Origin of the sequence: Pseudomonas sp. HMSC063H08 (assembly GCF_001813645.1) — a bacterium.
In the GTDB taxonomy this organism is placed as follows: domain Bacteria; phylum Pseudomonadota; class Gammaproteobacteria; order Pseudomonadales; family Pseudomonadaceae; genus Pseudomonas; species Pseudomonas aeruginosa.
In genome coordinates, this window is record NZ_KV813619.1 from 1 (window position 1) to 111,992 (window position 111,992).

Below are 111,992 nucleotides of genomic sequence, written 5' to 3' on the forward strand. Positions count from 1 at the left end.
CAAATCGGCAGGCGTTCATGCGATTGCCCTGGTGGTGATGCTGGTGGTGTGAGGGGCAGCCCGCGCTTTGCCTTATCATGGGTTCTTTATCCGCGATGACTGGCCATGACTACACAACGCTACCTGCTCGATGAACTGGAAACCGCCGACATGCTCGAGATCGACGGTCTGCACGCCTGGCGCTTCGAACTCAACGAGAACCTGCTGGACCAGGCGGACCTGGCGGCGGAAGCCGACCAGCCGTTCGCCAGCGAAGACTGGGTGCTGGCGGTGGAAAGCCTGGATGGACGCACCCGTCGCGAGTGGCGTTTTTCCTACAACGCGGTGATGGAAGCCGAGCCCCAGGCCGATGGCGAGTCCTGGCGCCTGACCACAGGGGAGGGGGCGTACCAGCTCCGTTGCCTGGGAGCGGTCAGCGCCAGCGGCGAGGATGAGTGAAGCGACTCAGCTGAAAGATGCCCATGAAAAAAGGGAGCCGCCTGGCTCCCTTTTTTCCCTTCCGTGCCGGTCAGGCCGCCTTGGCCTCGGCCTGGGTCACCGCGCGGTTCAGCGCGCTGAACAGGGCGCGGAAGCTGGCGGTGGTGATGTTCTCGTCGATGCCGATGCCGTGCAGCGGGCGCTGGCCCTCCAGGCGGATCTCGATATAGGCCGCGGCCTTGGCATTGGCGCCGGCGCCGATGGCGTGCTCATGGTAGTCCATGATTTCCGCCTTGACCGGCAGGGCGGCCACCAAGGCTTCCAGCGGTCCCTTGCCGATCCCGCGCCAGTGCTGCTTCTCGCCGTCGAAGGAGACTTCCAGGTCGACGGCGCTGGTGCCGTTCTCTTCCTGCAGGCGATGGCTGGCGAGGACGTAGGGCGAGGTCGCCTTGAGGTATTCGTTTTCCAGCAGCGAGTAGATTTGTTGTGCGGTCATTTCCAGGCCGAGACGGTCGGTCTCGCCTTGCACTACCTGGCTGAACTCGATCTGCATGCGCCGCGGCAGGCTGATGCCGTACTCCTGTTCGAGCAGGAAGGTGATGCCGCCCTTGCCGGACTGGCTGTTGACCCGGATCACCGCTTCGTAGTCGCGGCCGATGTCGGCCGGATCGATCGGCAGGTACGGCACTTCCCAGATCGCGTCTTCCTTCTGCTGGGCGAAGCCCTTGCGAATGGCATCCTGGTGCGAGCCGGAGAAAGCGGTATGGACCAGGTCGCCGACATATGGATGGCGCGGGTGGACCGGCAACTGGTTGCACTCTTCGACCACCTTGCGCACCGCGTCGATGTCGGAGAAGTCCAGTTGCGGATGCAGGCCCTGGGTGTACATGTTCAAGGCCAGGGTCACCAGGTCGACGTTGCCGGTGCGCTCGCCGTTGCCGAACAGGCAACCTTCGACGCGGTCGGCGCCGGCCATCAGGCCCAGCTCGGTGGCGGCCACGCCGGTGCCTCGGTCGTTGTGGGTGTGCAGGCTGATGATCACGCTGTCACGCTTGTCGACGTGGCGGCCGAACCATTCGATCTGGTCGGCGTAGACGTTCGGCGTGGCGCACTCCACGGTGGCCGGCAGGTTGAGGATGATCTTGTTGTCCGGGGTCGGTTGCCAGACGTCGATCACCGCGTTGCAGACCTCCACCGAGAACTCCAGCTCGGTAGAGCTGAAGATTTCCGGCGAGTACTGGAACGACCACTGGGTATCCGGTTGCTCGGCGGCCAGCTTCTTGATCAGTTTCGCGGCGTTGGTGGCGATGTCCACGACGCCCTGCTTGTCCTGGTTGAAGACGATGCGGCGGAACGACGGGGCGGTGGCGTTGTAGACGTGGACGATGGCCTTCTTCGCCCCGCGCAGGGATTCGAAGGTGCGGGTGATCAGGTCTTCGCGGGCCTGGGTCAGCACCTGGATTGTGACGTCGTCCGGGATGTGGTTGCCTTCGATCAACTCGCGGACGAAGTTGAAGTCGGTATCGGAAGCCGACGGGAAGGCCACTTCGATCTGCTTCAGGCCGACCTGCACCAGGGTCTTGAAGAACCGCATCTTCTTCGCCGCGTCCATCGGTTCGATCAGCGACTGGTTGCCGTCGCGCAGGTCGGAACTGCACCAGATCGGCACCTCGGTGATGGTCTTCGACGGCCAGGTGCGGTCGGGCAGATTGATGGCCGGGAATGGGCGGTATTTCTGCGAAGGGTCTTTCAACATGCTCATGGGGCTAATCCTTTGGAGTCGGTTCCTGGGCCGGCGGGGCCAGGCGAACGCAGTGACGAGATGAAGAGAAGCGTCGCTCAGCCACGCAGTCGCGGGCTGACCAGGCACAGGCAGGCGTGTTGGCGGAGCAGGATGAGGGTGTGTGGTGTTTTCATGCGTACCACACTAGTGAGACTGCATTTGAATGGCAAGCATTAAAGGAAAATTAGTAGAATTTCCCATTTGTGCGGCTTTTGTGGGTTTTTATTCTTTCTCGGCGGTGAAAGCTTGTCCTCGATTGCGCCGCCGGCACGCTCTCCGCAATGGAAAATTCTGCGGCCCCATGCCGCAGAAGAGCCAGCCGCCCTTGTGCGATCATTTCGTTCCCCGTGCCTGGGGCGTATAACGACAGGCGCATTCTTCTTTTCGGCATGACCCGGCGCGAGCGGCCATCCGGCCCGCTACGCGGTGGTCTTCATTCAAGACGGCGGGAGTCGCAGGTGGCGACCACTCTGAAACGACAAGGCATCGGTGCATGGCTGGCTCTGTTCGCCATGCTGATGATCTTCGTCGGGCCGTTGATCTCCCAGTCGATGCCGATGGACCACCCGATGCCGATGGGCGTGGGGATGGGCCACGAAGGCATGTCCCACGAGAACATGGACCATGGCGACATGGCCCATGCCGGCTGTTCCGATGCCCAGCGCTCCGTCGTCCATGCCGGCATGCCGGGGATGGGCGGCGAGGAAGGCAATCGCCTGGCCAGCGACGTGCTCTGGGAGAAGTGCGGTTATTGCAGCCTGTTGTTCCACAGCCCGCCGCTCACCGAAGACGCCTGCCTGGCGCTGTTCTCCGTTCCCTTCGCGACGGCGCCCGCCGTCGCTTTCCTGAACGAGGCGTTCGTCGCCTCGCCGGTGTTTCCCGGCGCCCGTACCCGTGCGCCGCCGTTCCTGATCGCCTGACCTCTTTCAATCCGATAGCCGCCGCTTCCTGGGGGCACCGGCGCGTCTTCGCCGCGCCGGTGACGCGAGCCTGGCCGGGTGCCTGCTCGCCGTGGGGGCGGGGCGGAAGTCACATAGATCATGGAAAAACGTATGTCTACTCAACAACGAGCGGCCGGCAACGCCTGCCCGACCGCCGCTTTCAGCTTCGACCCTGCCCGTCTCGCACAACGCCGCCGCTGGGCGGGAGCCTTCGCCGCACTGTGCGGCCTGGCCCTGTCTCCGTCGGCGCTCCTGGCCGAGGAGCACTCCCAGCACCAGGATCACGCCGTGGAGCTGGCGCCGAGCGTGGTCACCGGAGTTGCCCAGAGTTCGCCGCTGACCATCGTCACCAATCCCAAGGAGCCGCGCCAACCGGTGCCGGCCAGCGATGGGGCCGACTACCTGAAGACCATTCCCGGCTTCGCGGTGATCCGCAACGGCGGCAGCAACGGCGACCCGGTGCTGCGCGGGATGTTCGGTTCGCGCCTGAACATCCTCACCAACGGCGGCATGATGCTCGGTGCCTGTCCGAACCGGATGGACGCGCCGACCTCCTACATCTCGCCGGAAACCTACGACAAGCTCACCGTGATCAAGGGCCCGCAGACGGTGCTCTGGGGGCCGGGCGCGTCGGCCGGGACGATCCTCTTCGAGCGTGAGCCGGAGCGCTTCGGCGAACTCGGCTCGCGGGTCAACGCCAGCCTGCTGGCCGGCTCCAATGGCCGCTTCGACAAGGTGCTGGACGCTGCCGCCGGCAACCGGCTCGGCTACCTGCGCTTCACCGGCAACCACGCGCAGTCCGACGATTACGAGGACGGCGCCGGGAATACCGTGCCGTCGCGCTGGAAGAAGTGGAACGGCGACGTCGCGGTCGGCTGGACCCCCGACGAGGACACCCTGATCGAACTCACCGCCGGCAAGGGCGACGGCGAGGCACGTTACGCCGGGCGCGGCATGGATGGCTCGCAGTTCAAGCGCGAGAGCCTGGGCCTGCGCTTCGTCAAATCGAACGTCAGCGATGTGCTGGAGAAGGTCGAGGCGCAGGTCTACTACAACTACGCCGACCACATCATGGACAACTTCCGCCTGCGCACTCCCGATCCGTCCAGCATGATGCCCATGCCGATGGCGTCCCAGGTGGACCGACGCACCCTCGGCGGTCGCCTGGCGGCCACCTGGCGCTGGGACGACTTCAAGCTGGTCACCGGGGTCGACGCCATGCGCAACGAGCACCGCGCGCGCGGCTCCAAGTACGACATGATGACCGACTACTACACCGACGCCGACCAGTTCCCCTGGAGCAAGGACGCGGTGTTCCACAACTACGGGGCCTTCGGCGAACTGACCTGGTTCGCCGCCGAGCGCGACCGGCTGATCGGCGGGTTGCGCCTGGACCGCGCCTCGGTCAAGGACTACCGGCAGACCCTGAAGTCCGGGCACATGGGCCACGCCATGGCCAACCCGACGGCCAACGACACCCGCGCCGATACCTTGCCCAGCGGCTTCGTGCGCTACGAGCACGACCTCGCCGACTCGCCGACCACCCTCTACGCCGGCCTCGGCCATGCCGAGCGCTTCCCCGACTACTGGGAGCTGTTCTCGCCCAAGCGCGGGCCGAACGGGTCGGTCAACGCCTTCGACAAGATCAAGCCGGAAAAGACCACCCAGCTCGACTTCGGCCTCCAGTACAACGGCGACAAGCTGCAGGCCTGGGCCTCCGGCTACGTCGGGGTGGTCCAGGACTTCATCCTGTTCAGCTATCGCGAGGGCATGATGGGCTCCTCGACCCAGGCGACCAACGTCGACGCGCGGATCATGGGCGGCGAGCTGGGCGCTTCCTACCAGCTCACCGGCAACTGGAAGACCGACGCCAGCCTGGCCTATGCCTGGGGCAAGAACAGCTCGGACGACCGCGCGCTGCCGCAGATCCCGCCGCTGGAAGCGCGCTTCGGCCTGACCTACGAGGAAGGCGACTGGAGTGCCGGCAGCCTGTGGCGGGTGGTCGCGCCGCAGAATCGCATCGCCAGGGACCAGGGCAACGTGGTCGGCAAGGACTTCGACAAGAGCGCCGGCTTCGGCGTCTTCTCGCTCAACGGCGCCTACCGGGTGACTCGCAACGTCAAGCTGAGCGCCGGTGTCGATAACCTGTTCGACAAGGATTACACCGAGCACCTGAACAAGGCCGGCGACGCCGGCTTCGGTTTCTCCGCCAACGAAACGGTTCCCGAGCCGGGCCGGACCTTCTGGACCAAGGTCGACTTCAGCTTCTGAACCTTCAACGAGGCCCCGTCCAGCGGGGCCCGCCTTGCCTACGTGCGCTCCGATGAGGTGATCCATGCAATCGAACGAAAAGAACGGCCGTGACTTCTATGCGCTGGCCTGGCGCTGGCATTTCTACGCCGGGCTGTTCGTCGCGCCCTTCATGATCCTGCTGGCGCTGACCGGAATCGTCTACCTGTTCAAGCCGCAACTGGATGCGCTGCTCTATCCGCAACTGCTGCGGGTCGAGGCCGGTGCGCAGATGCGCAGCGCCGACCAGTTGCTCGCCGGGGTGCGCCAGGCGCACCCGCAGGCCGCCGTCAGCCAGTACCTGCCGCCGAGCGAGGCGGGGCGCAGCGCGCAATTCGTGATTGGCGAAGAGGGCAGGCAATGGAACCTCTTCGTCGATCCCTACAGCGGACGCGAACTCGGCCGCCAGGATGCGCAGCTGAATCTCCAGGCGGTGGCCCGGGCACTGCATGGCGAGCTGATGGTCGGGACCGTCGGCGACCGGCTGATCGAGCTGGCCGCCGGCTGGGGCATCGTCCTGGTGGTCTCCGGTCTCTACCTGTGGTGGCCGCGCGGGCGGGCGGCGAGCGCGCTGTTCTGGCCGCGCCTGCACCTGCGCGGACGACCGCTGTGGCGCGATTTACATGTGGTCGCCGGGTTCTGGGGCAGCCTGCTGTTGCTGTTCATGCTGCTCAGCGGGATGACCTGGACCGGCTACTGGGGCAAGCAGTTCGCCGATGTCTGGAACCGCTTCCCGGCGGCGATGTGGAACGATGTGCCGACCTCCGACATGCAGGCCGGTAGCCTCAACAGCGCGTCGCGCCAGCAGGTGCCCTGGCCGCTGGAGAACACTCCGCTGCCGCGCTCGCAGCCGCCGGCGGCCGACGCCCATGCCGAGCATCGCGGGCATTCCGCCCAGGCCGGGCACGCGATGCCGATGGACATGCCGATGCCGGCGGGCATTCCTCTGCAAAGGGTGGTGGATATCGCCCGCGAGCGCGGCGTGGCGGCGGGCTACGGGATCGCCCTGCCGAGCGGGATGGAGGGGGTCTACACGATTTCCGTGTTCCCCGACGATCCGCGCCACGACGCCACCCTGCACATCGACCAGTACAGCGGCAAGGTTCTCGCCGACGTGCGTTGGCAGGACTACAACGCGGTGGCGAGGAGCGTGCAGATGGGCGTCGTGCTGCACGAAGGCAAGCTCTTCGGCCTGGGCAATCAGTTGCTGATGCTCGCGGTCTGCCTGGCGATCCTGCTCAGCTCGGCGAGCGGCCTGTGGATCTGGTGGAAGCGCAAGCCGGCCGGACGCCTTGGCGTGCCGCCGCTGCGCCACGAGCTGCCGCGCTGGAAGACCGGCATCGCCATCATGCTGGCGCTGAGCGTGGCCTTCCCGTTGGTGGGGGCCTCGCTCCTGCTGGTCTGGGCGCTGGACTGGCTGGTGCTGTCGCGGCTGCCGGCGGTTCGCCGGGTCCTGGCTTGAGACCTGCTGCCCGGCGCTCAGTCGAGGTCGAGCTGGCGGGTCTTCCAGAGTGCCGCCAGCAACAGCACGCAGAGCAGCGCCTCGGCGCCGAGCCAGAGGAAGGTGGTTAGCGCCGGCGAGGCGTCGATCAGCACACCGTAGAGACGCGCCGCGCCGCCGCTGGCGATCACCGCCAGGGCGGCGAGCAGGCCGATCACCAGGTAGCGGGGGCGCAGGGCGGCATAGCCGAGCAGCAGGCCGATGCCGAAGCTGGTGCCGCCGTAGCTGGCGCGCAGGTCGGTGAGGGCGGCGGGGGTGAGCGGTTCGCCGCTGGTGAGCAGGGAGGCGAGCGGGCCGGGGAAGAAGACGAAGCCCAGGCCGAGGACCACGAACAGTGCCGAGCACAGCCAGAGCAGGCGAAGCGGGTGAGTCATGCGGTGTCTCCCTTGGTCATGAAAGGGGCGCATCGACGCGCCCCCTGTTCCTTCTGACCTCAGCCGGCGCCGCGTTGCTCACTTCTCAGGGCTGGAAGGCACCGATGAAGATCGCCGGGTCGACCCGCGCGTCGTTCAGGCTGACGTTCCAGTGCATGTGCGGTCCGGTGGCCCTGCCGGTGGCGCCGACCTTGCCGAGTACGCCGCCGCGCGGCACCTGCTGGCCGAGCTTCACGTCGATCTTCGACAGGTGGCAGAACATGCTGATGAAGCCCTGGCCATGGTCGACGAACACCGTCTTGCCATTGAAGAAGTAGTCGCCGATGAGGATCACCTTGCCGGCCGCCGGCGCCTTGATCGGCGTACCGGCCGGTACCGCGAAGTCTAGACCGGAATGCGGGTTGCGCTCTTCGCCGTTGAAGAAGCGGCGCAGGCCGAAGGGGCTGGAGAGCGGACCGTCGACCGGCTTGTCGAGCATCAGGTTGCTGGGCAGGCCGGGACTGAAGCGGCGGTAGGCGGCGGTCTGCTCGGCGAGTTCGCGCTCGATGCGCTTGAGGTCTTCCGGCAGCGGATTGACCTGGCGCTTGTTCTTCAGGGTGATGCGCTGCTCGCGGTAGTGCTTGCTGCCGACGCTGAAGCGTTCCTCGTGGTTGCCGGTCGCCGCCCGCACTTCCAGCTTCTGCGGGCCTGGCTTGGTGCTCAGCGGGATGCCGACCACGGCGATCCAGCGGCGGCCTTCCTCGCGCACCACCAGCACCGGCTTGCCCTGGTAGAAGGCCCGCGGCGGCGGGCCTTCCTCGCCGAGGTCGACCACCGCCACCCCGCCGGGCACCGGCTTGTTCAGCAGGCGCATGATGAAGCTGTCGGCCTGGGCGGGCAGGGCGCAGAAAGCGGCGAGCAACAACGTGGAAACGAAGGCTAGGGTGCGGGGCATCGGCTTCTCGACTCGTCGGGCGTCAAAGCCGTCTATGCTGGCGGAAGAGCGCGGCGGGGGAAAGCCCGCAAGGGTTGCAAACGTTTTCACCTGCGGCACTCTGTCGCGCCCGGCGTTTTTACTTTTGCCCCGCGCTCAGGCATAAAGGGCCCATTCTCCGGAGAACCGACGATGCCCCTGTCACGGCGCCCCGTGGCCTGGCTCGCCAGCCTGGCCGTGCTGATGAACCTGTTCGTGGTGCCGCTTTCGCAGGCGCTGACGACGCAGGAGCGCGCCTCGTTGCTGCTCGGCGGCTTCTGCAGCACCTCGTCCGATTCGCTGCTGCGCCTGAAGCTGAGCGCCGCGTTCAAGGACATCGATCTTCCCGACGACCACGAAAGCCTGGCCCCGCACCTCTGCTGCTGCGCCGGCGCCGCCGGCACGCCCGGACTGGTCGCCTCCTGGCCGGCATTGCCGCTGGCGCCGCTGGCCAGCCCGGCCCGCAACGCCTTCTCCGCCATCGACCTGCCTCCCCTGCGCTATTGGCGCCTCGCCAATCCGCGCGCCTCTCCTGTCGCCTGACTCCTCCCCCGCGCCTTCGACAACCTGGACCTTCGGGTCGGGGCAGGTCGCGGCGCAATACCCTAGCTTCCCCCATGGAATCGCCGGTCCGACGGAAAAAGACCGGTCATACGCTACTGGAGAGTCACCATGCGCACATCCTTCTTCGCTGCCGCGGCCCTGCTGGCCGTTTCCGCTTTCGCCCAGGCCCACGAGTACAGCGCCGGCCAACTGCACATCGAGCATCCCTGGGCGCTGGCCCTGCCGCCGACCTCGCCGAACGGCGCGGCCTACTTCGTGGTGCAGAACCACGGCAAGGAAAACGACACCCTGCTTGGCGCTGACACGCCGCGCGCGGCTTCCGCCGAGGTGCACGAGCATGTGCACAAGAACGGCATGATGAGCATGCAGAAAGTCGACAGCGTCGACGTCGCACCAGGCAAGGACCTGCGCTTCGCTCCCGGCGGCTACCACCTGATGCTGATGGGCCTGAAGCAGCCACTGGTGGCCGGCGAGCGCTTCCCGCTGACGCTGCATTTCCGCAAGGCCGGCGACGTGCCGGTGGAAATCGTCGTCGAGTCCAAGGCGCCGGCCGAACAGGGCGGGCACGAGCAGCACGGCCACTGAGCGCCGTGTCGAGCAGGGGCGCCCGGCGCCCCGCCTTTGCGTGCGAGGTTCAGAGCATGAACAGCAACAGATATCCCTTGCCGGCGCAGACCGGCCTGGTGGTGGCTCCCAGCCTGCCGCCGAAGAACTCCACCCTGCGTCCGGACCAGCTCAACAAGCGCCTGAGCAGCGCCTGGCACCATCTCTACGACCTTTGCCCGGAACTGCTGAAGATCGATCCGCCGGATGGCCTGACCATCCTCCGCGGTTTCCTGCAATGGGCGGCCGAGCAGAAGGCCGCCTGGAACTGGGCGATGCACCTGCGCCTGTACTGCTGGCTGTTGCAGTCGCCGTTCGGCGCCAAGGTGACCGACGAGCATCTGGAGGTGCTGATGGACGCCTCCGCCGCGCGTTGGACGGTGGACGACACCAGCGCCAACCGCGGCATCCTCCTGGCCAGCCAGGGCGGTGCGCACATCACCCAGGACTGGAAGGCGCCGCAGGCCGGCGCCGGCACGCGCGTGCCGCTGGAGCGCCTGGACCTGCCGGCGCCGAACTGGACATTCGCCTATTGCGCGGTGCCTGACCCGCGGCTGCGCGAGTTTCCGGGCTGGAAGCCGTTGCCGGCGCGTGGCTCGCTGGTCGGTTGAGCGCTCGCCGCCCCGCGTACGGGGCGGCGCCGTTTCAGCGGTTGGCCAGGGCCCGCTGGTTGGAGTCGTAGATGTTGTCGCGTTCCGGAACGTGCCGGCCGGCGAGGCTTTCCAGCCATTCCTCGGTGCTGAGCACGGCGGCGAAGGAGGACTGCAGGACGATGCCGAAGATCCGGTGGATCTCTTCCGCGCTGGCCTGGCCGGCGCGGTTGCGGTAGGGCACCGAGCCGCTGGCGTCGTGCAGGTATTCCACTTGCCAGCCTTCGTGGATCGCCTGGCGGATGGTCGAGTCGTCGCAGTGCTGGGTCATGTAGCCGACCACGGCGAGGGTGTCGATGTCGCGCTCGCGCAGCCAGTCGGCCAGCCCGGTGCCGACGAAGGAACTGGCCAGTTGCTTTTCCACCTTGTGCTGGTAGGGCCGCGAGGCGACCACCTCGTGCAGCTCGGCCTGCCGGCTGCCGCGCGCGAACAACGGCGAGTCCGCCGGCGCCAGGTGCTGCACCACGACGATCGGGATGCCCGCCGCGTAGGCGGCATCCATGGCGGCGCCGATACGTTCCAGTGACGATTGGATGGCGGGAAATTCGATACGCAGGTTGCCGCTGACGTATTCGTTCTGTACGTCGATGACCAGCAAGGCGCGTTTGGGTTGACGTGCGGACATGGCGTTTCCTCCTGAGTGGGTGAGGCGGATTCTGGTCCCGGTGCGGCGTAGCGAGTGAGTGGCCTGAGAGACAACTTTCGCTAGAATCGGGCCAACCCGCTCATACCCACCGAGGTGCGCATGTCCCGCCAGTCCGTGGCCGTGGTGGCCTTCGACCGCATCAGTCCGTTCCACCTGTCGGTGCCCTGCCTGGTGTTCGGCCAGGAGTGCTACGACCCCTGCGCGCAGGCCTTCGACCTGAGTGTCTGCGCCGCCGAGCCGGGCCGGCTGCGAACCACGGTGGGGTTCACCATCGAGGCCGAGGCCGGGCTGGAAGCGCTGGCCGAGGCGCAGACCGTGATCGTGCCGAGCTGGCGCGATCCACACGAGCGTCCGCCACAAGCGCTGCTGGATGCGTTGATCGCGGCCCGTGCACGCGGTGCGCAACTGGTGGGCTTGTGCCTGGGGGCCTTCGTGCTGGCCGAGGCCGGGTTGCTCGACGGTCGCCGCGCCACCACCCACTGGATGTGGGCGGAGGATTTCGCTGGGCGCTTCCCTGCGGTGCGGGTGGAGCCCGACGTGCTGTACATCGAGGACGACGGCCTGCTGACCTCGGCAGGCACCGTCGCCGGCATCGACTGCTGTCTGCACCTGGTCCGCCAGCGGCTCGGTGCGCAGACTACCAATCACCTGGCCCGGCGCCTGGTGGTGGCGCCGCATCGACAGGGCGGCCAGGCCCAGTTCATCGAGCAGCCGCTGCCGGACAGTGCCCAGGACGGCCGTCTCGGCGAGCTGCTGGTGTGGCTGCGGCAGAACCTCGACCAGGCGCACAGCCTGGACAGCCTGGCACAGCGGGTGCTGATGAGCCGGCGGACCTTCACCCGGCATTTCCGCCAGCTCACCGGCACCACCGTCAGCCAGTGGCTGCAGGCCGAACGCCTGGCCCTGGCCCAGCGCCTGCTGGAAACCACCGAGCATTCGGTGCAGGCGATCGCCGGGCTGGCCGGCTTCGGTTCGGCGGTGTCGTTGCGCCAGCAGTTCTCCGCCGCGTTCGGCCTGCCGCCGCTGGGCTACCGGCGCGCCTTCGCCTCCTAGTCCGCCGGAGGGCGCTTCTGCAACTGCTGGCGCCAGAGCGCGTCCATCGCCTGCAACTGCACCGGGCCGAACAGCGCCTGCGTCGCGCCGGTGTGCCAGGCCCAGAGCTGGTCGCCGAAATCGTAGTGCCACCATTCGCTGGGCAGGTTGCTGAAACCGGCGTCGAGCATCGCGTGATAGAGCAGGCGACGATGATCGCGGACGCGTCGCTGGCGCGCGTCGGGCTCCGCCAGGCGTTCGAAGTAGGCGGTGTAGGAGGCCGGCACGGCTTCGTCGAAGGCGCTGCCCATGTCCAGCCAGCGGCCCTGGGCGTCGCACAGGGTGACGTCCACCGCGCCGCCGGTGAGATGCGGGCTGGGCGCCTCGCGGCTGCTGCTCGGCGGCGAGACGAACTGGCGGGTGAGCCGTTCCAGCTCGGCTTCGCCGGCCCGTGGGTAGTGCGCGGCCAGGGCGCTGGACAGGCTGTCGTAGAGATACTGCTGCACGGCGAACGGCCGCCAGGCGTCCAGCACCACCAGGCGCACGCCGCCGGGGAGGGCGGCGGCGACCCGCAGGAGACGCTCGAAGACCTCGCCGCGAGCGTGGCACTCCGGGATCGCGTGAGGAATGCCGAGTTTGTGGTAGGCCGGCCAGACGCTGAAGTCACGGCTCAGCCCGAGCGCCTCCAGCGGCGTGCCGGCATCGACGATGGGGATGCCGGCCACGGCGTGCCAGTCGGGCTCCGGGAGAACGGGGATGGCTTGGGTGAAGTCGGTCATGGTGTCAATTGAGCAGGCGTGGCAGCCACAGGGTCAGGGACGGGAACAGGATCAGCAGCGAGAGTACCCCCAGGGCCAGCAGGATGAACGGCCAGATACCCTTGAACATTTCCAGGATATCGAGGCGGCTGATGGTCGCCACGATGAACAGGCAGGCGCCCATTGGCGGGGTGATCAGGGCGATGGTGATGTTCAGGGTGAAGATCAGCCCCAGGTGCACCGGATCCACGCCGGCGGCCAGCGCCACCGGAGCGACTATCGGCGTCAGCAGCATCAGTACCGAGACTTCTTCCATGAGCATGCCGCAGACGAAGATCACCGCGCTGATGATGAACAGCATCAGGGTCGGCGAGTGGCCGAACGGCTCCAGCAACTGGGCGAACTCGCTGGCGACCTGGGCGTAGTTGAGCAACCAGTTGACCACCGAAGCGGCGGCGATGATCACGTAGATGCTGGCGGTCAGGCGTACCGTCTCGCGTAGCGAGTTCCACAGCCCGACCAGGCTCAGTTGGCGCTGGAGCAGGCCGACCAGCGCCACGTAGAGGGCGATCAGGGCGCCCGACTCGGTGGGCGTGACCAGGCCCAGGACGATTCCGGCGACGATGATCACCGGCGCGATCAGCGCGGTCAGGGCGCCGGACAGCGCCGCCAGGATCTCGCCCCAGGCCGGTGCCGCATGGCGCGCCTGCAGCCCGTTGCGGTAGGCGTACACCGCGTTCAGCAGCATGAAGGCGGCGGCCAGCAGCAGGCCGGGAATCACCCCGGCGAGGAACAGCTCGCCCACCGAGGTGTTGGTCAGCGAGGAGTAGAGGATCATGAAGATGCTCGGCGGGATGATCGGACCGATCAGCGAGCTGCCCGCGGTCAGCCCGGCGGCGAAGCGCCGCGAGTAGCCTTCCTTTTCCATGGCCGGCACCAGCAGGGTGCTGAGTGCCGAAGCGTCGGCCGCGGCGGACCCGTTGACCCCGGCGAAGAACACCCCGGCGACCACGTTGACGTGGCCGAGGCCGCCGCGGAAGTGGCCGACCAGGGCGTTGGCCAGGCGCATCAGGCGCGGGGTCATGCCGGAATGGTTCATCAGGTTGCCGGCCAGCACGAACAGCGGGATCGCCATCAGCGAGAAGATGTCCATGCCGCCGAAGAAGCGCTGCGGCAGGGTGTTGGCGAACAGCGCCGGGTCGACGAAGAGGAACCCCACCAGCGCGGTGAGCAGCAGGCAGAGGAACAGCGGCAGGCCGAGCAGGAGGTTGACCACGAAGGCCGCGATCATGGCGATGGCCATCATGCCTGCGTCCCTCCCTCGACGGTGGTGCTGGCCGGCTGCCGCGGCCAGGGCCCCTGGAGCAACAGCATGAGGGTCAGCAGGCCGAAGCCGAGCGGCAGGCTGAGCAACGGCCAGGTGCGGCTGACGCCCAGGCCGAGGCTGCGGAAGCGCCCGGCGTTCAGCGCGTAGCGGGTGCTGACCCAGGCGGCGAAGGCGAAGAAGGCCAGCGCCAGCAGCCACTGGTAGAGCCTGAGGACCTGCGCCAGGCGCGGCGGCAGGCGTTGTTCCAGCAGGTTGACGCGCATGTGCCCGCCTTCCATCCATACCGCGCCGAGCGCCAGCATTACTGCGCCGATGATGAGGTAGCGGGCCAGTTCGTCCATCCAGATCGGCGAGCTGCCGAGCAGGTAGCGGGCGAACACGCCGTAGATGAGCAGGACCAGGTCGAGCAGCAACAGCAGCGTGGCGAGGTTCAGCAACGCGGCGCGCATGCCCTTGAGCAATGACGGCATGGGAGGTACTCCGGAAAGTCGGACAGGCGCGCCCGGCCGACGGCGGCGGCCGTCGGGGGCGACGCGCGAAGGTCAGGGGGCGGTGGCGAGACCGGCGTCGCGGAAGGCCATCTCGGTCCAGCGCGGCTCGATGTCCTGGGTCTTCAGCCAGGCCAGGTAGGACGGCTGGCCTTTCTCGCGGAAGGCGGCGAGGTCATCGGCGGACGGCTGGATGATCTGCATGCCCTTTTCCTTGAGGAACGCCAGGTCGTGCTCCTGCTGGGCGGCGACCGCCTCGCGGTTCAGCCGGGTGGCTTCGGCGGCGGCGTCGAGCAGGGCCTGGCGCGCCTTCGCCGGGAGGCCGGCGAGCAGCTCGCCGTTGGCCACCAGGAACTGGTCGGAGTACTGGATGTTGGCCAGGGTCAGGTACTTCTGCACCTGGTAGAGGCTGCCGAGGATGATGTAGGAGGTCGGGTTCATCTGGCCGTCGGCGACGCCGGTGCGCAGGCCCATGTACAGCTCGGTCCAGGGGATCGGCGTGCCGGAGGCGCCGAAGGCTTCGTAGAGCGCCACCTGGCTGGGATCCATGGCGCGGAAGCGCAGGCCCTGGAAGTCCGCCGGGCCGTGGATCGGCTTCTTGCCGTTGGTGAAGTTGAGGAAGCCGCCTTCCTCGACCACCGCCAGCAGCTCGGTGCCGGTGCGCTCGCGGAAGGCCTCGCGGGCGGCCTGCCAGTAGCTGCCGCTGTCGAAGAAGGCGTGGGCCGCGGCGGCGTCCTTGAACATGAAGGGCGTGGCGCTGACGTAGATCTCCGGGAACAGCGGGGCGATCCCGGCGAAGGAGGCGATGTTCAGGCCGGGGCCGGTCATCACCTGTTCCATGCGCTGCTCCTCTTCGCCGAGCATGCTGTTGGGGTAGAGCTTGAACTGCAGTTCGCCGCCGCTCTTTTCCTCGGCCAGGCGCTTGAGGTTGCTGGCGAACAGGTGCACCAGGTTCTTCTCGCTGTCGGCGGCGCCGTTATAGCTCAGGTTGAGGGTGGTGGCGGCCTGGGCGAGGCTGCCGCCCAGGCCCAGGGCGGCGGCCAGCAGTCCGGCGGCGAAGCGGCGGGCGAGGCCGCGGCGCGGATTCGTGTGCATGTTGTTTTCCTTATGGCAGTCCGAACGGTCGGGGGATCGGCGGCACTTCTTGTCGGGGCGCGGGGCCGGGTGCTCGCACGAAAGCGAAGCAACGCTAGCCGTTGTCTCGTTGACTATTCAAGTCCGGACGTGATGCGAAAAAGACAACGCCTCAGCGCTGCGAGAGCCCGGGCGCGTCGCCACTGAAGAAGCGCATGCCGCGGCGCAGGTGTTCCAGGCAGGCGATCGCCGCCACGGTCAGCTCGCGGCCCTTGTGGCTGACGATCCGCGCGCGGGCGTCGCGCAGCGCCGGGTGGGCCAGCGGCAGGCAACGGATATGCCCGGCCTCGATCTCGTGGCTGACCGTCAACTCCGGCATGAAGGCCACGCCGATGCCGGACTTGACGAAATTGGTCAGCACCGCCACCGAGTTGGTGCGCAGCTTCGGCCTTAGCTCGATGCGCTCCAGTTGGGCGGCGATCACCGCCAGTTGGCCCATGCCGGTGCTGTTGTGGATCAACGCCAGCGACTCGTTGCGCAGCGCGCGCATCGGCACCGCGCCGCGGTGTCCGGCGAGGGCATGGTTGGCGGGGATGATCAGGTCGAGGGGCTGGCGGGTGTCGACGTGCACGTCCAACTCGCCGTCCTCGACCGGGGCGTAGACCAGGGCCAGGTCGACGGCGTCTTCCTTGACCAGCGCCACGCCTTCGTTGGCCCCGGCCATGCGGACCTCCAGCTCGATGCCGGGGTAGCGCAGGATGAAACTCTGCAATGGCTGGGAGATCAGGTCGGCGATGAAGCCCTCGCCGACCGCCAGGCGCACCTTGCCCTGGCGCAGCCCCTGCAGGGCCGACAGACGCGACAGCACGCCCTCTTCGTTGGCCCGTTGCTGGCGGTAGTGCGCCACCAGCAGCTCGCCGGCCTCGGTAGGCGCCACGCCTTGCGGGGTGCGTTGCAGGAGGCGCACGCCGAGATGTTCCTCCAGGCTGGCGAGCTGCCGGCTGATGGCCGAGGGGTCGATGTTCAGGTGCTGGGCGGCGCGGCGAAGAGAACCGTGGTGGATCACCTCGTTGAGGTAGGCCAGGGCGCGCTGGCTGAGGCGGATCATCGCGGCTCAGTCCAGCAGCGACAGGGTCACCGGCGTCCGGTGGTTGTCCTCGACCCGCACCTCCAGTTCGCCTTCCGCCAGGCGCGCCTTCAGGCGCTGTCCCGGCTGGGTCTGGCCGGCATCGCGGATCGCCCGGCCACGCTCGTCGAGGAGGATGCTGTAGCCGCGGCCCAGGGTCGCCAGCGGGCTGACCACGTTGAGCGTCTGCGCCAGTCCTTCGAGGCGCTGACGACGATCCTTCAGTACCTCGCGGGCGGCGCGCGGCAGGCGCGCGGCGAGGCTGTCGAGCTTCTGCCGGAGCAGCGCCAGGGTGCGGCCCGGATGCTGTGCGGCGAGACGCGTCTCCAGGCGGACCAGGCGTTCGTGGCGGACCGCCAGCTGGCGCTCGAAGGCACGGCGCAGGCGCATGTCCAGGTCGTCCAGGCGCTGCGCCTGCTGGCGCAGGCGTTCGCCGGGATGGCGCAGGCGGCGGGCGACGCCTTCCAGGCGCAGGCGTTCGCGCAGCAACTGGTCGCGCATGCGCAGCACCAGGCGCCGGCGCAGGCCGTCGAGACGCTGCTGCAGGTCGCCGGCGTTGGGCGCCAGCAGTTCGGCGGCGGCCGAAGGCGTCGGGGCGCGCACGTCGGCGACGAAGTCGCTGATCGATACGTCGGTCTCGTGGCCGACCGCGCTGACGATCGGCGTGGCGCAGGCCGCCACGGCGCGCGCCACCGCTTCTTCGTTGAAGCACCAGAGGTCTTCCAGGGAACCGCCGCCCCGGGCCAGGATCAGCGCGTCGAAGCCTTGCCGGTCGGCCAGTTGCAGCGCGCGGACGATCTGCGCGACGGCCTCGCGGCCCTGCACTGCGGTGGGCACCAGGGTCAGCTCGACCTGCGGTGCGCGGCGGCGGAACACGCTGATGATGTCGCGGATCACCGCCCCGCTGGGCGAACTGACGATACCGATGCGGCGCGGATGGGCGGGCAGCGGACGCTTGCGTTCGCTGGCGAACAGGCCTTCGCCGGCGAGTTTTTCCTTCAATGCCTCGAAGGCCAGGCGCAGGGCGCCGTCGCCGGCCGGCTCGACGGTATCGGCGATCAACTGGTAGTCGCCGCGTCCCTCGAACAGCGAGATCTTCCCGCGCACCTTTACCGCCAGCCCGTCGCGCAAGGCCTGGCGTACGCGCAGGGCGTTCTGCCGGAACAGCGCGCAGCGGATCTGCGCGTTGCTGTCCTTGAGGGTGAAGTAGACATGGCCGGAGGCCGGCCGGGCGAGGTTGGACAGTTCGCCCTCGACCCAGACCTGCGGGAACACGTCTTCCAGCAGCAGGCGGGCGCGCTGGTTCAGTTGGCTGACGGTCAGCACCTCGCGATCGAGGCCGAGCCGTTGGAAGGGATCGTTACGCATGGGCGGCATGATAAGGCGGCGCACCGGGATGTGCGATCAATCCTTGGCTTCGTTCGGCAGATTCTCCAGGAAATATTCGACGAAGCCTTCCACCAGGGGGCTATCGTCGCGACGCCAGGCCAGCGCCACCTCGCTGTATGCCTCGGCCTCGGCCAGAGGCATGAAGCGCACGGCGGGCGGTGCGATGGCGCGCATCGAGGCGGGCACCAGGGCGACGCCGAAGCCGGCCTCGATCAGTTGCAACTGGCTGGTCTTGCGCGACAGCGCGCGCGCCGGGCGTGGGTAGAAACCGGCGCCGAGGCAGAGTTCGGCGGCGCGATAGCTGAGGCCGCCGCGTTGCAGGTGGGGAATGGAGACGAAGGTTTCTCCGGCCAGGGCGGCCAGGGCCACGGGGGCTTCACGGCGGGCCAGCGGATGGTCGGCGGCGAGAGCCAGGAGCAACGGCTCGCGGTACAGGGCGCGCAGGTGCAGCCGGGGATGCTGGCGCAGCACCGGCAGGCGCAGCAGGCCAAGGTCCAGGCGTCCTTCGGCGAGATCGGCGAGTTGCTGCTCGGAGGATTGCTGGGTCAGTTCCAGGCGGACGCCGCTCTGCGCCGCGAGGTAGCCGCGCAGCGCCGCTTGCAGGCCGCCCACCAGCGGCACCGAGCTGGAGTGCCCCAGGCGCAGCAGGCCATGGCCGCCTTCACCGACCTCGCGAGCCAGGCGCCGGGCGGCCTCCAGGTCGCCGAGCAGGCGCTGCGCGCGTGGCAGGAAGGCGCGACCGGCCGGCGTCAGCTCGACCTGGCGCGGACCGCGGCGGAGCAGTGGGGTGCCGATGCTGTCCTCCAGTTCGCGCACCTGCCGGCTGAGCGCCGACTGGGCGACGAACAGGCGTTCGGCGGCACGGCTGAAGCCGCCGGACTCGACGATTTCGACGAAATAATGGAGTTGCCGCAAAGAGATCATCGGAAGACTTTCCATGCCTTTTCGAGATGGCTACAGGACTCGGATTGTATTGGCTGGCGCGCCGTTGCGCTCGCTAGAGTGCGCAGGTCGTCGTTCCGGGAGCCGCCATGTCCTCGCTCGATCCGTCAGTCCTGTTCGCCGCCCTGCCGTTCAGCCTATGGCAATGGCTGCTGGTCGAACTGGCCATCGTCCTCGCCTATGTGGTGTTCGGCATCGCCGGCTTCGGTACCGCGCTGGTCGCCGGCCCGTTGCTGGCCGGGGTGCTGCCGCTGTCGCAGATCATTCCGCTGCTGGTCCTGCTGGATTTCAGCGCGTCGTTCGGCAACTGGCTGCCGGCGCGGCGGCAGATCGCCGTCACTGAACTCAAGCGTCTGCTGCCCTGCATGCTGCTGGGCTGTGCGCTCGGGGCGTACGGACTTCTGGCGCTACGCGCGGAGCTGCTGATGCTGGCCCTCGGCGTGTTCGTCAGTCTCTATGCGCTCTACGCGCTGTTCCTCCAGCCACGCGGCCAGCCGCGCTGGCGGGCGACCTGGGCGTTGCCGTTCGGTGTCTTCGGCGGGCTGTTCGGCGCGTTGTTCGGCAGCGGCGGCTTCCTCTATGCGCTGTACCTGAACGGACGCCTGGCGAGCAAGGAACAGATGCGCGCTACCCAGAGCGCGTTGATCGGCTGTAGCACCTTCGTCCGCCTGGGGCTGTTCCTGCTCGCCGGGCTGTATGCCGCGCGCGAGCCCTGGCTGCTCGCCGCCTGCCTGCTGCCGGGCATGGCGCTGGGCCTGTGGATCGGCCGTCGGGTGACCCTGCGTCTGTCGCGTGAAGCCTTCGTCCGCCTGGTCACCTGGCTGGTGCTGTGCAGCGGCCTGGCGCTGGTCGGGCGCTACCTGGCCGCTTGAAGCGGCTGCGCCGGGCACAGCCCGAACTGTGCGGCCAGCTCTTCGAGGCGCTGGCGCTGGAAGTCGCGGAACGCCGCGTTGGGCTGCTGCAACTCGATGAAGTCGCGCAGCGGGTCGCGCACCGCGCTGCGCACGCCGCTGAGTTCTTCGATCACCGCCAGCCCGCAGAACGGCACGTAGGCTTCCGAATAGCCGCCTTCGTGGACCACCACCAGGCGTCCGCCGGCATGCCGCTCGGCCGCGTCGCGAACCATCGCGGTCATCGCCCGGAAGCTGTCGCTGTGCAGTTGCATGCGTGCCAGCGGGTCCACCGCGTTGGCGTCGAAGCCACTGGCGACCACGATCAATTGCGGGCGGAAGCGCTCCAGCGCCGGCAACACGATGCGTTGCATGGCCTGCATGTAGGCGTCGTGACCGCCGCCGGGAAGCAGCGGCACGTTGAGGTTGAAGCCACGACCGCGATCCTCGCCGATGTCTTCGGCGCCGCTGTAGCCAGGCGGGAAGCAGCCGTCCTGGTGCAGGGAAATGCTCAACACGTCGTCGCGCCGGTAGTAGATCGCCTGGGTGCCGTTGCCGTGATGCACGTCCCAGTCCAGCACCGCGACCCGCTCGACGCCGTGGCGAGCCTTGGCCGCCTCGATGGCCACGGCGATGTTGGCGAAGAAGCAGAAGCCCATCGCCTGGTCCGGCAGGCAGTGGTGACCCGGCGGCCGCGACAGCGAGTAGGCGTTGTCCGCCTCGCCGGCGAGCACCGCGTCCAGCGCGGCGATGGCCAGGCCGGCGGAGAGCCGGGCGATCTCGTAGCTGCCCGGGCCGATCGGCGCGTCCTGGCCGAGGCTGCCGCCGCCGGCGTCGCTCAACGCCTTGAAGCGTTCCAGATAGTGCGCCGGATGCACGCGCAGCAGGTCCTCGTCGCTCGCCGGCGGTGCGCTGCGCAGTTGCAGGCGGGCGGTCAGGCCGGACACGTCGAGCAGGCTTTTCAGCCGGCGCTTGGTTTCCGGTGATTCGGCGTGTCCGGCGGCGGCAGGCGGTTGCACCCAGCCGCCGACCGGCAGGGTCAGCGCGTGCGGGCCGGCGGCGTGCCAGAGGCAGAGTTCGTCGAAGAAGAAAGCGGTACGTCGGGTCATGGCGGGTATCCGTGGTTCGAGAAAGGGTTTCAGCGTGGCCGGCAGGCCAGGGCCAGCAGCAGCGAGAGGCCGGCCAGGCCGGCGGCGATCGGCAGCAGCGGGAGGAAACCGCCGCTGCCTTCGATGAGTCGTCCGGCCAGCGCCGGGCCGATGGCCAGCCCGCCGCCGATGACCAGGTTGGAGGCGTTCATCAGGCGGCCGGAGCGGTCCAGGTCGGCGAGGCAGGCGAGGATGAACGGCAGGGCGAAGGTCCAGGTGAACTTGAACAGCAGCGCGGCCAGGGCGAAGCGCGCCAGCGGTGGCTGGCCGATCAGCAGGAGGATCGCCGCGGCCATCGCCAGGTAGCCGCCGAGCAGCATCAGGTCGCGCGGCAGGCGGTTGCCGATGAAGGAGGCGCAGGCCGCTCCGGCGATGCCCATCAGGGTGGCGACGGCGAGTACCTCGCCGCTGGCGCCGGCACCGATCCCCGCGCCTTCGGCGATGGCGCCGATGAAGGTCCAGACGCCGCTGAGGCTGATATAGAAGGTGAGCACGGCGAGGATACCCAGCCCGACCCGCAGTCGCGAGTGAACCGCGCCGGTACTGGCGCGGGCTTCCGCTGGCGGGCTGCCACTGGGGAAGGCCCGCGACAACGGCAGGGCGAGGCCCATCAGGCCGGCCAGCAACAGGTAGCAGGCGGCCAGGCCGAAGCGTTCGAACAGCGCCGGCAGCAGTGCCAGGCCGACGGCGCCGACCACCAGTTGGCCCATCACCCAGAGCCCGTAGACCCGGCTCGGGGTGGCGGTGCTGGCGGCGCTGGACAGGCAGAGGATCATCAGCGAGCCGCCGGCGAGGGCGCTGCAGAAACGCAGGGCGAGCAGCAGCGGGTAGCTGCCGGCCAGCGCCGAGGCCAGGTTGGCGGCGATGAACAGCAGGCCGGCGAGCAGCGCCGCGTGGCGCCAATCGACGCGTTTCAGCCAATGGAAGGCCGGCAGCGTCGCCAGGCTCATGGCGCCTAGCTCCACCGAAAACAGGTCGCCGACCCGCGCCGGGCTCAGTTGCCACTGGGCCGCCAGTTGCGCGGCGACGGCGGGGGCGGTCATCAGGATGGTCGGGGTGATCGCGGCGAACACCACGATGGCCGCGAGCAGCGCGAGGTTGCCGGACGCCGGAGAGGCGCTGGCGAGAGTCTTGTCGGAAGCGCTCATGGCTGCGCCTCCTCAGAACACATGGACCAGGCGCAACAGGGCCTGGCTGCCATGGAACGCATTGTCGGTGGCGACGTTGCGCGAGAGACCGAACATCAGGCTGTTGCGCCGGTCCAGCCAGTGGCCTAGCTCGAAGCCGAGTTGGGTGTAGCGCTGGTGGGTGTCGTCGAGGGTATGGCCCTGCAGCTTCAGTTCGCCGCCATCGGCGTGCACCAGTTTGAGGGCGCCGTAGGTGCTCTGGCTGAAGTCGTAGGAGGCGAAGGCCTGCAGGCGATAGAGCGGTTTCTGTTCCAGGTCGCTGCCGAAGTAGTCGTCGTTCTTCGCGTAGAACTGCGCTTCCAGGTTGGCTTCCAGCACCCAGTCGCGGCCGATGCCCTGGGTGTAGTTGTAGACGAAGGTGGCGCCCCAGCGGTTGGCGCCGGGCGAGACATCGGGGTTCTTCGCGTGGTACTCGCCCAGCGGCAGGGTGATCAGGGTCAGCAGGCCGCTGTAGCGGCGCTGTTCCGGGTCGTTGACGAAAAATAGGGTGCCGCCGACCTGGGGATCGCCGAAACCGGTCTCGCCGGTATGCCCGACGCTGCCGGGCAGGCGCGCATCGATGTCGACGAAGGGAATGATGAACTGCGGCGTGCAGAGAGTGCCGCAGATGTCGCTGAAGAACACCTGGCGGTAGGCCACCGCGTTGGTCTTCAGTTCGGCCATGCCGTTGCGATCGGCCGGCCCGTGGAACTCATGGGCGCGGGTCGCCGGCAGGTAGAGCACGCCGAGCGTGGTGCCTGCTGGGGCGCCGAAGAAGTCGCGGGCGTTGAGGTCGGCGGCGCCGGCCTCGGCGCCCAGCAGGAGCTGGATGCCGAGCAGCGTGAGGGCGCTGGCGGTCGGTGCGGCCATCGAGGCGGTGCGGTGGGTCATGTGTCGGTCTCCCCGGTCGTTGTGTGCCCGGCGTTCGTCGCGCCGGTGGTGGTTGCGCCTTTTCGCAGGCGAAAGGGCGCCCATGCCGCCCATGGCGGGGCGGTCGAAGCGGTGATGGCAGGGGTGGAGGGCTGTCAGCCAGGCGGGAACTGGTGCAGCAGGTGGGCGATGCTCGCCTTGTCGTTGACGCCGAGCTTGGAATAGATGGTGCGTATGTGATGGCGCACGGTGTTCGGCGCCAGGCCGAGGTCGCGGGCGATCTGCTTGTAGGTCTTGCCTTCGCTGAACAGCAGGGCGACGTCGCCTTCGCGATTGCTCAACTGTTCGATCGCGCTCGGTTGCCGCGCGGTGAGCAGGTAAAGGTCGCCGACCTGCCGCGAGTCGATCACCAGGCGCGCATCGCGATAGCCCTGCGGGCTGGTTTCCTCCGGCAGCTGCGGACCGGTCCAGCCCGGCCAGGCGCCGAGCAGCAGGTCGACGAAGCCGCGTTCGGCGCAATGCAGCACGCCGTAGCGGTCGCATACCGCCATGGCCAGAGCCTGGCGTTCGAGGGATTCGCGCAGGGCCACCAGGGTACGGATCTGGTTGGCCGAGACGGCCGCGGCCAGGTGCGCCGAGAGTTGCCCGAGGAGCAGCTTCTCCTGGTCCGCGAAGGGCGGGCCGCCAGGCGTGCGATAGAGGGCGACATGGTCGCTGAGGCGGGTGATCGGATCGACGTGGATCACGCAGAGCAGCTCACCGATGTCGTGACGCGCGCCAAGCCAGCGAAGCCCGGCGGTGGCCTGCATGTCGACGGCCACGGCGGTGCCCGGGCGGGCGTGTACCAGGCCGACGGTGATGTCGTCGTGACTGATCGATTTCCAGTCCTCGACATAGTGCTCTTCGAGGTTGAACAGGTGTGCGCTGTGCTCCACCGGCACGCCGTCGATCAGCGCCGCGCGGCCCCACCAGGCACGCTGGAACGGCACCAGTTGCTGCAGACGTTCCAGCGCGGTGCGATGGAAACGCTCCAGGGTCTTGTCGCGCGCCAGCCGGTTGATGTCCAGCACGGCGGCGCCGAACGCCGCGAGCAAGGCTGCGGATGACGAATGCGGGTCAGTGCTCCCTTTCATTCTCTCCCCCGTCCCACTTTTATAGTTCTTGGAATCGGCGTCCCGCCGCCTGGGCGGTCGCTGGGTGACGTACGCAGTATCCGGCCATCCGCCGCCGCGCTGCCATCCTGCAAATGCGGGATAGGACAGGCGGAACGGGGCCTGGCGGGCGCCTTGCAAGATATTTGCCCATTCGCCGTTTTCGGCGATCAACTGCGTTGAGCGGAAGCGCGTGGCTGGGTATAATGTCGCGCTTCCATTTTTCCCGTCTGGGAGCGCCCGCCATGCTGCGAATCAGTCAAGAAGCCCTGACTTTCGACGACGTCCTTCTGATCCCCGGTTATTCCGAAGTCCTGCCCAAGGACGTGAGTTTGAAAACTCGCCTGACCCGCGGCATCGAACTGAACATCCCGCTGGTATCCGCCGCGATGGATACCGTGACCGAAGCCCGCCTGGCCATCGCCATGGCCCAGGAAGGCGGCATCGGCATCATCCACAAGAACATGGGCATCGAGCAGCAGGCCGCGGAAGTCCGCAAGGTCAAGAAGCACGAAACGGCCATCGTCCGCGACCCGGTCACCGTGACCCCCTCGACCAAGATCATCGAACTGCTGCAGATGGCCCGCGAGTACGGCTTCTCCGGTTTCCCGGTGGTGGAGCAGGGCGAGCTGGTCGGTATCGTCACCGGTCGCGACCTGCGGGTGAAGCCGAACGCCGGCGATACCGTCGCCGCGATCATGACCCCGAAGGACAAGCTGGTCACCGCCCGCGAAGGCACCCCGCTGGAAGAGATGAAGGCCAAGCTCTACGAGAACCGCATCGAGAAGATGCTGGTAGTCGACGAGAACTTCTACCTGCGTGGCCTGGTGACCTTCCGTGACATCGAGAAGGCCAAGACCTACCCGCTGGCGTCCAAGGACGAGCAGGGCCGCCTGCGCGTCGGTGCCGCCGTCGGCACCGGCGCCGATACCGGCGAGCGCGTCGCCGCGCTGGTCGCCGCCGGGGTCGACGTGGTGGTGGTGGACACCGCCCACGGCCACTCCAAGGGCGTGATCGAGCGCGTGCGCTGGGTCAAGCAGACCTTCCCGGACGTCCAGGTGATCGGCGGCAACATCGCCACCGCCGAGGCCGCCAAGGCCCTCGCCGAGGCTGGCGCCGACGCGGTCAAGGTCGGCATCGGCCCGGGCTCGATCTGCACCACCCGCATCGTCGCCGGTGTCGGCGTGCCGCAGATCTCCGCCATCGCCAACGTCGCCGCCGCCCTCGAGGGCACCGGCGTACCGCTGATCGCCGACGGCGGCATCCGCTTCTCCGGCGACCTGGCCAAGGCCATGGTCGCCGGCGCCTACTGCGTGATGATGGGCTCGATGTTCGCCGGTACCGAGGAAGCGCCGGGCGAGATCGAGCTGTTCCAGGGCCGTTCCTACAAGTCCTACCGCGGCATGGGTTCGCTGGGCGCCATGTCCGGTTCCCAGGGCTCGTCCGACCGCTACTTCCAGGACGCCTCCGCCGGCGCCGAGAAGCTGGTGCCGGAAGGCATCGAGGGTCGCGTGCCGTACAAGGGTGCCCTGTCCGCCATCGTCCACCAGCTGATGGGCGGCCTGCGCTCCGCCATGGGCTACACCGGCAGCGCCGACATCCAGCAGATGCGCACGCAGCCGCAGTTCGTCCGGATCACCGGCGCGGGCATGGCCGAGTCCCATGTCCACGACGTCCAGATCACCAAGGAAGCCCCCAACTACCGGGTTGGTTGAGGCTGATTGAAATGAGTGCTGCACGGGGCTGTTCGATTCAGCCCCGTGTCGTTTTCGAATTCCGTAGCGAGAGATGGCCATGTCCCAAGACATTCACGCCCACCGTATCCTGATCCTCGATTTCGGCTCCCAGTACACCCAGCTGATCGCCCGCCGCGTGCGCGAGATCGGCGTGTATTGCGAAATCCATCCCTTCGACATGAGCAACGAGGCGATCATCGCCTTCGCGCCGCGCGGCATCATCCTCGCCGGCGGTCCCGAGTCGGTACACGAAGCCGACAGCCCGCGCGCGCCGCAGGCGGTGTTCGACCTGAAGGTGCCGCTGTTCGGCATCTGCTACGGCATGCAGACCATGGCCGAGCAGATGGGCGGCAAGGTGCAGGGCTCCGACCTGCGCGAGTTCGGCTACGCCCGCGTCGACGTGGTCGGCAAGGCGCGCCTGCTGGACGGCATCGAGGACCACGTGGACGACGACGGCGTGCTCGGCCTCGACGTGTGGATGAGCCACGGCGACAAGGTCACCGAGATGCCGGCCGGTTTCCACATCCTGGCCAGCACCCCGAGCTGCCCGATCGCCGCCATGGCCGACGATGCCCGCGCCTACTACGGCGTGCAATTCCACCCGGAAGTCACCCACACCAAGCAGGGCCTGCGCATTCTCTCGCGCTTCGTCCTCGACATCTGTGGTTGCGCCGCGCTGTGGACCCCGTCGAACATCGTCGACGACGCCATCGCCACCGTGCGCGCCCAGGTCGGTTCCTCCAAGGTCCTGCTCGGCCTCTCCGGCGGCGTGGACTCCTCGGTGGTCGCCGCGCTGCTGCACAAGGCCATCGGCGACCAACTGACCTGCGTGTTCGTCGACAACGGCCTGCTGCGCCTGCACGAAGGCGACCAGGTGATGGCCATGTTCGCCGAGAACATGGGCGTGAAGGTGATCCGCGCCAACGCCGAGGACAAGTTCCTCGGCCGCCTGGCCGGCGTCGCCGATCCGGAAGAGAAGCGCAAGATCATCGGCCGCACCTTCATCGAAGTCTTCGACGAAGAAGCCACCAAGCTGCAGGACGTGAAGTTCCTCGCCCAGGGCACCATCTACCCCGACGTGATCGAGTCGGCCGGCGCCAAGACCGGCAAGGCCCACGTGATCAAGTCGCACCACAACGTCGGCGGCCTGCCGGAGGACATGCAGTTCGAACTGGTCGAGCCGCTGCGCGAACTGTTCAAGGACGAAGTGCGCAAGATCGGCCTGGAGCTGGGCCTGCCCTACGACATGGTCTACCGCCACCCGTTCCCCGGCCCGGGCCTGGGCGTGCGCATCCTCGGCGAGGTGAAGAAGGAGTACGCCGACCTGCTGCGCCAGGCCGACCACATCTTCATCGAGGAACTGCGCGCCTTCGACTGGTACCACAAGACCAGCCAGGCGTTCGTGGTGTTCCAGCCGGTGAAATCGGTCGGCGTGGTCGGCGACGGCCGTCGCTACGCCTGGGTCGTCGCCCTGCGCGCGGTGGAGACCATCGACTTCATGACCGCACGCTGGGCTCACCTGCCCTATGAACTGCTGGAGAAGGTCTCGAACCGCATCATCAACGAGATCGCCGGTATCTCCCGGGTCACCTACGACGTGTCGAGCAAGCCGCCGGCGACTATCGAGTGGGAATGATCGGCTCGCGCCGATGAGAGGAAAGGGCAGCTTCGGCTGCCCTTTTCGTTTGCTCCGGATCAGCAAAGAGGCAGTTGCACGGAGCGATGGCTCGCCTTCGCGGCTGGGAAATGAGAAAATCTATCATTTCCCAGCCGCAGTACCCGCGAAGGTGAAGGCTCCATGACATTTACCCGTAGACAAGTGCTCGGCGGCCTCGCCGGGCTGGCGGTGGTCGGCCTCGGCGCCGGCGGCGCGCGCCTCTGGCTGGCGCGTCCGCAGGTGGCGCAGGAGTACGACTACGAACTGATCGCCGCGCCGCTGGACCTGGAGATCGTCCCGGGCTTCAGCAGTCCGGCGCTGGCCTATGGCGGCCAGTGCCCCGGCATGGAGTTGCGGGCGAAGCAGGGCGAGTGGCTGCGGGTGCGCTTCACCAACAGGCTGGACGAACCGACCACCATCCACTGGCACGGCATCCGCCTGCCGATCGAGATGGACGGCGTACCGTACATTTCCCAGCCGCCGGTGCAGCCGGGCGAGAGCTTCATCTACCAGTTCAAGACCCAGGACGCCGGCAGCTATTGGTACCACCCGCACCTGATGAGCAGCGAGCAGCTCGGCCGCGGGCTGGTCGGCCCGCTGATCATCGAGGAGCGCGAACCCACCGGGTTCCGCCACGAGAAGGTTCTCTGCCTGAAGACCTGGCACGTGGACGAGCAGGGCGCCTTCACCCCCTTCAGCGTGCCGCGCCAGGCCGCGCGAGAAGGCACCCGCGGGCGCTATTCGACGATCAACGGCAAGCATGTGCCGACCATCGACCTGCCGGCCGGGCAGATCGTCCGGGTGCGCCTGCTGAACGTCGACAACACCGTCACCTACCGTCTCAACCTGCCCAACGGCGAGGCGAGGATCTATGCCATCGATGGCCATCCGGTGGAACCACGCGGCTTCGAGGGGCAGTACTGGATCGGTCCCGGGATGCGCCTGGAGCTGGCGCTGAAGGTGCCGGAAGCGGGCACCGAGCTGTCCCTGCGCGACGGGCCGGTACGCCTGGCGACGATCCGCAGCGTGGCCAGCGCCGAGGCACCTGCCGGCGACTGGCCGAAGCCGTTGCCGGCGAATCCGGTGAGCGAACCGGACCTGGCCAATGCCGAGAAGATCGGTTTCCGTTTCGAGTGGGTCGGGGCGATGTCCGATACCAGCGGCAAGAATCCCTATCCGTCGTTCTGGCAGATCAACGGCAAGGCCTGGGAAGGCGGCGAGGAGCACAAGCACAACGCGCCGCCGCTGGCCAAGCTCAAGGAAGGCCAGAGCTACATCTTCGAGCTGCGCAACATGGCGCAGTACCAGCACCCGATCCACCTGCATGGGATGGCCTTCAAGGTACTGGATTCGGATCGCCGGGAAATCATCCCGTACTTCACCGACACCTACCTGCTGGGCAAGAACGAGACCGCCCGCGTCGCGCTGGTGGCGGACAATCCGGGCCTGTGGATGTTCCACTGCCATGTCATCGACCATATGGAGACCGGCCTGATGGGGACCATCGCGGTCGGCGAGGCCTGGTGCGGGTGACTAAGCTGATCAGCAACGGCAAGGGCTACCCGACGGTAAAAGGTGTGCGTCCGATCATCGATCGCAGCCGGGACCCGCATTTCATGCGCGAGGCCCTGGCAGAGGCGGAAAAGGCCGCGGCCCTCGGCGAAGTGCCGGTGGGCGCGGTTCTGGTGCGCGAGGGCGAGATCATCGGGCGGGGCTTCAACCGGCCGATCAGCAGCCACGATCCCAGTGCCCACGCCGAAATGCTGGCGATCCGCATGGCAGCGGCGGAGGCGGGCAACTACCGGCTGCCAGGCAGCACCCTGTATGTGACCCTGGAACCCTGCAGCATGTGTTCCGGACTGCTGGTGCACGCACGCATCCAGCGCCTGGTGTACGGCACGGTCGAGCCCAAGTCGGGCGCAGTGGAAAGCCGTGGGCGATTCTTCGAGCAGGAGCATCTCAACCATAGGGTCATGGTCGAGGGCGGCGTGCTGGCGGAAGAATGCAGCCAGGCGCTCTCGGCGTTCTTCCGCGCGCGGCGCGAAGCGGCGAAGAAGTCTCGCGAAGACTGACGGATGTTTCTCTTTTCGAACGCTCCGGCTGAAACGTTAAAGCACGCTATGGCGCCTTCCTCTCCTTCAAAAGCCATCTGCATCAATTATTTATCCGGATATTTCGGACGATCGGCATAGGCGTAAAGTCGTAGTCGCCGCGCGCTTCCTTCGTCGAATTGTGTGATATTTTGCACGGCCGCTTGAGCAAGCGGCCCGCAGGCAATGGCTTCAGGTGAGAGCGAGCCCGCCTGCGGATACCCCCGCCGGACCGCGCAGCCGAAAAGCGCGGCCGGTCCGGAGGCGTCCGCGATTCCCGGCCCTGCATTGTCCTCGAAGAAGGCCATCGGTACGGCGGTCCTGGCCGCCTCCCGCACAATGCCAATTCGAAATGCAGGGAGTTGTTGTCATGAGTGATACCCGGGTCCAGCAGTATCAGGATCACGCCGGGGCGGAAGCCGTCGATTCCTCGGGACTGGAGGTCAAGCGCCTGACGTTCCTCGAGGCGGTGGCGATGATCGTCGGAACCAACATCGGCGCAGGCGTGCTGTCCATGGCCTACGCCAGCCGCAAGGCCGGCTTCATGCCATTGCTGCTCTGGCTGGCGGTGGCCGGCCTGTTCACCACCATTTCCATGCTCTACGTCTCGGAAACCGCCCTGCGCACGCGCACCCACAACCAGTTGAGCGGCCTTGCCCAGCGCTATGTCGGCTCCTTCGGCGCCTGGGCGATCTTCCTGTCCGTGGCGGTCAACAGCATCGGCGCGCTGATCGCCTACATGAGCGGCAGCGGCAAGATCCTCAGCGCCTTCTTCGGCATCAGCCCGGCCCTGGGCAGCGTGCTGTTCTTCATTCCGGCCGCCGGCGTGCTGTACCTGGGACTGAGCGCCATCGGCAAGGGCGAGAAGTTCATCAGCATCGGCATGGTCAGCATGATCCTGATCCTGGTGGCGGCCACCCTGCTCAACGACAATACCGAGTTCGCTCGCCTGCTCGAAGGCGACTGGATCTACATGGTCCCGGTATTCAACATCGCGGTGTTCTGCTTCTCCGCCCAGTACATCGTCCCGGAGATGGCCCGTGGTTTCAGCCACGCCCCGGAGCGCCTGCCGAAGGCGGTGATCACCGGGATGCTGACCACCTTCGTCCTGCTCAGCATCGTGCCGCTCTCGGTGATCGCCCTGACCGGCCTGGAGAACCAGTCCGAAGTCGCCACCCTGGCCTGGGGCAAGGCGCTCGGCGAATGGGCCTTCTTCACCGCCAACACCTTCGCCCTGTGCGCCATGCTGACGTCCTACTGGGGCCTGGGCGGTAGCTTCCTGACCAACATCTTCGACAAGTTCCACAAGCTCGGTCCGGAGAACCGGCCGAAGACCCGCCTGCTGGTGCTGGCGATCGTCGCGCTGCCGCCGTTCGTCCTGGCCTACAGCGGGCTGGTCGGCTTCGTCAACGCGCTGTACTTCGCCGGGGCCTTCAGCGGAGTGATTCTCTCGATCATGCCGATCCTGATGCTGCGCTCGGCGCGCAGGAACGGCGACTTCGAGCCGGCCTGGAAATGCGGCTGGATCGCCCATCCGGCGATCCAGGCGGTGATCGTGACGATCTACCTGGCCAGCGCCGCCTACGCCATTTGCAGCGCCATGAACCTGCTGCCGGCCGGCTGGTAGGTCATCGCTGCCGGAAGAGGCCGCCATAGGGCGGCCTTTTTCATGGGATTTATTTTATCCGGATAATATTGTCGCTCTATTTATATCCGGGTATTATTCGGGCGTTCCATCCATGGGAGCCTGTCATGGCCAATGATCCATACGTCCAGTCCTTCACCTGCTTCGACGGCACGCGCCGGCTGCTGACGGCGGCGCTGCCGGAGGTCGCGCTGGCCTTGAAGCAAGCGGTCGCCGGCGGTGCTGCCGGGCCGCTGCTGGTGTTCGACAATGCCACTGGGCGCTCCGTCGATCTCGATATCCGCGGTTCCAGCGAGGACCTGCTGGCGCGCCTGGTCGGCGCAGGCGAGCGGCAACCGGCGGAGGAGGCCGCGCCGCGCGGGCGCGGGCGGCCGAAGCTGGGCGTGGTGGCGCGCGAGGTGACCTTGTTGCCGCGCCACTGGGAATGGCTCGCCGCGCAGCCCGGGGGCGCCTCGGTGGCGCTGCGCAAGCTGGTCGAGGAGGCGCGCCGCAGCCAGTCCGGGCGTGCGCGGCAGGCGCAGGAGCGCGCCTACCATTTCATGAATGCGATGGCCGGCGACCTGCCGGGCTTCGAGGAGGCGACGCGGGCGCTGTTCGCCGGGGATCGCGAGGGCTTCGCCGAGCGGATCGCCGGCTGGCCGACCGATGTGCGCGAGCACGCCGCCTGGCTGGCAAGCGACGGAGAATCCTGAGGGGAGGGGGCGGCTAGAGTTTCTCGTCGCCGCTGTCTTCTTCCGGGCGCGTCTTGTTCACGCCGGGCAGGTGCAACCCGCTCTCGGCGATCTGGCTGCCTTCCATCTGCGGCTGGGTCACCCAGGTGAGGATGTCGTAGTAGCGCCGCACGTTCTGTACGAAGTGCACGGTCTCGCCGCCGCGCGCATAGCCGTAGCGGGTCTTGGCGTACCACTGCTTCTGCGCCAGGCGCGGCAGCATCTTCTTCACGTCCAGCCACTTGTTCGGGTTGAGGCCTTCCTTCTCGGCCATCTTGCGCGCGTCTTCCAGGTGCGCGCCGCCGATGTTGTAGGCGGCCAGGGCGAACCAGCTGCGGTCCGGTTCCTTGATGCTCTCGGGCAGTTCGCTGCGGATCTGCACGAAATACTTGCTGCCGCCCTGGATGCTCTGCTTCGGGTCGAGCCGGTTGGACACCCCCATCGCCTGGGCGGTCCGGTTGGTCAGCATCATCAGGCCGCGCACGCCGGTCTTGGAGGTGGCGCCGGGCTGCCACAGCGATTCCTGGTAGCCGATGGCGGCGAGCAGGCGCCAGTCGGTATCCAACTGCTTGCCGCTCTGCTTGAAGTGGCTTTCGTAGCGCGGCAGGCGTTGCTGCAGGTGCTGGGCGAAGGTGTAGGCGCCGACGTAGCCGAGTACGTCGACATGCCCGTAGTAACGGTCCTTCAGGCGTTGCAGCAGGCCTTCCTTCTTGGCCTGGTCGAGGAACGCGTTGACCTCGTTCATCAGGCTGTCGTCGTCGCCCCCCGGCAAGGCCCAGGCCAGCCCGCGAGCTTCGCCGAAATCGAAGGCGACGCGGACGTTGGGGAAGTACACCTGGTTCATCGCCAGTTCGTTGGAGTCGACCAGGGTCAGGTCGATGTCGCCGACGTCGACCATGCGTAACAGGTCGACCACTTCGACAGCATCGGATTCTTCGTACTTCAGTTCGGGATACTGCTTCTTCAGCTCGGCGAGCTGCTCCGCGTGGCTGCTGCCCTTGAGCACCATGATGCGCTTGCCGACCAGGTCTTCCGGGCGGGTCGGGCGCTGCTGGCCGTTGCGGTAGATGATTTGCGGGGTGACGTCGAGGTAGGTGTGCGAGTAGCGCACGCTGGCGTCGTCTTCGCGTCCCGGGGTCAGGCCGGCCGCGGCGAGAGCCGGGCCGCCCTCGCGGGAAAGCTGGGCATAGAGGTCGTCGAGGTTGTCGGCGGTCTCGATCTTCAGCTCGACGCCGAGACGCTCGGCGAAGCGCTTGGCCAGTTCGTATTCGAAGCCGGTTTCGCCGTTGCGGTCCTGGAAGTAGGTGGCCGGGCTGTTGCGGGTGATCACGCGCAGTACGCCCTCCTTCTGCACGCGCTCCAGGGCGGTAGGGGCTTTCGCCTCGCTACAGCCCGCAAGCAGCAGAAAGATGCCGGTCGCCAACAGCCAGGCGGCGCAACGTAAGCGGTACGCGGTCAGGGCAAACATCGGCGCAGTATACGCAAAGGCGAGACGGCGCCATATCTCGACAGCCGGGACCTTCTCTGCTAGCGCCGGGATACCGTTCGTCCGCCGTTTCGCTTGCCCCGTCGCAGAGCGCTGCGGCGCCGTTCTCGAAGTGCTTCGAAGCGGGCCGCCGCGGATCCGATGGAGGGCTATGCGATAGCCATCGGCGCGGGTGCCGCCGGACGGTGCTTTACGGTAGAATGCACGGCCTCTGCGGGCCGGCCCGGCCGGCCCCCACACCTTCCCGTCTCCAGAGGCTGTTCCGACAATGCTGATCCTGCGCGGCGCTCCCGCCCTTTCCGCTTTCCGCCACGGCAAACTGCTCGAGCAACTGACCCAGCACGTACCTGCCGTTACCGGGCTGTACGCTGAGTTCGCGCATTTCGCCGACGTCACCGGCGCGCTCACCGCCGACGAGGAGCAGGTGCTGGCGCGGCTGCTGAAATACGGCCCGAGCGTGCCGGTGCAGGAGCCCAGCGGCCGGCTGTTCCTGGTGGTGCCGCGCTTCGGCACCATCTCGCCGTGGTCGAGCAAGGCCTCCGACATCGCCCGCAACTGCGGCCTGGCGAAGATCGACCGGCTGGAGCGCGGCATTGCCTACTATGTGCAGGGCGAACTGTCCGAGAGCGACGCCCAGCAGGTCGCCGCCCGCCTGCATGACCGCATGACCCAACTGGTGCTGGACCGCCTGGAAGGCGCCGCCGAGCTGTTCAGCCATGCGCAGCCCCGCCCGCTCACCGCCGTCGACGTGCTTGGCGGCGGTCGCGCCGCGCTGGAGAAGGCCAACGTCGAGCTGGGCCTGGCCCTGGCCGAGGACGAGATCGACTACCTGCTGAAGAGCTTCGGCGAACTGGGGCGCAACCCGCACGACGTCGAGCTGATGATGTTCGCCCAGGCCAACTCCGAGCATTGCCGGCACAAGATCTTCAATGCCAGTTGGGACATCGACGGGCAGGCCCAGGACAAGAGCCTGTTCGGCATGATCAAGAACACCTACGAGATGAACCGCGAAGGCGTGCTGTCCGCATACAAGGACAACGCCGCGGTCATCGTCGGCCATGTCGCCGGGCGTTTCTTCCCCGATCCGCAGACCCGCGAATACGCCGCCAGCCGCGAGCCGGTGCAGATCCTGATGAAGGTGGAGACCCACAACCACCCGACCGCCATCGCGCCGTTCCCCGGTGCCTCCACCGGTTCCGGCGGCGAGATCCGCGACGAGGGCGCCACCGGCCGCGGCGCCAAGCCGAAGGCCGGCCTGACCGGCTTCACCGTGTCCAACCTGCAGATCCCCGGTTTCGAGCAGCCCTGGGAAGTGCCCTACGGCAAGCCCGAGCGCATCGTCACCGCGCTGGACATCATGGTCGAGGGCCCGCTGGGCGGCGCCGCGTTCAACAACGAGTTCGGCCGTCCGGCGCTGACCGGCTACTTCCGTACCTTCGAGCAGAAGATCGCTACCCCTCACGGCGAGGAAGTGCGCGGCTACCACAAGCCGATCATGCTCGCCGGCGGCATGGGCAACATTCGCGACGAACACGTGCAGAAGGGCGAGATCAGCGTCGGCGCCAAGCTCATCGTCCTTGGCGGCCCGGCCATGCTGATCGGCCTGGGCGGCGGCGCCGCCTCTTCGATGGCCACCGGCGCCAGCTCCGCCGACCTCGACTTCGCCTCGGTGCAGCGCGACAACCCGGAAATGGAGCGACGTTGCCAGGAAGTGATCGACCGCTGCTGGCAGCTCGGCGAGCGCAACCCGATCAGCTTCATCCATGACGTCGGTGCCGGCGGCCTGTCCAACGCCCTGCCGGAACTGATCAACGACGGCGGCCGCGGCGGTCGCTTCGAGCTGCGTGCGGTGCCCAACGACGAGCCGGGCATGAGCCCGCTGGAAATCTGGTGCAACGAGTCGCAGGAGCGCTACGTGCTGTCGGTGGATGCCGCCGACTTCGAGACCTTCAAGGCCATCTGCGAGCGCGAGCGCTGCCCGTTCGCGGTGGTCGGCGAGGCCATCGAGCAGCGCCAGCTGACCGTCGCCGACAGCCATTTCGACAACAAGCCGGTGGACATGCCGCTGGAAGTCCTGCTCGGCAAGGCGCCGCGCATGCACCGCGCGGTCACCCGCGAGGCCGAGCTGGGTGACGATTTCGACGCCGCCGGGCTGGAGCTGCAGGAAAGCGTCGAGCGCGTCCTGCGCCATCCCGCCGTGGCCAGCAAGAGCTTCCTGATCACCATCGGCGACCGCACCATCACCGGGCTGGTGGCCCGCGACCAGATGGTCGGGCCCTGGCAGGTGCCGGTGGCCGACTGCGCCGTCACCGCCACCAGCTTCGACGTCTACACCGGCGAGGCCATGGCGATGGGCGAGCGCACCCCGCTGGCGCTGCTGGACGCCCCGGCTTCCGGACGCATGGCCATCGGCGAGACGGTCACCAACCTGGCTGCCGCGCGTATCGGCAAGCTGTCCGACATCAAGCTTTCCGCCAACTGGATGGCCGCCGCCGGCCACCCCGGCGAGGACGCGCGCCTGTATGACACGGTCAAGGCCGTGGGCATGGAACTGTGCCCGGAACTGGGCATCACCATCCCGGTGGGCAAGGACTCGATGTCCATGAAGACCCGCTGGCAGGACAATGGCGAGGACAAGAGCGTCACTTCTCCGGTCTCGCTGATCGTCACCGGCTTCGCTCCGGTCGCCGACGTGCGCCAGAGCCTGACCCCGCAACTGCGCCTGGACAAGGGCGAGACCGACCTGATCCTGATCGATCTCGGTCGCGGCAAGAACCGTCTCGGCGGCTCGATCCTGGCCCAGGTCCACGGCAAGCTCGGCCGCGCCGTGCCGGACGTCGACGACGCCGAGGACCTGAAAGCCTTCTTCGCGGTGATCCAGGGGCTCAATGCCGACGGCCATATCCTCGCCTACCACGACCGTTCCGACGGCGGCCTGATCACCAGCGTGCTGGAGATGGCCTTCGCCGGTCACTGCGGCGTCGAGCTGAACCTCGATGCCCTGGCCGATAGCCGCGAAGAGCTGGCGGCCGTGTTGTTCAGCGAGGAACTGGGCGCGGTGATCCAGGTTCGCGAGGGCGCCACTCCGGAAGTCCTCGCGCAGTTCAGCGCCGCCGGTCTCGACGACTGCGTGGCGGTGATCGGCCAGCCGGTCAACGGCTACGAGATCAACCTGAACTACAACGGCGAGACCGTCTACAGCGCCCAGCGCCGCATCCTGCAACGCATCTGGAGCGAGACCAGCTACCAGATCCAGCGTCTGCGCGACAACGCCGACTGCGCCGAGCAGGAGTTCGACGCGCTGCTGGACGAAGACAACCCCGGGCTGACGATCAAGCTCAGCTACGACGTCAACGACGACATCGCCGCGCCCTACATCAAGAAGGGCGTGCGGCCGAAAGTGGCGATCCTCCGCGAGCAGGGCGTCAACGGCCAGGTGGAGATGGCCGCGGCGTTCGACCGCGCCGGCTTCGCCGCGATCGACGTGCACATGAGCGACATCCTCGCCGGGCGGGTCGACCTGGACGCCTTCAAGGGCCTGGTGGCCTGCGGTGGCTTCTCCTACGGCGACGTGCTCGGCGCCGGCGAGGGCTGGGCCAAGTCGATCCTCTTCAACGCCCGCGCCCGCGACGGCTTCCAGGCCTTCTTCGCGCGCAAGGACAGCTTCGCCCTCGGCGTCTGCAACGGCTGCCAGATGATGTCCAACCTGCACGAGCTGATTCCCGGTACCGAGTTCTGGCCGCACTTCGTGCGCAACCGTTCCGAGCAGTTCGAGGCGCGGGTGGCGATGGTCCAGGTGCAGGAGTCGTCGTCGATCTTCCTGCAGGGCATGGCCGGTTCGCGCCTGCCGATCGCCATCGCCCATGGCGAAGGCCATGCGGAGTTCGAGTCGGAGGAAGCGTTGCTCGAGGCCGACCTTTCCGGCTGCGTGTCGCTGCGTTTCGTCGACAACCACGGCAAGGTCACCGAAGCCTACCCGGCCAACCCCAACGGGTCGCCGCGCGGCATCACCGGGCTGAGCAGCCGCGACGGCCGGGTCACCATCATGATGCCGCACCCCGAGCGGGTGTTCCGCGCCGTGCAGAATTCCTGGCGCCCGGACGACTGGCAGGAAGACGGCGGCTGGCTGCGCATGTTCCGCAACGCCCGGGTCTGGGTGGACTGATCCGGCATGGCGGGCGATGCGGACTCCAGCTCGTCGCCCGACCTTCTTCCCGAGGTTCGCCGGGTCTCTCCCGGCAACACCTTGCGGCTCTGTACCTGCGGGGCTTCGGCTTCGCTTCCCGACTGTCCCGCCGACTGCCGCAACGGCCTGACGCTCCACGCGACCCGCGAGCGCCTGTTGCTGTTGTGCCGCTGCGGGTGCTCTGCCGACCTGCCGTATTGCGACGGTAGCCATGCGCCTTCCGCCTCCGGGCTGAAGGCCAGGTGGCGGCGTTTCCGCGGCTGAACGTAAATCTGTGAACGCCCGCACGAAGGTGTTGTGACGGGCGAACAAATGTTGCGCTTATCTGTCGTAAAGACAGCGTCAAATATTCATCATGTCAAGGCAAAGTGCCATTATTTGGCGTCGGCAGTCGCACAACCACCGACCGCCTCGTGCAGCATTCGATTCGTGCGGAGAAAACGATGTACAAGCTGTGTTTCTATGTGCCTGAGAGCCATCTGGATGTCGTCAAGCAAGCGGTGTTTGCCGCGGGTGGCGGGCGCATCGGGGCGTACGACAGTTGCTGCTGGCAGTCCCTTGGCCAGGGCCAGTTCCGGCCCCTGGACGGTAGCCAACCCTACCTGGGCCAGGTCGGCCAGGTCGAGCACGTGGCGGAGTGGAAAGTGGAGCTGGTGGTGGCCGACGAGCTCATCCACGCCAGCGTCAAGGCGTTGAAGGCGGCGCATCCCTATGAGACCCCGGCCTACGAAGTCTGGCGCCTGACCGACATGGTCTTCTGAGTTTTCCTCGCACAAGCAAGAAGGGCGGCCAGTGGCCGCCCTTTTCGTTATCCGCCTCACGGGGAGAGTCCGACCCGGGGCTGTGGCGTGGCGCGAACAACCGCCTCGCGATTATCGAACCCGAGCGTGGGAGCTGTGGCGTAGGGCGAATAACCGCTGGGCGGTTATCCGCCGATTGGCCGAGGTCCAGCCCTCCTGCCGTCAGCGCCGCAGCAGCGGTTGCAGGGCCTGGCTCAAGGCCGCGGCGCGGGGGCCCACCAGGATATGGCAGATGCCGCCGGCGAGGGAACTGACGCCCTGTCCGCCGAGACGACGCAGTTGCTCGGTGGCCAGCTTGCGTTCGTCCGCCACGCTGACCCGCAGGCGGGTCAGTGCGACGTCCCGTACCTCGCGCAGGTTGCCGGCGCCGCCGAGGGCGCCGAGCCAGGCCTGGGCTTCGGCGGCGTCAACGGTGGCCTGCATCGACACCACCTCTTCGGCTGCGTTTGGACTGCCCAGCGGCGGTACGGCTTCGCCCGGTTGCGTATCGAAGGGCAGGGCGCGGCGGATCTCGTCGGCGATGCTGTCGGCCTGTGGGCCGACCACCACCTGCAGGCTGCCGGCCTTGCCCGGGCGTACCACGGCCATCGCACCGAGGGCCTTGAGCTGGGCGTCCGAGGCCTTGTCGCGGTCGACCAGGCGCAGACGCAGGCGCGTGGTGCAGGCGTCCACCACTTCGAGGTTGGCTGCGCCACCCAGGGCGCGGATGAATGCCGGGGCGCGCTCGGCTTCGGTGTTGTCGCCCGATTCACTGCTCGCGTCGTCTTCGCGGCCCGGGGTCTTCAGGTTGAAGCGGCGGATGCAGAAGTCGAACACCAGGTAATAGATGCCGGCATAGAGCAGGCCCAGCGGCCAGAGCATCCAGCCGTGGGTGGAACGGCCCCAGCCCAGGGCGAGGTCGATGGCGCCACCGGAGAAGGTGAAGCCGAGGCGGATGTCGAGCAGGTCGGTGAGGGCCATGGACAGGCCGGTGAGCAGCGCATGCAGCAGGTAGAGCAGCGGCGCGAGGAACATGAAGGCGAACTCCACCGGCTCGGTGACGCCGGTGAGGAAGGCGGTCAAGGCCATCGACAGGAGCAGCCCGCCGATCAGCTTGCGCCGCTCCGGACGGGCGTTGCGGTACATCGCCAGGCAGGCGGCGGGCAGGCCGAACATCATCACCGGGAACATCCCGGCCATGAACTGGCCGCCCTTCGGGTCGCCGGCGAAATAGCGCGCCAGGTCGCCGGTGACGACGCGCCCGGTTTCCGGGTCGGTGAAGCTACCGAAGACGAACCACACCAGGTTGTTGAGGATGTGGTGCAACCCGGTGACGATCAGCAGGCGGTTCAGCACGCCGAAGGCGAAGGCGCCGAAGCTGCCGCTTTCCAGCATGAGTTGGCCGAGGCCGTTGATACCCTGTTGCAGCGGTGGCCAGATCGCCCCGAACAGCAGGCCCAGGCAGACCGCGCTGATCCCGGTGGCGATCGGCACGAAGCGGCGGCCGCCGAAAAACGCCAGGTATTCCGGCAGCTTCACGTCCTTGAAGCGGTTATACAGGGCGCCAGCCACCAGGCCGCTGATGATGCCGGAGAGTACGCCCATGTCGATGCCCGGATCGATCACCTTGAGCACCGAGATCATCACCAGGTAGCCGATGGCGCCGGCCAGGCCGGCGGTGCCGTTGTTGTCGCGAGCGAAACCGACGGCGATGCCGATGGCGAAGATCAGCGCCAGGTTGGCGAAGATCGCCTTGCCGGCGTCGTGGACCAGCGGAATGTCGAGCAGGTCGACGTCGCCCAGGCGCAGCAGCAGGCCGGCGATCGGCAGGATCGCGATCGGCAGCATCAGGGCGCGGCCCAGGCGTTGCAGGCTTTCGATCAGGAACGGGGGCATGGCGGTGGTCTCCGATTGTTCTTGTCAGGCCAGTGGCCAGTGTTGCAGGCAGGCGTCGCGCACCGCCCGGGCGCTGCCCAGGTCCAGTAGCGCCTGGGCGTGGCGGCGGCATTCAGCGGCGTCGAGCTGGCGCACCCGGGTCTTGATCTCGCCGACCAGGTTCGGCCCGACGGACAATTCCTCGACCCCGAGGCCGACCAGTACCGGTGTCGCCAGCGGGTCCGAGGCCAGCGCACCGCAGACGCCGACCCAGCGGCCGTGGCGGGCTGCTCCGGCGCAGGTCTGGGCGATCAGTCGCAGCAGCGCCGGGTGGAGGGCGTCGATGCGGTCGGCCAGGCCGGCGTGGCAACGGTCCATGGCCAGGGCGTACTGCGACAGGTCGTTGGTGCCGATGGAGAGGAAGTCGGCGTGTTCGGCCAGTTGATCGGCGAGCAGGGCGGCGGAGGGCACCTCGATCATCACCCCGAGTTCGGGCAGGCGCTCGATCCCCAACTGCGTGGCCAGCTCGCCGAGGCGGCCACGGATGGCGCGCAGTTCATCGACCTCGCTGACCATCGGCAGCAGTATCCGGCAGCGTTCCAGTGGTTCGACCCTCAGCAGCGCGCGCAACTGCTGGTCGAGCAGCTCCGGGCGCGCCTGGCCGAGGCGGATGCCGCGCAGGCCCAGTGCTGGGTTTTCTTCCACCGGCAGCGGCAGGTAGTCGAGGTGCTTGTCGCCGCCGACATCGATGGTGCGGATGATCACCTTGCGCTGGCCCATGGCGTCCAGGACCTCCTGGTAGGCGTTGCGCTGCTCCTCTTCGTCGGGCGCGGCGCGGCGCTCGAGAAAGAGAAACTCGGTGCGTAGCAGGCCGACCCCGTCGGCACCGTTGGCGAAGGCTTCGGCGGCCTCGCGCGGCGAGGCGACGTTGGCGCCGATCTCGATGCGCCGGCCGTCGCGGGTGAGCGCCTCGCGCTGCGCATCGGCCTGCTGGCGGCGGCGTTGTTCCTCGCGCTGCGCCACTTGCAAGGCGACCTGCTCCAGGCGTCGAGCGTCTGGGCTGAGTTCCAGCCGGCCCTGGCCGGCGTCCAGCACCACCTGCCGGCCTTCCTCCAGCTCCAGCAGCCCGGCGCCGAGCGCCACCAGGCACGGCAGGCCCTTGCTGCGGGCGAGGATGGCCACGTGGGAGGTGGCGCCGCCTTCGGCCATGCACAGGCCAGCCGCGCCGGCATCCACCAGCGGCGCGAGGTCGGAGGGAGTGATCTCCCGGGCGGCGACGATGGCGCCAGCAGGCACCCGCAATGGCGCGGTGTCGCCGAGCAGTACCCGCAGCACGCGTTTTTCCAGGTCGCGCAGGTCGTTGGCGCGCTCGGCCAGCAGCAGGTTGCCCAGCGCCTGGAGAATCTCGCACTGGGCCTGGATCGCCCGGTGCCAGGCGTGGGCGGCGCCGACGCCCTGGTCGATCAGCATGTCGGCGGCGTCCAGCAGACCCGGGTCTTCCAGCAGCGCGAGATGCGCGGAAAAGATCGCCGCTTCGTTCTCGTCGCCGCCGAGCCTGGCCTGCTGCAGGCTCCCCTGTACGTCGTCGCGCACCCGTTGCAGGGCCTGGTCCAGGGCGAGGTGCTGTTCCTCGGGACGATGCCGGCCGTCATCCGCCGGCAGGCTGATGGCGCCGAGCCGCGCCAGGGGACCGCTGGCCAGGCCGGGCGAAGCGCAGACGCCGGCCAGGGTACCGGCGACAGCCGCAGGTCGCGCCGGCTCGCCCGGGGCGATGGCGCGCGGGGCATCCTTCGGAGCCCCCGCGGTGGCGCTGGCGAGGGCCGCGAGCAGGGCGCCGAGGGCCGCCTCGCTGTCTTCGCCGCGACAGATCACCTCTACCTCGTCCTGTTCGGCGACCCCCAGGCCCATGATGCCGACCAGGCTGTCGACGCTGGCCACCTGCCCGGCGAAGTGCAGTTCGGCCTGGCTGGAAAAGCCCTGCGCGGTCTTGCGTAGCAGCGCTGCCGGGCGTGCGTGCAGACCGCCATGATGGGCGACCCGCGCCCGCCCGCGGACCTGGCGCTGCGCGGAGCCTTCGCCAGGCGCGGGATTGGCCGGACGTTGCTCGGCCTTCTCCGGACTCAGTTGCAGGAGCGGCGCGCCGACCTCCACCGGGTTGGTGGTCAGCGGGCGTACCTGGAAGCCGTCGCCGTTGGTCAGGATCATCACCGTGATCAGACTGCGGCTGCCGCGGGCGACGCGGTCCAGGTCGAAGCGCAGCAGCGGCTGGCCCTCGATCACCCGCGCACCTTCCTCGACCAGCGCCTCGAAGCCTTCGCCTTGCAGCTGTACGGTGTCGAGGCCGACGTGCAGCAGCAGCTCGGCACCGTTGTCGGCGCGCAGGCTGAGCGCGTGGCGGGTTCGCGCCAAGTGGCTGACCAGCCCGGCGCAGGGCGCGTGCAGGCAATCGTTGAGCGGGTCGATGGCGATGCCTTCGCCCAGGGTGCCGCTGGAAAACACCGGGTCGGGTACTCGGTTGAGCGGCATCACGGGGCCGCTCAGGGGCGCTTTGAGGGCGAGATTCTTGTTGTTCATGGGCGCGCGCTCAGGCTCAGTGGGTTCGGGTGACTTTGCTCAGGTGCCGTGGCTGGTCCGGGTCCATGCCGCGGGCTTCGGCCAGGCCGGCGGCCATGACGTAGAAACTCTGGATCGCCAGGATCGGATCGAGCGCCGGATGCGCGGCGCGCTGCAGCGGCAGGTCGCGTTCGGCGATGTCGTCCGGGGCGGCGAGCAATACCTGCGCACCGCGCTGGCGCATATCCTCGGCGAGCTCCAGCAGGCCTTCCTGCTCCGGGCCGCGGGGAGCGAACACCAGCAGCGGATAGCGCTCCTCGACCAGCGCCATCGGTCCATGGCGGACCTCGGCGCTGCTGAAGGCCTCGGCCTGGATCGCCGAGGTTTCCTTGAATTTCAGCGCGGCCTCCTGGGCGATGGCGTAGCCGGCGCCGCGACCGATCACCATCAGCCGCTGGCAGTCGCGCAGGACCTCGATGGCCGGCGACCAGTCGAGCCTGGCGGCCTGCTCCAGCCCGGCCGCCAGGCCCTGGCCTGCGGCCAGCAGGGTATTGTCGCGCTGCCAGTGGGCGAGCAGGCGAGCGCTGGCGCTGAGCGTGGCGATGAAGCTCTTGGTTGCTGCGACGCTGCGCTCGGTGCCGGCGCAGAGCGGCACGACGAATTCGCTGGCGGCTTCCAGCGGCGAATCCTCGGCATTCACCAGGGCGATGCCCAGGGCGCCGCGTTCGCGCAGGATGCGCAGGCTGTCCACGAGGTCGGGGCTCTGCCCGGACTGCGAGAAAGCGAAGACGGCCTGCCCGGCGACACGCAGCGGCGAGCGGTTCAGGGTCACCACCGACATGGGCAGCGAGGCCACCGGCAAGCCGGCGTGCTGCATGGCCAGGTAGGCGAAGTAGCTGGCGGCATGGTCGGAGCTGCCGCGCGCGACAGTCAGTGCCAGGTTCGGATCGACCTCCCGCAGACGCTGGCCAAGCGCCGGCAGGCAGGCGTCGAGCACGGCCAGTTGACGGCTCGCCACCGTGGCGGCGGAGAGCGCTTCCTCGAGCATCAGCGAAGTCATTCGAGTTCTCCTTCCACCATCACGGCGTCGAGTTCCAGGGAGCGATCCAGGCGCACCACATCGGCCCAGGCTGCGGGCGCCAGGCGGCCGCGCTCGGCGAGGCCGAGGTAATCGGCGGGGAATTGCGAAAGGCGTTGCGAGGCTTCGGCCAGGGGCAGGCCGATCTTCACCAGGTTGCGCAGCGCCTGGTCCATGGTCAGGGTGCTGCCGGCCAGGGTGCCGTCGGGCAGGCGCACGCCGCCCAGGCACTTGGTCACCGTGTGGCTGCCGAGCTTGTACTGGCCGTCGGGCATGCCGGCGGCGGCGGTGGAGTCGGTCACGCAGTACAGGCACGGGATCGAACGCAAGGCCACCCTGATGGCGCCGGGATGGACATGCAGCAGGTCGGGGATCAGCTCGGCGTAGCGTGCGTGGGCCAGGGCCGCGCCGACGATACCCGGTTCGCGGTGGTGCAGGCCGGTCATCGCGTTGTAGAGGTGGGTGAAGCTGCTGGCGCCGGCTTCCAGTGCGGCCACGCCATCCTCGTAGCTGCCCAGGGTATGGCCGATCTGCAGGCGTACGCCGCGCTCGGCGAGGGCGCGGATCAGCGGCCGGTGTCCGGCGATCTCGGGGGCGATGGTGATCACCCGGATCGGCGCGCGGCGCAGGTAGTCCTCGACTTCCTCGAGCACCGCGGCATGGGCGAAGTTGGGCTGCGCGCCGAGCTTGCCGGAGTTGATGTAGGGGCCTTCCAGGTGCACGCCGAGTATCCGTGAACCGCCCTCCAGCGAGCGGCGGCAGTAATCGCCGAGCTGGCTGAGGATGTCGGCGATCTCCTCGCGCGGAGCGGTCATGGTGGTGGCCAGCAGCGAGGTCGTGCCGAAGCGCCGGTGGGTGCGGGCGATGGTGGCGAAGGCGTCGCCGCCTTCCATGATGTCGCGGCCGCCGCCGCCGTGCACATGCAGGTCGATGAAGCCTGGCAGCAGGTACGGATCGGCGTTGTCGGCCGGATCGCAGGGCTCGCCTTCGATCCGCTGGATACGTCCGTCCTGGATGTGCAGGCGGCCGAGGACCCAGCCTTGCGGGGTGAGGATGTTGCCTTCGAGCATGGCGGCTCCGTGTCGGTCAGCGTCGCAGTTCGGCGACGAAGTCGTAGTAGTCGTTGCGGCAGTAGGTGTCGGTCAGCTCGATCGGGGTGTTGTCCTCGAGGTAGCCGATCCGGGTCATCAGCAGCATCGCGGTGCCCGGCGCGATGCCGACCAGCGCGGCATCGGACGCGGAGGCGTTGATCGCGCGCACGTGCTGGAGGGCGCGGACCACCGGGCGACCGATGCCGTCCAGGTATTCGTAGAGGGAATCGCCGACCGCCGTCGGATCCGGCAGCAGGCGTGCCGGCAGGGTGCTGTTCTCGATCGCCATCACCGTGCCGTCGGCCTTGCGCAGGCGCTTCATGCGCGCGACCTTTTCGGTCGGCGAGAGGCCGAGGCGGATCAGTTCGTCGTGGGTGGGCAGGGCGATGCCGCGCTCCAGCCAGGTGGAGCCGGGGGTGAAGCCTTTCAGGCGGAGCATCTCGCTGAAGCTGGAGAGACGCGACAGCGGTTGTTCGAGACGCGGCGTAATGAAGGTGCCGGAGCCCTGGTTGCGGCGGATCAGCCCCTGCTCGAAGAGTACTTCGAGGGCCTTGCGCGCGGTGACGCGGGAAATGTTCAGGGTTTCGCTGAGGTTGCGTTCGGAGGGCAGCGCTTCCTCCGCTTTCCACTGGCCGGCATGGATCGCGCTCTCGAGATTGCGCGCCAGCTGCAGATAGAGGGGGGTGGGTTGCGCCTCGTCGGGACGCAGGGCCAGGAGCAGGTCGTGGGCTGTCTTCATGAGAGGTTCCGATGCGGATTGTGTTGTTGTCGCCCGGTAATGCTGGGAAAACTAATACCACTTGAATACCACGTCAATGCCAGTTGTGCGTCGCGCACGCGTCAGCCAGCCGTCCCGTCGATTGACTTGGCCTGAGTAAGGGATGCAAGGGTTTGACGGATAAAAGAAAACGCCGCCGGAAAATCTCGCGGCGGCGTTCCTGGTGTGGCTGACGGCTGACGAGTGGTATCAGCCTGGTTCTGTCAGGGGCGGATCTCGATCAGCGTGCCGTCTTTCACCACGCTCCAGACTTCGCGCATGTCGGTGTTGTTCATGGCGATACAGCCATTGGTCCAGTCCAGGGTGGAGAAGTACCACTCCGGGTATTCGTCATCCAGCGGGGTGCCGTGGATCATGATCATGCCACCGGCCGGCAGGCCCTTTTCCCGGGCCTTGGCCACGTCGCGGGCGTTGGGGTAGGAAATGTGCATGGAGAGGTTGTAGTTGTTGCTGGTCTTGCGCCAGTCGATCCAGTAGAAGCCTTCCGGGGTGCGGTTGTCGCCTTCGGCCAGCTTCGGGCCGGTCGGGCGCTTGCCCAGCGAGACACGGTAGCTTTTCAGGACGTTGCCTTTGTTGAGGAGCAGCAGTTTTCGCTCGGACTTGAGCACCAGGACCTTGTCCACCTTGCCTTCCAGGCTCGGCGCGGCATTGGCCTGGGTCAGACTGGCGAAGGTCAAGCACAGCAAAGCAAGCAACCAGCGCATGGAAGTGAAATCCCCGATGTTCCCTTGAGCCGCAACGGCGGCGGTGTTCGAGTGTTTGGCGTTCAGTCTTTCTTATAGGAAGCCAGCATAGGTGCAATGGCTTCGTTGCGCACCGGGAAGCAGCCTTCGCGGCGGTCGCTGAAGTAGCATTCTAAGGTACGGCCGATGGTCGGAAAAGCCAGCTCCGACCAGGGAATCTCCGCTTCGTCGAAAAGCCGCACCTCCAGGCTTTCATCGCCGGCGGAGAAATCCAGGTCGAGCAGCTCGGCGCGGAAGAACAGGTAGACCTGGCTGATGTGCGGCAGGTCGAAAAGGGTATACAGCTGCAGGTCGCCGATCCGCGCGTTGGCTTCTTCCTCTGTCTCGCGGGCCGCCGCCTGGGCGAGGGTCTCGCCGTTCTCCATGAAGCCGGCCGGCAGCGTCCAGTAGCCCAGGCGCGGCGCAATGGCGCGACGGCAGAGCAGGACCTGGCCGTCCCACACCGGCAGGCTGCCGGCGACGATACGCGGGTTCTGGTAGTGCACGGTGTGGCAGGCGTCGCAGACGTAGCGCAGGCGGTTGTCGCCGTCCGGGATGCGCTGGACCACCGTGGCGCCGCACAGGCTGCAGAATTTCATGCCAGGTTCTTCTTCGGGGAAAGGCCTATCTTGCTCGGCTGGCCGGGAGGCGACAAGGCCCCGTGCGGGAGGGGTGGGCTGGCCGGGGCTTTCGTGCCATGATCTCGGGGAAACGACAAGACCTCGGAAACCCCGGCAGTATGAACTGCACGCTCGACGAGTTGCGCCAACGCATCGAGGCGCACCGCCCCCGCCAACTGGATACCGACCAGCGCTTCCCCCAAGCGGCCGTGCTGGTGCCCATCACCCGCAGCGACGATCCGGAGCTGGTGCTGACCCTGCGCGCCGCCGGTTTGTCCACCCATGGCGGCGAGGTCGCCTTCCCCGGCGGGCGGCGCGACCCGGAAGACGCCGACCTGGTGCGCACCGCCCTGCGCGAGGCGGAGGAGGAGATCGCCTTGCCGCCGGGCCTGGTGGAAGTGGTCGGGCCGCTGAGCACCCTGGTCTCGCGGCATGGTATCGAGGTCACTCCCTATGTCGCCTTCATTCCCGACTTCGTCGAGTACCAGCCCAACGACGGCGAGATCGCCGCGGTGTTCAACGTGCCGCTGAGTTTCTTTCGCGACGACCCGCGCGAGGTTACCCACCGTATCGACTACTTCGGCCGCAGCTGGTACGTGCCCAGCTATCGCTTCGGCGAGTTCAAGATCTGGGGCCTGACGGCCATCATGGTGGTGGAGCTGGTCAACCTGCTGTACGACGACCCCATCGACCTGCACACGCCGCCGGCTTCGTTCATCAAACTGAGTTGACCGACGGGGCGCAGACCCCGGCCATGAGGAGATCGCGATGAAATACCGCCTGGGCGATGCCCGCGTCGAAACCCATCCCGACAGCTGGATCGCGCCCAGCGCAGCGGTGATCGGCAAGGTTCGCCTGGATGCCGGCGCCAGCGTCTGGTTTGGCGCGGTGCTGCGCGGCGACAACGAGCTGATCCATATCGGCGAGCACAGCAACGTCCAGGACGGCTCGGTGATGCACACCGACATGGGCTATCCGCTGACCCTCGGCAAGGGCGTCACCGTCGGCCACAACGCCATGCTGCATGGTTGCAGCGTGGGCGACTACAGCCTGGTGGGGATCAATGCGGTGATCCTCAATGGGGCGAAGATCGGCAAGTACTGCATCATCGGCGCCAACGCGCTGATTCCCGAGGGCAAGGAGATTCCCGACGGCTCGCTGGTGATGGGCTCGCCGGGCAAGGTAGTGCGCGAGCTGAGCGAGCCGCAGAAGAAGATGCTCGAGGCCAGCGCCGCCCACTATGTGCACAATGCCCGCCGTTACGCCCGCGACCTCGTCGAGGACCCGGCGTGAACGAGCGACCGGTGGCTTCGCCCTGCGTGCATGTCTGCGCGCTGGACGAGCAGGACATCTGCATCGGCTGCCAGCGCACGGCGGCCGAGATCACCCGCTGGGGCCTGATGAGCAACGACGAGCGCCGCGAGGTGCTCGGTCGCTGTTTCGAGCGCGCCAAGGCGCAAGGGCTGGTCAGCGGTTCCGCCTGAAGCGGATTCCGTTTTCTTTCATTTCCGAGGTTCTTCCATGACCCGTATCGGTACCCCCCTGTCGCCGAGCGCGACCCGCGTCCTTCTCTGTGGCTCCGGCGAGCTGGGCAAGGAAGTCGCCATCGAGCTGCAACGCCTGGGTTGCGAAGTGATCGCCGTCGATCGCTATGGCAACGCGCCGGCCATGCAGGTGGCGCATCGCAGCCACGTGATCAGCATGCTCGACGGCGCCGCCCTGCGCGCGGTGATCGAGCAGGAGAAGCCGCACTACATCGTGCCCGAGATCGAGGCCATCGCCACCGCGACCCTGGTCGAGCTGGAGGCCGAAGGCTACACCGTGGTGCCCACCGCCCGCGCCGCGCAACTGACCATGAACCGCGAGGGTATCCGCCGGCTGGCTGCCGAGGAACTCGGCCTGCCGACCTCGCCCTATCACTTCGCCGATACCTTCGAGGACTACCGCCGTGGCGTCGAGCGCGTCGGCTACCCCTGCGTGGTGAAGCCGATCATGAGTTCGTCGGGCAAGGGCCAGAGCGTCCTGAAAGGCCCCGACGACCTGCAGGCGGCCTGGGACTATGCCCAGGAAGGCGGGCGCGCCGGCAAGGGCCGGGTGATCGTCGAGGGCTTCATCGATTTCGACTACGAAATCACCCTGCTCACCGTGCGCCACGTCGACGGCACCACTTTCTGCGCGCCGATCGGTCACCGCCAGGTCAAGGGTGACTACCACGAGTCCTGGCAGCCGCAGGCGATGAGCGCGCAGGCCCTGGCCGAGTCCGAGCGGGTCGCCCGGGCAGTGACCGAGGCCCTCGGCGGACGCGGGCTGTTCGGCGTCGAACTGTTCGTCAAGGGCGACCAGGTGTGGTTCAGCGAGGTGTCGCCGCGACCGCACGATACCGGCCTGGTGACCCTGATTTCCCAGGATCTTTCCGAGTTCGCGCTGCACGCGCGGGCGATCCTCGGCCTGCCGATCCCGGTGATCCGCCAGCTCGGCCCGTCGGCCTCGGCGGTGATCCTGGTGGAAGGCAAGTCCCGGCAGGTCGCTTTCGCCAACCTCGGCGCCGCGCTGAGCGAGGCGGATACGGCGCTACGCCTGTTCGGCAAGCCGGAAGTGGATGGCCAGCGGCGGATGGGCGTGGTCCTGGCGCGCGACGAGTCGATCGACGCCGCCCGCGCCAAGGCGACCCGGGCCGCCCAGGCGGTTCGCGTCGAACTCTGAGATGCGCCGGCTGGCAACGCTGGCCTGGTGGGCGGCGGCTCTGCCGTTGCTGCCGCTGGCGGTGCCGCTGGCTATCCGCACCCGCCGCCGAGCCTTGCGCCTGGTGCCCGCGGCGGGACCTCGCGAAGGGCTGGTCGGTGGGTCCGGTGCCGAAGAGCCGCTGCGCTTGCTGTTGTTCGGTGAGTCGACAGTGGCCGGGGTCGGCGCCAGTTGCCTGGACTACGCCCTGGCCGGCCGCCTGGCCGCGGCGCTGGGCGAGCGTCTGCGCCGCCCGGTGGCCTGGCAGGCGCTGGGCGAGAACGGCATCACCAGCGGCGAGGCGCGCGAACGCCTGCTACCGCAGGTGGCGGGACGTTTCTTCGACCAGGTGATCCTGGTCTTCGGCGTCAATGACACCACCAGCCTGCGCTCCCTCGAACGCTGGCGTGCCGACTGCGCGGCCCTGATCGAAGGCTTCCAGGCGGCCGGCGCGCAGGTGACCTGCACCGCGGTGCCGCCGCTGCGGCATTTTTCCGCCTTGCCCGGGTTGCTGCGGGCCCTGCTGGGGTGGCGCGGGCGGCTGCTCGACGAGGCGCTGCGCGATCTCGCTGGCGCGACCGGCGCCGGCTACTGCCCGATCTCGCTGGACCTGCTTCCGGGCTACCTGGCCATCGACGGCTTTCATCCGTCGCAGCTGGGCTACCAGGTCTGGGCCGCGGCCCTCGCCGACTGGTTGGCGGCGAGGGAGAAGGGCGGCGTCGCGGTAGCCTGAGCGAGACTCAGGACACTGCGCCGAGGTCGTTGTCGCGGGTTTCCTTCAGGCACAGCACCGCCAGCAGGCTGAGCAGCGCCGCTGCGGAGACGTAGCCGCCGACCCAGCCCAGGCCGCCGATGCCGACCAGCTTCTGGGCGATATAGGGCGCCACCGAGGCGCCGAGAATGCCGCCCAGGTTGTAGGCCGCCGACGCGCCGGTGTAGCGCACGTGGGTGGGGAATATTTCCGGCAGCAGCGCGCCCATCGGGGCGAAGGTGACCCCCATCAGGAACAGCTCGATGCAGAGGAACAGGGCGACGCTGAATGTCGAGCCCTGGCTGAGCAGCGGCTCCATGGCGAAGCCGGAGGCGATCGCCGCCAGGCTGCCGAGCAGCAGTACCGGCTTGCGTCCGAAGCGGTCGCTGAGCCAGGCCGACAGCGGCGTGGCGGCGGCCATGAAGAGCACCGCGAGGCACAGCAGACCAAGGAACTCCTCGCGGCTGAAGCCGAGGCTGGCCACCCCGTAGCTCAGCGAGAACACCGTGGAGATATAGAACAGCGCATAACACACCACCATCGCCAGGGCGCCGAGCAGGGTCGGCCGCCAGTGCTGGGCGAACAGCTCGGCGATCGGCAGGCGGACCCTCTCGTGCTTGGCCATGGCCTTGGCGAACACCGGGGTTTCCGCCAGCTTCAGGCGTACGTAGAGGCCGACCACGACCAGCGCCGCGCTGAGCAGGAACGGGATCCGCCAGCCCCAGTCACGGAACTGCTCCTCGCTGAGCAGCATCGCCAGGGCCAGGAACAGGCCGTTGGCGGCGAGGAAGCCGATCGACGGGCCGAGCTGGGGAAACATGCCGAACCAGGCGCGCTTGCCGGCCGGCGCGTTCTCCGTGGCCAGCAGCGCGGCGCCGCCCCACTCGCCGCCGAGGCCGAGGCCCTGGCCGAAGCGCAGCACGCAGAGCAGCAACGGCGCCCAGTAGCCGATGCTGTCGTAGCCGGGGAGGACGCCGATCAGGGTGGTGGATACCCCCATCAGCAGCAGCGAGGCGACCAGGGTCGACTTGCGCCCGATGCGGTCGCCGAAGTGGCCGAACAGCGCCGAGCCCAGCGGACGGGCGAGGAAGGCGATGCCGAAGGTGAGGAAGGCGCTGAGCATCTGCGCGGTGCCGGATGTCTGCGGGAAGAATACCGGACCGATCACCAGGGCGGCGGCAGTGGCATAGACGTAGAAATCGTAGAACTCGATGGCGGTGCCGATGAAGCTGGCGACTGCGACCCGGGTGGTCGAGTTGGCCGGTTCCGGAGCGGCGTCGGCGGCGAGGGTGGCGGCGGTCATGGTGGGAAGGTCCCTGGCAGTCGGGGCACGACGGAGTGCTTCCGTGCGGCCGGATGGTTATGGCCAGTGCGCCGATGCGGCGGCGCGGCGCCCGGGTGGGGCGGACGAGATCGGTCGCGCAGGGAGGATGGGGCTGCGCGCCGTGCGCCGGCTGGTACCGTCGGCATCGGGGCCGGGCGGGCAGGCGGGACTGGCGGGTGACTGGCCGGGGCTCGGGCTGCGGGTAGCGGCGGAACCGGCGGCAGGGCTGGATAAGCTGGGGTCGATTATAGAGCGCCGCGGGGCGGGTTCGGCAATCCCGGATCAGACGCTGGCGTCGCTTTCGACCAGCGGGGTCAGCGCGCGGGGATGCCAGGCGCGCACGCTTTTCACACGGTTTTCCGCCGACTGCTGGATTTCCAGGCAGTAGGGGCCGATGCGCAGGCACACCGCGCAATCGGGGATCTGCTCCAGGGCTTCGGTGACCAGGCCGTTGAGAGTCTTCGGGCCGTCGCAGGGCAATTGCCAGCCAAGCGACTTGTTCAGCTCGCGCAGGTTGGCGCTGCCGTCGATGACGAAGCTGCCGTCTTCCTGGGCCTGGATATCCGGGTTGTCGAGGCTGTCGAGGTCGTTGAAGTCGCCGACGATCTCTTCGAGGATGTCCTCCAGCGTGACGATGCCGATCACCTCGCCATATTCGTCGACCACCACGCCGATACGGCGCTTCTCCTTCTGGAAGTTCACCAGCTGGGTCGACAGCGGCGTGCTTTCCGGCACGAAATACGGCTCCATGCAGGCCTGGCGGAGATTCTCCTTGGTCAGGCGGCCCTGGGTCAGCAGGCGCGCGATCTGGCGCATGTGCACGACCCCTTCGATCTGGTTGACGTCGTCGCGGTAGACCGGCAGGCGGGTGTGGCTGGTGGTGCGCAACTGCTCGACGATGACCTCGAGTTCGTCGTCGAGGTCGATGCCTTCGATTTCGTTGCGCGGGATCATCAGGTCGTTGACCGTGACCTTCTCCAGGTCCAGCAGGCCGAGCAGCATGTCATGCCGGTTGACCTCGCTGGCCTGGGGGTTGTCGGCCGGATGCAGGGCCTCTTCGTCGCGGCTGCGTCCGCTGTCGTCCTGTTCCGCCGCGGCGACGCCGAGCAGGCGCAGCAGCGCGTTGCTCAGCAGGGTCAGCAGCCACAGCAGGGGCCAGCACAGGCGCTGCAGGATCAGGAGCGGCAGGCTGAGCGGCAGGGCGACGCGTTCTGAGCGAAGGGCGCCGTAGCGGCGCGGCAGCAGGGCGCCGAACAGCAGCAGGAGCAGGGTCATGCCGGGGATGGCGACGGCCAGGCCGATGACGCCCCAGTGGCGCAGCGCGGCCCAACTGGCCAGGGCGGCGGCGCTGACGTTGACCAGGGTGCGGCCGAACAACAGGGTGCCGCGCAGGCGGTCGTCGTGCAGCAGCAGCCAACTGCTGCGCCGGGCCCCGCGCAGGCCTTGCTTGGCCTGTAGGCGCAGGCGGTAACGGTCGAGGTTGAGCAGGGCGGTCTCGACGCAGGAGAAGAACGCCGAGCAGGCGACCAGGAGAACCAGCAGGCCGACCAGGTACCCGGGGTGCAGCTCATCCATGAAGGAGGCCCATCAGATGTGCAGGATGAATTCCCGCACCAGCTTGCTGCCGAAGTACGCCAACATCAACAGGCAGAAACCGGCCAGGGTCCAGCGGATCGCCTTGTGGCCCCGCCAGCCGAGCTGGTGGCGACCCCAGAGGAGCACGGCGAAGACCACCCAGGCGAAGCAGGACAGGATGGTCTTGTGCGCCAGGTGCTGGGCGAACAGGTTGTCGACGAACAGCCATCCGGACAGCAGCGACAGCGAAAGCAGCGACCAGCCACCCCAGAGGAAGCCGAACAGCAGGCTTTCCATGGTTTGCAGGGGCGGGAAGTTGCGGATCAGCCCGGACGGATGCTTGTGCTTGAGGCGGTAATCCTGGAGCAGCAGCAAGAGCGCCTGGAACACCGCGATGGTGAGCAGGCCGTAGGCCAGGATCGAGAGCAGGATGTGGGCCAGGATGCCTGGTTGTTCGTTGATCGGCTCGACGGTGCCGTGGGGGATGAGTACCGCCAGCAGGGTGGTGAGGGCGCCCAGCGGGAATAGAAGGAGGAGCAGGTTCTCCACCGGTATCCGCAAGGTCGCCAGCAGGGTCAGGAGGATTACCGCGGCGGCGATCAGGCTGGCGGCGTTGAAGAAGTCCAGCACCAGGCCGGCCGGGGTCAGCAATTGCTGGTAGAGGCTGAAGGCGTGGGCGACCAGTGCCAGGAGTCCGAACAGGAGCAGCAGGGGTTTGCCCGGCGCGGTGCGCTTGGACACACAGGCACCCTGGTAGGCGGCGGTGCCGAGATAGAGAACAGCAGCGATGAGGCTGGGCAGCAGGGGATGCATAAGTCCTTGTAATCGCGGGCCCGAAAGGATGGGAGTTTGGCATAGATCGAGCGTCGCGAGAAAGCCGTTGCGAACAGTTCTCTCGTACCTGTGGCCGGGTTGGCGGACCGCCTGCCGCGGGCGCCGCGACCTCATGGTCCGGCGGTCGCTTCGGCAAAGACGGAACGCATCGGCAAATCAAGGACTTGAGGCTGGCCTCCGGTCGTCGCCGGACACACACTCCGTCTTTCATCGCGTGTCCCGCGACGCGCTCTTGGTTATAATCCGCCGCTTGCCGCAACCCCCGTGGAAGGATCGCGCATGTTCGAAAACCTTACAGACCGCCTCTCGCAGACGCTTCGCCATGTCACCGGCAAGGCCAAGCTGACCGAGGACAACATCAAGGACACTCTGCGCGAAGTGCGCATGGCCCTGCTCGAGGCCGACGTGGCCCTGCCGGTGGTCAAGGACTTCGTCAACAAGGTCAAGGAGCGCGCCGTCGGTACCGAGGTCTCGAAGAGCCTGACCCCGGGACAGGCGTTCGTGAAGATCGTCCGCGCCGAACTCGAGGAGTTGATGGGGGCGGCCAACGAGGACCTGGCGCTGAGCGTCGCGCCGCCGGCGGTGATCCTGATGGCCGGCCTGCAGGGCGCGGGCAAGACCACCACCGCGGGCAAGCTGGCGCGCTTCCTTAAGGAACGGAAGAAGAAGTCGGTGATGGTGGTTTCCGCCGACGTCTACCGTCCCGCCGCGATCAAGCAGCTGGAAACCCTGGCGGGCGAGGTCGGCGTAACCTTCTTCCCTTCCGACGTCAGCCAGAAGCCGGTGGCCATCGCCGAGGCGGCGATCCGCGAGGCGAGGCTGAAGTTCATCGACGTGGTGATCGTCGATACCGCAGGCCGCCTGCACATCGATGCCGACATGATGGACGAGATCAAGCAGGTGCACGCGGCGATCAAGCCGGCGGAAACCCTGTTCGTGGTCGATGCCATGACCGGCCAGGACGCCGCCAACACCGCCAAGGCCTTCAATGACGCCTTGCCGCTGACCGGCGTGGTCCTGACCAAGGTCGACGGCGACGCGCGTGGCGGTGCCGCGCTCTCGGTGCGGGCCATCACCGGCAAGCCGATCAAGTTCCTCGGCATGGGCGAAAAGAGCGAAGCGCTCGATCCGTTCCATCCCGACCGCGTGGCCTCGCGCATCCTCGGCATGGGCGACGTGCTCAGCCTGATCGAACAGGCCGAGCAGAACCTCGACCGCGACAAGGCCGAGAAGCTGGCGAAGAAGATCAAGAAGGGCAAGGGCTTCGACCTGGAAGACTTCCGCGACCAGTTGCAACAGATGAAGAACATGGGCGGCCTCGGCGGGCTCATGGACAAGCTGCCGATGCTCGGCGGGGTCAACCTGGCGCAGATGGGCAATGCCCAGGGCGCTGCGGAGAAACAGTTCAAGCAGATGGAGGCGATCATCAACTCGATGACGCCCGGCGAACGGCGCGATCCGGAAATGATCAGCGGCTCGCGCAAGCGCCGCATCGCCCTTGGCTCCGGTACCCAGGTGCAGGACGTTGGCCGGCTGATCAAGCAGCACAAGCAGATGCAGAAGATGATGAAGAAGGTCACCGCCAAGGGCGGCATGGCCAAGATGATGCGAGGCATGGGCAGCATGTTCCCGGGGGGCATGCCCAAGCTTTGATCGGACGCGCGGCCGCTGGCCACGCCGGCGGTTCCGCGCCGTCGGCCGGCGGGCGGACCGCGCGCTTCTCGCGCTCTCCGCGCCGGCCGATGGGTGGCCGAAAAAGAGATTTGCAAATTCCCCGATAATCCTTAGAATATGCGGCCTTTCGGGCCGTGGGCCCAGCGTGCATTCATTTTGCAAGCACCGACTACAGGAACGAAGTTCACATGGTAACCATCCGTCTTGCTCGTGGCGGCTCCAAAAAGCGCCCCTTCTACCACCTGACCGTGACCAACAGCCGCAATGCGCGCGATGGTCGCTTCGTCGAGCGCATCGGTTTCTTCAACCCGGTTGCGACTGGTGGCGAAGTGCGTCTGTCCGTCGACCAGGAGCGTGCTACCTACTGGCTCGCCCAGGGTGCACAGCCGTCTGAGCGCGTTGCTCAGCTGCTCAAGGACGCTGCCAAGGCAAACGCCTAAGCCGTCATGAGTGAAATGCCGACACCCGCCGACGACCTGGTCGTGATCGGCAAGATCGTTTCGGTGTACGGCATCCGCGGTGAGGTGAAGGTGTATTCCTTTACCGACCCGTTGGACAACCTGCTGGACTATCGCCGCTGGACGCTCCGGCGCGACGGCGAGATTCGGCAGGCCGAGCTGGTCAGGGGGCGCCTGCATGGCAAGGTCCTGGCCGCCAAGCTCAAGGGGCTCGACGATCGCGAAGAGGCCCGCACCTTCACCGGTTACGAGATCTGCATCCCGCGTAGCGAGTTGCCCTCTCTCGAGGAAGGTGAGTACTACTGGCACCAGCTGGAAGGCCTGAAGGTGATCGACCAGGGCGGGCAGTTGCTCGGCGTGATCGACCATCTGCTGGAAACCGGTGCCAACGATGTCATGGTGGTCAAGCCCTGCGCGGGCAGCCTGGACGACCGCGAGCGCCTGTTGCCCTACACCGGGCAGTGCGTGCTGTCGATCGACCTGGCCGCTGGCGAGATGCGGGTGGACTGGGACGCGGACTTCTGATCATCCATGGACAAGCGTTTGTGGGTGGGCGTCGTCAGCATCTTTCCGGAGATGTTCCGCGCGATCAGTGACTATGGCATCACCAGCCGTGCGGTAAAGCAGGGGTTGCTCACGCTGACCTGCTGGAATCCACGGGACTACACCGAGGACCGCCACCAGACGGTGGACGACCGGCCCTTCGGCGGTGGCCCTGGCATGGTGATGAAGATCAAGCCTCTGGAGGGCGCGCTGGCGGATGCCAGGCAAGCCGCCGGGGGCAGGAAGGCGAAGGTGATCTACCTTTCGCCGCAAGGCCGCCAGCTGACGCAGGCGGGCGTACGCGAACTGGCCGAAGAGGAAGCGTTGATCCTCATCGCCGGGCGCTACGAAGGCATCGACGAGCGCTTCATCGAAGAGCACGTCGATGAAGAATGGTCGATCGGCGATTATGTCCTGTCCGGCGGTGAGTTGCCGGCCATGGTGCTGGTCGATGCAGTGACGCGGTTGCTGCCCGGTGCATTGGGTCATGCAGATTCCGCCGAGGAGGACTCCTTCACGGATGGCCTGCTCGACTGCCCGCACTACACCCGACCCGAGGTGTATGCGGACAAACGTGTTCCTGAAGTGTTGCTCAGTGGCAACCATGAACACATCCGGCGTTGGCGTTTGCAGCAGGCCCTTGGGCGGACCTGGGAACGACGCGCCGATCTTCTGGATAGCCGCTCGCTTTCTGGAGAAGAGCAGAAGCTGCTGGCGGAATACATCCGTCAGCGGGACGATAGTTAACGTATCGATGGCTGGCCGATTGCCGGTCTTAGGAGCACAGCATGACCAACAAGATCATTCAGCAGATCGAAGCTGAACAGATGAACAAAGAGATCCCGGCGTTCGCCCCCGGCGACACCGTGATCGTCCAGGTCAAGGTGAAGGAAGGCGACCGTCAGCGTCTGCAGGCCTTCGAAGGCGTCGTCATCGCCAAGCGCAACCGTGGCCTGAACAGCGCCTTCACCGTGCGCAAGATCTCCAACGGCGTGGGCGTGGAACGTACCTTCCAGACCTACAGCCCGATCGTCGACAGCCTGAGCGTCAAGCGTCGCGGCGACGTGCGCAAGGCCAAGCTGTACTACCTCCGCGCCCTGTCCGGCAAGGCCGCGCGCATCAAGGAAAAACTGGTCTAATCCGGTTCTTCTCCGAGAAAAGCAGCCCGAGGGCTGCTTTTTTCATGTCTGGCGTTCGCCTTTCCGGCGGCGCTTCCTACTGCCCACGGCAGCGCATAACCAGTACAACATCCGCGGCACCCAGGCAGCCACTCCATCCGGTATTCGTGGCATGACCCCCAGAGAGCAAGAAATCCTGCGTCGCACCGAGCTTTCCGAAACCCGTGTGACCAAGGCGGTATTCCCGCCCACCACCAATCACCACAACACCCTGTTCGGCGGAACTGCGCTGGCCTGGATGGACGAGGTCTCGTTCATCACCGCGACCCGTTTCTGCCGCCTGCCGCTGGTGACCGTCTCCACCGATCGCATCGACTTCAACCACCCGATCCCGGCGGGCTCGATCGTCGAACTGGTCGGCCGGGTGGTCAAGGTCGGCAACACCAGCCTCAAGGTGGAGGTCGAGGTGTACCTGGAAAGCATGTACGCCGACGGTCGCGAGAAGGCCATACACGGCCTGTTCAGCTTCGTCGCCATCGACGACGAAAAGCGGCCGGTTCCGGTCCTGCCGGGATTCCCGGCCAGCCAGGCGGCTTGAGCCAGGCGGAAAGAAGGCACCCAGGGGTGCCTTTTCCATATCCCCGGACGATCCGGCCCTGGGTTGGGATCAGGGCCGCAGGCTGATCTTCAGGGAAGCCTGGGACAGGTCGATCTGTTGCAGGCTGACGCTGCCGAACGTCTGCTCGCGCGGCGCGCCGGCAATGCGGATATTGTCGAAGCGCACCTCGCCGATACTGCTCGGCAGGCGCAGGTTGACCGAGCCGTCGGGGTTGAGCGTGCTTTGCGTCTTGCCGGTTTCGTAGCGAACGTCGCTCATCGAGGTTTCCGCCTCCAGGCTGTCGAGCACCGGCATCACCAGCTTCGCCAGTTGCTTCACCGCGGCCAGGCCGTCGCCGCCCTCGGCCTTCAGGAACAGGCCCTCGAGGCTTTCGTTGAGGCCCTGGGCGTTGACGTTGCTCATCTCGACGTCGGTCAGCGGACGCAGGTTCTTCGGCAATTCCTGGCGGCTCATGGCCGCTGGCGGCTGCATGCGCTGGATGTCGGCGCTGGCCATCTGGAACGGACTGAGCAGGGCGGCGACCAGGGTCGCGGCCAGGCGCAGGTTGGTCTGCTTCTTCAGCGCCTTCTTCAGTTGCCGTTCGCTCAGCAGGCCTTGCTCGATCAGGGTTTCGCCCAGGCGCTTGTGGTTGCTCAACTGCGCCTGGATCGCGGCGTCCAGTTGGGCGGCGCTAATCAGCCCCTTGTTGATCAGGATCTGGCCCAGGCGGGAATGTTGTTGATTGGACATGGTCATGGCCTGATGAAAAAAAGAGAATGATGGCTAGATGCAATCATCCTCTTCGTGGGCTTCGTTTGTCACCCAACCTTGGATAGGGTGACGACGGTCTTTCGTCGGTTCGTTGAAGTCTAGTCGGCGATTTCCGTGGCCTGCGACTTGCTGACTGACGGTTCCGCCTCGATCAGCGACAGCAGCGTCCAGCCGGTGCCCGGCGCCAGCGTGGACTGTGGCGTGGCGACGTGCATCCTGCCGTTCGGATCGCGGGCGAACAGCAGGATCGCGGACTCGCCGTGCAGCGCCTGGTAGTCGTTCCAGCCGAAGGTGTCGGTGAGCAGGGTGGTGCGGATTTCGGCTCCGCGCGACAGCAGGCTGGCGAACTGCGCGTAGGTCAGCGGTCGCTGGCCAAGCGGGCGGCCACGGTGTTCGTCGCTGGAGCGGTGCTTGTCGGTACGCTTGGCTTCCTGGCTGGTCGGCAGGCCGAACAGCTGGCGATGGCCGAACTCGTGGCGGAAGCGCATGGCCGCCAGGGTGTTCAACTCGCCGGCCGGAGAAACCCCCAGCAAATGCCCGATGCCGACCAGGTCGAGGTGGGCTTCGGCGTGCTGCGAGGTGGGGTTGCCGAAATAGGTGGGCAGGTTGTCCATGCGGGCGGCGCGGATGTTTTCCCAGCTCGAATCAGTCAGCAGCACGCGGCTGCCGAGGCTCTTCAGGGCCTTGCCGATGGCGCGCCCGACCGGATTGGCGCCGACGATCAGGTAGCCGCTGGGCGAGGGCTCGGCGACCTTCAGCAGGCGCGCCAGGGGGCGGGCGGTGGCGCTTTGCAGGACCACCGTGCCGATGATCACCAGGAAGGTCAGTGGCACCAGCAGCGCCGCCTGGGCATGGCCTTCGGCGCCCAGGCGGATGGCGAAGATCGCCGAGACCGCCGCGGCGACGATCCCGCGCGGGGCGATCCAGCTGAGCAGGGCGCGCTCGCGCCAGCTCAGCGGCGAACCCCAGGTCGACAGCGCCACGTTCAGCGGCCGGGCGACGAACTGGATCAGCAGCAACACCAGCAGCGCCGCCGGGCCCAGGCCGAGCAGGGCATTGATGTCCAGGCGTGCGGCCAGGAGGATGAACAGGCCGGAAATCAGCAGGACGCTGAGGTTTTCCTTGAAGTGCAGGATCTGCCGTACGTCGACGCCCTTCATGTTGGCCAGGCCCATGCCCATCAGGGTGACGGCGAGCAGTCCGGATTCGTGCATCACCCGGTTCGAGGCGATGAACACGCCCAGCACCGCGGCCAGCGTCGCCAGGTTGTGCAGGTAGTCCGGCAGCCAGTGGCGGCGCAGGACGATGCCCAGCGCCCAGCCGCCGAGGATGCCGAACAGGCTGCCGCAGAGGATCACCCCGCCGAAGGTCTGCAGGCTGTGCAGCCAGCCGTCGCCTTCGCCGCTGGAGATGATGAAGCTGTACACCACTACCGCCAGCAGGGCGCCGATGGGATCGATGACGATGCCTTCCCAGCGCAGGATGTTCGCCACCGCGGCCTTGGGCCGGACCACCCGCAGCATCGGGACGATCACCGTGGGCCCGGTGACCAGGGTCAGGGTGCCGAACAGCAGGGCCATTTCCCAGCTGAAGTCGAGCAGGTAGTGGGCGGCCAGGGCGATCACGCCCCAGGTCGAGAGCGCGCCGATGGTCACCATTCGGTGCACCACGGTGCCGATTTCCTTCCATTCGCTGAAATGCAGGGTCAGGCTGCCCTCGAAGAGGATCAGCGCCACTGCCAGGGATACCAGTGGGAACAGCAGGGGGCCGAACATCTCGTCCGGATCGAGCCAGCCGAGCAGGGGGCCGGCGACGATCCCGGACAGCAGCAGGAAAAGAATGGCTGGCAGGCGCAGGCGCCAGGCCAGCCATTGACTGAGCAGGGCGGCGGCACCGATGCCGCCGAGGGCGAGCAGGATAGCGTTCTGGTCCATCGAGGATTCCTTGTCAGCGTCGCTCCGCTCGTCCTGAGCCGGGGCGAACCATCGAGCCACATGGCTCCGCTTTTTCCCGCGGGCACGGGAAGCCGGCCGACCTCCTGTCGACCGGCCTGACTAACCATTACGTGGCGATGACGGCCAACGCTCGCGATAGCGCCCAGGCTATGAAAGACTAGCCGCGCTTTCATTTGGTTCGCAGCCTTCATCCATGAGTACCCTCGAACATCCCCTGATCGACCGTTTCCTCGATGCCCTGTGGCTGGAAAAAGGCCTTGCCGACAACACCCGCGAGGCTTATCGCAACGACCTCCAGCAGTTCAACGCCTGGCTCGATGGCCGCGGGCTGCGCCTGGAGGGCATCGGCCGCGACGCCATCCTCGATCACCTGGCCTGGCGCCTGGAACAGGGCTACAAGGCTCGCTCGACCGCGCGCTTCCTCTCCGGCCTGCGTGGCTTCTACCGCTATTGCCTGCGCGATGGCCTGATCGCCGAGGATCCCACCTTGCAGGTGGACCTGCCACAACTGGGCAAGCCGTTGCCGAAATCCCTCTCCGAAGCGGACGTCGAGGCATTGCTGGCGGCGCCGGAAGTCGACGACCCGCTGGGCCTGCGCGATCGCACCATGCTCGAAGTGCTGTATGCCTGCGGCCTGCGGGTCAGCGAACTGGTCGGCCTGACCCTGGAGCAGGTCAACCTGCGCCAGGGCGTGGTCAAGGTCTTCGGCAAGGGCAGCAAGGAGCGCCTGGTGCCGCTCGGCGAGGAAGCCATCGGCTGGCTCGAACGCTACCTGCGCGAGGCCCGCGGCGACCTGCTCGGCGGGCGGCCCAGCGACGTGCTGTTCCCCAGCCTGCGCGGCGAACAGATGACCCGCCAGACCTTCTGGCATCGCATCAAGCATCACGCGCAGGTGGCGGCGATCGGCACGTCGATTTCGCCGCACACCCTGCGCCACGCCTTCGCCACCCACCTGCTCAACCATGGCGCCGACCTGCGGGTGGTGCAGATGCTGCTCGGCCACAGCGACCTGTCGACCACCCAGATCTATACCCATATCGCCCGGGCCCGCCTCCAGGATCTGCACGCACGCCACCACCCGCGAGGCTGACGCTTTGTCCGAAAAATCCGTACCTACCCGAAAAGAGGCGCTTTCGTAGCGTTCTGCGACAAGCGTCGGGCCCGTCGGGATAGCGGTCTATGGTAGGCTTCGCCGACCGCACGACAGGAGTGACACATGCGCGTGACCCGTTTTCTGGCTGCTGCCGCCCTCGGCCTGATGAGTACCCTGGCCCTGGCAGACAATGCCGATCAGAACATCCGCAAGACCCTGCAGGCCCTGCAACCGGACCTGCCCATCGACTCCATCGCCAGCAGCCCGCTGCAGGGGCTCTACCAGGTGCAGCTGAAGGGCGGCCGGGTGCTCTACGCCAGCGCCGACGGCCAGTTCGTCATGCAGGGCTACCTCTACCAGGTGAAGGACGGCAAGCCGGTCAACCTGACCGAGAAGGCCGAGAGCCAGGCGATCGCCAAGGCGATCAACGGCGTGCCCGCCAGCGAGATGGTGGTGTATCCGGCCAAGGGCCAGGCCAAGGCGCACATCACGGTGTTCACCGATACCACCTGCCCGTACTGCCAGAAGCTGCATGCCGAGGTGCCGGACCTGACCGAGCAGGGGATCGAGGTGCGCTACATGGCGTTCCCGCGCCAGGGGCCGCAGTCGGCGGGCGACAAGCAACTGCAGGCGGTCTGGTGTGCGAAGGAGCCGACCAAGGCGATGGACGCCATGATGAACGGCAAGGAGATCAAGTCTTCCGAGTGCAAGAACCCGGTCGACAAGCAGTTCCAGATGGGCCAGATGGTCGGGGTGCAGGGAACGCCGGCGATCGTCCTCGCCAACGGCCAGTTGCTTCCCGGCTACCAGCCGGCCAAGCAGTTGGCCAAGCTGGCGCTGGAGGCCAAATAGCGCCGGGTCTGCCGAACAATTGACTAATAAAGAGCCGCTTCGTAATGTGCGGCTCTTTTGTTTTCATCATTGGCGATTTCCGTCGCCCGCTGGCGGAATCCATCGCCAGGATGTGTCGTGGCCCGTACAGTGGTCGCGTCAACCTCGATTCGATCGGGGAACCATAGCAGGCCGGCGCGTCCGGCCGTCGTAGGTGAGATGGGGAGTTCCAGCGTGAAACCGGTCAAAGTAGGCATCTGTGGGTTGGGGACCGTCGGTGGCGGTACCTTCAATGTACTCGAACGCAACGCCGAGGAGATTGCCCGCCGTGCCGGGCGCGGTATCGAGGTTGCGCAGATCGCCGCCCGCCGGCCGAACCCGAAGTGCGATACCGGTGCGACCCCCATCACCGCCGATATCTTCGACGTAGCGTGCAATCCCGAGATCGACGTGGTCGTCGAGTTGATCGGCGGCTACACCCTGGCCCACGAGCTGGTGCTCAAGGCCATCGAGAACGGCAAGCACGTGGTCACCGCGAACAAGGCGCTGATCGCCGTGCACGGCAACGAGATCTTCGCCAAGGCCCGCGAGAAGGGCGTGATCGTCGCCTTCGAGGCCGCTGTCGCCGGCGGCATCCCGGTGATCAAGGCGATCCGCGAGGGGCTGTCGGCCAACCGCATCAACTGGCTGGCCGGGATCATCAACGGTACCGGCAACTTCATCCTCAGCGAAATGCGCGAGAAGGGCCGTACCTTCCCCGACGTGCTCGCCGAGGCCCAGGCCCTGGGCTATGCCGAGGCCGACCCGACCTTCGACGTGGAAGGCATCGACGCCGCCCACAAGCTGACCATCCTCGCCTCGATCGCCTTCGGCATTCCGCTGCAGTTCGACAAGGCCTACACCGAAGGCATCTCGAAGCTGACCAGCGCCGACGTCAACTACGCCGACGCCCTCGGCTATCGCATCAAGCACCTGGGCGTGGCGCGTCGCACCGAGAGCGGCTTTGAGCTGCGCGTGCACCCGACCCTGATTCCCTCGGATCGCCTGATCGCCAACGTCAACGGCGTGATGAACGCGGTGATGGTCAACGGCGACGCCGTCGGCTCGACCCTCTACTACGGCGCCGGTGCCGGCATGGAGCCGACCGCTTCCTCGGTGGTGGCCGACCTCGTCGACGTGGTCCGCGCCATGACCTCCGATCCGGAGAACCGCGTACCGCACCTGGCATTCCAGCCGGACGCGCTGTCCGACCACCCGATCCTGCCGATCGAAGCCTGCGAAAGCGCCTACTACCTGCGCATCCAGGCCAAGGACCACCCGGGCGTACTGGCCCAGGTGGCCACCATCCTGTCCGAGCGCGGCATCAACATCGAATCGATCATGCAGAAGGAGGCCGAGGAACAGGACGGCCTGGTGCCGATGATCCTGGTTACCCACCGGGTCATCGAACAACGCATCAACGATGCCATCACCGCCCTGGAAGCGCTGGAAGGCGTGTCCGGGCCGGTGGTCCGTATCCGTGTCGAACAACTGAATTGATCGAACGCCGGGCGCCGTTCGCGGGCCCGCGTCAACAGCGAAGGTTTTGAACATGCGTTACATCAGCACCCGCGGCCAAGCGCCCGCCCTGAACTTCGAAGATGTCCTCCTCGCCGGCCTGGCCAGCGACGGCGGCCTCTATGTCCCGGAAAACCTGCCACGCTTCACCCTCGAGGAGATCGCCTCTTGGGTCGGCCTGCCCTACCACGAGCTGGCCTTCCGGGTGATGCGCCCGTTCGTCGCCGGCAGCATCGCCGATGCCGACTTCAAGAAGATCCTCGAGGAAACCTATGGCGTCTTCGCCCATGACGCAGTGGCGCCGCTGCGCCAGTTGAACGGCAACGAATGGGTGCTGGAGCTGTTCCACGGCCCGACCCTGGCCTTCAAGGACTTCGCCCTGCAACTGCTCGGCCGCCTGCTCGACCATGTGCTGGCCAAGCGCGGCGAGCGCGTGGTGATCATGGGGGCCACCTCCGGCGATACCGGCTCCGCGGCCATCGAAGGCTGCCGCCGTTGCGACAACGTCGACATCTTCATCATGCACCCGCACAACCGCGTGTCCGAGGTGCAGCGCCGGCAGATGACCACCATCCTCGGCGACAACATCCACAACATCGCCATCGAAGGCAACTTCGACGACTGCCAGGAGATGGTCAAGGCCAGCTTCGCCGACCAGGGCTTCCTCAAGGGTACCCGCCTGGTAGCGGTGAACTCGATCAACTGGGCGCGGATCATGGCCCAGATCGTCTACTACTTCCATGCCGCGCTGCAGCTCGGCGCGCCGCATCGCTCGGTGGCGTTCTCGGTGCCGACCGGCAACTTCGGCGACATCTTCGCCGGCTACCTGGCGCGCAACATGGGCCTGCCGGTCAGCCAGCTGATCGTCGCGACCAACCGCAACGACATCCTGCACCGCTTCATGAGCGGTAATCGCTACGACAAGGACACCCTGCATCCCTCGCTGTCGCCGTCGATGGATATCATGGTCTCGTCCAACTTCGAACGCCTGCTGTTCGACCTGCACGGCCGCAACGGCAAGGCCGTCGCCGAACTGCTGGATGCCTTCAAGGCCAGCGGCAAGCTGTCGGTGGAAGACCAGCGCTGGACCGAGGCGCGCAAGCTGTTCGACTCCCTGGCGGTCAGCGACGAGCAGACCTGCGAGACCATCGCCGAGGTATACCGCTCCTGTGGCGAGTTGCTCGACCCGCACACCGCCATTGGCGTGCGTGCCGCCCGCGAATGCCGGCGCAGCCTGAGCGTGCCGATGGTGACCCTGGGCACTGCGCACCCGGTCAAGTTCCCCGAAGCGGTGGAGAAGGCCGGCATCGGCCAGGCGCCGGCGCTGCCTGCGCACCTCGCCGACCTGTTCGAGCGCGAGGAGCGCTGCACCGTATTGCCGAACGAGCTGGCCCAGGTACAGGCCTTCGTCAGCCAGCACGGCAATCGCGGCAAGCCGCTCTGAGCCTGTCGTGAAAGGAAGAAGCCCGCCTTGATGGCGGGCTTTTTCATGTCTTCTCAAAGGGCGGCGGCGAGTTTGTTGCGCGAGGGGCGGAGCAGCCTCAGTGGATCGTTGAACTGGATGTCGCTGGCCAGCTTGTAGTAGCGCCCGACGAAATAGTCGCGGGCCTGGGCATCGTTCTTTCCCTGGTACAGCGCCCAGGCGACGCTGATGCCGGCGAACTCGTTGTACTCGATCTGTCGCAGCGGGCTGAAGTGGGTCGCCGTGGTGGCCGTGGCGCCCCAGGCGGGCACGTCGCGGATCAACGGGCCCTGCCAGAGGATCGGCCAACTGAGCGGCGGCACGACCACATCGGCCAGTCCGGTCAGCAGCAGGGTCGGGGTCTTTACCGTGGAACCGATGGCCAGGGGGCCTGGCTCGATCGGCAGGGCGCCGACCAGCTTCAACCGTGGCTCGATGAGTTGCAGGGCTTGTGCAGAGAGGCTGGCGCTCTGCAGTGTGGCCTGGCCGCCGGCGGAGTGCCCGGCGACCAGCGTCCGGGAAAAGTCGGCCCGGTCATGCAGGGCCGAGCCCGGGTCCCTGTCCAGTTTCGCGACCTCGAGGATGCCGAGGGCGTGCATCAGCGGGAAGGAATTGATGAAGTCGGAGGAGATCACCACGATGAAGCCGTGGCTGGCCCACAGTTTCATCAGTTCGTGATAGTTGCCGGCGTTGGAAAGTATGCCGCCGACGAAAGTGATGACCGGAAGCTTGACGTCGGACGCGGCGATGTCCGCCGGATAGTAGACGCTGGTACTGATCGGGCTGGCGAAGCCATAGGGAAAAGCCTCGTTGCAGCGGATCGAGCCGTCCAGCAGGACGATCCTGGCGATGGTCCCGACGAAGCCACGACAATTGGCGAGCACGGCGGTGCTGGCGATCTCGGTGTCGGCGACCGGACGCGCGTACTGGTCGTTGGCCAGGCCGACGGCGCCGAACAGCAGCGAGCCCTGTGCCGTGCCGGCGGCGAATGCCAGCGCGAGGATGAAGGCGCGCCAGGCGCCGCGGGGGGATGCGAAGGCAGTCATGAGATCCTCGCTGTTCGGTGCGCAGGGGAAAGTCTCGTTGTTACTGCCTGACGGACGCGCCGGATACTGCAATTTCAAGCAGGTGAAGGCGTTGCGCGAGGGTGGGATGGTTGGAGTTTTTCCCGGTGCTTCCCTTATAGCGGGCTGATCGTTGCGTTGGCCTGGCTCAGCTCGAATGGCTATTTGCGCCGGCACATGGCCTTTCGCCAGATGCTGCCGTTAGTCCGGTAAATGCTTGCATCGACGAACCCTATTCGCGTTTTTTCGGTCTTTGACGAGTCTTATTCGTCGAAACAGGAGACCTGATTTGGACAGCCTGAAGCAACGACTGGCCGATGCCTTCGCTCCCCATCCCTTCACCCTCAGCCAGCCCCGGCCCGATGGCGGACGGGTGGTCACGCTGGTCGATCCGCAGGGGGAAACCCTGTTGCAGCGGGTCATCGCCAAGGTGCAGTTGAACGACGAAAGCTATCTCGAGGATGCCGTGCAGACCATTCGCCGGGAATTGCAGGTGCTGGTCGGGCGGATGGAGGAAGACGTGCTGGCGACCTTCCGCGAGCGGGATCACGTGCTGCTGTATTCGTCGCGCTAGCACCGTCTCGTTCGAGGGCGCGTTGCGCATCGGGCGGTCAGGCCGAAGGCGCGCGCCGGTGCAGCGGCTCTTGCCGGATGGCGCCATGCTCGTGGAAGCGTGCGGATAACCCCCTCTCCCTGACTGGATAGGGGAGAGGGGGCTGCACTATCCGCGGAGCACCGATGAAGGGCTCCGCGTACCGTTCAGATGGCGCCTTCCCGGCGCAGGGCGGCGATGCCCTCGCTGTCGTAGCCCAGCTCGGCGAGCAGGGCATCGGTATGCTCGCCCAGTTCCGGGCCTACCCAATCCGCCGAGCCTGGCGTGGCGGACAGCTTGGGTACGATGCCAGGCATGCGGAATGGCTTGCCGTCCGGCAAGCGTGCCGAGAGGAACATCTCGCGGGCAAGGAATTGCGGATCGCGGAACATGTCTTCGGCGGAGTAGATGCGGCTGGCCGGGACTTCGGCTCGCGCCAGCACCGCCAGCACTTCCTCCAGGGGCTGCGAGGCGACCCAGCGGTCGATAACCCCATAGAGTTCGTCGCGGCGCGCATCGCGCCCGTCGTTGCTGGCCAGTCGCGGGTCGCTGGCCAGGTCGTCGCGGCCGATGGCCTGCATGAAGCGGCGGAAGATCGCGTCGCCGTTGGCGCCGATCTGTACGTGGCGGCCATCGGCGCTGGTGTGGATGGAGGAGGGGGTGATGCCCGGCATGATGTTGCCGGTGCGCTCGCGGATGAAACCGAACACGTCGAATTCCGGAACCATGCTTTCCATCATGGCGAAGATCGCCTCGTAGAGGGCGACGTCGACCATCTGTCCCTCGCCGCCGTTGACCTCGCGGTGTCGCAGCGCCATCAGCGCGCCGATCACGCCCCACAGGGCGGCGATCGAGTCGCCGATGGAAATCCCGGTGCGAACCGGCGGGCGGTCCTCGAAGCCGGTAATGTAGCGCAGTCCGCCCATCGACTCGCCGACCGCGCCGAAGCCCGGCTGGTCCTTGTAGGGGCCGGTCTGGCCGAAGCCCGACAGGCGCACCATCACCAGGCGCGGGTTCAGCGCGTGGAGGACATCCCAGCCCAGGCCGAGCTTTTCCAGTACGCCGGGGCGGAAGTTCTCGATCAGGATGTCGGCATCGCCGAGCAGGCGTTTCAGGATCGCCTGGCCCTCGGCGTGCTTGAGATTGAGGGTCAGGGATTTCTTGTTGCGTGCCTGAACGAACCACCACAGCGAGGTGCCTTCGTAGAGCTTGCGCCACTTGCGCAGTGGGTCGCCGCCGTCGGGCGACTCGATCTTGATCACTTCGGCGCCGAACTCGGCGCAGATCCGCGAGGCGAAAGGGCCGGCGATCAGGGTGCCGAGCTCGACCACCTTCAGGCCGGCCAGCGGTTTGGGCGAATGTTCCATGCGGTGTCCGTCAGGCTGCAGTGTGCGCATAGCCTAGAGCATTTGCCGGCGGTGCGGGCGGGTGCCGCGGTAGGGTGAGACGTTTCCCGTTTTTTCCCGATATGCCCGGCGGTCCTTCAATTCCTTTTGCATAGAGGGTTTAATGCGGGAGTCGATACAGGATGTAGCGCGCCAGACACCGAGCCAGGGAGGCCCCTCGTGCCATTTCTTTCTCTCTTTCCTCCCCGTGTTTCTTTTCCATGCTCCGGCCGGCCCGGCGTAGATATGCGCGTGCGTTGGATTTTATTACATGTGAGCTGTTGAAATCTTACATGTGATCTCGTAGTGTGAGTCCATGCAACGGAAATCATCAGCCCATTATCAGCGTGTCTTTCGCCAGCGCCTGCGCGAGCAGGGCCTGGTGAAGAAGGAAGTCTGGATCTTGCCGGAGAACGCCGCGGCGCTCGCCGGCATCGAGCGGATGCTGCGTCGCCCGGCTGCCGGAGCGGCTCATTTGGAGAAGGAGGAAGACATGACGGAAGCCCGGGTATGGAACGCTCGCTCGCTGGCCGAGGCCCTGAGCGGCACCGAGCTGTTCAGCAGCGGCGAGGCCCAGATCGAGCTGATCGAGGGGGCGGAAGCGAGTCTCTACGTGATCATGCGCGAATACGGCGACCTGCCGGTGTTCGTCGCGCCCCAGGGCGAGCAGATCATCGTCGAGGCGCTGCTCTGGCCGGAAAGCGACGTTACCGACGCGACCGCCTTCAACGAAGAGGTCCTGCTCAGCCGGCAACTGTTCCCGCTGTCGAGCATCGGCCTGCTCAACCTGCCGGGCGAGGAGCGCTGCTACAGCATGTTCGGCGCGTTGAGCACGACTTCGTCGCTGGCCAGCGTGCTGCACGAAATCGAAACCCTGGCCGGCAACGTGATCCGCGCCACGGAAGTCTACGCCGGCTACCTGAAAGCCCGGGCCTGAGGGAGGACACCATCATGACGGTATGGAGCAAGCTGCTGAGCGCCCTGCGCGGCGGAGCCAACGAGGTTGGCGAGGCGATCGTCGACAGCCAGGCGCTGCGCATCCTCGACCAGGAGATCCGCGACGCCGACGTCGAACTGCGCAAGTCGCGGGAAGCGCTGGCCTCGATCATGGCCCGCCACCGCCTGGCCCAGGAGCGCGTCGAGAAGGGCGCGGCCCAGGTCGCCGAGTACGAGCAATACGCGATCAAGGCACTGGAGGCCGGCAACGAGGAGCTGGCCCGGGAAGTCGCGGAGAAGATCGCGACCCTGGAGAACCAGCTCGAGGGCGAGCGTGCCCAGGTCGCGGAATTCGCCGCCAGCGTAGCCCAGTTGCGCAAGTCGGTGAGCCAGGCCGAAGGCAACATCCGCCAGCTCAAGCAACAGGTGGATACGGTCAAGGCCACCGAGAGCGTGCAGAAGGCGCAGATGGCCGTTGCCCAGCGCTATGGCAACTCGAAGAGCAAGCTGCAGACCGCGGTGGACTCCCTGGAGCGGATCAAGCAGCGCCAGGCCGAACGCGCGGCGACCATGGATGCCGCGGCCGAACTGGCCAGCGCGGCGGCGCCGGACGATGCGCTGGACGCCAAGCTGCGCGCGGCCGGGATCAAGGCCTCGGGCAACAGCGTGGATGGCGTGCTGGCGCGCCTGAAGGAAAAGGGCAAGGCCTGATAGGCCCGCGGCCCGGCGAAGGCGTCCGGGCCCGTTTTTCAGGGATAGAGCGACAATGGAAGGTTTCCTGCAGACGGCGCTGTCGTTTCCGACCGTGCTGTTCAGCTTTCTTCTGATCCTCGCGATCATCTACTGGGGCATCGTCGCCCTGGGTATGGTCGAGATCGATGTGCTCGATCTCGACGCCGAGTCGGTCGTCGATGGCGCCGGCCAGGCCGAAGGCCTCGCCGCGCTGCTGGCGAAGCTGAAACTCAACGGCGTACCGGTCACCCTGGTGCTGACCCTGCTGTCCTTCTTCGCCTGGTTCCTCTGCTACTTCGTCCAGCTGTGGCTGCTCAGCGCATTGCCGCTCGGCTGGCTGCGCTACCCGTTGGGCGCCGTGGTGGCGGTGGGCGCGCTGTTCCTGGCGGCGCCGCTGGCGGCCACGCTGTGCCGGCCGTTGCGGCCGCTGTTCCGCAAGCTGGAAAGCACCAGCAGCAAGTCGGTGCTGGGCCAGGTCGCGGTGGTGCGCAGCGGGCGGGTCACCCTGCAACATGGCGAGGCGTTGCTGGAAGATGGCGGCGCCGGGCTGATCCTGAAAATTCGTGCGGAAGAAAACAAAGGCTTCAAGCGCGGCGATCGCGTCGTGCTGCTGGAGTACCTGGAGGCGGAGCACGCCTATCGGGTCGTTACCGAGGAAGAGTTCCGCGGTATCTGACCCGGGCTCGGTGAGAATCAAGGAGAACTGCTGCTATGGATATGACGTCGTTGATGCCCCTCCTGCTGGGAGTGGGCCTGGTCGTTCTGCTGGTCGTGGGCCTGCTGGCCCTGTTCAAGGCCTTCTACATCAAGGTCCCGCAAGGCACCGCGCTGATCGTCAACGACATGTCGTCGACGCCCAAGGTGCATTTCACCGGTGCGCTGGTCTATCCGGTGATCCACCTGAAGGAGTTCATGCGCATCTCGCTGATCACCCTGGAGGTCGACCGGCGCGGCAAGGACGGCCTGATCTGCCGCGACAACATGCGCGCGGACATCACCGTTGCCTTCTACCTGCGGGTCAACGAGACCCAGGACGACGTGCTCAAGGTGGCCAAGGCCATCGGCGTCGACCGTGCTTCCGACCGTTCGGCGGTGAACGAGCTGTTCAATGCCAAGTTCTCCGAGGCGCTGAAGACCGTCGGCAAGCAGTTCGACTTCGTCCAGCTGTTCGAGAATCGCCAGGACTTCCGTGACCGCATCATCGAGGTGATCGGCAACGACCTGAACGGCTACGTACTGGAAGACGTCGCCATCGACTACCTGGAGCAGACCGCGAAGAACTCGCTGGACCCGAGCAACATCCTCGATGCCGAGGGCATCCGCAAGATCACCGAGCTGACCGCCACCCAGAACGTCATCACCAACGAACTGGAGCGCAACGAAGAGCTGGCGATCAAGAAGAAGAACGTCGAGACCCGCGAGGCGGCCCTGGCCCTGGAGCGCCAGCAGGCTGACGCCGAGGCCCGGCAGAAGCGCGAGATCGAGACCATCCGTGCCCGCGAGGAAGCGGAAACCGCGCGGGTCAAGGAAGAGGAGCGGCTGAAGGCCGAGCAGGCGCGGATCCAGGCGCAGCAGGAAATCGACGTGCGCACCGAGAACCACCAGCGCGAGGTCGAGGTGGCGCAGCAGAACCGCCAGCGCGCGGTGGTCATCGAGGTGGAGAAGGTCACCCGCGCCAAGGACCTGGAGATCGTCGCCCGCGAGCGTGAGGTGGAGCTGCAGAAGATCGAGAAGGAAAAGGCGCTGGAAGAGCAGCGCAAGAACATCGCCAATGTGATTCGCGAGCGCGTCGCGGTGGAAAAGACCGTGGCCCAGGAGGAGGAGCGGATCAAGGAGGTGCGCGAGGTTTCCGAGGCCGAGCGGGTCAAGCAGGTGATCCTGCTGCAGGCCCAGGCGGAAGCCGAGCAGGAGCTGGTACGCCAGGTCAAGCAGGCGGAAGCCGACGAGGCCCGCTCCAAGCACAAGGCGGTGGAAATCAACACCATGGCGCAGGCCGAGCTGGAAGCGGCGTCGAAGCAGGCCGAGGCGAAGAAGCGTCTGGCCGAGGGCATCGAGGCCGAGCGCGCAGCGCCGGGCCTGGCCGATGCGCGGGTGCTGGAAGTCACCGCTGCGGCGAAGGAAAAGGATGGCTTGGCAGCGGCGCGGGTACGTGCCGAACAACTGATCGCCGAAGCCAGGGGCGACGAGGAGCGCGGCCTGGCCGACGCCCGGGTGCTCGAGGCGCAGGCCGCAGCCAAGGAGAAGGACGGGCTGGCCGAAGCCAAGGTGCTGGCCGAGAAGCTCGGCGCCCAGGCGCGCGGCGAGGAACAGCTCGGCGCGGCCAAGGCCAAGGCCACCAAGGACCAGGGCAGCGCGGAAGCGGAAGTACTGCTGCAGCGCCTGAATGCCGAGGCCGAGGGGCTTGGCAAGAAGTTCGGCGCCCTGGATGCCCTCAGCGACAGCGCTCGCCAGCACGAAGAGTTCCGCATGCAGCTGGAGAAGAGCTTCGAGGAGGCCATGGCGGCCATCGCCGCGAACAAGGACATCGCCAAGGACCAGGCCGAGGTGCTCGCCACCGCGCTGGGCAAGGCGAACATCGAGATCGTCGGCGGCGAGGGCGACTTCTTCAACTCCTTCGCCAAGTCGCTGTCGGTGGGCAAGGCCATCGAAGGTGTGGTCGGCAAGAGCCCGGTGGTGCAGGACGTCCTCGCCCGCCTGCTCAACGGCCGTGGCGCAGCCGCTGCGGTAGTGCCGGAACGCAAGAGCGGCCACGAGAACGAGCCGGCGGCGGAAGTCTGAGTCGACCCGCAGCCTCCTCCGCCAACTGCGGAGGCGTTCCGCCCGCGCCCTGAGCGGCGCAGCACCTGGCGTGGCCTGTTGGCTGCGCCCGGGGCAGGCCGCTCGGGCCGGTTTCCATCGATGACCGCCGTAGACCCAGGAAGACCAGGATGTCGGACACTCAAGCCGCAACTCCCGCGCAGGACGTATTGGACAAGGCCGTTGCCGAGGGCGGCGCCTACGAGGTGCTGCACAAGCGCCTGCTGGAGCAGGGCCAGCGCCTGCGGCAGACCGCCGAAAGGCTCAACGCCAGTCGCCTGGAGGAGTTCGGCGACAGCCAGATGGATGTGATCGGCCGGGTCCGCATCCGTACCGAGAACAACTGCATCGCCCGCGATATCGTCCAGGTCGGCGATTGCCTGCTGTTCGGCTATAACGTGTTCATCGGCCTGCGCAAGGAAACCGGCGTGGCCGACGTGTTCTCCCTCTACCGCCTGGTGGAGGGCAGCGAAGGCTACGAGGCGGAGCCTGTGCCACTGGGGGACAGCTTTCTCGCCGCGCCGGGCTTCGTCAACGACTTCAACGAGCTTTACACCTACTACAAGAACACCCGCCTGCTGCAATTGGCGATCCGCGACGGCAAGCTGCTGGCCAGCTTCCAGATCGGCGAGCGGATCACCGACATCCGCGTGTTCCGCTGGTCGATCTCCAGCGACGGCAGCGAAGTCCGCTACATCGACAACCGCGGCGAGCGCGACATCGCCTTGCCGGCACCGTTCGACTTCGAATGGCAGCGGGCTACCCGCGAGATGGTGGTGGAGGGCCGTTTCCCGCACCTGAACATCCTCGACACCCTGTTCGTCGAGACCATCGGTGGCGACCTGACCATCAAGGTCGAGAACAACACCGAGGTCGGCCTGGGCATCTATCGCGAAGAGGTGATGGACAAGACCCAGTCGCTGGACGACGCGCAGGTTGAATTCGCCCGCCTCGGCAGCCTGCTGCTGCTCAAGGTCCTGCCCTATCGCGAAGAGCAGTGGCGCTACCTGGTGTTCAACAGCCTGACCGGCAAGGTCGAGCGCATCGACGCCATCGGCCTGGCCTGCATCCAGTTGCCGGAGGACCACGGGATCATCTTCCCCGGCGGCTACTACCTGCAGAACGGCGAGTACCGCACCTTCGAACAATCCATGGAAGGCATGCGCTTCAAGCGCTCGGTACGCTCGCCCAACGGCGAGGACGTGCAGTACGTTTTCTACCATCCCGAGCAGGGGCGGAACGTGCTGCTCACCTACAACCTGATCAACCGCCAGTTGCAGAATCCGCTGTTCGGCCACGGCTACGCGCGCCTGGAGGACGGACGCATGGTGATCTTCGCCGCCGAAGGCGAGGAACCGACCCGCATCCATCCAATGCAGGTCTGGCAGACGCCGTTCTGCACCGAGGAGTACGCGGCCCGCCAACCGGCGCGTAGCGGTTTCCTCGGGCGGATCGGCAATGCCGAGCTGGTGCGCGGCGTCTCCGACCTCTACGACCTGTGCCGGGAGATCGAGACTCCGGCGGTTTCGATCCAGCGCTACTCGCTGCTGTGCCAGAACACCCAGCGCCTGTTCGACGTCTACCACTGGCTCGGCAGCGACCAACTGGACGGCTTGGCGCCGCTGTTGCGCGAAGTGGCGGCGACCGCCGAGCTGGTGCTCGACGAATACGAGAAGGTCGAGAGTATCCGCCGCCAGTCGGCCCAGGCGATGGTCGACGCGGAGGAGCGGCACAAGGCGCTGCTCTCCGGCTTGCTGCCCGACGGCTGGGACCGGGTGCAGCAGTTCGTCGACGGGCTCAACGGCATCACCGCCCAGCGTGGCTTGCTGCTGACCATCCGCGAGTACCGCTACATCGACGTGGCGCGACTCGACGCCATGGAGGCCGAACTGCTCGCGGCCCACGAGCGGGTGGCCGCCGCCACTGCGACCTTCCTCGCCAGCGAACAGGCCCTGCAGCCCTTGCTGGAGCGCCTGCAGAGCCTCGATGGCGAGGCGCAGAAAGCCGAGACCGTGGCCCAGCTCGGCGAGCCGCTGGCGGCCCTGGAGGCGATGGCTGGCGACCTCGACATGCTGTCCTCGCTGATGGCTTCGCTGCGCATCGACGACGCGACCCAGCGGACCCGCATCATCGAGTCGATCTCGGAGATCTACGCCCGCCTGAACCAGGCCAAGGCGCGCGCCGAGCAGCGGCGCAAGGGACTCGGTTCGAGCGAGACCGTGGCCCAGTTCGGTGCCCAGTTCAAACTCTTCGGCCAGGGCATCACCAACGCCCTGGCCCAGGCCCAGGACCCCGAGCGCTGCGACGAGCAACTGTCGCGCCTGCTGGTGCAACTGGAGGAACTGGAAAGCCAGTTCGGCGACCATGAGCAGTTCCTCGGCGACATCCTGGCCAAGCGTGAGGAGCTGCTGGAAACCTTCGAGGCGCACAAGCAGACCCTGCTCGACGAGCGCCAGCGCAAGGCCCAGGGATTGCTCGACGCCGCCCGGCGAATCCTCGACAGCCTGCAACGACGCACCGCGCGCTTCACCCAGGCGGAGGAACTGAACGCGTTCTTCGCCGCCGACCCGCTGATCCTCAAGTTGCGCGAACTGGCCGAACGTCTTCGCGAATTGAAGGACAGCGTCAAGGCCGACGACGTCGAGGCGCGCCTGAAGGCCGCGCGCGACCAGGCGGTCCGCGCATTGCGCGACAAGAGCGAGCTGTTCGAGGAGGGCGGCGACGTCATCCGCCTGGGCCCGCGCCACCGCTTCAGCGTCAACACCCAGGAACTCGACCTGACCCTGATGCCGCGCGGCGACGCGCTGTACCTGCACCTGACCGGCACCGATTTCCTCGAACCGCTGCAGGACCCGCGGCTCGATGAGTTGCGCGGGTTCTGGCAGGTGAACCTGGAGTCCGAATCGGAGACGCTGTACCGCGCCGAATATCTCGCCGGCGAAGTGCTCGCCGCCGCCGACGCGGGCCGCGATGGCTTCAGCCTGGAGCGCTTGCAGGCGCTGCTGGCGCAGCCGGACGAGCTGGCGCGGGCGATCCGCGATTTCGCCGCGCCGCGCTACAAGGAGGGCTACGAGAAAGGTATTCACGACCACGATGCGGCGGCGATCCTGGTTCGCCTGCTGCCGTTGCGCGAGAGCGCCGGACTGCTACGCTACGCGCCCTCGGCGCGGGCTTTCGCCAGCCTGTTCTGGAGCCGCCGGCGCGAGGAGCGGGAGGTCGCCGGCTGGCCCGAGCGGGCACGCAGCAGCCGCGGCATCCAGCAGATGTTCGGTCGTGACGACGGCCTGCTCGCCCTTCGCGGCGAAGTGGCCGCGGCGATGCGTGCGCTGCTCGCCGAACAGCCCATCGCGCTGGACCCGCAGCATATCGACGAGGCGGCCGAGTACCTGGTCTGGGAATTGTCCGCCGAGCGTCCCGAATTCACCTTCAGCAAATATGCCCGGCAATTGCAGGAAGGACTCAAGCTGCGCCTGCAAGGCGCGCGTCTATGGGACGACTACCGGCAGACCCTGGAGCGCCTCGACGAGCGGCCCGCCGCCCAGTGGGAACTGGCCGGCAACTGGCTGCGCGGACTATGTGGCGACGCCGAGTTCCAGCCGCTGGCGGCCTACCTGGACGAGGCGGTGGCGCTCTCGTTGCTGGACGAGGAGATGCCACGACGGATCACCGAGGTCGACCTGCGCTTCCAGGTCGACGGCCTGATGGGCGAGCATCCGCGCATCGTCGAACGCGGCCTGGCGCTGGCGGTGGACGACTTCTTCGGCCGCCTGCGTCGCCATCGCCAGCAATTCCTGCCGGGGCTGCGGCGCTACCAGGCGCTGCGCCAGGAGATCGTCGAACACGAGCGCGAGGCATTGCGCCTGGCCGAGTTCAAGCCGCGACCGCTGTCCTCGTTCGTTCGCAACAAGCTGATCAATGACGTCTACCTGGGTGTCATCGGCGACAACCTGGCCAAGCAGATGGGGACGGTGGGCGAGAACAAGCGCACCGACCTGATGGGCCTGCTGATGCTGATCTCCCCGCCAGGCTACGGCAAGACCACCCTGATGGAGTACGTGGCGCACCGCCTGGGGCTGATCTTCATGAAGATCAACGGTCCTGCCCTCGGCCACGAGGTGCGCTCGCTCGACCCCGGGCAGGCGCCGGACGCGACTTCGCGGCAGGAACTGGAGAAGCTCAACCTGGCGCTGGAGATGGGCAACAACGTGATGCTCTATGTCGACGACATCCAGCACACCCATCCGGAGTTCCTGCAGAAGTTCATCTCCCTCTGCGACGGCACGCGCCGGGTGGAAGGGGTGTGGAAGGGCCGGACCAAGACCTACGACATGCGTGGGCGGAAGTTCTGCGTGGTGATGGCGGGCAACCCCTACACCGAGTCCGGCGAGGTCTTCCGCATTCCCGACATGCTCGCCAACCGCGCCGACATCTACAACCTCGGCGACACCCTCAGCGGCATGCAGGAGGCGTTCTCCCTCAGCTACATCGAGAACGCCCTGACCTCCAACCCGGTTCTCGCGCCGCTGGCCACCCGCGACATGGCCGACGTCTATCGCTTCGTCGCCAAGGCCGAGGGCAAGCCGTTCTCCAGCAACGAGCTGGCCCACGGCTACAGCGGTGCCGAGATCAACGAGATCAGCAGCACCCTGCAACGCCTCATGCAGGTGCGCGACGTGGTGCTCAAGGTCAACCAGCAGTACATCGCCAGCGCCGCCCAGGCCGACCAGTACCGCAGCGAGCCGCCGTTCAAGCTGCAGGGCAGCTACCGCAACATGAACAAGATGGCGGAGAAGATCTCCGCGGTGATGAACGATGCCGAGCTGCTGCAACTGATCGCCGACCACTACCAGGGCGAGTCGCAACTGCTGACCACCGGAGCCGAGGAGAACCTGCTGAAGCTCGCCGAACTGCGCGGCAACCAGAGCCCCGAGCAGGCCGAGCGCTGGGCGCAGATCAAGCGTGACTTCCTGCGCAACAAGTCCATGGGCGGCAGCGACGCCGACGTCGGCGGACGGCTGGTGGCGCAGCTCAACGACCTGGTGGAAAGCGTCCGTGGCCTGGCTCGCGAACCCCAGCCGGTACAACCGGCGCCCTGGGACGAGTTGCTGGCTGGATTGCGCCAGCTCGGCCAGGGCGCGCCGGCGCTGAACGTCGAGGTGACGGCGCCTGCGCAGCCGGGCGTGCAGCAGGTGCTGGAGAGCCTTGCCGCCTGCCTGCAGGACAGTTTCCTGCCGCTGATCAAGGTGATGGACCGCAAGATCGACGTCGACCTGCGCACGCACAACCGCATCAACGAGATATCCAGCCGCCTCGACGAACTGGGCCGGTTGCTGGGCGGCGAGAGGCCGCTGGAGAACGATCAACCCTGAGGACACGAGGAGCGGGAAATGGACTTCGACGGATTGGACCGCCAACTGCGCGACAGCCTGGCCGACCTGAAGCTGAGCAACGAGGAACGGGACGAACTACGCCAACTGGGCAGCGAGCTGGCGCCCGACCAGGTGCGTTTCCTGCGCAACCGTGCCTTCGACCTGGTGCGTGAGCTGGTCCTCGTGGAGGAGCAGGGCGAACGGATAGCCGCCCTGAAGTGGCTGGAGCAGGTGGTGCGCACCCTGGAGGTTACCGCGGCGGCGCCGCGCAGCCGCGCCAGCGCCTATTTCAGTCCCGGCGAGGAGTGTCGGCGGAAGATCCGCGAGCTGTGCCGGCAGGCCAGGCAGAGCCTGGACATCTGCGTGTTCACCATCTCCGACGACCAGCTCAGTGCGGAAATCCTGGCCTGCCATCGGCGTGGTGTTCCGGTGCGGATCATCAGCGACGATGACAAGCAGTTCGACGAAGGCAGCGACATCCATGCGCTGCGCGAGGCCGGCGTGCCGCTGCGAATCGACGACAGTCCCTTCCACATGCACCACAAGTTCGCCCTGGTGGATGGCGCCTGGCTGCTCAACGGCAGTTTCAACTGGACCCGCAGCGCCAGCGTCAACAACGAAGAGAACCTGCTGGTAACCGACGACGCCGTGCTGATCGGCGCCTATCGGCGTGAATTCGAGGAACTCTGGGGCCGCTACGCCCCGCGCTGAGCGGCAGCGACGCGAGAAAGGCAGGGCAGGCGGTCGGCCGGCGGACCGCACGCGGGCAGGTTTCAGGTTAGACTTGCGCCCTTTCGCTTCCCACGCCGGTATTCCCATGGCCCTGCAATCCACGCCCTATAAAGCCGATATTTCCCTCACCGACCTGGACCGCGGGGTCTACGAGACGTTGCGCCTGACCGTGGCCCGGCACCCCTCCGAGACCGAGGAGCGCCTGGCCGTGCGCTTGCTGGCCTACGTGCTGTGGTACGGCGAGCAGATCGCCTTCGGGCGTGGCCTGTCGGACGTGGACGAACCGGCGCTCTGGGAAAAGAGCCTGGACGGCCGGGTCCTGCACTGGATCGAAGTCGGCCAGCCGGACGCCGAGCGCATCACCTGGTGCTCGCGTCGCTGCGAGCGCTTCAGCCTGCTCGCCTATGGCAACCTGCGGGTCTGGCAGACCAAGGTGCTGGACAGCGTGCGCAGCCTGAAGAACATCAACGTCGCGGCAGTGCCCCAGGAACCCCTGGAGAGCCTGTCCCGCGACCTGCCGCGTTCGATCAACTGGACCGTGATGATCAGCGAGGGCACCCTGTTCGTCACCGACGAGAACGGCCAGCACGAGTTGCAGCTGGAATGGCTGCAGGGCGAGCGTTGATCGCCGCCGCCGTTTCCTTCCGTCGAGCCGAACGAGTGACCTGATGCGTATCGAACCCCGCCCCCTGCCCGAAACCCTGCCCGATCTCGGCGACCTTCCGCCATTGCTGGCACGCCTGTACGCAGCTCGTGGCGTGCGTTGCGCCGAGGAGCTGGACAAGGGCCTGGCGCGGCTGATTCCCTTCCAGCGGCTGAAAGGCATCGAGGAGGGCGTGGCGCTGCTGGTGGATGCCCTGGAGGGCGGCCAGCGGATTCTCATCGTCGGCGACTTCGACGCCGACGGCGCCACCGCCAGCAGCGTCGGCGTGCTGGCCCTGCGCATGCTCGGCGCGGCCTGGGTCGATTACCTGGTGCCGAACCGCTTCGAGTACGGCTACGGCCTGACCCCGGAGATCGTCGGCGTGGCCCTGGAGAAGCGTCCCGACCTGCTGGTGACGGTGGACAACGGCATCTCCAGCGTGGACGGCGTCCAGGCGGCGAAAGCCGCGGGGCTCAAGGTGCTGGTCACCGACCACCACCTGCCTGGCCCGGAACTGCCGGCGGCGGATGCGATCATCAACCCCAACCAGCCGGGCTGCGAATTCCCCAGCAAGGCCATGGCCGGGGTCGGGGTGATCTTCTATGTGATGCTGGCGTTGCGGGCGCGCCTGCGCGAGCTGGACTGGTTCGCCCGGCGCGGGCTGAAGGAACCGAACCTCGCCGAGCTGCTCGACCTGGTGGCGCTGGGCAGCGTCGCCGATGTGGTGCCGCTCGATGCCAACAACCGCATCCTGGTCCACCAGGGCCTCGCGCGCATCCGCGCCGGCCGCGCCCGGCCGGGCTTGCGCGCGCTGCTGGAGGTGGCCGGGCGGCCTCCGGTACGGATCACCTCCACCGACCTGGGTTTCATCCTCGGTCCGCGCCTGAACGCGGCGGGTCGGCTCGACGACATGTCCCTCGGCATCGAATGCCTGCTCTGCGACGACGAAGCGCTGGCCCGCGACATGGCGGTGCAGCTCGACCAGTTGAACCAGGACCGCAAGGCCATCGAGCAGGGTATGCAGCGCGAGGCGCTGGCGCAGCTCAAGGAGCTGAGCCTGGAGCAACTGCCGTTCGGCTTGTGCCTGTTCGACGCCGACTGGCACCAGGGCGTGATCGGAATCCTCGCCTCGCGCCTGAAGGAGCGTTACCACCGGCCGACCATCGCCTTCGCCGACGCCGGCGACGGCAGCCTGAAAGGCTCGGCACGGTCGATTCCCGGCTTCCACATCCGCGACGCGCTGGACGCGGTAGCCGCCCGTCATCCCGGGCTGATCAGCAAGTTCGGCGGCCACGCGATGGCTGCCGGACTATCGTTGCCGCAGGAAAACTTCGGCGCTTTCTCCGCCGCCTTCGATGCCGAAGTACGCCGCCAACTGGCCGAGGAGGACCTGGCCGGGCGCCTGCTCTCCGATGGCCAGTTGAGCATCCAGGAGTTCCACCTGGAGCTGGCGCGCGCGTTGCGCCAGGCCGGTCCCTGGGGCCAGCACTTTCCCGAGCCGATGTTCCACGGGGTGTTCCAGCTGGTGCAGCAGCGGATCGTCGGCGAGCGTCACCTGAAGCTGGTGCTGAAAAGCGAATGCGGCTCGCTGCAACTGGATGGCATTGCCTTCAACATCGACCGCGAGCAGTGGCCCAACCCTACCGTGCGCTGGGCCGAGCTGGCCTACAAGCTCGACGTCAACGAATTCCGCGGCCAGGAAAGCGTGCAACTGATGATCGTCCACATGGCCCCTCGCTGAGCGCGTCCCGGGGCTGGGGGCAACCTAGCTGCCACCTGCTTTTCTGCTAGCTATTCCAGCGAAAACATACAGATTTCCGGCGAAATCAAGGCTACCTGCCAGTTCTGGCAGGTTTGGCCGCGGGTTCTTTTTGGTACACGAAAGCACCGTCGAAAACGGGACCGAGCCAGGGGAGTGCAGTTCCTTCTACCCGAAGGACTGATACGGCTGTTCCGATCAGCCCACAAGGCGGCGGTAAGCGTCGGCCGAGTACTTCGGCCTGAAAAAACCAGGAGAACTGAACAAGATGAAGAAGGTTTCTACGCTTGACCTGTTGTTCGTTGCGATCATGGGTGTTTCGCCGGCCGCTTTTGCCGCCGACCTGATCGACGTGTCCAAACTCCCCAGCAAGGCTGCCCAGGGCGCGCCCGGCCCGGTCACCTTGCAAGCCGCGGTCGGCGCCGGCGGTGCCGACGAACTGAAAGCGATCCGCAGCACGACCCTGCCCAACGGCAAGCAGGTCACCCGCTACGAGCAATTCCACAACGGCGTACGGGTGGTCGGCGAAGCCATCACCGAAGTCAAGGGTCCCGGCAAGAGCGTGGCGGCGCGGCGCAGCGGCCATTTCGTCGCCAACATCGCCGCCGACCTGCCGGGCAGCACCACCGCGGCGGTATCCGCCGAGCAGGTGCTGGCCCAGGCCAAGAGCCTGAAGGCCCAGGGCCGCAAGACCGAGAATGACAAAGTGGAACTGGTGATCCGCCTGGGCGAGAACAACATCGCCCAACTGGTCTACAACGTCTCCTACCTGATTCCCGGCGAGGGACTGTCGCGGCCGCATTTCGTCATCGACGCCAAGACCGGTGAAGTGCTCGATCAGTGGGAAGGCCTGGCCCACGCCGAGGCGGGCGGCCCCGGTGGCAACCAGAAGATCGGCAAGTACACCTACGGTAGCGACTACGGTCCGCTGATCGTCAACGACCGCTGCGAGATGGACGACGGCAACGTCATCACCGTCGACATGAACGGCAGCACCAACGACAGCAAGACCACGCCGTTCCGCTTCGCCTGCCCGACCAACACCTACAAGCAGGTCAACGGCGCTTATTCGCCACTGAACGACGCGCATTTCTTCGGCGGCGTGGTGTTCAACCTGTACCGGGACTGGTTCGGCACCAGCCCGCTGACCCACAAGCTGTACATGAAGGTGCACTACGGGCGCAGTGTGGAGAACGCCTACTGGGACGGCACGGCGATGCTCTTCGGCGACGGCGCCACCATGTTCTATCCGCTGGTGTCGCTGGACGTGGCGGCCCACGAGGTCAGCCACGGCTTCACCGAGCAGAACTCCGGGCTGATCTACCGCGGGCAATCCGGCGGAATGAACGAGGCGTTCTCCGACATGGCCGGCGAGGCCGCCGAGTTCTACATGCGCGGCAAGAACGACTTCCTGATCGGCTACGACATCAAGAAGGGCAGCGGTGCGTTGCGCTACATGGACCAGCCCAGCCGCGACGGGCGATCCATCGACAACGCCTCGCAGTACTACAACGGTATCGACGTGCACCACTCCAGCGGCGTGTACAACCGTGCGTTCTACCTGCTGGCCAACTCGCCGGGCTGGGATACCCGCAAGGCCTTCGAGGTGTTCGTCGACGCCAACCGCTACTACTGGACCGCCACCAGCAACTACAACAGCGGTGCCTGTGGAGTGATTAGCTCGGCGCAGAACCGCAACTACTCGGCGGCTGACGTCACCCGGGCGTTCAGCACCGTCGGCGTGACCTGCCCGAGCGCGTTGTAAGCTCGGTGGCCCCGGCCGGCACTCCAGGAAGGAATGCCGGCCGGGGCCGCTCAAGCCGTCTTCCGCCAGGAGGACGGCTGCTTTATGTCGCTTGGGCCGCTGGCCTCCGCGAACCCGGTCTAAAGTTCAGGGGTGAGCATTTATTCCAAGACCGACCGGGAGTCCTGCCATGAGTCTGCTGTTCGAGCCTCTTAGCCTGCGTCAAATCACCTTGCCCAACCGCATCGCCGTATCGCCCATGTGCCAGTATTCGGCGCAGGAGGGCCTGGCCAACGACTGGCATCTCGTGCACCTGGGCAGCCGCGCGGTGGGCGGCGCCGGCCTGGTGATCGTCGAAGCCACCGCGGTGTTGCCCGAGGGGCGCATCACCGCCGACGACCTCGGCATCTGGAGCGACGCGCATGTCGAGCCGTTGCATCGCATCACCCGTTTCATCGAGTCCCAGGGCGCGGTCGCCGGGGTCCAGCTGGCCCACGCCGGGCGCAAGGCGAGTACCTGGCGGCCGTGGCTGGGCAAGCACGGCAGCGTGCCGATCGGCGACGGCGGCTGGATACCGGTGGCGCCGTCGGCGATCCCGTTCGATCCCCAGCACACGACCCCCGAGGCCCTGAGCGAGGCGCAGATCGAGGCGCTGGTGCAGGCCTTCGTACGCGCCGCCGAGCGCTCCCTGGCTGCCGGCTTCAAGGTCGCGGAGGTGCATGCGGCCCACGGCTACCTGTTGCATCAGTTCCTCTCGCCGCTGTCGAACCAGCGTCGCGACCAGTACGGCGGCTGCTTCGAGAACCGCATCCGCCTGCTTCTGCAGGTCACCGCCGCGGTGCGCAAGGCCTGGCCGGAAGAGTTGCCATTATTCGTGCGGCTGTCCGCCACCGACTGGGTGGAGGATGGCTGGAACCCCGACGAGACCGTGGAACTGGCCCGGCGCCTGAAGGACCTGGGCGTGGACCTGATCGACGTGTCTTCCGGCGGTACCGCGGCGAATGCGGAAATCCCGGTAGGACCGGGCTACCAGACCGAGTTCGCCGAACGGGTGAAGAAGGAGGCCGGCATCGCCAGCGGCACGGTGGGCATGATCACCGAGCCGGTGCAGGCCGAGCATATCCTGCGCACCGGCCAGGCCGACCTGATCCTGCTTGCCCGTGAACTGCTGCGCGATCCGTACTGGCCGTTGCACGCCGCCGACGAACTGCGCAACGAGCAGATGCCCTGGCCGCCGCAGTACCTGCGAGCCGCTCATCGCAGCACGCCGCCGCGCAAATCCCTGGAAATGCAGTGAGCCGTCGGGGCCGTCGGCGCGGCGAGGCGCCGGCGGTCCACCTGATGGAAACCTTTGCCGCCCTTGGCGGTCTGCCTGGCATCAGGAAATCATCCTGAGCGTTTCGCGGGAGATATTGCGTAATGGCAATATGATGCTATTCTCCCGCGACGTTCGCTCCGGACCGCACTTCGAGAAAGGATGCTCGCATGCACGCCAACGCCGGTTCTCCCCACGCCTCCCTGCCTGACAGCGATGTCGCCCTGCTGGCCAATATCCTGGTCCTGGCGACACGCAACATGAACAACATGACCACCATGCTGGCGCACCTTTCGGTGGAACTCAGCCAGAGCGAGGAGCCACGCCTGCAACGGGTCGGTCACCGGGTCCTGAACGAACTCTCGGAGCTGGGGGCCGCCCTGGAGACCCAGTGGGACCTGATCGGCGCGCTGTCGCGCTTCTCGCCCCTGCTCGAGCGCACCCTGCCGCGCCAGGAACCCCTGGTCACCGAGATCCACCTCACCGATCTGCCGGGCCAGGCGCTGCCGCCCTCCGCCTGAACGGCGCGTCGCTCAGCCCTGCGCGGGGCGCTGCGACAGGTGTTCCAGGTAGCAGGCGATGATGTCCACCGACAGCTTGAGGCGGGTTTCCAGCAGCGCCATGGTCGGCTGGAAGTCGGCCACGCTGAGGGCCTTGAGGAACAGGTCGGCCTTGAGCATCTCGAGAAACTGGCAGGCCACCGCGTAGAGCGTTTCCTCGTCCATGTGGGGGGCGACCGCTGCCAGTCGCTCGCTGAGCAGCAGGTAGCTCTGCTGCGGCCCCTGCTCGTAGAAGGACTTGCCGATTGCCGGAAACCGCGGAGATTCCGCCACCACCAGGCGATAGAGGCTCTGGCAGCGGGGATCGAGCAGGCTGGTGAGAAAGCGCCGGCCGAAATGCTCGAGGGTGGCGCTCAGCGTGGCGGCGGGGCGCGGCTGTTCGGCGCTGTCGTCGAAGATTTCCTCGATCATGTGGGCGATCACCGCGGCGAACAGGCCTTCCTTGCCGCCGAAGGAGCTGTACAGGGTTCCCCGTGAACCACCGGCTCGTTCAATCACCATGTCCAGGGTGGTGCCTTCGAAACCGTGTTCGAGAAAGGCCTGGGTGGCGGCGTCGAGCATGGCGCGGCGGCGTTGCCTGCCGCGTTCGGTCAGACGGGGGGACGCATCGTTCATGGGCGGTATCGGGCCTCGCGGGGTGCGGTCGGAAGGTGCGCATGGTGGGCCGTCGGGACGGTCCGTTCAAGCCTCCAGGCGGTTTGCTGAGAGCGTTTCTCGTTAGGGTTGACGCTGGTCATTTAAGAACTGTATCGTACAGTACTGTTTTGGCAAGCACTTCCGCTTATTCCTCCGCCTTGCCTCCCCGCAGGAGTCCCCCCCATGAATGCCCCCGCTAAGAGCCTGTTGGATATCGATGCCTTTCCCCTGGTCCAGGTCCGCGAGATGCCCCGCGAGCTGGCCGATGTCGAGCGCTGGTTGGAGGAGGTCGAAGCGCTGCTGGCCGTCGAGTGCGATTTCGCCCTGGTCTATCCGCCACTCCCGCAGGAAGAAGCTGAAGGCGACCAGCAAGCGCGCAAGCGCCTGGTGTTATGGCTCAAGGAAAATCGCCAGCGCTTCGTCGAGCATTGCCGGGGCATCCTGCTCAGTGCCAACGGCCAGCCGGACAACCTCGCCGACCTGCAGCAGCTGGCGCCGGTGCTGCAGGCCGTCTACGGCCCGCCGGTGAGCGTGGCGCCGGACCTGGCGTCCGCGCGCGGCATGGCGAAGGCGCTGCTGAGCGGGCCGGCGACGGGGATGAACTGGTGACGCCGCCATGTCCCTGAACACTCCGCGCAACAAACCGTCCCGCATCGAGACCGAGGCTGTCGCTGCCACCTCGGGACGATCCGCCGTCGGTCGGCGGGATTGCACCGAGCAGCTGCGCCGGGCAGCCCGGCGCAATGCCTGGGACCTCTACGGCGAGCACTTCTACTGAGCGGGCGTGCCGGATTGCCATTGGTGCGGGCGATGGAACACATCGTTTGATTCCTGGGCTCTTTACCTCAAGTTAACTTGAGCTATCAGAATTCGCGCAGAGCGTCTGGCGACTTTGCCGGGCGCCACTCCATGCCCGGAGGCAACGATGGATAGCCCGTCCACTCCCGCTCGTCCGCACCCCCAGGCCAGCCCGCGATGGCTGGCAGTTGCCAATGTGATCTTCGCCGGCATCGCCGCCGCCCTGCATGTCGGCAAGGCGACCATCGCCCTGCCGTCGCTGCAACGGAGCTTCGGCGGCGACCTCGCCGCGCTGAGCTGGATCATGTCCGCCTTTCCGTTCGTCGGCGTATTCGGCGGCATCGCCGCTGGCCTCCTGGTGCGTCGCTGGGGAGATCGCCGGCTGCTGACCGGCGGACTGGCGATTCTCGGCGGAGCGAGCCTGCTCGGTGCGTCGATGCAGAACTTCGCCTGGTTGCTCGCCACTCGCTTCGTCGAGGGGCTCGGTTTCCTCATCGTGGTGGTGGCGGCGCCCGCCGTGTTGCACAGGATTACCAGCGAGACGCGGCGCAGCGTGGTGTTCGGTCTGTGGAGCACCTTCATGGCAGGCGGAATCGCCCTCTCGATGCTGTTCGGGCCGCTGCTCGCGGACTGGCGCGCCGACTGGCAACTGAGCGCACTGCTGGTACTGGTCGCGGCGCTGCTGCTGCCGCTCAGCGTCCCTGCCGACGATGGGCGCAGGGCGGCAGGCGTGAGGCCGGCCGGTCTTGGCACGTTGCTCAAGGTTCCGGCGATCACCCTGCTGGCGCTCGGCTTCACCACCTACAACCTGCAGTTCTTCGCCCTGATGACGTTCCTCCCCGTGTTCCTCATGCAGCGCCTGGGTGTCGCCCTGGAGACTGCGGGACTCATCGGCGCGGCCATCGTCGCGGCGAACGCCCTGGGCAATGTCGCGGCGGGCTTCATCCTTTCCCGCGGCATACGTCCCGGCGCCTTGCTGGCGACCACCGCGATCCTGATGGGAGTCACCGGTGCGGCGTTCTTCCATGCCGCGACGCCGGGGCTCCTGGCGATTGCGCTGGGGTTCGTCTTCTCGGCGGTCGCCGGCATGCTTCCCACCACCGTGCTGGCGACCGCGCCGCTGGCCTCGCCCACGCCTTCGCTGACGCCACTGGCCATCGGCTGGGTAATGCAGGGCAACTACCTGGGGCAGGTGATCGGCCCCTTGCTGATCGGCCTGATCGTCAGCCGTTTCGACTGGTCGGGCGCGATCGGCCTGATGCTGGTCGCGGGCGCGGCGGGGGCCGTCCTGGGGTTCTGCCTGCTGCGTGTGCTGGACGGCCTGCCTCGCGCCATTGCCACGGGTTCCGCGGCTCGCCCCGCGGATTAGAAGAGAAACCGGCTTCGTGCAGGGCGAATAGTCGAGCGACTATTCGTCCTGCGCATGGCGGCCAGAGGCCGCCGCCGTCCCTCGGCTCAGTCGTCGCGGGTGAGCACTTCCAGCAGTTCGATCTCGAACAGCAGGTTGGAGTGGGGCTTGATGTGCGCGCCGACCTGCCGTTCGCCGTAGGCCAGGTGGGAAGGGACGAACAGCCGTCGCTTGCCGCCGACCTTCATGCCCATCAGGCCCTGGTCCCAACCCTTGATCACTCGTCCGGTGCCGATCACGCACTGGAATGGCCGGCCGCGCTCGTAGGAGGAGTCGAACAGCGTGCCGTCTTCCAGGGTGCCCTTGTACTGGGTGGTGATCAGCGCACCCTTCACCACCTCCTTGCCGTCGCCCAGGAGGAGGTCTTCGATCTGCAGTCGGTCGTTCATGGGGCGGTACCTGCGCGGTTTGCGGAAAGCCGCGATTCTGCCAGCAAGCGCGCCGCCTGTCGCCGAGCCGACGGACCAGGGCATTGCCAGGCGGTCCGCGGCACGGGCATCATGCCCGCGCCTTTCCGCCGGGAAGGCTACCGCGTTCCGCGATGTCGCGCGCATCGCGGCTGGACACATATCTCAGGGATCATACGAGAACATATCCGCATGCAAAGACTGTCGCGTATCGGCCGCAACACCCTCGCCGTCTCCGTTTCCACCTTGCTCCTCAGCGCCTGCAACCAGGGCGACGATGCGCCGAAGCCTGCGGCGGTCGCGCCGCAACCGGCCGCACCGAGCATGGCTGCACTGAGCATCCCGCTATGCCTCAACGGCCAGTGCGCGGTGATCGACCAGGACGCCAAGCTGCTCGTGCCGTTCGACAACGACTACGACAATATCGTCGCCAGCGCCTACCAGGGCACCCTGATGGCGGCGCGCGAGGAGCGCTGGAACCTGATCCAGGCGAAGGACGGCAAGGTGTTGCGCGACGATATCGGCGAAGCCCTGTCGCTGCTCACCCCCAACCTCTATGGCTTCGTCCGCGATGGCAAGTACGGCGTGGTCGACGGCCAGGGCAAGGAAGTCCAGGCGCCGCGTTTCGACGACATCTACCCCAACAGTGCCAACGAATTCATCATCTACGAGATCGATGGCAAGCGCGGCATCCTCGATGCCAAGGGCAAGCAGCTCACCGAGGCGCTCTACGACACCACCCTGGTCAACGGCAGCGTCGCCGAACACGGCGGCTTGATCAGCGCCGAGCGTGGCGAGGAGAAGTGGATCATCAACCTCGCTACCGGCGAACAGAAGGCCGTGGCCTACGAGAGCCTGGGCGACCTCCACGACGGCGTGATGAGCGCCAGCGTCATCGGCAAGGGCTCCCAACTGGTGGATGCCAAGGGCGACGTGGTCGGTGACGGCAATAGCTACGATTACCTGGGCACCCCGGCCAACGGCCTGGTGGCGTTCCGCGAGAAGTACGACAGCCCCTGTGGCTACCTCGACTACCAGGGCAAGGTGGCGATCGCCGCCCAGTTCGCCGGTTGCGGCGCCTTCGGCAAGCAGGGCGGGCTGGCCCAGCAGCGCATGGAAGATGGCTCGTCGGGCAAGTACGGCCTGATCGATCGCAGCGGCGCCTGGAAGGTGCAGCCGCAGTACGATTCGGCCGACAGCGCCGGCCTCACCGCGCTTGGCTACACCGTCGACGTGCCCGGCCTGGCTGCCGTCGGCGTGAGCACCGGCCTGTTCAGCGCCGACTTCGGCATCTTCAACCTCGACGAAGGCAGCGAGTGGGTGAAGCCGGGTTATGCGCAGATCGGCGCGCTGGGCAACGACCTGTTCGTCGTGGCGAAGAAGGGCGGGCCGCAGAAGACCGTCAGCTTCATGGGTTCGGAAAGCCAGGTGCCGGTGGTGGGCCTGATGGACCGCAGCGGCAAGATGCTGCTGGAGCCGGGCGAACTGATCAGCATCCAGTCTGCGTATGACGGTCGTTTCCTGGAAGGTCTCGACGGTATGGACAACGCTGCCCACACCGTGTTGCTCGATCGCCAGGGACGCACGCTGGTTCCGGCGCTCTGGCAGAAGCTGGAGGTGAATCCGCAGCAGGGTTACATCCTGGGCTACGAAGTCAGCGGCACTGGCGACGAGGCGACGGAAACCCTGCGCGCACTGTACGACCTGAACGGCAAGCCGCGCTTCACCGTGGCCACCACCGATTGCGGCGCCGAACAGTTGCTCGACGGCAATGGCAAGGCGATCTGGCCGCAGGACCCGACGCCGTATTGCCAGTCGGACGACGAGCAGGGCGACGAAGGCGAGCCGGAGCAGGAGCCGGCGCCCGCCGAAGAGAGCGAGGAAACCAGCGAGAGCTGAGTTCCCCACGCGCGTCCGTCCCTTGCGGCGGGCGCGCGGTTCCGCTGTTTCGCCGTGGCTGGTGGCCACGGCCTTCCCTCACTGGCGGTGCCAGAAGTCCGAATACTCCTCGAACGGGTAGCGCTCGCCGTCATAGCGCAGCGTGCGCTTCACCGTGCGCAAGGGTTTGCCGTTCTCCGTTTCGCCGTCGCTGACCCGCGAGGTGACGACCAGGTCGGCAAAGCCGTTGGAGCGTCCGCGGCCGAGTTCCAGGGTCAGGTGCGAGACTTCCTGTTCGAACCCGGGCTCGGCGGAGCAGACCGAGCCTTTCAGCGTCCTCCACTGATCCAGGTAGGTATTGAGCACCGGCCGCAGCTTGCCTTCGCCGGCCGGCACCACCAGGGTCAGCAGGTTGTCGAAGCCGGCTTCCGGACAACTGGCGCCACGCGCCACGCTATGGAACACCACGCCGAAGGCGCGCACCGTCGGGCTCAGGCGGTAGCGCGCGGTGTCCAGCCAGAGGCTGTCGCTGCCGACGGCGACGGATGCGTCTTCTTCGAAGTCGCTGTCGTAGCGTTCGAGCAGCTTGCCGCTGCGGCTGTCGGCCTTGGCCAATAGCAGATGCGGGTGGCGTTCGCCTTCCACGGCGGTGTCGCCCGGATCCAGGTAGGCCATGGCGATCACCGTCTGCGCGGGGTCGTCCGGCCAGGGCTTGCAGGCCACGGCGAGGAACGGACCGGAAGATTCGTACGAAGGGGCTATCCAGCCATCGTGGCCGACCTGCCTGGCTACGGCGTCAAGCAGTCGCGACGCGCAGGGCTGCGGTTCGCGGGCTTCGGCCTGGCTGGCGAGTCCCAGCAGCAGGAGGCAGAGTCGGGCGGAGAGGCGGCGGTTACGGTCCATGTGAAAAGAGTCCTTTGGCGGAGGCGGGCACGGATGACGCCCGGCGCTGCGGGACATTCTAGCTGCTGCGCGGACCTTGCGAAGCGGGCTGGCGGGGCGGACATATCGCGGCCGCGCTGCTCAGGCCAGGCCGTTTTCCCGGATGTAGATAAAGAGTCCGGCATTGCTGTCCAGGCCAAGCTTGCGCATGGCGCTGCTCTTTTGCGCGCTGATGGTCTGCTTGCTGCGGCACAGTCGGATGGCGATTTCCCCGACCGCCAGGCCGCTGCCGTACAGGCGCAGCACTTCCACTTCGCGCGGGGTGAGTTGTTCGAGGCTGGCCAGCGGCTTGCCGTGCTCGGCTTCGCCCACTTCCAGCAGGTGTGCGATGGAGCGCGAGATGAATGGTCGACGGCCGGCGTGGCGGATCGCCTTGGGCAGATCGTCGAGCATGCCGCGTTTGCTCACCAGGCCGTGAATGCCCAGCTTGAGCAGGGATGAAACGAGTGCCGGGTTGCCGAGCATGGTGACGACGATGATCGGCAGGTCCGGATAGCGCCGCCGGACCTTCTGCACCAGGCGCAAGCCGTCGGCCTGCCGGCTGCCGGGCATCATCAGGTCGGTGATCAGCAGGTCGCAGGGGTGCGCTTCGAGCTGCGCCAGCAAGCCGTCGGCGTCCTGGGCCTGGGCGACGATCCGCAGGTCGTCGTACGCACTCAGCAGATAACGCATGCCGATCAGGGTGAGGGCGTGGTCGTCGACGAGGATGACGCGTGTTTTCATGAAATCGAACCCGATCGAGGTGGAGGTTTCCGCAGCGGCTACCGGCAACGCCGACAGGCGGATAATCCGCCAGGAGGCAGCTCCGGACGGGCTCGAATTCTAGCGATGGTGTCTGTCGGTTTAATCAGGACTTTTCTGAATGCTAGTGGGAAATTTCCTATGTGTTTTCCCTAGGTTATTTCGAGGGGAGGCCGAGAAACATAGGGTCTTTGAACGGCTTTCGTGGAGTAGGGGTTGAAATCTCTGTCAGTACATTTCTGTCAGTCTTGCTGGACATCGGAAGGGCGCGACGGCAGCGCGGGTCCCGCTGCCGTCGCCGTCCTTCAACCCAGTTCGCGGACTGCCCGGACCGCCTGGTCGATGGCGGCATGGGCGTAGGCATCCCAGGCCGCATCCGAGTTGGCGATGGCGACATTGCCGACCTTGCTTCGCGCCAGTTCCATCAGCGCTTCGCTTTCCGCCTCGTCGTCGTAGAGGGTATTCATGAAGTAGGAGTAGCCGTGCGACCAGCGGTTCACGGTGATGCCGGTGATGTCGCGGCAGTGGTCGAAGCCGGCCGGGCCGAGCATGGCCTGGAGCTGGTCGCGGATGTCCTTTTCCAGTTGCTCGAAGCTCATCGCGTAGAGCTTGCTGCGACCTACGCGAGCCTGGGTGCGGGCGTCCATGCCGGCGTTCGGGGTGGTCGGCACGTAGACCATGTGCACGCCGATCGGCTGCCGCGGGTCGCGTGGATGCCGGTAGCTGCCGAGGTCGACCGGGAAGTCCAGCTTGATCCGCGAGTAGGGCAGGGTCGGCGCGTAGATCTCGTGGATGCCGAGCGTCTTCCAGGCCTGCCAGTTGCGCAGCAATACCTTGGTGTACACCAGCGGGAACTTGACGTTCTGGCTCAGCGCGTGGGCCTGCTCCTCGGAGAGGTCGCGCAGCAGGTACGGCACCATCATGTTGTAGCAGGCCATCACGCAGTGCTTGCCGCGTACCCGGTGCAGGCGGCCGGCGCGGCTGTAGCCGACATCGACGCCGCCGGCGCGGTTGCGCACGCTGACGGCGGTGCTGTTCAGGCGCAGGCGCACCGGGTGCCCGGCGAGGTCCAGCTTCGAGTAGTCGAAGCGGGCCATGACGATGTCCTCCATGCCTCGGCCCGGCGCCACCGCGGGGATCAGGTCGCGCACCATGAGCCGAGCCAGCGAGGCGTTGCCGTCGGGGAAATGGTAGATGTACGGCTCGTCCATTTCCGCCTGGGCCTCCTCGCTGGGTTGCGGCAGGCCGAGGGCGTCGAAGCCGGGGAAGCCGGCGGCGTATGCGTCGGCCGCCGGCAGGGCGTCGGCGCCGAGGGCAGAGAAGTCGTTGCTGCGGCCCTGGAAGTACTTCACCGAGGTTTCCGAGAGCCCGACGTTCTTGAGCAGGTAGTCGCGGTAGCTGGTCTTCGCCAGGTAGGTTTCCTTTTCTTCCACGCTCTTGCCGGCAAGATAGTCGCGAGGTGATTCGTACAGCGCGATGAGCGCCTCCCGGTCTTCGCGGCTCAGCGGGAAGTCGCCGATGAAGGCGCGCCAGGAGCGGGCATTGAGACGATCGCGGGGGACCTCGTCGGCAACCATCGGCGTCGGGTCGCCGCTGACCAGCTTGTCCACGCCGAAGCTGGCCTTGTCGAAGAACACCGCGCGGGACAGGCCCAGGCCGGGGTAGAAGTCGGTGTCGAAGGCTGTCTCGAAGCGCTTGAGCTCGACGCCCAGGCGTTTCAGCAGGTGTTTGGCGTCTTCGCTGTAGAGGGCGTTCGGCGATTGCAGCGACTCGCTGCCGCCGTAGCCGAGGATGGTGCGCCCGCCGGCCTGGAATTCGTTGCGCTTGGCATGGCCGCCGAAGTCGTCGTGGTTCTCGATGACGAGGATGCGCGCCGCGGGGTGCCGTTCGCGATAGAACCAGGCGGCGGCGAGGCCGCTGATGCCGCCGCCGACCACCACCAGGTCGTATTCCTCTTCGATCGGCAGGTGGTCGACATCGAAGGTCTTCTTCTCCCAGCCCATCTGGTGTGCGACTTCGAAGGCGCCCGGATGGCTACCGCGCAGGCCGGTGAGCGCGGACGGATAGTAGCGGCCGCCGGGGGCGGCGCGGAGGATCTCGGCGGGGGTCAGGCCTGCGGCGATGGTCAGGGCTACGCCGTTCAGGAAGTCGCGGCGGGAGATGGTCATGGGAAGTCCTTTGCGAGGCAGTGGGTGGCTCGGGGGAGCCATGTTCACAGTTTGCTGTTGCGAATGCGCGCGGAGCGGCTGGCGTTGGACGCCGACCCGCAGTCGCGGGCGGGCGCGGAGTTTAGAGGGCCATGCCGGCGCGTCGAAGGGCTTTCTGCTGGCACTAGGCCTCTATCTGGAAAAATGTGACATGCGTCGCGCTTTGCCAAGGTGTCCGCGGAGGCCGGCAATATCTCGAAGCAAACTCCCGGCGGGCAGCGCGGACGCGAAGGGCTAGAGTCGGTCGAATCCGGTTGTTACCGAACGTCCTGGAGGTTCCTCATGAATACCCGTGGTTTGCTCGACCAATTGCTCAAGTCCGGGCAGGAAATGTTGCAGAACAAGACCGGCGGCAAGCCCGGCGCCAGCGGCGGCGGACAGCTCGGCAGCCTGCTTTCCGGCGCCGGCGGCGGAGCCCTGGCGGCCGGCGCCATCGGCCTGCTGCTGGGAAACAAGAAGGCGCGCAAGTTCGGTGGCAAGGCGATCACCTACGGCGGCCTCGCCGCGCTCGGGGTGATCGCCTACAAGGCCTACAACAACTGGCAGCAGCAACAGAACGGCGCCGCGCCGCAGGCGCAGCCGCAGACCGTCGACCGCCTGCCGGAAGCCCAGGCCGAAGTGCATAGCCACGCGATCCTCCAGGCCATCGTCGGTGCGGCCAAGGCCGACGGCCACATCGACGAGCGCGAACGGCAGATGATCGAAGGCGAGGTGGCCAAGCTGACCAGCGACCGCGAGGTGCAGGGCTGGCTGGAGCGCGAGTTGAACAAGCCGCTGGACCCGGCCGAGATCGCCCGTGCCGCGAGCACCCCGGAGATCGCCGCGGAGATGTACCTGGCCAGCCTGCTGATGGTCGACGAGGAAAGCTTCATGGAGCGCTCCTACCTCGAGGAGCTGGCGCGGCAGCTGCGCCTGGAACCCTCGTTCAAGCTGGAGCTGGAGAACCAGGCCAGACAGGCGCTGCAGCGCCTGGCCTGAGACGGCGGAGCGTCGTTCCGTGGATAACCGCCGCCATCATGGCGGCGGCGTCGCCGAAGGGCCGAGCAGAACCTCCCGCTCGCGCTGGCACAGCTCCAGCAGGAAGTCCCAGACCACCCGCAGGCGCACCGAGCGGTGCAGCTCCCGCCGGGTGCTCATCCAGTACTCGCGCTGGATGCTTTCCTCGGGCAGCACCGGTACCAGCAACGGATCGCGGCTACCCATGAAGTGCGGCAGGATCGCCAGGCCGATGCCGGCCTGCGCCGCCTGCTGCTGGGCGACCACGCTGGTGCTGCGGAACACGACCTGCGGGTGGCGGCAGAAACTGTGGTGGAACATCAGTTCCTGGCTGAACAGCAGGTCGTCGACGTAGCCGATCCACTGGTGCCTGCCGAGGTCGTCGCGGTCGCGTAGCGGCGGCGCCTGTTCCAGGTAGGCGGGGCTGGCGAACAACGCCAGGCGATAGCGGGTCAGCAGGCGGGTGATCACCAGGTCGGCGCTCGGCCGGTCTAGGGAGATGGCGATGTCCGCTTCGCGGTTGGTGATGCTGACGAAGCGCGGCACCGAGACCAGCTCGACCTCCAGGCCCGGGTAGTGGCGCATCAATTGCGCCAGGCGCGGAGCGAGGAAGACGCTGCCGAGGCCTTCGGTGACGCCGATGCGGATCTGCCCCAGCGGCGAGATGCTCTGGCTCATTTCTTCCTGGGCGAGCAGCGCGGTGTTCTCCATCGCCTCGGCGTGCTTGAGCAGCGCCTGGCCGGCCGGAGTCAACTGGTAGCCGCCGGTGTGCTGGGCGAACAGTTGGGTGCCGAGGTCGCGCTCGATGTTCTCGATGTGCCTGGCCACCGTGGCGTGAGTGGTGCCGAGACGCTTGGCGGCGGTCAGCAGGCGACCGCTGCGCTGCAACTCGAGGAAGAAACGCAGGTCATTCCAGTCGAACATGGGGAGCGCCTTCTGCCGGGCCGAGGGGGCGTTGTTAGAAAACGAACAATAGCTGCCCCGAAACGTTTGTTTTTTTATCGCGAATGAACGACTAGCCTCAAGCCGTTCGAGACTTGCCGGTCATCCGCAGGTCCGACGGCCCATCACAAGAACGACAAGACGAGGCTCGCCATGCCCGAGGTACTGGATACCTACGACTACCTCATCGTCGGCGCCGGACCTGCCGGCTGCCTGCTGGCCAACCGGCTTTCCGCCGACCCTGCCAACCGTGTCCTGCTGCTGGAAGCCGGCGGTCCGGACAACTATCCCTGGATCCACATTCCCGTCGGCTACCTCTACTGCATCGGCAACCCGCGTACCGACTGGTGCTTCGACACCGACGAGGTCCCCGGGCTCAACGGTCGTTCCCTGAAGTACCCGCGCGGCAAGGTGCTCGGAGGATGCTCCTCGATCAATGGCATGATCTACATGCGTGGCCAGGCCCGCGACTACGACCAGTGGGTGGCCGAAGGCAATCCGGGCTGGAGCTGGAGAGAGCTGCTGCCGCTGTTCCGCAGGATGGAGGACCATTTCGCCGGGACCAGCGAAATGCACGGCGCCGGAGGCGAATGGCGGGTAGAACGCCAGCGGCTCTCCTGGAAGCTGCTCGATGCCTTCCAGCAGGCGGCGGCGCAGACCGGCATCGCCAGCGTCGAGGATTTCAACGGTGGCGACAACGAAGGCTGCGGCTACTTCCAGGTCAACCAGCGCGGCGGGGTGCGCTGGAATGCCTCGAAAGGCTTCCTGCGCGGCATCGCCCAGCGCGCCAACCTGACGGTTCTGACCCATGCCGAAGTCCAGCGGGTGCTCCTCGAGGACGGCCGCGCCAGGGCCCTGTCGGTCCGTTGGCAGGGCCGCGAGCAGCGCTTCGAGGCGCGCCGCGAGATCGTCCTGAGCGCCGGCGCGATCGGTTCGCCGTGCCTGCTGCAACGCTCCGGGATCGGCCCGCGGGACCTGCTGGAGCAGCTCGGCGCCGGGGTCGTCCACGAGTTGCCCGGGGTCGGTGGCAATCTCCAGGATCACCTGCAGCTGCGCATGATCTACAAGGTCGACGGCGTTCCCACCCTCAACCAGATCGCCGGCAGCCTATGGGGCAAGCTGGGCATGGGCCTGCGCTACCTGGCGAGCCGCAGCGGGCCGTTGTCGATGGCGCCGAGCCAACTGGGCGCCTTCGCCCGCTCCGATCCGCAGCAGCCCTCGGCCAACCTCGAATACCACGTCCAGCCGCTCTCGCTGGATCGCTTCGGCGAGCCGCTGCATGCCTTCCCGGCGTTCACCGCGTCGGTCTGCGACCTGCGTCCGCACAGCCGGGGAACGGTGCGCATCCGCTCGCTCGACCCGGGCGAGGCGCCGTCGATCCAGCCCAACTACCTGAGCGATCCGCGCGACCTCAAGGTCGCCGCCGACGCCATTCGCCTGACCCGCCGCATCGCCGCCGCGCCGGCGCTGGCCGCCTTCCGTCCGCAGGAGTACAAGCCCGGCCCGGAATACCGCAGCGAAGAGGATCTGCAGCGCGCCGCGGCGGAGATCGGCACCACCATCTTCCACCCTGCCGGCACCTGCCGCATGGGCCAGGGGCCGCAAGCGGTGGTGGATGCGCAATTGAGGGTGCACGGAATCCCCGGCCTGCGTATCGCCGATGCCTCGATCATGCCCAGCCTGACCTCCGGCAACACCTGTTCGCCGGTGCTGGTGATCGCCGAGAAGGCGGCGCAGATGATTCTCGCCGAGCGCCGCCGCGAGGCCGCACCGCAGGTCGTCGAAAGCGCCATGGCTACCGGCGGCAAGGAGGCGGTGGAGGCCTGAGGATCGCTACACCCCGTATCGCGTGGCGCCCGGCGCCGCAGCGGTCGACGCTGAAAACGGAAATGGCAGACAACAATAAGAGCCCCCACAAGGGGCGGGAGAGCCGCAATGACCGAGTACGCAACGACCCCTTCCTACACAGTGCCTGCGACCACGCCCCAGGAGGAGCGCAAGGTGATCTTCGCCTCCTCGCTGGGCACGGTCTTCGAGTGGTACGACTTCTTCCTCTACGGCGCCCTGGCGGCGGTGATCAGCAAGCAGTTCTTCGCCGGCGTCAACGACACCACGGCCTTCATCTTCGCCCTGATGGCCTTCGCCGCCGGCTTCCTGGTGCGGCCCTTCGGCGCGCTGGTGTTCGGCCGCCTGGGCGACATGATCGGGCGCAAGTACACCTTCCTGGTGACCATCCTGCTGATGGGGCTGTCGACCTTCGCCGTCGGCCTGCTGCCCACCTATGCCTCGATCGGGGTCGCCGCGCCGATCATCCTGGTCACCTTGCGCATGCTCCAGGGCCTGGCCCTGGGCGGCGAGTACGGCGGCGCGGCGATCTACGTCGCCGAGCACGCCCCGGCGAACAAGCGCGGTAGCTACACCAGTTGGATCCAGTCCACCGCGACCCTCGGCCTGTTGCTCTCGCTGCTGGTGATCCTGGCCTGCCGCCAGTTGACCGGCGACGAGTTCGAGACCTGGGGCTGGCGCCTGCCATTCCTGCTGTCCATCGTCCTGCTGGGCATTTCCACCTGGATCCGCCTGTCCATGCGCGAGTCGCCGGCGTTCCTCAAGATGAAGGCCGAGGGCAAGGTCAGCAAGGCGCCGCTGCGCGAGTCCTTCACCCAGTGGGGCAACCTGAAGGTGGTGTTGACCGCGCTGTTCAGCATCAATGCCGGCCAGGCGGTGACCTTCTACACGGCGCAGTTCTACGTGCTGTTCTTCCTCACCCAGGTGCTCAAGGTCGATGGCGGCACCGCCAACGGTCTGCTGATCGTCGCCCTGGTGCTTGGCGCGCCGTTCTTCATCGTCGCCGGCTGGCTGTCCGACCGCATCGGCCGCAAGCCAGTGCTGCTGGCCGGCCTGCTGCTCGCCACGCTGTTCTACTTCCCGCTGTTCAAGGGCTTGACCCACTACGCCAATCCGGCCATCGACCAGGCCAGCCGGCAGTCGCCGATCAGCGTGGTGGCCGACCCGGCGACCTGCACCTTCCAGTTCGACCCGGTGGGCAAGGCGACCTTCGACAGCCCCTGCGACAAGGTCAAGACCTTCCTGGTCAAGGCCGGCCTGCCCTACTCGACGGTGGCGGCGCCCGCCGGCAGCGACGTCAGGATACGGGTCGGCGAGACCGAGATCGCCGGCTTCGACGCCGAAGCGATGGCGGCCGCGGTGAAGGCGGCAGGCTACCCGCAGCAGGCCGACGGTAACCAGGTGAACAAGCCGATGGTGATCGCCATCATCTTCGCCCTGGTGCTGATCTCCACCCTCTGCTACGGCCCGCTGGCGGCGCTGATGGTCGAACTGTTCCCGACCCGCATCCGCTATTCCTCGCTGTCCCTGCCGTACCACATCGGCAACGGCTGGTTCGGCGGCTTCCTGCCCACGGTCTCGTTCGCCCTGGTGGTGTACACCGGCGACATCTTCTACGGCCTCTGGTATCCGGTGCTGATCACCGGCGGCAGCCTGGTCTGCGCCTTGCTGTTCCTCCGCGAAACCCGCCATACCGACATCCACCGGTGACATCGCGCCCCGTTCCCGGCATGGGGACGGGGCGCTCATTCCCTCCGTGATGTGCCTGTCTTCTCAGAAAAGTCTGGCTTGCCAGTTTTCTTTCTTTGTCTTTCTGCCACACTTCTGGCGTCAAAAAACGCCTTTCCAGCGCCTACAATAGCGGGAAAACCCTATGGCGCTGCTTGCCGGTGCCGGGGACGGCCTATACAGTCCGCGCGATTGACGGGCCGTTGTGGCGGCAGGAACGAATCCGGACTCGAGTCTTGGGGAAAAATGTGAAGAACTGGACTGTTCGCCAGCGAATCCTGGCAAGTTTCGCCGTGATCATCGCGATCATGCTGCTGATGGCCGCTACTGCGTACGTGAAGATGTTGACGGTGGAAAAGGGCGCCTACCGTGTCCAGGACGACGCCATGCCGGGGATGTACTTCATCACCCTGGTACGCAGTTCGTGGACCGACAACTACCTGCAGACCCAGGAACTGTTCGGCGTCACCGACGACCACGAGCTGAGCAAGGCCGAGGCTGACAGCATCCTTGCCAGCGAGGAGCGCCTGGACCAGCAGATCGCCTCCTACCAGAAGACCATGAACCCGGACGAGGCCCGCGACCACGAACTGCTCGCCGGCTTCCTGGGTGTGCGCAAGGCCTACCTGGAGCAGCACGACAAGGTGCTCGAGCTGTATCGCGAGAAACGCTTCGAAGAAGCCGGCAAGCTCGTCGCCGGCCCGTTGACCGAGCACTGGCGCGACGGTCGCAAGTACCTCAACGAGCTGATCGAGCTGAACAAGGACATCGCCGATCGCGCCTCGGAGAACATCGTCAACGCGGTGGACGACGCCGAACTGAGCATGCTGGTGACCCTGTTGCTGGCGGTGGTGGTAGCCGGCATCTGCGGGTTCCTGCTGTTGCGGGCGATCACCCAGCCGATCCAGAAGATCGTCCGCAGCCTCGACCTGATGGCCGGTGGCGACCTCACCGCACGCCTGAACCTCGGCCGGCGTGACGAATTCGGCGCCATCGAGACCGGTTTCAACGGCATGGCCGAAGAGCTCAAGGGCCTGGTGTCGCAGGCCCAGCGTTCTTCGGTGCAGGTCACCACCTCGGTCACCGAGATCGCCGCGACCTCCAAGCAGCAGCAGGCCACCGCCACCGAAACCGCTGCGACCACCACGGAGATCGGCGCCACTTCTCGCGAGATCGCCGCCACCTCGCGCGACCTGGTGCGGACCATGAGCGAAGTCTCCGGTGCCGCCGAGCAGACTTCGACCCTGGCCGGTTCCGGCCAGTTGGGCCTGGCGCGCATGGAGGAAACCATGCACCACGTGATGGGTGCGGCCGACCTGGTCAACGCCAAGCTGGCGATCCTCAACGAGAAGGCCGGCAACATCAACCAGGTGGTCACCACCATCGTCAAGGTCGCCGACCAGACCAACCTGCTCTCGCTGAACGCCGCCATCGAGGCGGAGAAGGCCGGCGAGTACGGCCGCGGGTTCGCCGTGGTGGCCACCGAGGTGCGCCGGCTGGCGGACCAGACCGCGGTCGCCACCTACGACATTGAGCAGATGGTGCGCGAGATCCAGTCGGCGGTATCGGCCGGGGTGATGGGCATGGACAAGTTCTCCGAGGAGGTCCGCCGCGGTATCGCCGAGGTCGGCCAGGTCGGCGAGCAACTGTCGCAGATCATCCAGCAGGTGCAGGCGCTGGCGCCGCGGGTGCAGATGGTCAACGAGGGTATGCAGGCCCAGGCTACCGGTGCCGAGTAGATCAACCAGGCGCTGGTGCAATTGGGCGAGGCCACCGGGCAGACCGTGGAGTCGCTGCGCCAGGCCAGCTTCGCCATCGATGAGCTGAACCTGGTGGCGAACGGGCTGCGCAACGGCGTATCCCGCTTCAAAGTCTGAGGCTGTGACCGTGTCCCGCTCCACCGGCGATCATCGACGCACCAGCAAGCTGTTCCTGCTGTTCCGCATGGAAGGCGACCGCTATGCCCTGGATGCCCGCGAAGTGGTCGAAGTGCTGCCGCTGCTGCGCCTGAAGCGCATTCCGGAGGCGCCGGAATGGGTCGCCGGGGTGTTCTCCCATCGCGGCGTCCTGGTCCCGGTGCTCGACCTCTGCGCAATGGCCTTCGGCCGCGCGGCGCTGGCCCGCACCAGCACGCGCATCGTGCTGGTCGAATACCGCGCCCGCCAGGACCGGGAGCCGGTCTGGCTCGGACTGATCCTCGAACAGGCCACCGATACCCTGCGCTGCGAACCGTCGGCGTTCCGCGACTATGGCCTGGACAACGGCGAGGCCCGCTATCTCGGTCCGGTTTATGAAGGTCCGCGGGGACTGGTGCAATGGGTGCGGGTCGAGGCATTGCTGCCTGACGAAGTGCGTGCCCTGCTGTTTCCGCCGGAGTGCGGCGAGGGGGCGGCATGAACGATCGCTTCGAACGCCTGCTCAAGAGCAGGATCGGCCTGGATGCCAGCTCGGTGGGCAGCGCGGTGATCGAGCGCGCGGTACGCCAGCGCATGAGCGGCCTCGCGCTGCACGACGAGGACGAATACTGGATGCGCCTGAACGGCTCGCCGGGCGAGGTGCAGGCGCTGATCGAAGCGGTGGTGGTGCCGGAGACCTGGTTCTTCCGCTACCCGGAGTCGTTCACCACCCTCGCCAGGCTGGCCTTCGAGCGCCTGCCGAGCCTGGGCGGCGGACGCGCGCTAAGGATCCTCAGCCTGCCCTGTTCCACCGGCGAGGAGCCGTATTCCATCGTCATGGCCTTGCTCGATGCCGGGCTCTCCGAGTACCTGTTCGAGGTCGACGCCCTGGACGTCAGCGCTCGGGTGATCGAGCGCGCCAGCCTCGGGGTGTACGGCAGGAATTCCTTCCGCGGCGATGAACTGGGGTTTCGCGACCGCCATTTCAGCGAGGTTGCCGATGGCTACCAGTTGGCCGAGCAGGTTCGCCGCAAGGTGCGCTTCCGCTGCGGCAATTTGCTCGATCCCGGGCTACTGGCGGGCGAGGCACCCTACGATTTCGTGTTCTGCCGCAACCTGCTGATCTATTTCGACCGCCCGACCCAGAGCGAGGTGGTCGAGGTGCTCAAGCGCCTGTTGCGGCCGGACGGCGCGATGTTCATCGGACCAGCCGAGGCGAGCCTGCTCAGCCAGCATGGCATGCAGCCGATCGGCGTGCCGCTGTCTTTCGTGTTCCGCCGGACCAGCGAGGCGCCCCGCGGCGCGCGGCCCAAAGCGGTGAGCGACGGAGCGCGCCCGGTCGTTGCCGCCGCCGCGGAACGTGCGAGTGTTCGGCCTTCGCCGCCGCCACCGGCGAAACCGCGCCAACGCCTGTCCAGCCTGGTTCCGCCAGCCAGCGGCCAGCCTCTCGCCAGTCCCGTCGGCGAGTTCGACGAAATCGCCCGCCTGGCGGATGCCGGCCAGCACCGCGAGGCGCGCGCCGCCTGCGAGCGTCAACTGGCCGCGCGTGGGCCGTCGGCCACGGTCTTCTACTGGCTCGGGCTGCTCAGCGATGTCGCCGGGCAGGAGCAGGAAGCCCAGGATTTCTACCGCAAGGCCCTGTACCTGGAGCCGCAGCACGCCGAGGCGCTGGCGCACCTGGCGGCGCTGCTCGCCGCTCGCGGCGACCATGCCGGCGCCCGGCGCCTGCAGCAACGTGCGGCCCGTGGAGTGAACAAAGATGGTTGAGGCGAGCCTGACCTTGCTCGATACCCAACAGGTGGATGACTGCTGGAACCGCATCGGCGTGCATGGCGACAAGTCCTGCGAACGCCTGGCCGAGCATGTCCATTGCCGCAACTGCGAGGTTTACGCTGCCGCGGCGACCTACTTGCTGGACCGCATCGCCCTGCGCCAGGACCAGCTCGACAGCGCCGAAACGATGGACAGCCAGCGCGAACAGAGCGACCTCGGCGAGACGCGTTCGATCCTGGTGTTCCGCCTGGGCGAAGAGTGGTTCGGCCTGGCCACCGGCAGCCTGGTGGAAGTGGCGCCGATGAACCCTATCCATTCCCTGCCGCACCAGCGCTCGCGCGCCCTGCAAGGGGTGACCAACGTGCGCGGCGCGCTGGTCGCCTGTCTTTCCCTGGGCGAACTGCTGGATCTCGAACCCGGCGCCGCGCCGGTCAGCGAGCGCCGGGTGGTTCCGCGCATGCTGATCATTTCCGCCGCCGGCGGTCCGGTGGTGGCGCCGGTGGAGGAAGTCGACGGCATCCATGCGATTCCGCTGGCGCGGATACTGCCGCCCAACCACGCCGACGGCCAGGCCTCGCGCCGGCACGTGGCCGGCGTGCTGCAATGGCGTGAGCGGAGCATCACCCTGCTCGACGAAGGCCCTCTCCTGCAAGCCGTAGCGCGGAGCCTGGCATGACCCCGGACCAGATGAGAGACGCGTCGCTGCTCGAGCTGTTCCGGCTCGAGGCGGAGGCCCAGACCCAGGTGCTCAACGCCGGCCTGATGGCGCTGGAGCGCAGCCCGACCCAGGCCGACCAACTGGAAGCCTGCATGCGCGCCGCGCACTCGCTGAAAGGCGCGGCGCGGATTGTCGGGCTGGACGCCGGCGTGCGCGTGGCGCACGTCATGGAGGATTGCCTGGTGGAGGCGCAGGACGGACGCCTGCTCCTGCAATCGGAACATATCGATGCGTTGCTCCAGGGCTGCGACCTGTTGCTGCGTATCGGCACACCGCCCGCCGGCGACGCAGGCTGGGCCGAAGGCGCCGGGCGGGAAGAGATCGACGGTCTGGTGCAGCGCCTCGAAGGCCTGGTGCGCAGCGGCCTGCCGCTGGCCCGCGCGGAGCTGCCGGCGACGACTCCCGGCCTGCCGGAAGCGGCCCCCGAGGCGCCGCCAGCGGCGTCAGCGGCCGCCAGCGACGACAACGACGAGGAGCCCGCCGGGCAGGCGGGCGGCGAACAGGCCGAGGAGCGCCGCAGCCGGGTCCTGCGGGTCACCGCCGAGCGCCTGGACCGGCTGCTGGATATCTCCAGCAAGTCGCTGGTGGAGTTCCAGCGCATCAAGCCGCTGGCCGATTCCCTGCAACGCCTGCGTCGCCTGCAGTCCAGCGCCAGCCGCGCGCTCGACGTGGTACGCGAGACGGTCCAGGAAACCGCCCTCGACCCGCAGGCCCAGGCCATGCTCGGCGAGGCGCGGCAACTGATCGGCGAATGCCAGCAGATGCTGGTGCAGCACATCGCCGATCTCGACGAGTTCGCCTGGCAGGGCGGCCAGCGCGCCCAGGTGCTCTACGACGCGGCGCTGGCCTCGCGGATGCGACCGTTCGCCGACGTCCTTAGCGGCCAGGCGCGGATGGTTCGCGACCTGGGCCGCTCGCTGGGCAAGCAGGTGCGCCTGCTGGTCGAGGGCGAAAGCACCCAGGTCGACCGGGATGTCCTGGAAAAACTCGAAGCGCCGCTCACCCACCTGCTGCGCAATGCCGTCGATCACGGTATCGAGGCGCCGGAAACCCGCCTCGCCGCCGGCAAGCCGGCCGAGGGCAGGATCACCATCCGTGCCCGCCACCACGCCGGCATGCTGGTCCTGGAACTGAGCGACGACGGCGGCGGCATCGATCTGCAGCGCCTGCGCGAGACCGTGCTCAATCGCCAGTTCGCCACCGCCGAGACCGCGGCGCAACTGAGCGAGGAGGAACTCCTGGCGTTTCTCTTCCTGCCCGGCTTCAGCATGCGCGAGCAGGTCACCGAGGTGTCCGGTCGCGGCGTCGGACTGGACGCCGTGCAGCACATGGTCCGCCAGTTGCGCGGCGGCGTGCGCATGGAGCAACGCCAGGGGCAGGGCACGCTGTTCCACGTCGAGGTGCCGCTGACCCTGTCCGTGGTGCGCAGCCTGGTGGTGGAGATCGGCGAGGAGGCCTACGCCTTCCCGCTGGCGCACATCGAGCGCATGTGCGAGCTGGAAGCGGAGGAGATCGTCCAGCTCGAAGGTCGCCAGCACTTCTGGTACGAGGGGCGCCATGTCGGCCTGGTCTCGGCTGCGCAACTGCTGCAGCGGCCCGAGAGCAGCCGCACCGAAGGGGCCATCCCGGTGGTGGTGGTGCGCGACCGCGATGCAGTCTACGGCGTCGCCGTGGAGCGTTTCGTCGGCGAGCGCACCCTGGTGGTGATGCCCCTCGATCCGCGCCTGGGCAAGGTGCGCGACGTTTCCGCCGGCGCCTTGCTGGACGACGGTTCGCCGGTGCTGATCCTGGACGTCGAGGACCTCCTGCATTCGGTCGGCAAGCTGCTCAGCAGCGGCCGCCTGGAGCGCATCGATCGCAGCCGGCGGCAGGCCGGCGGGGCGCAACGCAAGCGCATCCTGGTGGTCGACGACTCGCTCACGGTGCGTGAGCTGGAACGCAAGCTCCTGCTCGGCCGCGGCTACGACGTGGCAGTGGCGGTGGATGGCATGGACGGCTGGAACGCCCTGCGCTCGGAGCATTTCGACCTGCTCATCACCGATATCGACATGCCGCGCATGGACGGTATCGAACTGGTCACCCTGGTGCGTCGCGACAGCCGCCTGCAGTCGCTGCCGGTGATGGTGGTGTCCTACAAGGATCGTGAGGAGGACCGTCGGCGCGGTCTCGACGCCGGCGCCGACTATTATCTGGCGAAGGCCAGTTTCCACGATGAGGCCTTGCTGGATGCCGTCGTCGTCCTGATCGGAGAAGCACAGGGTTGAGGATCGGAATCGTCAATGACATGCCGTTGGCCGTCGAGGCGCTGCGCCGCGCGCTGGCCTTCGAGCCGCAGCACCAGATCGTCTGGGTCGCCAGCAACGGTGCCGAGGCGGTGACCCAGTGCGCCGCCGATACGCCCGACGTGGTGCTGATGGACCTGCTCATGCCGGTGATGGACGGCGTCGAGGCAACTCGTCGGATCATGGCGGAAAGTCCTTGCGCGATCGTGATTGTTACCGTCGATATCGAGCAGAATGTGCACCGGGTTTTCGAAGCGATGGGATATGGGGCGCTCGATGCGGTGAACACGCCGGCGCTGGGCATCGGCAACCCGCAAACGGCGGCGGCGCCGTTGTTGCGCAAGATTCAGAACGTCGGCTGGCTGATCGGCCAGCGCGATAACCGCGGCAAGGTTCAGGTGGTGCCGCCGAAGGCCGGCGGGGCGCGCCAGCGTCTGGTGGCGATCGGCGCCTCGGCTGGCGGTCCGGCGTCGCTCGCGGTGTTGCTCAAGCAACTGCCGGCCAGTTTCAATGCCGCGGTGGTGCTGGTGCAGCATGTCGACGAGGTCTTCGCCGCCGGCATGGCCGAATGGCTGGCCAGCGAATCGAAGCTGCCGGTGCGCCTGGCGCGCGATGGCGAGCCGCCGATACCGGGGCAGATCCTGCTGGCGGGGACCAACAATCACATCCGCCTGTTGCGCAACGGTTCGCTGGTGTACACCGCCGAACCGCGTTCTTTCGTGTACCGGCCGTCCATCGACGTGTTTTTCGAGAGCGTGGCGAACTATTGGCGTGGCGATGCCGTGGGCGTGCTGCTGACCGGCATGGGCCGCGATGGCGCCCAGGGCCTCAAGCAGATGCGCGAGCGCGGCTTCCTCACCATCGCCCAGGACCAGGCCAGTTGCGCTGTCTACGGGATGCCGAAGGCCGCGGCGGCGATCGATGCCGCGGTGCAGATCCTTTCCCTGGAAAAGATCGCCCCGCGCCTGGCGGAGGTATTCGATTAGCCGGGCGCGAGTCCGGCCAGGCGCCAGGGTAGGCGCCGACGCCCGCCGTGGCGGTGCGTGGAACAGCATTCAATTTGATACGAGGGGCCCCGGTCCCGGAGAGAAACATGCACAACCCTCATGAGAGCAAGACCGACCTGGGCGCCCCTCTGGACGGCGCGGTCATGGTACTGCTTGTCGATGATCAGGCCATGATCGGAGAGGCTGTGCGTCGCTCGCTGGCGAGCGAGGCGGGCATCGACTTCCACTTCTGTTCCGATCCGCAGCAGGCGGTGGCGGTGGCCAACCAGATCAAGCCGACGGTGATCCTCCAGGACCTGGTGATGCCCGGCGTCGACGGCCTCACGCTGCTCGCCGCCTACCGCGGCAACCCGGCGACCCGCGACATCCCGATCATCGTCCTGTCGACCAAGGAAGAGCCGACGGTGAAGAGCGCGGCGTTCGCCGCCGGCGCCAACGACTACCTGGTCAAGCTGCCGGACGCCATCGAGCTGGTGGCGCGGATCCGCTACCACTCGCGTTCGTACATCGCCCTGCAGCAACGCGACGAGGCCTATCGGGCGCTGCGCGAGAGCCAGCAGCAGTTGCTGGAGACCAACCTGGTGCTGCAGCGGCTGATGAACTCCGACGGCCTGACCGGGCTCTCCAACCGTCGTCACTTCGACGAATACCTGGAGATGGAGTGGCGCCGCTCGCTGCGCGAGCAGTCGCAACTGTCGCTGCTGATGATCGACGTGGACTATTTCAAGAGCTACAACGACACCTTCGGCCACGTCGCCGGCGACGAGGCCCTGCGCCAGGTCGCCGGGGCCATCCGCGAGGGCTGCAGTCGCTCCTCGGACCTGGCGGCGCGCTATGGCGGCGAGGAGTTCGCCATGGTCCTGCCGGGCACCTCGCCGGGCGGCGCGCGGCTGCTGGCGGAAAAGGTCCGGCGTACGGTGGAGAGCCTGCAGATCAGCCACGACCAGCCACGCCCGGGCTCGTACCTGACCGTCAGCATCGGCGTCAGCACCCTGGTGCCGGGCGGCGGCGGACAGACCTTCCGGGTTCTCATCGAGATGGCCGACCAGGCGCTCTACCAGGCCAAGAACAATGGCCGCAACCAGGTTGGCCTGATGGAACAGCCGGTGCCGCCAGCCCCGGCGGGCTGAGCGGCGCGCGGCGGCCATGCGTCGCCGGCCGGCATTAAATAGAGGCCGGCGTACTGCCCGCAGGGCGCAAGTGCAGTATACTTCGCAGCTTTTCGACGTTTTCCCGCGAGTGAGCGCCAGCCATGGAAATCAACCCGATCCTCAACAGCATCAAGGACCTCTCCGAGCGCACCCAGACCATTCGGGGGTATCTTTGACTACGATCAGAAGCATGATCGCCTGGTCGAAGTAAACCGCGAGCTCGAAGACCCCAACGTCTGGAACAACCCCGAATACGCCCAGAACCTCGGCCGCGAGCGCGCCCAGCTGGCGCAGGTGGTGGAAACCCTGGACGACCTGACCAGCGGCCTGGCCGATTCCCGCGACCTGCTGGACATGGCGGTCGAGGAAGACGACGAGGGCGCCGTCGACGACGTTGCCAACGAAGTCGAGCGTCTGCGCGAGATCCTCGAGAAGCTGGAGTTCCGCCGCATGTTCAGCGGCGAGATGGACCCGAACAACGCCTACCTGGACATCCAGGCCGGCTCCGGCGGCACCGAGGCCCAGGACTGGGCCAACATGCTGCTGCGCATGTACCTGCGCTGGGCCGACAAGCACGGCTTCGACGCCACTATCATCGAGCTGTCCGAGGGCGAGGTCGCCGGCATCAAGGGCGCCACCGTGCACATCAAGGGCGAGTACGCGTTCGGCTGGCTGCGCACCGAGATCGGCGTGCACCGCCTGGTGCGCAAGAGTCCGTTCGACTCCGGCAACCGTCGCCACACCTCGTTCACCGCGGTGTTCGTATCGCCGGAAATCGACGACAACATCGAGATCGAGATCAACCCGGCCGACCTGCGCATCGATACCTACCGCTCCTCCGGCGCGGGCGGTCAGCACGTGAACACCACCGATTCGGCGGTGCGGATCACCCACGTGCCGACCAATACCGTGGTGGCGTGCCAGAACGAACGCTCCCAGCACGCCAACAAGGACACCGCGATGAAGATGCTGCGGGCCAAGTTGTACGAGCTGGAAATGCAGAAGCGTACCGCTGCGTCCCAGGCCCTGGAGGACTCCAAGTCCGACATCGGCTGGGGCCACCAGATCCGCTCCTACGTGCTCGACCAGTCGCGGATCAAGGACCTGCGTACCGGTATCGAGCGCAGCGACTGCGACAAGGTGCTCGACGGCGATCTAGACGAATACCTCGAAGCCAGCCTCAAACAGGGGCTGTAAAGCTGCTGCGCCTGGCCAGGCCGCGTTGGAAAATGGTTCGGACTGCTCGTTTACGATCGTGAACGCCGCGTCCTTGCCATTTCCCGCCTTGCCTGGCCGGCGTTCGCTACGCTTTTCGCCCCTGTTGCGCAATCCGTTTCCACAGGCAAGAGAGCCTAACCAGGAACCACCAAGACCATGAGCGACCAACAACTCGACCAGCACGAACTGCAACAGGAAGAAAACAAGCTGATCGCCCAGCGCAAGGAAAAACTTGCCGCCGTGCGCGAAGCCCGGGCCATCGCCTTCCCCAACGACTTCCGCCGCGACGCCTACTTCGCGGACCTGCAGAAACAGTACGCCGACAAGACCAAGGAAGAGCTGGAAGCTGCAGCGATCCCGGTCAAGGTGGCCGGTCGGATCATGCTCAACCGCGGTTCCTTCATCGTCCTCCAGGACAGCAGCGAGCGCCTGCAGGTCTACGTCAACCGCAAGACCCTGCCGGAAGAAACCCTGGCCGAGATCAAGACCTGGGACCTGGGCGACATCATCGGCGCCGAAGGCGTGCTGGCCCGCTCGGGCAAGGGCGACCTGTACGTCGACATGACCAGCGTGCGCCTGCTGACCAAGTCGCTGCGTCCGCTGCCGGACAAGCACCATGGCCTGACCGACACCGAGCAGCGCTACCGCCAGCGCTACGTCGACCTGATGGTCAACGAGGAAACCCGCCACACCTTCCGCGTGCGCTCCCAGGTCATCGCCCACATCCGCCGTTTCCTCAGCGAGCGCGGTTTCCTCGAAGTGGAGACCCCGATGCTGCAGACCATCCCCGGCGGCGCCGCGGCCAAGCCGTTCGAGACCCATCACAACGCGCTGGACATGGCCATGTTCCTGCGCATCGCCCCGGAGCTGTACCTCAAGCGCCTGGTGGTCGGCGGTTTCGAGAAGGTCTTCGAGATCAACCGCAACTTCCGTAACGAAGGCGTCTCGACCCGGCACAACCCCGAGTTCACCATGCTCGAGTTCTACCAGGCCTACGCCGACTACGAAGACAACATGGACCTGACCGAGGAACTGTTCCGCGAACTGGCCCAGGCGGTACTCGGTACCACCGACGTGCCCTACGGCGACAAGGTCTTCCACTTCGGCGAGCCGTTCGTGCGCCTGTCGGTGTTCGATTCGATCCTCAAGTACAACCCGGAGATCAGCGCCGCCGACCTCAACGACGTCGAGAAGGCGCGGGCCATCGCCAAGAAGGCCGGCGCCAAGGTCCTCGGCCACGAAGGCCTGGGCAAGCTGCAGGTGATGATTTTCGAGGAACTGGTGGAGCACAAGCTGGAGCAGCCGCACTTCATCACCCGCTACCCCTTCGAGGTCTCGCCGCTGGCCCGCCGCAACGACGAAGACCCGAGCGTCACCGACCGCTTCGAGCTGTTCATCGGCGGCCGCGAGATCGCCAACGCCTATTCCGAGCTGAACGACG

General features: G+C 67.0%; 97 protein-coding genes and 1 pseudogene (1 of these 98 running past the window's edge). 61 read left to right on the forward strand and 37 right to left on the reverse strand.

Annotated elements, in window-relative coordinates; all coding sequences use genetic code 11:
* The first annotated feature begins 105 nt into the window (after nt 1-105).
* Nucleotides 106-438: a DUF5629 family protein gene (locus tag HMPREF2924_RS29465; protein ID WP_003092770.1), complete on the forward strand. Its 333-nt coding sequence runs from the start codon at nt 106-108 to the stop codon at nt 436-438.
* A 70-nt stretch (nt 439-508) separates the two neighbouring features.
* Here the strand turns inward: HMPREF2924_RS29465 and leuA are convergent, their stop codons facing one another.
* Complete coding sequence (gene leuA, locus HMPREF2924_RS29470) at nt 509-2,179, reverse strand: 2-isopropylmalate synthase (protein ID WP_003092766.1); 1,671 nt, start codon at nt 2,177-2,179, stop codon at nt 509-511.
* A 479-nt stretch (nt 2,180-2,658) separates the two neighbouring features.
* Here leuA and HMPREF2924_RS29475 point away from each other — a divergent pair, with 479 nt between their 5' ends.
* The 3 genes from HMPREF2924_RS29475 (at nt 2,659) to HMPREF2924_RS29485 (ending at nt 6,892) form a co-directional block, all read left to right on the forward strand.
* The gene (locus HMPREF2924_RS29475) at nt 2,659-3,120 is read left to right on the forward strand and encodes a DUF2946 domain-containing protein (RefSeq protein WP_003092760.1); all 462 of its coding nucleotides are present in this window, start codon (nt 2,659-2,661) and stop codon (nt 3,118-3,120) included.
* A gap of 120 nt (nt 3,121-3,240) precedes the next feature.
* Nucleotides 3,241-5,412, forward strand: a complete 2,172-nt coding sequence (locus tag HMPREF2924_RS29480; RefSeq protein WP_003119294.1) for a TonB-dependent copper receptor — start codon at nt 3,241-3,243, stop codon at nt 5,410-5,412.
* 64 nt (nt 5,413-5,476) lie between these two features.
* Nucleotides 5,477-6,892 (forward strand): PepSY-associated TM helix domain-containing protein, encoded by a 1,416-nt coding sequence (locus tag HMPREF2924_RS29485; RefSeq protein WP_003129795.1) that lies wholly within the window; start codon nt 5,477-5,479, stop codon nt 6,890-6,892.
* 17 nt (nt 6,893-6,909) lie between these two features.
* Here the strand turns inward: HMPREF2924_RS29485 and HMPREF2924_RS29490 are convergent, their stop codons facing one another.
* The gene (locus HMPREF2924_RS29490; protein ID WP_003129796.1) at nt 6,910-7,305 is read right to left on the reverse strand and encodes a DUF4345 domain-containing protein; all 396 of its coding nucleotides are present in this window, start codon (nt 7,303-7,305) and stop codon (nt 6,910-6,912) included.
* 85 nt (nt 7,306-7,390) lie between these two features.
* Entirely contained in the window at nt 7,391-8,239 is an 849-nt protein-coding gene (locus HMPREF2924_RS29495) for a M23 family metallopeptidase (protein ID WP_003092745.1), read from the reverse strand.
* Between the two features lie 171 nt (nt 8,240-8,410).
* On the opposite strand from HMPREF2924_RS29495, the gene HMPREF2924_RS29500 reads away from it, so the two are divergent.
* The 3 genes from HMPREF2924_RS29500 to HMPREF2924_RS29510 all read left to right on the forward strand — a co-directional run bounded on the left by HMPREF2924_RS29500 (nt 8,411) and on the right by HMPREF2924_RS29510 (nt 10,035).
* Entirely contained in the window at nt 8,411-8,800 is a 390-nt protein-coding gene (locus tag HMPREF2924_RS29500; RefSeq protein WP_003129797.1) for a DUF2946 family protein, read from the forward strand.
* Nucleotides 8,801-8,929: 129 nt separating this feature from the next.
* Nucleotides 8,930-9,406, forward strand: a complete 477-nt coding sequence (locus HMPREF2924_RS29505) for a copper chaperone PCu(A)C (protein ID WP_003109794.1) — start codon at nt 8,930-8,932, stop codon at nt 9,404-9,406.
* A gap of 56 nt (nt 9,407-9,462) precedes the next feature.
* Entirely contained in the window at nt 9,463-10,035 is a 573-nt protein-coding gene (locus HMPREF2924_RS29510; RefSeq protein WP_003122107.1) for a putative natural product biosynthesis protein, read from the forward strand.
* 34 nt (nt 10,036-10,069) lie between these two features.
* On the opposite strand, the gene HMPREF2924_RS29515 is transcribed toward HMPREF2924_RS29510, so the two are convergent.
* On the reverse strand, nt 10,070-10,699 hold the full coding sequence (locus tag HMPREF2924_RS29515) for a cysteine hydrolase family protein (RefSeq protein ID WP_003092736.1): 630 nt from the start codon (nt 10,697-10,699) through the stop codon (nt 10,070-10,072).
* 120 nt (nt 10,700-10,819) lie between these two features.
* Here HMPREF2924_RS29515 and HMPREF2924_RS29520 point away from each other — a divergent pair, with 120 nt between their 5' ends.
* On the forward strand, nt 10,820-11,773 hold the full coding sequence (locus tag HMPREF2924_RS29520) for a GlxA family transcriptional regulator (protein ID WP_003109795.1): 954 nt from the start codon (nt 10,820-10,822) through the stop codon (nt 11,771-11,773).
* Here the strand turns inward: HMPREF2924_RS29520 and HMPREF2924_RS29525 are convergent.
* The 7 genes from HMPREF2924_RS29525 to HMPREF2924_RS29555 form a co-directional block, all read right to left on the reverse strand.
* The gene (locus HMPREF2924_RS29525; protein WP_016254291.1) at nt 11,770-12,531 is read right to left on the reverse strand and encodes a M15 family metallopeptidase; all 762 of its coding nucleotides are present in this window, start codon (nt 12,529-12,531) and stop codon (nt 11,770-11,772) included. The genes HMPREF2924_RS29520 and HMPREF2924_RS29525 overlap by 4 nt on opposite strands.
* Nucleotides 12,532-12,535: 4 nt before the next feature.
* On the reverse strand, nt 12,536-13,816 hold the full coding sequence (locus HMPREF2924_RS29530) for a TRAP transporter large permease (protein WP_003092733.1): 1,281 nt from the start codon (nt 13,814-13,816) through the stop codon (nt 12,536-12,538).
* On the reverse strand, nt 13,813-14,307 hold the full coding sequence (locus HMPREF2924_RS29535) for a TRAP transporter small permease (RefSeq protein ID WP_003092732.1): 495 nt from the start codon (nt 14,305-14,307) through the stop codon (nt 13,813-13,815). Before HMPREF2924_RS29535 ends, HMPREF2924_RS29530 begins: the two co-directional genes overlap by 4 nt.
* 72 nt (nt 14,308-14,379) lie before the next feature.
* Nucleotides 14,380-15,420: a TRAP transporter substrate-binding protein gene (gene dctP, locus HMPREF2924_RS29540; protein WP_003129800.1), complete on the reverse strand. Its 1,041-nt coding sequence runs from the start codon at nt 15,418-15,420 to the stop codon at nt 14,380-14,382.
* A gap of 151 nt (nt 15,421-15,571) precedes the next feature.
* Complete coding sequence (locus HMPREF2924_RS29545; protein WP_003092728.1) at nt 15,572-16,507, reverse strand: LysR family transcriptional regulator; 936 nt, start codon at nt 16,505-16,507, stop codon at nt 15,572-15,574.
* Nucleotides 16,508-16,513: 6 nt separating this feature from the next.
* Nucleotides 16,514-17,893: an exodeoxyribonuclease VII large subunit gene (gene xseA / locus HMPREF2924_RS29550; protein ID WP_003113813.1), complete on the reverse strand. Its 1,380-nt coding sequence runs from the start codon at nt 17,891-17,893 to the stop codon at nt 16,514-16,516.
* 36 nt (nt 17,894-17,929) lie between these two features.
* Nucleotides 17,930-18,838 (reverse strand): LysR family transcriptional regulator, encoded by a 909-nt coding sequence (locus HMPREF2924_RS29555; RefSeq protein WP_003129802.1) that lies wholly within the window; start codon nt 18,836-18,838, stop codon nt 17,930-17,932.
* Between the two features lie 107 nt (nt 18,839-18,945).
* Between HMPREF2924_RS29555 and HMPREF2924_RS29560 the strand changes: the two genes are divergently transcribed.
* Nucleotides 18,946-19,728 (forward strand): sulfite exporter TauE/SafE family protein, encoded by a 783-nt coding sequence (locus HMPREF2924_RS29560; protein WP_003129803.1) that lies wholly within the window; start codon nt 18,946-18,948, stop codon nt 19,726-19,728.
* Here the strand turns inward: HMPREF2924_RS29560 and HMPREF2924_RS29565 are convergent.
* The 4 genes from HMPREF2924_RS29565 to HMPREF2924_RS29580 all read right to left on the reverse strand — a co-directional run bounded on the left by HMPREF2924_RS29565 (nt 19,713) and on the right by HMPREF2924_RS29580 (nt 24,063).
* Entirely contained in the window at nt 19,713-20,855 is a 1,143-nt protein-coding gene (locus tag HMPREF2924_RS29565) for a class II histone deacetylase (protein WP_003113816.1), read from the reverse strand. The two genes, HMPREF2924_RS29560 and HMPREF2924_RS29565, sit on opposite strands and share 16 nt — an antisense overlap.
* Before the next feature lie 29 nt (nt 20,856-20,884).
* Nucleotides 20,885-22,042, reverse strand: a complete 1,158-nt coding sequence (locus tag HMPREF2924_RS29570) for an MFS transporter (RefSeq protein WP_003092718.1) — start codon at nt 22,040-22,042, stop codon at nt 20,885-20,887.
* Between the two features lie 12 nt (nt 22,043-22,054).
* Nucleotides 22,055-22,951, reverse strand: a complete 897-nt coding sequence (locus HMPREF2924_RS29575; protein ID WP_003129806.1) for a transporter — start codon at nt 22,949-22,951, stop codon at nt 22,055-22,057.
* Nucleotides 22,952-23,085: 134 nt separating this feature from the next.
* On the reverse strand, nt 23,086-24,063 hold the full coding sequence (locus tag HMPREF2924_RS29580; RefSeq protein WP_003119304.1) for a helix-turn-helix transcriptional regulator: 978 nt from the start codon (nt 24,061-24,063) through the stop codon (nt 23,086-23,088).
* A 263-nt stretch (nt 24,064-24,326) separates the two neighbouring features.
* Between HMPREF2924_RS29580 and guaB the strand changes: the two genes are divergently transcribed.
* From guaB to tadA, 4 genes are all read left to right on the forward strand, one after another.
* Nucleotides 24,327-25,796 (forward strand): IMP dehydrogenase, encoded by a 1,470-nt coding sequence (guaB, locus tag HMPREF2924_RS29585; protein ID WP_070700848.1) that lies wholly within the window; start codon nt 24,327-24,329, stop codon nt 25,794-25,796.
* 79 nt (nt 25,797-25,875) lie between these two features.
* Entirely contained in the window at nt 25,876-27,453 is a 1,578-nt protein-coding gene (guaA, locus tag HMPREF2924_RS29590; RefSeq protein WP_003105901.1) for a glutamine-hydrolyzing GMP synthase, read from the forward strand.
* A 162-nt stretch (nt 27,454-27,615) separates the two neighbouring features.
* A complete protein-coding gene (locus HMPREF2924_RS29595; protein WP_003129809.1) occupies nt 27,616-29,007 on the forward strand; it encodes a multicopper oxidase family protein in 1,392 nt (463 codons plus the stop codon).
* Nucleotides 28,998-29,546 carry a tRNA adenosine(34) deaminase TadA gene (gene tadA, locus HMPREF2924_RS29600; RefSeq protein WP_003129811.1) on the forward strand — a complete coding sequence of 183 codons (549 nt, stop codon included), beginning with the start codon at nt 28,998-29,000 and terminating at the stop codon, nt 29,544-29,546. Before HMPREF2924_RS29595 ends, tadA begins: the two co-directional genes overlap by 10 nt.
* Before the next feature lie 86 nt (nt 29,547-29,632).
* Here tadA and HMPREF2924_RS35170 read toward each other — a convergent pair whose 3' ends face one another.
* Nucleotides 29,633-29,872, reverse strand: coding sequence for a hypothetical protein (locus HMPREF2924_RS35170; RefSeq protein ID WP_152959661.1), 240 nt, complete (start codon nt 29,870-29,872; stop codon nt 29,633-29,635).
* Between the two features lie 62 nt (nt 29,873-29,934).
* Here HMPREF2924_RS35170 and HMPREF2924_RS29605 point away from each other — a divergent pair, with 62 nt between their 5' ends.
* Together HMPREF2924_RS29605 and HMPREF2924_RS29610 are read left to right on the forward strand one after the other, a co-directional pair.
* Nucleotides 29,935-31,191: an aromatic amino acid transport family protein gene (locus tag HMPREF2924_RS29605; RefSeq protein ID WP_003092694.1), complete on the forward strand. Its 1,257-nt coding sequence runs from the start codon at nt 29,935-29,937 to the stop codon at nt 31,189-31,191.
* Between the two features lie 125 nt (nt 31,192-31,316).
* The gene (locus tag HMPREF2924_RS29610; protein WP_023094557.1) at nt 31,317-31,901 is read left to right on the forward strand and encodes a DUF2239 family protein; all 585 of its coding nucleotides are present in this window, start codon (nt 31,317-31,319) and stop codon (nt 31,899-31,901) included.
* Nucleotides 31,902-31,914: 13 nt separating this feature from the next.
* Here the strand turns inward: HMPREF2924_RS29610 and mltF are convergent, their stop codons facing one another.
* The gene (gene mltF / locus HMPREF2924_RS29615) at nt 31,915-33,387 is read right to left on the reverse strand and encodes a membrane-bound lytic murein transglycosylase MltF (protein WP_003104806.1); all 1,473 of its coding nucleotides are present in this window, start codon (nt 33,385-33,387) and stop codon (nt 31,915-31,917) included.
* Nucleotides 33,388-33,673: 286 nt separating this feature from the next.
* Between mltF and purL the strand changes: the two genes are divergently transcribed.
* The 3 genes from purL to HMPREF2924_RS29625 all read left to right on the forward strand — a co-directional run bounded on the left by purL (nt 33,674) and on the right by HMPREF2924_RS29625 (nt 38,352).
* On the forward strand, nt 33,674-37,570 hold the full coding sequence (purL, locus tag HMPREF2924_RS29620) for a phosphoribosylformylglycinamidine synthase (RefSeq protein WP_003129846.1): 3,897 nt from the start codon (nt 33,674-33,676) through the stop codon (nt 37,568-37,570).
* Nucleotides 37,571-37,576: 6 nt separating this feature from the next.
* Complete coding sequence (locus tag HMPREF2924_RS35175; protein ID WP_071543063.1) at nt 37,577-37,855, forward strand: CDGSH iron-sulfur domain-containing protein; 279 nt, start codon at nt 37,577-37,579, stop codon at nt 37,853-37,855.
* Nucleotides 37,856-38,034: 179 nt separating this feature from the next.
* Entirely contained in the window at nt 38,035-38,352 is a 318-nt protein-coding gene (locus HMPREF2924_RS29625) for a YqfO family protein (protein WP_003092679.1), read from the forward strand.
* Nucleotides 38,353-38,553: 201 nt separating this feature from the next.
* On the opposite strand, the gene nagE is transcribed toward HMPREF2924_RS29625, so the two are convergent.
* The 7 genes from nagE to HMPREF2924_RS29660 all read right to left on the reverse strand — a co-directional run bounded on the left by nagE (nt 38,554) and on the right by HMPREF2924_RS29660 (nt 47,066).
* The gene (nagE, locus tag HMPREF2924_RS29630; protein WP_003129847.1) at nt 38,554-40,266 is read right to left on the reverse strand and encodes an N-acetylglucosamine-specific PTS transporter subunit IIBC; all 1,713 of its coding nucleotides are present in this window, start codon (nt 40,264-40,266) and stop codon (nt 38,554-38,556) included.
* A 24-nt stretch (nt 40,267-40,290) separates the two neighbouring features.
* Nucleotides 40,291-42,819 carry a phosphoenolpyruvate--protein phosphotransferase gene (ptsP, locus tag HMPREF2924_RS29635; protein WP_003129848.1) on the reverse strand — a complete coding sequence of 843 codons (2,529 nt, stop codon included), beginning with the start codon at nt 42,817-42,819 and terminating at the stop codon, nt 40,291-40,293.
* A gap of 16 nt (nt 42,820-42,835) precedes the next feature.
* Nucleotides 42,836-43,858 (reverse strand): SIS domain-containing protein, encoded by a 1,023-nt coding sequence (locus HMPREF2924_RS29640; protein WP_003129849.1) that lies wholly within the window; start codon nt 43,856-43,858, stop codon nt 42,836-42,838.
* Entirely contained in the window at nt 43,855-44,946 is a 1,092-nt protein-coding gene (gene nagA / locus HMPREF2924_RS29645; protein WP_003111788.1) for an N-acetylglucosamine-6-phosphate deacetylase, read from the reverse strand. Before nagA ends, HMPREF2924_RS29640 begins: the two co-directional genes overlap by 4 nt.
* A gap of 16 nt (nt 44,947-44,962) precedes the next feature.
* Nucleotides 44,963-45,706: a GntR family transcriptional regulator gene (locus HMPREF2924_RS29650; protein ID WP_003092669.1), complete on the reverse strand. Its 744-nt coding sequence runs from the start codon at nt 45,704-45,706 to the stop codon at nt 44,963-44,965.
* A gap of 242 nt (nt 45,707-45,948) precedes the next feature.
* Nucleotides 45,949-46,449: a L,D-transpeptidase family protein gene (locus tag HMPREF2924_RS29655; protein ID WP_003092667.1), complete on the reverse strand. Its 501-nt coding sequence runs from the start codon at nt 46,447-46,449 to the stop codon at nt 45,949-45,951.
* Between the two features lie 62 nt (nt 46,450-46,511).
* The gene (locus HMPREF2924_RS29660; RefSeq protein ID WP_003092665.1) at nt 46,512-47,066 is read right to left on the reverse strand and encodes an NUDIX hydrolase; all 555 of its coding nucleotides are present in this window, start codon (nt 47,064-47,066) and stop codon (nt 46,512-46,514) included.
* A 140-nt stretch (nt 47,067-47,206) separates the two neighbouring features.
* Between HMPREF2924_RS29660 and HMPREF2924_RS29665 the strand changes: the two genes are divergently transcribed.
* Genes HMPREF2924_RS29665 through HMPREF2924_RS29685 form a run of 5 tightly spaced genes read left to right on the forward strand, consistent with a single transcriptional unit; the run spans nt 47,207 to nt 50,541 of the window.
* Entirely contained in the window at nt 47,207-47,818 is a 612-nt protein-coding gene (locus tag HMPREF2924_RS29665; protein ID WP_003092664.1) for a CoA pyrophosphatase, read from the forward strand.
* Nucleotides 47,819-47,855: 37 nt separating this feature from the next.
* The gene (locus HMPREF2924_RS29670) at nt 47,856-48,380 is read left to right on the forward strand and encodes a gamma carbonic anhydrase family protein (protein WP_003092662.1); all 525 of its coding nucleotides are present in this window, start codon (nt 47,856-47,858) and stop codon (nt 48,378-48,380) included.
* Entirely contained in the window at nt 48,377-48,571 is a 195-nt protein-coding gene (locus HMPREF2924_RS29675) for a DUF1289 domain-containing protein (protein WP_003092660.1), read from the forward strand. Before HMPREF2924_RS29670 ends, HMPREF2924_RS29675 begins: the two co-directional genes overlap by 4 nt.
* Nucleotides 48,572-48,608: 37 nt before the next feature.
* Entirely contained in the window at nt 48,609-49,790 is a 1,182-nt protein-coding gene (purT, locus tag HMPREF2924_RS29680) for a formate-dependent phosphoribosylglycinamide formyltransferase (RefSeq protein ID WP_003129852.1), read from the forward strand.
* A 1-nt stretch (nt 49,791) separates the two neighbouring features.
* Nucleotides 49,792-50,541, forward strand: a complete 750-nt coding sequence (locus tag HMPREF2924_RS29685) for an SGNH/GDSL hydrolase family protein (protein WP_003129853.1) — start codon at nt 49,792-49,794, stop codon at nt 50,539-50,541.
* 7 nt (nt 50,542-50,548) lie between these two features.
* On the opposite strand, the gene HMPREF2924_RS29690 is transcribed toward HMPREF2924_RS29685, so the two are convergent.
* The 3 genes from HMPREF2924_RS29690 to HMPREF2924_RS29700 all read right to left on the reverse strand — a co-directional run bounded on the left by HMPREF2924_RS29690 (nt 50,549) and on the right by HMPREF2924_RS29700 (nt 54,271).
* Nucleotides 50,549-51,862: an MFS transporter gene (locus HMPREF2924_RS29690; RefSeq protein WP_003092654.1), complete on the reverse strand. Its 1,314-nt coding sequence runs from the start codon at nt 51,860-51,862 to the stop codon at nt 50,549-50,551.
* Nucleotides 51,863-52,165: 303 nt separating this feature from the next.
* Nucleotides 52,166-53,458: an HlyC/CorC family transporter gene (locus HMPREF2924_RS29695; protein WP_003111904.1), complete on the reverse strand. Its 1,293-nt coding sequence runs from the start codon at nt 53,456-53,458 to the stop codon at nt 52,166-52,168.
* Nucleotides 53,459-53,470: 12 nt separating this feature from the next.
* Nucleotides 53,471-54,271 (reverse strand): cytochrome C assembly family protein, encoded by an 801-nt coding sequence (locus HMPREF2924_RS29700; RefSeq protein ID WP_003092649.1) that lies wholly within the window; start codon nt 54,269-54,271, stop codon nt 53,471-53,473.
* A gap of 300 nt (nt 54,272-54,571) precedes the next feature.
* Here HMPREF2924_RS29700 and ffh point away from each other — a divergent pair, with 300 nt between their 5' ends.
* The 6 genes from ffh (at nt 54,572) to HMPREF2924_RS29730 (ending at nt 58,683) form a co-directional block, all read left to right on the forward strand.
* Complete coding sequence (gene ffh, locus HMPREF2924_RS29705; RefSeq protein WP_003092645.1) at nt 54,572-55,945, forward strand: signal recognition particle protein; 1,374 nt, start codon at nt 54,572-54,574, stop codon at nt 55,943-55,945.
* A gap of 209 nt (nt 55,946-56,154) precedes the next feature.
* The gene (gene rpsP / locus HMPREF2924_RS29710; protein WP_003109644.1) at nt 56,155-56,406 is read left to right on the forward strand and encodes a 30S ribosomal protein S16; all 252 of its coding nucleotides are present in this window, start codon (nt 56,155-56,157) and stop codon (nt 56,404-56,406) included.
* 15 nt (nt 56,407-56,421) lie between these two features.
* Nucleotides 56,422-56,949, forward strand: coding sequence for a ribosome maturation factor RimM (gene rimM, locus HMPREF2924_RS29715; RefSeq protein ID WP_003092640.1), 528 nt, complete (start codon nt 56,422-56,424; stop codon nt 56,947-56,949).
* A 6-nt stretch (nt 56,950-56,955) separates the two neighbouring features.
* Complete coding sequence (trmD, locus tag HMPREF2924_RS29720) at nt 56,956-57,714, forward strand: tRNA (guanosine(37)-N1)-methyltransferase TrmD (protein ID WP_003119312.1); 759 nt, start codon at nt 56,956-56,958, stop codon at nt 57,712-57,714.
* A 41-nt stretch (nt 57,715-57,755) separates the two neighbouring features.
* Nucleotides 57,756-58,106 (forward strand): 50S ribosomal protein L19, encoded by a 351-nt coding sequence (gene rplS, locus HMPREF2924_RS29725; RefSeq protein WP_003092637.1) that lies wholly within the window; start codon nt 57,756-57,758, stop codon nt 58,104-58,106.
* A 151-nt stretch (nt 58,107-58,257) separates the two neighbouring features.
* Nucleotides 58,258-58,683: an acyl-CoA thioesterase gene (locus HMPREF2924_RS29730; protein WP_003092635.1), complete on the forward strand. Its 426-nt coding sequence runs from the start codon at nt 58,258-58,260 to the stop codon at nt 58,681-58,683.
* 69 nt (nt 58,684-58,752) lie between these two features.
* Here the strand turns inward: HMPREF2924_RS29730 and HMPREF2924_RS29735 are convergent, their stop codons facing one another.
* Together HMPREF2924_RS29735 and HMPREF2924_RS29740 are read right to left on the reverse strand one after the other, a co-directional pair.
* Nucleotides 58,753-59,439: a cyclic di-GMP-binding domain-containing protein, MshE-related gene (locus HMPREF2924_RS29735; RefSeq protein WP_003092633.1), complete on the reverse strand. Its 687-nt coding sequence runs from the start codon at nt 59,437-59,439 to the stop codon at nt 58,753-58,755.
* 113 nt (nt 59,440-59,552) lie between these two features.
* Nucleotides 59,553-61,388: a cation:proton antiporter gene (locus HMPREF2924_RS29740; RefSeq protein ID WP_003109643.1), complete on the reverse strand. Its 1,836-nt coding sequence runs from the start codon at nt 61,386-61,388 to the stop codon at nt 59,553-59,555.
* Nucleotides 61,389-61,602: 214 nt separating this feature from the next.
* On the opposite strand from HMPREF2924_RS29740, the gene xerD reads away from it, so the two are divergent.
* The 4 genes from xerD to thrC all read left to right on the forward strand — a co-directional run bounded on the left by xerD (nt 61,603) and on the right by thrC (nt 66,334).
* Nucleotides 61,603-62,499 carry a site-specific tyrosine recombinase XerD gene (gene xerD / locus HMPREF2924_RS29745; protein ID WP_003092629.1) on the forward strand — a complete coding sequence of 299 codons (897 nt, stop codon included), beginning with the start codon at nt 61,603-61,605 and terminating at the stop codon, nt 62,497-62,499.
* A gap of 126 nt (nt 62,500-62,625) precedes the next feature.
* On the forward strand, nt 62,626-63,354 hold the full coding sequence (gene dsbC, locus HMPREF2924_RS29750) for a bifunctional protein-disulfide isomerase/oxidoreductase DsbC (RefSeq protein ID WP_003092626.1): 729 nt from the start codon (nt 62,626-62,628) through the stop codon (nt 63,352-63,354).
* 213 nt (nt 63,355-63,567) lie between these two features.
* Nucleotides 63,568-64,872 carry a homoserine dehydrogenase gene (locus HMPREF2924_RS29755; protein ID WP_003129861.1) on the forward strand — a complete coding sequence of 435 codons (1,305 nt, stop codon included), beginning with the start codon at nt 63,568-63,570 and terminating at the stop codon, nt 64,870-64,872.
* A 52-nt stretch (nt 64,873-64,924) separates the two neighbouring features.
* A complete protein-coding gene (gene thrC, locus HMPREF2924_RS29760) occupies nt 64,925-66,334 on the forward strand; it encodes a threonine synthase (RefSeq protein ID WP_003129862.1) in 1,410 nt (469 codons plus the stop codon).
* Nucleotides 66,335-66,387: 53 nt separating this feature from the next.
* Here the strand turns inward: thrC and HMPREF2924_RS29765 are convergent, their stop codons facing one another.
* A complete protein-coding gene (locus HMPREF2924_RS29765) occupies nt 66,388-67,593 on the reverse strand; it encodes a poly(ethylene terephthalate) hydrolase family protein (RefSeq protein WP_003129865.1) in 1,206 nt (401 codons plus the stop codon).
* 112 nt (nt 67,594-67,705) lie between these two features.
* Here HMPREF2924_RS29765 and HMPREF2924_RS29770 point away from each other — a divergent pair, with 112 nt between their 5' ends.
* Entirely contained in the window at nt 67,706-67,990 is a 285-nt protein-coding gene (locus HMPREF2924_RS29770) for a DUF3509 domain-containing protein (RefSeq protein ID WP_003092618.1), read from the forward strand.
* A 185-nt stretch (nt 67,991-68,175) separates the two neighbouring features.
* Here HMPREF2924_RS29770 and HMPREF2924_RS29775 read toward each other — a convergent pair whose 3' ends face one another.
* Nucleotides 68,176-69,405 carry a CaiB/BaiF CoA transferase family protein gene (locus tag HMPREF2924_RS29775; RefSeq protein ID WP_003129868.1) on the reverse strand — a complete coding sequence of 410 codons (1,230 nt, stop codon included), beginning with the start codon at nt 69,403-69,405 and terminating at the stop codon, nt 68,176-68,178.
* A gap of 304 nt (nt 69,406-69,709) precedes the next feature.
* On the opposite strand from HMPREF2924_RS29775, the gene HMPREF2924_RS29780 reads away from it, so the two are divergent.
* From HMPREF2924_RS29780 to HMPREF2924_RS29830, 11 genes are all read left to right on the forward strand, one after another.
* Entirely contained in the window at nt 69,710-70,330 is a 621-nt protein-coding gene (locus HMPREF2924_RS29780) for a biofilm formation regulator BacA (protein ID WP_003092612.1), read from the forward strand.
* A 14-nt stretch (nt 70,331-70,344) separates the two neighbouring features.
* Entirely contained in the window at nt 70,345-71,040 is a 696-nt protein-coding gene (locus HMPREF2924_RS29785; protein WP_003092609.1) for a PspA/IM30 family protein, read from the forward strand.
* A gap of 55 nt (nt 71,041-71,095) precedes the next feature.
* Nucleotides 71,096-71,737 (forward strand): hypothetical protein, encoded by a 642-nt coding sequence (locus HMPREF2924_RS29790; protein WP_003124126.1) that lies wholly within the window; start codon nt 71,096-71,098, stop codon nt 71,735-71,737.
* A gap of 35 nt (nt 71,738-71,772) precedes the next feature.
* Nucleotides 71,773-73,839 (forward strand): flotillin family protein, encoded by a 2,067-nt coding sequence (locus HMPREF2924_RS29795; RefSeq protein WP_003092604.1) that lies wholly within the window; start codon nt 71,773-71,775, stop codon nt 73,837-73,839.
* Between the two features lie 149 nt (nt 73,840-73,988).
* Nucleotides 73,989-79,226, forward strand: a complete 5,238-nt coding sequence (locus HMPREF2924_RS29800) for a DNA repair ATPase (RefSeq protein WP_003129869.1) — start codon at nt 73,989-73,991, stop codon at nt 79,224-79,226.
* A gap of 18 nt (nt 79,227-79,244) precedes the next feature.
* Nucleotides 79,245-79,937: a phospholipase D-like domain-containing protein gene (locus tag HMPREF2924_RS29805; RefSeq protein WP_003092598.1), complete on the forward strand. Its 693-nt coding sequence runs from the start codon at nt 79,245-79,247 to the stop codon at nt 79,935-79,937.
* A gap of 106 nt (nt 79,938-80,043) precedes the next feature.
* Nucleotides 80,044-80,583 carry a YaeQ family protein gene (locus tag HMPREF2924_RS29810; protein ID WP_003092594.1) on the forward strand — a complete coding sequence of 180 codons (540 nt, stop codon included), beginning with the start codon at nt 80,044-80,046 and terminating at the stop codon, nt 80,581-80,583.
* Between the two features lie 43 nt (nt 80,584-80,626).
* A complete protein-coding gene (gene recJ / locus HMPREF2924_RS29815) occupies nt 80,627-82,342 on the forward strand; it encodes a single-stranded-DNA-specific exonuclease RecJ (RefSeq protein ID WP_003092592.1) in 1,716 nt (571 codons plus the stop codon).
* A gap of 286 nt (nt 82,343-82,628) precedes the next feature.
* Nucleotides 82,629-84,125 carry a M4 family elastase LasB gene (gene lasB, locus HMPREF2924_RS29820; RefSeq protein ID WP_003092588.1) on the forward strand — a complete coding sequence of 499 codons (1,497 nt, stop codon included), beginning with the start codon at nt 82,629-82,631 and terminating at the stop codon, nt 84,123-84,125.
* A gap of 169 nt (nt 84,126-84,294) precedes the next feature.
* Nucleotides 84,295-85,401, forward strand: a complete 1,107-nt coding sequence (locus HMPREF2924_RS29825; protein ID WP_003092581.1) for an NADH:flavin oxidoreductase/NADH oxidase — start codon at nt 84,295-84,297, stop codon at nt 85,399-85,401.
* 188 nt (nt 85,402-85,589) lie between these two features.
* Entirely contained in the window at nt 85,590-85,940 is a 351-nt protein-coding gene (locus tag HMPREF2924_RS29830; protein ID WP_003092579.1) for a hypothetical protein, read from the forward strand.
* A 12-nt stretch (nt 85,941-85,952) separates the two neighbouring features.
* On the opposite strand, the gene nalC is transcribed toward HMPREF2924_RS29830, so the two are convergent.
* The gene (nalC, locus tag HMPREF2924_RS29835) at nt 85,953-86,594 is read right to left on the reverse strand and encodes an efflux system transcriptional repressor NalC (RefSeq protein ID WP_003129875.1); all 642 of its coding nucleotides are present in this window, start codon (nt 86,592-86,594) and stop codon (nt 85,953-85,955) included.
* A gap of 204 nt (nt 86,595-86,798) precedes the next feature.
* Between nalC and HMPREF2924_RS29840 the strand changes: the two genes are divergently transcribed.
* The 3 genes from HMPREF2924_RS29840 (at nt 86,799) to HMPREF2924_RS29850 (ending at nt 88,782) form a co-directional block, all read left to right on the forward strand.
* Nucleotides 86,799-87,224 carry a hypothetical protein gene (locus HMPREF2924_RS29840; protein ID WP_003129878.1) on the forward strand — a complete coding sequence of 142 codons (426 nt, stop codon included), beginning with the start codon at nt 86,799-86,801 and terminating at the stop codon, nt 87,222-87,224.
* Between the two features lie 7 nt (nt 87,225-87,231).
* Entirely contained in the window at nt 87,232-87,393 is a 162-nt protein-coding gene (armR, locus tag HMPREF2924_RS29845) for a MexR antirepressor ArmR (RefSeq protein WP_003129879.1), read from the forward strand.
* Between the two features lie 147 nt (nt 87,394-87,540).
* Nucleotides 87,541-88,782 (forward strand): MFS transporter, encoded by a 1,242-nt coding sequence (locus HMPREF2924_RS29850; RefSeq protein WP_003129880.1) that lies wholly within the window; start codon nt 87,541-87,543, stop codon nt 88,780-88,782.
* Between the two features lie 86 nt (nt 88,783-88,868).
* On the opposite strand, the gene HMPREF2924_RS29855 is transcribed toward HMPREF2924_RS29850, so the two are convergent.
* Nucleotides 88,869-89,210 (reverse strand): FKBP-type peptidyl-prolyl cis-trans isomerase, encoded by a 342-nt coding sequence (locus HMPREF2924_RS29855; protein WP_003092567.1) that lies wholly within the window; start codon nt 89,208-89,210, stop codon nt 88,869-88,871.
* 210 nt (nt 89,211-89,420) lie between these two features.
* Here HMPREF2924_RS29855 and HMPREF2924_RS29860 point away from each other — a divergent pair, with 210 nt between their 5' ends.
* The gene (locus HMPREF2924_RS29860) at nt 89,421-91,127 is read left to right on the forward strand and encodes a WG repeat-containing protein (protein ID WP_003129881.1); all 1,707 of its coding nucleotides are present in this window, start codon (nt 89,421-89,423) and stop codon (nt 91,125-91,127) included.
* A 78-nt stretch (nt 91,128-91,205) separates the two neighbouring features.
* Here HMPREF2924_RS29860 and HMPREF2924_RS29865 read toward each other — a convergent pair whose 3' ends face one another.
* From HMPREF2924_RS29865 to HMPREF2924_RS29875, 3 genes are all read right to left on the reverse strand, one after another.
* Nucleotides 91,206-92,009: a PA3715 family protein gene (locus HMPREF2924_RS29865; protein ID WP_003129882.1), complete on the reverse strand. Its 804-nt coding sequence runs from the start codon at nt 92,007-92,009 to the stop codon at nt 91,206-91,208.
* 120 nt (nt 92,010-92,129) lie between these two features.
* Nucleotides 92,130-92,771 carry a two-component system response regulator TtsR gene (locus HMPREF2924_RS29870; RefSeq protein WP_003109630.1) on the reverse strand — a complete coding sequence of 214 codons (642 nt, stop codon included), beginning with the start codon at nt 92,769-92,771 and terminating at the stop codon, nt 92,130-92,132.
* 323 nt (nt 92,772-93,094) lie between these two features.
* Nucleotides 93,095-94,957 carry a flavin monoamine oxidase family protein gene (locus tag HMPREF2924_RS29875; protein WP_003129883.1) on the reverse strand — a complete coding sequence of 621 codons (1,863 nt, stop codon included), beginning with the start codon at nt 94,955-94,957 and terminating at the stop codon, nt 93,095-93,097.
* Between the two features lie 321 nt (nt 94,958-95,278).
* On the opposite strand from HMPREF2924_RS29875, the gene HMPREF2924_RS29880 reads away from it, so the two are divergent.
* Complete coding sequence (locus HMPREF2924_RS29880) at nt 95,279-95,974, forward strand: tellurite resistance TerB family protein (RefSeq protein ID WP_003092554.1); 696 nt, start codon at nt 95,279-95,281, stop codon at nt 95,972-95,974.
* 36 nt (nt 95,975-96,010) lie between these two features.
* Here the strand turns inward: HMPREF2924_RS29880 and HMPREF2924_RS29885 are convergent, their stop codons facing one another.
* A complete protein-coding gene (locus HMPREF2924_RS29885) occupies nt 96,011-96,916 on the reverse strand; it encodes a LysR family transcriptional regulator (protein ID WP_003092552.1) in 906 nt (301 codons plus the stop codon).
* A gap of 171 nt (nt 96,917-97,087) precedes the next feature.
* Between HMPREF2924_RS29885 and HMPREF2924_RS29890 the strand changes: the two genes are divergently transcribed.
* From HMPREF2924_RS29890 to lysS, 11 genes and pseudogenes are all read left to right on the forward strand, one after another.
* Nucleotides 97,088-98,761, forward strand: coding sequence for a GMC family oxidoreductase (locus tag HMPREF2924_RS29890; RefSeq protein ID WP_003129884.1), 1,674 nt, complete (start codon nt 97,088-97,090; stop codon nt 98,759-98,761).
* A gap of 108 nt (nt 98,762-98,869) precedes the next feature.
* Nucleotides 98,870-100,489 (forward strand): MFS transporter, encoded by a 1,620-nt coding sequence (locus HMPREF2924_RS29895; protein ID WP_003129886.1) that lies wholly within the window; start codon nt 98,870-98,872, stop codon nt 100,487-100,489.
* A gap of 266 nt (nt 100,490-100,755) precedes the next feature.
* Nucleotides 100,756-102,384 (forward strand): annotated as a pseudogene (gene wspA, locus HMPREF2924_RS29900) (Wsp signal transduction system chemoreceptor WspA).
* Nucleotides 102,385-102,388: 4 nt separating this feature from the next.
* Nucleotides 102,389-102,904 carry a chemotaxis protein CheW gene (locus tag HMPREF2924_RS29905; protein ID WP_003129892.1) on the forward strand — a complete coding sequence of 172 codons (516 nt, stop codon included), beginning with the start codon at nt 102,389-102,391 and terminating at the stop codon, nt 102,902-102,904.
* Nucleotides 102,901-104,169: a CheR family methyltransferase gene (locus HMPREF2924_RS29910; protein WP_003129894.1), complete on the forward strand. Its 1,269-nt coding sequence runs from the start codon at nt 102,901-102,903 to the stop codon at nt 104,167-104,169. The genes HMPREF2924_RS29905 and HMPREF2924_RS29910 overlap by 4 nt, the downstream gene beginning before the upstream one ends.
* Nucleotides 104,162-104,851 (forward strand): chemotaxis protein CheW, encoded by a 690-nt coding sequence (locus HMPREF2924_RS29915; RefSeq protein ID WP_003103738.1) that lies wholly within the window; start codon nt 104,162-104,164, stop codon nt 104,849-104,851. The genes HMPREF2924_RS29910 and HMPREF2924_RS29915 overlap by 8 nt, the downstream gene beginning before the upstream one ends.
* The gene (gene wspE, locus HMPREF2924_RS29920; protein ID WP_003129896.1) at nt 104,848-107,157 is read left to right on the forward strand and encodes a Wsp signal transduction system sensor histidine kinase WspE; all 2,310 of its coding nucleotides are present in this window, start codon (nt 104,848-104,850) and stop codon (nt 107,155-107,157) included. Before HMPREF2924_RS29915 ends, wspE begins: the two co-directional genes overlap by 4 nt.
* On the forward strand, nt 107,154-108,161 hold the full coding sequence (gene wspF / locus HMPREF2924_RS29925) for a Wsp signal transduction system protein-glutamate methylesterase WspF (protein WP_003092534.1): 1,008 nt from the start codon (nt 107,154-107,156) through the stop codon (nt 108,159-108,161). The genes wspE and wspF overlap by 4 nt, the downstream gene beginning before the upstream one ends.
* Before the next feature lie 107 nt (nt 108,162-108,268).
* Entirely contained in the window at nt 108,269-109,312 is a 1,044-nt protein-coding gene (gene wspR / locus HMPREF2924_RS29930) for a Wsp signal transduction system regulator diguanylate cyclase WspR (protein WP_003092531.1), read from the forward strand.
* A 122-nt stretch (nt 109,313-109,434) separates the two neighbouring features.
* Nucleotides 109,435-110,530, forward strand: a protein-coding gene (gene prfB, locus HMPREF2924_RS29935; RefSeq protein WP_010895661.1) for a peptide chain release factor 2 whose coding sequence is annotated in 2 segments (ribosomal slippage) — nt 109,435-109,506 and nt 109,508-110,530 — 1,095 coding nt in all. Because the reading frame shifts where the segments join, the coding sequence is not laid out codon by codon here.
* 177 nt (nt 110,531-110,707) lie between these two features.
* On the forward strand, nt 110,708-111,992 hold the 5' portion of the coding sequence (lysS, locus tag HMPREF2924_RS29940; protein WP_003092523.1) for a lysine--tRNA ligase. 221 nt of this gene lie beyond the right edge of the window; the window shows 1,285 of its 1,506 coding nt (coding positions 1-1,285); it begins with the start codon at nt 110,708-110,710; its stop codon lies off the right edge, out of view.

What these genes read in the sequence shown, in the direction of transcription:
- HMPREF2924_RS29465 (WP_003092770.1), top strand. Translation starts at nt 106, where the DNA reads ATGACTACACAACGCTACCTGCTCGATGAACTGGAAACCGCCGACATG.
- leuA (WP_003092766.1), bottom strand. Translation starts at nt 2,179, where the DNA reads ATGAGCATGTTGAAAGACCCTTCGCAGAAATACCGCCCATTCCCGGCC.
- HMPREF2924_RS29480 (WP_003119294.1), top strand. Translation starts at nt 3,241, where the DNA reads ATGGAAAAACGTATGTCTACTCAACAACGAGCGGCCGGCAACGCCTGC.
- HMPREF2924_RS29485 (WP_003129795.1), top strand. Translation starts at nt 5,477, where the DNA reads ATGCAATCGAACGAAAAGAACGGCCGTGACTTCTATGCGCTGGCCTGG.
- HMPREF2924_RS29490 (WP_003129796.1), bottom strand. Translation starts at nt 7,305, where the DNA reads ATGACTCACCCGCTTCGCCTGCTCTGGCTGTGCTCGGCACTGTTCGTG.
- HMPREF2924_RS29495 (WP_003092745.1), bottom strand. Translation starts at nt 8,239, where the DNA reads ATGCCCCGCACCCTAGCCTTCGTTTCCACGTTGTTGCTCGCCGCTTTC.
- HMPREF2924_RS29500 (WP_003129797.1), top strand. Translation starts at nt 8,411, where the DNA reads ATGCCCCTGTCACGGCGCCCCGTGGCCTGGCTCGCCAGCCTGGCCGTG.
- HMPREF2924_RS29505 (WP_003109794.1), top strand. Translation starts at nt 8,930, where the DNA reads ATGCGCACATCCTTCTTCGCTGCCGCGGCCCTGCTGGCCGTTTCCGCT.
- HMPREF2924_RS29510 (WP_003122107.1), top strand. Translation starts at nt 9,463, where the DNA reads ATGAACAGCAACAGATATCCCTTGCCGGCGCAGACCGGCCTGGTGGTG.
- HMPREF2924_RS29515 (WP_003092736.1), bottom strand. Translation starts at nt 10,699, where the DNA reads ATGTCCGCACGTCAACCCAAACGCGCCTTGCTGGTCATCGACGTACAG.
- HMPREF2924_RS29520 (WP_003109795.1), top strand. Translation starts at nt 10,820, where the DNA reads ATGTCCCGCCAGTCCGTGGCCGTGGTGGCCTTCGACCGCATCAGTCCG.
- HMPREF2924_RS29525 (WP_016254291.1), bottom strand. Translation starts at nt 12,531, where the DNA reads ATGACCGACTTCACCCAAGCCATCCCCGTTCTCCCGGAGCCCGACTGG.
- HMPREF2924_RS29530 (WP_003092733.1), bottom strand. Translation starts at nt 13,816, where the DNA reads ATGATGGCCATCGCCATGATCGCGGCCTTCGTGGTCAACCTCCTGCTC.
- HMPREF2924_RS29535 (WP_003092732.1), bottom strand. Translation starts at nt 14,307, where the DNA reads ATGCCGTCATTGCTCAAGGGCATGCGCGCCGCGTTGCTGAACCTCGCC.
- dctP (WP_003129800.1), bottom strand. Translation starts at nt 15,420, where the DNA reads ATGCACACGAATCCGCGCCGCGGCCTCGCCCGCCGCTTCGCCGCCGGA.
- HMPREF2924_RS29545 (WP_003092728.1), bottom strand. Translation starts at nt 16,507, where the DNA reads ATGATCCGCCTCAGCCAGCGCGCCCTGGCCTACCTCAACGAGGTGATC.
- xseA (WP_003113813.1), bottom strand. Translation starts at nt 17,893, where the DNA reads ATGCGTAACGATCCCTTCCAACGGCTCGGCCTCGATCGCGAGGTGCTG.
- HMPREF2924_RS29555 (WP_003129802.1), bottom strand. Translation starts at nt 18,838, where the DNA reads ATGATCTCTTTGCGGCAACTCCATTATTTCGTCGAAATCGTCGAGTCC.
- HMPREF2924_RS29560 (WP_003129803.1), top strand. Translation starts at nt 18,946, where the DNA reads ATGTCCTCGCTCGATCCGTCAGTCCTGTTCGCCGCCCTGCCGTTCAGC.
- HMPREF2924_RS29565 (WP_003113816.1), bottom strand. Translation starts at nt 20,855, where the DNA reads ATGACCCGACGTACCGCTTTCTTCTTCGACGAACTCTGCCTCTGGCAC.
- HMPREF2924_RS29570 (WP_003092718.1), bottom strand. Translation starts at nt 22,042, where the DNA reads ATGAGCGCTTCCGACAAGACTCTCGCCAGCGCCTCTCCGGCGTCCGGC.
- HMPREF2924_RS29575 (WP_003129806.1), bottom strand. Translation starts at nt 22,951, where the DNA reads ATGACCCACCGCACCGCCTCGATGGCCGCACCGACCGCCAGCGCCCTC.
- HMPREF2924_RS29580 (WP_003119304.1), bottom strand. Translation starts at nt 24,063, where the DNA reads ATGAAAGGGAGCACTGACCCGCATTCGTCATCCGCAGCCTTGCTCGCG.
- guaB (WP_070700848.1), top strand. Translation starts at nt 24,327, where the DNA reads ATGCTGCGAATCAGTCAAGAAGCCCTGACTTTCGACGACGTCCTTCTG.
- guaA (WP_003105901.1), top strand. Translation starts at nt 25,876, where the DNA reads ATGTCCCAAGACATTCACGCCCACCGTATCCTGATCCTCGATTTCGGC.
- HMPREF2924_RS29595 (WP_003129809.1), top strand. Translation starts at nt 27,616, where the DNA reads ATGACATTTACCCGTAGACAAGTGCTCGGCGGCCTCGCCGGGCTGGCG.
- HMPREF2924_RS35170 (WP_152959661.1), bottom strand. Translation starts at nt 29,872, where the DNA reads ATGGCCTTCTTCGAGGACAATGCAGGGCCGGGAATCGCGGACGCCTCC.
- HMPREF2924_RS29605 (WP_003092694.1), top strand. Translation starts at nt 29,935, where the DNA reads ATGAGTGATACCCGGGTCCAGCAGTATCAGGATCACGCCGGGGCGGAA.
- HMPREF2924_RS29610 (WP_023094557.1), top strand. Translation starts at nt 31,317, where the DNA reads ATGGCCAATGATCCATACGTCCAGTCCTTCACCTGCTTCGACGGCACG.
- mltF (WP_003104806.1), bottom strand. Translation starts at nt 33,387, where the DNA reads ATGTTTGCCCTGACCGCGTACCGCTTACGTTGCGCCGCCTGGCTGTTG.
- purL (WP_003129846.1), top strand. Translation starts at nt 33,674, where the DNA reads ATGCTGATCCTGCGCGGCGCTCCCGCCCTTTCCGCTTTCCGCCACGGC.
- HMPREF2924_RS35175 (WP_071543063.1), top strand. Translation starts at nt 37,577, where the DNA reads ATGGCGGGCGATGCGGACTCCAGCTCGTCGCCCGACCTTCTTCCCGAG.
- HMPREF2924_RS29625 (WP_003092679.1), top strand. Translation starts at nt 38,035, where the DNA reads ATGTACAAGCTGTGTTTCTATGTGCCTGAGAGCCATCTGGATGTCGTC.
- nagE (WP_003129847.1), bottom strand. Translation starts at nt 40,266, where the DNA reads ATGCCCCCGTTCCTGATCGAAAGCCTGCAACGCCTGGGCCGCGCCCTG.
- ptsP (WP_003129848.1), bottom strand. Translation starts at nt 42,819, where the DNA reads ATGAACAACAAGAATCTCGCCCTCAAAGCGCCCCTGAGCGGCCCCGTG.
- HMPREF2924_RS29640 (WP_003129849.1), bottom strand. Translation starts at nt 43,858, where the DNA reads ATGACTTCGCTGATGCTCGAGGAAGCGCTCTCCGCCGCCACGGTGGCG.
- nagA (WP_003111788.1), bottom strand. Translation starts at nt 44,946, where the DNA reads ATGCTCGAAGGCAACATCCTCACCCCGCAAGGCTGGGTCCTCGGCCGC.
- HMPREF2924_RS29650 (WP_003092669.1), bottom strand. Translation starts at nt 45,706, where the DNA reads ATGAAGACAGCCCACGACCTGCTCCTGGCCCTGCGTCCCGACGAGGCG.
- HMPREF2924_RS29655 (WP_003092667.1), bottom strand. Translation starts at nt 46,449, where the DNA reads ATGCGCTGGTTGCTTGCTTTGCTGTGCTTGACCTTCGCCAGTCTGACC.
- HMPREF2924_RS29660 (WP_003092665.1), bottom strand. Translation starts at nt 47,066, where the DNA reads ATGAAATTCTGCAGCCTGTGCGGCGCCACGGTGGTCCAGCGCATCCCG.
- HMPREF2924_RS29665 (WP_003092664.1), top strand. Translation starts at nt 47,207, where the DNA reads ATGAACTGCACGCTCGACGAGTTGCGCCAACGCATCGAGGCGCACCGC.
- HMPREF2924_RS29670 (WP_003092662.1), top strand. Translation starts at nt 47,856, where the DNA reads ATGAAATACCGCCTGGGCGATGCCCGCGTCGAAACCCATCCCGACAGC.
- purT (WP_003129852.1), top strand. Translation starts at nt 48,609, where the DNA reads ATGACCCGTATCGGTACCCCCCTGTCGCCGAGCGCGACCCGCGTCCTT.
- HMPREF2924_RS29685 (WP_003129853.1), top strand. Translation starts at nt 49,792, where the DNA reads ATGCGCCGGCTGGCAACGCTGGCCTGGTGGGCGGCGGCTCTGCCGTTG.
- HMPREF2924_RS29690 (WP_003092654.1), bottom strand. Translation starts at nt 51,862, where the DNA reads ATGACCGCCGCCACCCTCGCCGCCGACGCCGCTCCGGAACCGGCCAAC.
- HMPREF2924_RS29695 (WP_003111904.1), bottom strand. Translation starts at nt 53,458, where the DNA reads ATGGATGAGCTGCACCCCGGGTACCTGGTCGGCCTGCTGGTTCTCCTG.
- HMPREF2924_RS29700 (WP_003092649.1), bottom strand. Translation starts at nt 54,271, where the DNA reads ATGCATCCCCTGCTGCCCAGCCTCATCGCTGCTGTTCTCTATCTCGGC.
- ffh (WP_003092645.1), top strand. Translation starts at nt 54,572, where the DNA reads ATGTTCGAAAACCTTACAGACCGCCTCTCGCAGACGCTTCGCCATGTC.
- rpsP (WP_003109644.1), top strand. Translation starts at nt 56,155, where the DNA reads ATGGTAACCATCCGTCTTGCTCGTGGCGGCTCCAAAAAGCGCCCCTTC.
- rimM (WP_003092640.1), top strand. Translation starts at nt 56,422, where the DNA reads ATGCCGACACCCGCCGACGACCTGGTCGTGATCGGCAAGATCGTTTCG.
- trmD (WP_003119312.1), top strand. Translation starts at nt 56,956, where the DNA reads ATGGACAAGCGTTTGTGGGTGGGCGTCGTCAGCATCTTTCCGGAGATG.
- rplS (WP_003092637.1), top strand. Translation starts at nt 57,756, where the DNA reads ATGACCAACAAGATCATTCAGCAGATCGAAGCTGAACAGATGAACAAA.
- HMPREF2924_RS29730 (WP_003092635.1), top strand. Translation starts at nt 58,258, where the DNA reads ATGACCCCCAGAGAGCAAGAAATCCTGCGTCGCACCGAGCTTTCCGAA.
- HMPREF2924_RS29735 (WP_003092633.1), bottom strand. Translation starts at nt 59,439, where the DNA reads ATGACCATGTCCAATCAACAACATTCCCGCCTGGGCCAGATCCTGATC.
- HMPREF2924_RS29740 (WP_003109643.1), bottom strand. Translation starts at nt 61,388, where the DNA reads ATGGACCAGAACGCTATCCTGCTCGCCCTCGGCGGCATCGGTGCCGCC.
- xerD (WP_003092629.1), top strand. Translation starts at nt 61,603, where the DNA reads ATGAGTACCCTCGAACATCCCCTGATCGACCGTTTCCTCGATGCCCTG.
- dsbC (WP_003092626.1), top strand. Translation starts at nt 62,626, where the DNA reads ATGCGCGTGACCCGTTTTCTGGCTGCTGCCGCCCTCGGCCTGATGAGT.
- thrC (WP_003129862.1), top strand. Translation starts at nt 64,925, where the DNA reads ATGCGTTACATCAGCACCCGCGGCCAAGCGCCCGCCCTGAACTTCGAA.
- HMPREF2924_RS29775 (WP_003129868.1), bottom strand. Translation starts at nt 69,405, where the DNA reads ATGCGCACACTGCAGCCTGACGGACACCGCATGGAACATTCGCCCAAA.
- HMPREF2924_RS29780 (WP_003092612.1), top strand. Translation starts at nt 69,710, where the DNA reads ATGCAACGGAAATCATCAGCCCATTATCAGCGTGTCTTTCGCCAGCGC.
- HMPREF2924_RS29785 (WP_003092609.1), top strand. Translation starts at nt 70,345, where the DNA reads ATGACGGTATGGAGCAAGCTGCTGAGCGCCCTGCGCGGCGGAGCCAAC.
- HMPREF2924_RS29790 (WP_003124126.1), top strand. Translation starts at nt 71,096, where the DNA reads ATGGAAGGTTTCCTGCAGACGGCGCTGTCGTTTCCGACCGTGCTGTTC.
- HMPREF2924_RS29795 (WP_003092604.1), top strand. Translation starts at nt 71,773, where the DNA reads ATGGATATGACGTCGTTGATGCCCCTCCTGCTGGGAGTGGGCCTGGTC.
- HMPREF2924_RS29800 (WP_003129869.1), top strand. Translation starts at nt 73,989, where the DNA reads ATGTCGGACACTCAAGCCGCAACTCCCGCGCAGGACGTATTGGACAAG.
- HMPREF2924_RS29805 (WP_003092598.1), top strand. Translation starts at nt 79,245, where the DNA reads ATGGACTTCGACGGATTGGACCGCCAACTGCGCGACAGCCTGGCCGAC.
- HMPREF2924_RS29810 (WP_003092594.1), top strand. Translation starts at nt 80,044, where the DNA reads ATGGCCCTGCAATCCACGCCCTATAAAGCCGATATTTCCCTCACCGAC.
- recJ (WP_003092592.1), top strand. Translation starts at nt 80,627, where the DNA reads ATGCGTATCGAACCCCGCCCCCTGCCCGAAACCCTGCCCGATCTCGGC.
- lasB (WP_003092588.1), top strand. Translation starts at nt 82,629, where the DNA reads ATGAAGAAGGTTTCTACGCTTGACCTGTTGTTCGTTGCGATCATGGGT.
- HMPREF2924_RS29825 (WP_003092581.1), top strand. Translation starts at nt 84,295, where the DNA reads ATGAGTCTGCTGTTCGAGCCTCTTAGCCTGCGTCAAATCACCTTGCCC.
- HMPREF2924_RS29830 (WP_003092579.1), top strand. Translation starts at nt 85,590, where the DNA reads ATGCACGCCAACGCCGGTTCTCCCCACGCCTCCCTGCCTGACAGCGAT.
- nalC (WP_003129875.1), bottom strand. Translation starts at nt 86,594, where the DNA reads ATGAACGATGCGTCCCCCCGTCTGACCGAACGCGGCAGGCAACGCCGC.
- HMPREF2924_RS29840 (WP_003129878.1), top strand. Translation starts at nt 86,799, where the DNA reads ATGAATGCCCCCGCTAAGAGCCTGTTGGATATCGATGCCTTTCCCCTG.
- armR (WP_003129879.1), top strand. Translation starts at nt 87,232, where the DNA reads ATGTCCCTGAACACTCCGCGCAACAAACCGTCCCGCATCGAGACCGAG.
- HMPREF2924_RS29850 (WP_003129880.1), top strand. Translation starts at nt 87,541, where the DNA reads ATGGATAGCCCGTCCACTCCCGCTCGTCCGCACCCCCAGGCCAGCCCG.
- HMPREF2924_RS29855 (WP_003092567.1), bottom strand. Translation starts at nt 89,210, where the DNA reads ATGAACGACCGACTGCAGATCGAAGACCTCCTCCTGGGCGACGGCAAG.
- HMPREF2924_RS29860 (WP_003129881.1), top strand. Translation starts at nt 89,421, where the DNA reads ATGCAAAGACTGTCGCGTATCGGCCGCAACACCCTCGCCGTCTCCGTT.
- HMPREF2924_RS29865 (WP_003129882.1), bottom strand. Translation starts at nt 92,009, where the DNA reads ATGGACCGTAACCGCCGCCTCTCCGCCCGACTCTGCCTCCTGCTGCTG.
- HMPREF2924_RS29870 (WP_003109630.1), bottom strand. Translation starts at nt 92,771, where the DNA reads ATGAAAACACGCGTCATCCTCGTCGACGACCACGCCCTCACCCTGATC.
- HMPREF2924_RS29875 (WP_003129883.1), bottom strand. Translation starts at nt 94,957, where the DNA reads ATGACCATCTCCCGCCGCGACTTCCTGAACGGCGTAGCCCTGACCATC.
- HMPREF2924_RS29880 (WP_003092554.1), top strand. Translation starts at nt 95,279, where the DNA reads ATGAATACCCGTGGTTTGCTCGACCAATTGCTCAAGTCCGGGCAGGAA.
- HMPREF2924_RS29885 (WP_003092552.1), bottom strand. Translation starts at nt 96,916, where the DNA reads ATGTTCGACTGGAATGACCTGCGTTTCTTCCTCGAGTTGCAGCGCAGC.
- HMPREF2924_RS29890 (WP_003129884.1), top strand. Translation starts at nt 97,088, where the DNA reads ATGCCCGAGGTACTGGATACCTACGACTACCTCATCGTCGGCGCCGGA.
- HMPREF2924_RS29895 (WP_003129886.1), top strand. Translation starts at nt 98,870, where the DNA reads ATGACCGAGTACGCAACGACCCCTTCCTACACAGTGCCTGCGACCACG.
- HMPREF2924_RS29910 (WP_003129894.1), top strand. Translation starts at nt 102,901, where the DNA reads ATGAACGATCGCTTCGAACGCCTGCTCAAGAGCAGGATCGGCCTGGAT.
- HMPREF2924_RS29915 (WP_003103738.1), top strand. Translation starts at nt 104,162, where the DNA reads ATGGTTGAGGCGAGCCTGACCTTGCTCGATACCCAACAGGTGGATGAC.
- wspE (WP_003129896.1), top strand. Translation starts at nt 104,848, where the DNA reads ATGACCCCGGACCAGATGAGAGACGCGTCGCTGCTCGAGCTGTTCCGG.
- wspR (WP_003092531.1), top strand. Translation starts at nt 108,269, where the DNA reads ATGCACAACCCTCATGAGAGCAAGACCGACCTGGGCGCCCCTCTGGAC.